The organism is Streptomyces sp. NPDC044044, from assembly GCF_056434405.1.
This window is the reverse complement of sequence record NZ_JBWKFG010000001.1, coordinates 56604-169684: the sequence shown is the minus strand read 5'-3', so window position 1 is coordinate 169684 and position 113081 is coordinate 56604. Positions and strand designations below refer to the sequence as shown.

Annotated in this window: 100 protein-coding genes and 3 pseudogenes (2 of these 103 cut by a window edge); 40 read left to right on the top strand and 63 right to left on the bottom strand. The window is 70.5% G+C overall.

Going from position 1 to position 113081, the window contains the following annotated elements:
* Positions 1–413 carry the 3' end of a 5-methyltetrahydropteroyltriglutamate--homocysteine S-methyltransferase gene (gene metE, locus AC07AG_RS00775; protein WP_478750471.1) on the top strand. 1909 nt of this gene lie to the left of the window's left edge, so 413 of the gene's 2322 nt are visible here — the last part of the coding sequence; its start codon lies off the left edge, out of view; its stop codon occupies positions 411–413.
* Positions 414–633: 220 nt separating this feature from the next.
* Here metE and AC07AG_RS00770 read toward each other — a convergent pair whose 3' ends face one another.
* Complete coding sequence (locus AC07AG_RS00770) at positions 634–1281, bottom strand: response regulator transcription factor (protein ID WP_478750469.1); 648 nt, start codon at positions 1279–1281, stop codon at positions 634–636.
* Positions 1266–2525 carry a sensor histidine kinase gene (locus AC07AG_RS00765; protein WP_478750467.1) on the bottom strand — a complete coding sequence of 420 codons (1260 nt, stop codon included), beginning with the start codon at positions 2523–2525 and terminating at the stop codon, positions 1266–1268. Before AC07AG_RS00765 ends, AC07AG_RS00770 begins: the two co-directional genes overlap by 16 nt.
* 232 nt (positions 2526–2757) lie before the next feature.
* Here AC07AG_RS00765 and AC07AG_RS00760 point away from each other — a divergent pair, with 232 nt between their 5' ends.
* Entirely contained in the window at positions 2758–3210 is a 453-nt protein-coding gene (locus AC07AG_RS00760) for a hypothetical protein (RefSeq protein WP_478750465.1), read from the top strand.
* A 28-nt stretch (positions 3211–3238) separates the two neighbouring features.
* On the opposite strand, the gene AC07AG_RS00755 is transcribed toward AC07AG_RS00760, so the two are convergent.
* Complete coding sequence (locus tag AC07AG_RS00755; RefSeq protein ID WP_478750463.1) at positions 3239–4033, bottom strand: VOC family protein; 795 nt, start codon at positions 4031–4033, stop codon at positions 3239–3241.
* Between the two features lie 459 nt (positions 4034–4492).
* On the opposite strand from AC07AG_RS00755, the gene AC07AG_RS00750 reads away from it, so the two are divergent.
* The 3 genes from AC07AG_RS00750 (at position 4493) to AC07AG_RS00740 (ending at position 7715) form a co-directional block, all read left to right on the top strand.
* Positions 4493–5737 carry an ice-binding family protein gene (locus tag AC07AG_RS00750; protein WP_478750461.1) on the top strand — a complete coding sequence of 415 codons (1245 nt, stop codon included), beginning with the start codon at positions 4493–4495 and terminating at the stop codon, positions 5735–5737.
* 276 nt (positions 5738–6013) lie between these two features.
* Complete coding sequence (locus tag AC07AG_RS00745; protein WP_478750459.1) at positions 6014–6595, top strand: DUF5819 family protein; 582 nt, start codon at positions 6014–6016, stop codon at positions 6593–6595.
* Positions 6585–7715, top strand: coding sequence for an HTTM domain-containing protein (locus AC07AG_RS00740; protein WP_478750457.1), 1131 nt, complete (start codon positions 6585–6587; stop codon positions 7713–7715). The genes AC07AG_RS00745 and AC07AG_RS00740 overlap by 11 nt, the downstream gene beginning before the upstream one ends.
* A 6-nt stretch (positions 7716–7721) precedes the next feature.
* On the opposite strand, the gene AC07AG_RS00735 is transcribed toward AC07AG_RS00740, so the two are convergent.
* From AC07AG_RS00735 to AC07AG_RS00720, 4 genes are all read right to left on the bottom strand, one after another.
* Positions 7722–9305 (bottom strand): alpha/beta hydrolase, encoded by a 1584-nt coding sequence (locus tag AC07AG_RS00735; protein WP_478750455.1) that lies wholly within the window; start codon positions 9303–9305, stop codon positions 7722–7724.
* 211 nt (positions 9306–9516) lie between these two features.
* Positions 9517–10317 (bottom strand): SAM-dependent methyltransferase, encoded by an 801-nt coding sequence (locus AC07AG_RS00730; RefSeq protein WP_478750453.1) that lies wholly within the window; start codon positions 10315–10317, stop codon positions 9517–9519.
* Between the two features lie 201 nt (positions 10318–10518).
* Positions 10519–11085, bottom strand: a complete 567-nt coding sequence (locus AC07AG_RS00725; RefSeq protein ID WP_478750451.1) for a GNAT family N-acetyltransferase — start codon at positions 11083–11085, stop codon at positions 10519–10521.
* A gap of 55 nt (positions 11086–11140) precedes the next feature.
* Positions 11141–11533: an NUDIX hydrolase gene (locus AC07AG_RS00720; protein WP_478752151.1), complete on the bottom strand. Its 393-nt coding sequence runs from the start codon at positions 11531–11533 to the stop codon at positions 11141–11143.
* A gap of 74 nt (positions 11534–11607) precedes the next feature.
* Between AC07AG_RS00720 and AC07AG_RS00715 the strand changes: the two genes are divergently transcribed.
* The 3 genes and pseudogenes from AC07AG_RS00715 to AC07AG_RS00705 all read left to right on the top strand — a co-directional run.
* Positions 11608–12543 (top strand): pentapeptide repeat-containing protein, encoded by a 936-nt coding sequence (locus tag AC07AG_RS00715; RefSeq protein ID WP_478750449.1) that lies wholly within the window; start codon positions 11608–11610, stop codon positions 12541–12543.
* Positions 12544–12853: 310 nt separating this feature from the next.
* Positions 12854–13930, top strand: coding sequence for a recombinase RecA (gene recA / locus AC07AG_RS00710; protein ID WP_478750447.1), 1077 nt, complete (start codon positions 12854–12856; stop codon positions 13928–13930).
* A gap of 858 nt (positions 13931–14788) precedes the next feature.
* Positions 14789–14869 (top strand): annotated as a pseudogene (locus AC07AG_RS00705) (MerR family transcriptional regulator); the annotation flags it as partial.
* Between the two features lie 241 nt (positions 14870–15110).
* Here AC07AG_RS00705 and AC07AG_RS00700 read toward each other — a convergent pair.
* Both AC07AG_RS00700 and AC07AG_RS00695 read right to left on the bottom strand, forming a co-directional pair.
* Positions 15111–15548, bottom strand: a pseudogene (locus tag AC07AG_RS00700) (MFS transporter); the annotation flags it as partial.
* Between the two features lie 240 nt (positions 15549–15788).
* Positions 15789–16754, bottom strand: coding sequence for a pirin family protein (locus AC07AG_RS00695; RefSeq protein WP_478750445.1), 966 nt, complete (start codon positions 16752–16754; stop codon positions 15789–15791).
* A gap of 169 nt (positions 16755–16923) precedes the next feature.
* On the opposite strand from AC07AG_RS00695, the gene AC07AG_RS00690 reads away from it, so the two are divergent.
* Entirely contained in the window at positions 16924–17271 is a 348-nt protein-coding gene (locus tag AC07AG_RS00690; protein ID WP_478750443.1) for a tetratricopeptide repeat protein, read from the top strand.
* Positions 17272–17359: 88 nt separating this feature from the next.
* Here the strand turns inward: AC07AG_RS00690 and crcB are convergent, their stop codons facing one another.
* The 3 genes from crcB to AC07AG_RS00675 are packed head-to-tail and all read right to left on the bottom strand — an operon-like array spanning position 17360 to position 18609.
* Positions 17360–17746 carry a fluoride efflux transporter CrcB gene (gene crcB / locus AC07AG_RS00685; protein ID WP_478750441.1) on the bottom strand — a complete coding sequence of 129 codons (387 nt, stop codon included), beginning with the start codon at positions 17744–17746 and terminating at the stop codon, positions 17360–17362.
* Between the two features lie 16 nt (positions 17747–17762).
* A complete protein-coding gene (locus AC07AG_RS00680) occupies positions 17763–18188 on the bottom strand; it encodes a FluC/FEX family fluoride channel (protein WP_478750439.1) in 426 nt (141 codons plus the stop codon).
* Positions 18189–18243: 55 nt separating this feature from the next.
* Positions 18244–18609: an ArsR/SmtB family transcription factor gene (locus tag AC07AG_RS00675; RefSeq protein ID WP_361201145.1), complete on the bottom strand. Its 366-nt coding sequence runs from the start codon at positions 18607–18609 to the stop codon at positions 18244–18246.
* Positions 18610–18704: 95 nt separating this feature from the next.
* Here AC07AG_RS00675 and AC07AG_RS00670 point away from each other — a divergent pair, with 95 nt between their 5' ends.
* Positions 18705–20696 (top strand): heavy metal translocating P-type ATPase, encoded by a 1992-nt coding sequence (locus AC07AG_RS00670; protein WP_478750437.1) that lies wholly within the window; start codon positions 18705–18707, stop codon positions 20694–20696.
* 221 nt (positions 20697–20917) lie between these two features.
* Here AC07AG_RS00670 and AC07AG_RS00665 read toward each other — a convergent pair whose 3' ends face one another.
* The gene (locus AC07AG_RS00665; protein WP_478750435.1) at positions 20918–22342 is read right to left on the bottom strand and encodes a dihydrolipoyl dehydrogenase family protein; all 1425 of its coding nucleotides are present in this window, start codon (positions 22340–22342) and stop codon (positions 20918–20920) included.
* Between the two features lie 143 nt (positions 22343–22485).
* Between AC07AG_RS00665 and trxA the strand changes: the two genes are divergently transcribed.
* Complete coding sequence (gene trxA / locus AC07AG_RS00660; RefSeq protein WP_249586068.1) at positions 22486–22875, top strand: thioredoxin; 390 nt, start codon at positions 22486–22488, stop codon at positions 22873–22875.
* A gap of 22 nt (positions 22876–22897) precedes the next feature.
* On the opposite strand, the gene AC07AG_RS00655 is transcribed toward trxA, so the two are convergent.
* Positions 22898–23938 carry a LacI family DNA-binding transcriptional regulator gene (locus tag AC07AG_RS00655; RefSeq protein ID WP_478750433.1) on the bottom strand — a complete coding sequence of 347 codons (1041 nt, stop codon included), beginning with the start codon at positions 23936–23938 and terminating at the stop codon, positions 22898–22900.
* A 182-nt stretch (positions 23939–24120) separates the two neighbouring features.
* On the opposite strand from AC07AG_RS00655, the gene AC07AG_RS00650 reads away from it, so the two are divergent.
* Positions 24121–25563 carry an amidase gene (locus AC07AG_RS00650; RefSeq protein WP_478750431.1) on the top strand — a complete coding sequence of 481 codons (1443 nt, stop codon included), beginning with the start codon at positions 24121–24123 and terminating at the stop codon, positions 25561–25563.
* Here AC07AG_RS00650 and AC07AG_RS00645 read toward each other — a convergent pair.
* On the bottom strand, positions 25558–26619 hold the full coding sequence (locus AC07AG_RS00645; protein ID WP_478750429.1) for a glycosyl hydrolase family 18 protein: 1062 nt from the start codon (positions 26617–26619) through the stop codon (positions 25558–25560). The two genes, AC07AG_RS00650 and AC07AG_RS00645, sit on opposite strands and share 6 nt — an antisense overlap.
* A gap of 72 nt (positions 26620–26691) precedes the next feature.
* Between AC07AG_RS00645 and AC07AG_RS00640 the strand changes: the two genes are divergently transcribed.
* On the top strand, positions 26692–27150 hold the full coding sequence (locus AC07AG_RS00640) for a type II toxin-antitoxin system PemK/MazF family toxin (protein WP_478750427.1): 459 nt from the start codon (positions 26692–26694) through the stop codon (positions 27148–27150).
* A gap of 6 nt (positions 27151–27156) precedes the next feature.
* Here AC07AG_RS00640 and AC07AG_RS00635 read toward each other — a convergent pair whose 3' ends face one another.
* Complete coding sequence (locus AC07AG_RS00635; protein ID WP_478750425.1) at positions 27157–28044, bottom strand: TIGR02452 family protein; 888 nt, start codon at positions 28042–28044, stop codon at positions 27157–27159.
* Positions 28045–28293: 249 nt separating this feature from the next.
* On the opposite strand from AC07AG_RS00635, the gene egtA reads away from it, so the two are divergent.
* The 4 genes from egtA to egtD are packed head-to-tail and all read left to right on the top strand — an operon-like array spanning position 28294 to position 32667.
* Positions 28294–29628 (top strand): ergothioneine biosynthesis glutamate--cysteine ligase EgtA, encoded by a 1335-nt coding sequence (gene egtA / locus AC07AG_RS00630; protein WP_478750423.1) that lies wholly within the window; start codon positions 28294–28296, stop codon positions 29626–29628.
* Entirely contained in the window at positions 29625–30953 is a 1329-nt protein-coding gene (gene egtB, locus AC07AG_RS00625; protein WP_478750421.1) for an ergothioneine biosynthesis protein EgtB, read from the top strand. The genes egtA and egtB overlap by 4 nt, the downstream gene beginning before the upstream one ends.
* Positions 30953–31708, top strand: a complete 756-nt coding sequence (egtC, locus tag AC07AG_RS00620) for an ergothioneine biosynthesis protein EgtC (RefSeq protein WP_478750419.1) — start codon at positions 30953–30955, stop codon at positions 31706–31708. The genes egtB and egtC overlap by 1 nt, the downstream gene beginning before the upstream one ends.
* Positions 31705–32667 (top strand): L-histidine N(alpha)-methyltransferase, encoded by a 963-nt coding sequence (gene egtD, locus AC07AG_RS00615; RefSeq protein ID WP_478750417.1) that lies wholly within the window; start codon positions 31705–31707, stop codon positions 32665–32667. The genes egtC and egtD overlap by 4 nt, the downstream gene beginning before the upstream one ends.
* A 16-nt stretch (positions 32668–32683) precedes the next feature.
* Here egtD and AC07AG_RS00610 read toward each other — a convergent pair whose 3' ends face one another.
* Positions 32684–33937, bottom strand: a complete 1254-nt coding sequence (locus AC07AG_RS00610; protein ID WP_478752149.1) for an extracellular solute-binding protein — start codon at positions 33935–33937, stop codon at positions 32684–32686.
* Positions 33938–34154: 217 nt separating this feature from the next.
* Positions 34155–34967 (bottom strand): annotated as a pseudogene (locus AC07AG_RS00605) (glycoside hydrolase family 16 protein); the annotation flags it as partial.
* Between the two features lie 344 nt (positions 34968–35311).
* Between AC07AG_RS00605 and AC07AG_RS00600 the strand changes: the two are divergent.
* Positions 35312–36097, top strand: a complete 786-nt coding sequence (locus tag AC07AG_RS00600; RefSeq protein ID WP_478752147.1) for a GntR family transcriptional regulator — start codon at positions 35312–35314, stop codon at positions 36095–36097.
* Between the two features lie 49 nt (positions 36098–36146).
* Positions 36147–36368 (top strand): dodecin, encoded by a 222-nt coding sequence (locus tag AC07AG_RS00595; RefSeq protein ID WP_478750415.1) that lies wholly within the window; start codon positions 36147–36149, stop codon positions 36366–36368.
* Positions 36369–36411: 43 nt separating this feature from the next.
* Here AC07AG_RS00595 and AC07AG_RS00590 read toward each other — a convergent pair whose 3' ends face one another.
* Genes AC07AG_RS00590 through AC07AG_RS00575 form a run of 4 tightly spaced genes read right to left on the bottom strand, consistent with a single transcriptional unit; the run spans position 36412 to position 40135 of the window.
* Positions 36412–36900, bottom strand: coding sequence for a phosphatase domain-containing protein (locus AC07AG_RS00590; RefSeq protein ID WP_478750413.1), 489 nt, complete (start codon positions 36898–36900; stop codon positions 36412–36414).
* A 60-nt stretch (positions 36901–36960) separates the two neighbouring features.
* Positions 36961–38493: a helix-turn-helix domain-containing protein gene (locus AC07AG_RS00585; protein WP_478750411.1), complete on the bottom strand. Its 1533-nt coding sequence runs from the start codon at positions 38491–38493 to the stop codon at positions 36961–36963.
* Positions 38494–38495: 2 nt separating this feature from the next.
* On the bottom strand, positions 38496–39293 hold the full coding sequence (locus AC07AG_RS00580) for an SAM-dependent methyltransferase (protein WP_478750409.1): 798 nt from the start codon (positions 39291–39293) through the stop codon (positions 38496–38498).
* Positions 39290–40135 (bottom strand): helix-turn-helix domain-containing protein, encoded by an 846-nt coding sequence (locus AC07AG_RS00575; protein WP_478750407.1) that lies wholly within the window; start codon positions 40133–40135, stop codon positions 39290–39292. Before AC07AG_RS00575 ends, AC07AG_RS00580 begins: the two co-directional genes overlap by 4 nt.
* 400 nt (positions 40136–40535) lie before the next feature.
* Here AC07AG_RS00575 and AC07AG_RS00570 point away from each other — a divergent pair, with 400 nt between their 5' ends.
* The 4 genes from AC07AG_RS00570 (at position 40536) to AC07AG_RS00555 (ending at position 45289) form a co-directional block, all read left to right on the top strand.
* A complete protein-coding gene (locus AC07AG_RS00570) occupies positions 40536–40745 on the top strand; it encodes a winged helix-turn-helix transcriptional regulator (RefSeq protein WP_478750405.1) in 210 nt (69 codons plus the stop codon).
* Positions 40746–40805: 60 nt separating this feature from the next.
* A complete protein-coding gene (locus AC07AG_RS00565) occupies positions 40806–41861 on the top strand; it encodes an LLM class flavin-dependent oxidoreductase (protein ID WP_478750403.1) in 1056 nt (351 codons plus the stop codon).
* Between the two features lie 39 nt (positions 41862–41900).
* Positions 41901–44246, top strand: a complete 2346-nt coding sequence (locus AC07AG_RS00560; RefSeq protein ID WP_478750401.1) for an ATP-binding cassette domain-containing protein — start codon at positions 41901–41903, stop codon at positions 44244–44246.
* A 170-nt stretch (positions 44247–44416) separates the two neighbouring features.
* Positions 44417–45289, top strand: coding sequence for a glycoside hydrolase family 16 protein (locus AC07AG_RS00555; protein WP_478750399.1), 873 nt, complete (start codon positions 44417–44419; stop codon positions 45287–45289).
* 10 nt (positions 45290–45299) lie between these two features.
* On the opposite strand, the gene AC07AG_RS00550 is transcribed toward AC07AG_RS00555, so the two are convergent.
* The 3 genes from AC07AG_RS00550 to AC07AG_RS00540 form a co-directional block, all read right to left on the bottom strand.
* Complete coding sequence (locus AC07AG_RS00550; protein ID WP_478750397.1) at positions 45300–46817, bottom strand: FGGY-family carbohydrate kinase; 1518 nt, start codon at positions 46815–46817, stop codon at positions 45300–45302.
* A 77-nt stretch (positions 46818–46894) separates the two neighbouring features.
* Positions 46895–47689, bottom strand: coding sequence for an SDR family NAD(P)-dependent oxidoreductase (locus AC07AG_RS00545; RefSeq protein WP_478750395.1), 795 nt, complete (start codon positions 47687–47689; stop codon positions 46895–46897).
* 78 nt (positions 47690–47767) lie between these two features.
* Complete coding sequence (locus tag AC07AG_RS00540) at positions 47768–48682, bottom strand: GlxA family transcriptional regulator (RefSeq protein WP_478750393.1); 915 nt, start codon at positions 48680–48682, stop codon at positions 47768–47770.
* A 115-nt stretch (positions 48683–48797) separates the two neighbouring features.
* Here AC07AG_RS00540 and AC07AG_RS00535 point away from each other — a divergent pair, with 115 nt between their 5' ends.
* A complete protein-coding gene (locus AC07AG_RS00535; RefSeq protein WP_478750391.1) occupies positions 48798–49229 on the top strand; it encodes a Rid family hydrolase in 432 nt (143 codons plus the stop codon).
* 51 nt (positions 49230–49280) lie between these two features.
* Here AC07AG_RS00535 and AC07AG_RS00530 read toward each other — a convergent pair whose 3' ends face one another.
* Both AC07AG_RS00530 and AC07AG_RS00525 read right to left on the bottom strand, forming a co-directional pair.
* A complete protein-coding gene (locus AC07AG_RS00530; RefSeq protein ID WP_478750389.1) occupies positions 49281–49697 on the bottom strand; it encodes an SRPBCC family protein in 417 nt (138 codons plus the stop codon).
* Between the two features lie 67 nt (positions 49698–49764).
* Complete coding sequence (locus tag AC07AG_RS00525) at positions 49765–50775, bottom strand: aldo/keto reductase (RefSeq protein WP_478750387.1); 1011 nt, start codon at positions 50773–50775, stop codon at positions 49765–49767.
* Positions 50776–50916: 141 nt separating this feature from the next.
* On the opposite strand from AC07AG_RS00525, the gene AC07AG_RS00520 reads away from it, so the two are divergent.
* Positions 50917–51837, top strand: a complete 921-nt coding sequence (locus AC07AG_RS00520; RefSeq protein ID WP_478750385.1) for a LysR substrate-binding domain-containing protein — start codon at positions 50917–50919, stop codon at positions 51835–51837.
* A gap of 10 nt (positions 51838–51847) precedes the next feature.
* Here the strand turns inward: AC07AG_RS00520 and AC07AG_RS00515 are convergent, their stop codons facing one another.
* The 4 genes from AC07AG_RS00515 to AC07AG_RS00500 form a co-directional block, all read right to left on the bottom strand.
* Positions 51848–53359, bottom strand: coding sequence for an acyl-CoA synthetase (locus tag AC07AG_RS00515; RefSeq protein WP_478750384.1), 1512 nt, complete (start codon positions 53357–53359; stop codon positions 51848–51850).
* A gap of 62 nt (positions 53360–53421) precedes the next feature.
* Positions 53422–54168 (bottom strand): succinate dehydrogenase/fumarate reductase iron-sulfur subunit, encoded by a 747-nt coding sequence (locus AC07AG_RS00510; protein ID WP_478750382.1) that lies wholly within the window; start codon positions 54166–54168, stop codon positions 53422–53424.
* The gene (locus tag AC07AG_RS00505; protein ID WP_478750380.1) at positions 54165–56138 is read right to left on the bottom strand and encodes a fumarate reductase/succinate dehydrogenase flavoprotein subunit; all 1974 of its coding nucleotides are present in this window, start codon (positions 56136–56138) and stop codon (positions 54165–54167) included. The genes AC07AG_RS00510 and AC07AG_RS00505 overlap by 4 nt, the downstream gene beginning before the upstream one ends.
* Positions 56139–56141: 3 nt before the next feature.
* Complete coding sequence (locus tag AC07AG_RS00500) at positions 56142–56813, bottom strand: succinate dehydrogenase (RefSeq protein WP_478752145.1); 672 nt, start codon at positions 56811–56813, stop codon at positions 56142–56144.
* A 135-nt stretch (positions 56814–56948) separates the two neighbouring features.
* On the opposite strand from AC07AG_RS00500, the gene AC07AG_RS00495 reads away from it, so the two are divergent.
* Positions 56949–57827 carry a LysR family transcriptional regulator gene (locus AC07AG_RS00495; protein ID WP_478750378.1) on the top strand — a complete coding sequence of 293 codons (879 nt, stop codon included), beginning with the start codon at positions 56949–56951 and terminating at the stop codon, positions 57825–57827.
* A gap of 136 nt (positions 57828–57963) precedes the next feature.
* Here AC07AG_RS00495 and AC07AG_RS00490 read toward each other — a convergent pair whose 3' ends face one another.
* From AC07AG_RS00490 to AC07AG_RS00475, 4 genes are all read right to left on the bottom strand, one after another.
* Complete coding sequence (locus AC07AG_RS00490; RefSeq protein ID WP_478750376.1) at positions 57964–58737, bottom strand: VOC family protein; 774 nt, start codon at positions 58735–58737, stop codon at positions 57964–57966.
* Between the two features lie 9 nt (positions 58738–58746).
* Positions 58747–60882: a putative bifunctional diguanylate cyclase/phosphodiesterase gene (locus tag AC07AG_RS00485; protein WP_478750374.1), complete on the bottom strand. Its 2136-nt coding sequence runs from the start codon at positions 60880–60882 to the stop codon at positions 58747–58749.
* Complete coding sequence (locus AC07AG_RS00480; RefSeq protein WP_361040856.1) at positions 60879–61691, bottom strand: SAM-dependent methyltransferase; 813 nt, start codon at positions 61689–61691, stop codon at positions 60879–60881. Before AC07AG_RS00480 ends, AC07AG_RS00485 begins: the two co-directional genes overlap by 4 nt.
* Positions 61692–61996: 305 nt before the next feature.
* Positions 61997–62968: an SCO0930 family lipoprotein gene (locus AC07AG_RS00475; RefSeq protein WP_478750372.1), complete on the bottom strand. Its 972-nt coding sequence runs from the start codon at positions 62966–62968 to the stop codon at positions 61997–61999.
* A 259-nt stretch (positions 62969–63227) separates the two neighbouring features.
* On the opposite strand from AC07AG_RS00475, the gene AC07AG_RS00470 reads away from it, so the two are divergent.
* A complete protein-coding gene (locus AC07AG_RS00470) occupies positions 63228–63752 on the top strand; it encodes a hypothetical protein (protein ID WP_478750370.1) in 525 nt (174 codons plus the stop codon).
* A 14-nt stretch (positions 63753–63766) separates the two neighbouring features.
* Positions 63767–64531 (top strand): bestrophin-like domain, encoded by a 765-nt coding sequence (locus tag AC07AG_RS00465; protein WP_478750368.1) that lies wholly within the window; start codon positions 63767–63769, stop codon positions 64529–64531.
* Positions 64532–64583: 52 nt separating this feature from the next.
* Here the strand turns inward: AC07AG_RS00465 and AC07AG_RS00460 are convergent, their stop codons facing one another.
* Positions 64584–65225, bottom strand: a complete 642-nt coding sequence (locus AC07AG_RS00460) for an HAD family hydrolase (RefSeq protein ID WP_478750366.1) — start codon at positions 65223–65225, stop codon at positions 64584–64586.
* A 111-nt stretch (positions 65226–65336) separates the two neighbouring features.
* Between AC07AG_RS00460 and AC07AG_RS00455 the strand changes: the two genes are divergently transcribed.
* The 3 genes from AC07AG_RS00455 to AC07AG_RS00445 all read left to right on the top strand — a co-directional run bounded on the left by AC07AG_RS00455 (position 65337) and on the right by AC07AG_RS00445 (position 67737).
* Positions 65337–66047 (top strand): nucleotidyltransferase domain-containing protein, encoded by a 711-nt coding sequence (locus AC07AG_RS00455; RefSeq protein WP_478752144.1) that lies wholly within the window; start codon positions 65337–65339, stop codon positions 66045–66047.
* Between the two features lie 68 nt (positions 66048–66115).
* Positions 66116–66334 carry a hypothetical protein gene (locus tag AC07AG_RS00450; RefSeq protein WP_478750364.1) on the top strand — a complete coding sequence of 73 codons (219 nt, stop codon included), beginning with the start codon at positions 66116–66118 and terminating at the stop codon, positions 66332–66334.
* Between the two features lie 857 nt (positions 66335–67191).
* Positions 67192–67737 (top strand): hypothetical protein, encoded by a 546-nt coding sequence (locus AC07AG_RS00445; protein WP_478750362.1) that lies wholly within the window; start codon positions 67192–67194, stop codon positions 67735–67737.
* A 277-nt stretch (positions 67738–68014) separates the two neighbouring features.
* Here the strand turns inward: AC07AG_RS00445 and AC07AG_RS00440 are convergent, their stop codons facing one another.
* On the bottom strand, positions 68015–68515 hold the full coding sequence (locus AC07AG_RS00440; protein WP_478750360.1) for a hypothetical protein: 501 nt from the start codon (positions 68513–68515) through the stop codon (positions 68015–68017).
* Positions 68516–68865: 350 nt separating this feature from the next.
* Here AC07AG_RS00440 and AC07AG_RS00435 point away from each other — a divergent pair, with 350 nt between their 5' ends.
* Positions 68866–69522 (top strand): class F sortase, encoded by a 657-nt coding sequence (locus AC07AG_RS00435; RefSeq protein WP_478750358.1) that lies wholly within the window; start codon positions 68866–68868, stop codon positions 69520–69522.
* 60 nt (positions 69523–69582) lie between these two features.
* Here the strand turns inward: AC07AG_RS00435 and AC07AG_RS00430 are convergent, their stop codons facing one another.
* A complete protein-coding gene (locus AC07AG_RS00430) occupies positions 69583–70428 on the bottom strand; it encodes a polysaccharide deacetylase family protein (RefSeq protein ID WP_478750356.1) in 846 nt (281 codons plus the stop codon).
* Between the two features lie 110 nt (positions 70429–70538).
* The gene (lysX, locus tag AC07AG_RS00425; protein WP_478750354.1) at positions 70539–73838 is read right to left on the bottom strand and encodes a bifunctional lysylphosphatidylglycerol synthetase/lysine--tRNA ligase LysX; all 3300 of its coding nucleotides are present in this window, start codon (positions 73836–73838) and stop codon (positions 70539–70541) included.
* Positions 73839–73952: 114 nt separating this feature from the next.
* Between lysX and AC07AG_RS00420 the strand changes: the two genes are divergently transcribed.
* Positions 73953–74414, top strand: coding sequence for a universal stress protein (locus AC07AG_RS00420; protein WP_361040879.1), 462 nt, complete (start codon positions 73953–73955; stop codon positions 74412–74414).
* A 123-nt stretch (positions 74415–74537) separates the two neighbouring features.
* Positions 74538–75962: an amino acid permease gene (locus AC07AG_RS00415; protein WP_478750352.1), complete on the top strand. Its 1425-nt coding sequence runs from the start codon at positions 74538–74540 to the stop codon at positions 75960–75962.
* A gap of 15 nt (positions 75963–75977) precedes the next feature.
* Here AC07AG_RS00415 and AC07AG_RS00410 read toward each other — a convergent pair whose 3' ends face one another.
* The 4 genes from AC07AG_RS00410 to AC07AG_RS00395 all read right to left on the bottom strand — a co-directional run bounded on the left by AC07AG_RS00410 (position 75978) and on the right by AC07AG_RS00395 (position 80922).
* Positions 75978–77606 (bottom strand): extracellular solute-binding protein, encoded by a 1629-nt coding sequence (locus AC07AG_RS00410; protein WP_478750350.1) that lies wholly within the window; start codon positions 77604–77606, stop codon positions 75978–75980.
* Between the two features lie 61 nt (positions 77607–77667).
* Entirely contained in the window at positions 77668–78591 is a 924-nt protein-coding gene (locus AC07AG_RS00405) for a carbohydrate ABC transporter permease (RefSeq protein WP_478750348.1), read from the bottom strand.
* Positions 78588–79592 carry an ABC transporter permease gene (locus AC07AG_RS00400; protein WP_478750346.1) on the bottom strand — a complete coding sequence of 335 codons (1005 nt, stop codon included), beginning with the start codon at positions 79590–79592 and terminating at the stop codon, positions 78588–78590. The genes AC07AG_RS00405 and AC07AG_RS00400 overlap by 4 nt, the downstream gene beginning before the upstream one ends.
* Positions 79593–79743: 151 nt before the next feature.
* The gene (locus AC07AG_RS00395; protein WP_478750344.1) at positions 79744–80922 is read right to left on the bottom strand and encodes an ROK family protein; all 1179 of its coding nucleotides are present in this window, start codon (positions 80920–80922) and stop codon (positions 79744–79746) included.
* 124 nt (positions 80923–81046) lie between these two features.
* Here AC07AG_RS00395 and AC07AG_RS00390 point away from each other — a divergent pair, with 124 nt between their 5' ends.
* Entirely contained in the window at positions 81047–83983 is a 2937-nt protein-coding gene (locus AC07AG_RS00390) for a glycoside hydrolase domain-containing protein (RefSeq protein WP_478750342.1), read from the top strand.
* A gap of 188 nt (positions 83984–84171) precedes the next feature.
* Here the strand turns inward: AC07AG_RS00390 and AC07AG_RS00385 are convergent, their stop codons facing one another.
* Positions 84172–85416, bottom strand: coding sequence for a CapA family protein (locus tag AC07AG_RS00385; RefSeq protein ID WP_478750340.1), 1245 nt, complete (start codon positions 85414–85416; stop codon positions 84172–84174).
* 289 nt (positions 85417–85705) lie between these two features.
* On the opposite strand from AC07AG_RS00385, the gene AC07AG_RS00380 reads away from it, so the two are divergent.
* The gene (locus tag AC07AG_RS00380; protein WP_478750338.1) at positions 85706–86221 is read left to right on the top strand and encodes a hypothetical protein; all 516 of its coding nucleotides are present in this window, start codon (positions 85706–85708) and stop codon (positions 86219–86221) included.
* Positions 86222–86414: 193 nt separating this feature from the next.
* Positions 86415–87107 carry a zf-HC2 domain-containing protein gene (locus AC07AG_RS00375; RefSeq protein WP_478750336.1) on the top strand — a complete coding sequence of 231 codons (693 nt, stop codon included), beginning with the start codon at positions 86415–86417 and terminating at the stop codon, positions 87105–87107.
* 18 nt (positions 87108–87125) lie between these two features.
* Here the strand turns inward: AC07AG_RS00375 and AC07AG_RS00370 are convergent, their stop codons facing one another.
* From AC07AG_RS00370 to AC07AG_RS00360, 3 genes are read right to left on the bottom strand one after another with little or no spacing between them, the layout of a single operon-like run.
* A complete protein-coding gene (locus tag AC07AG_RS00370) occupies positions 87126–87986 on the bottom strand; it encodes an Fpg/Nei family DNA glycosylase (protein ID WP_478750334.1) in 861 nt (286 codons plus the stop codon).
* Between the two features lie 4 nt (positions 87987–87990).
* Complete coding sequence (locus AC07AG_RS00365; RefSeq protein WP_478750333.1) at positions 87991–90099, bottom strand: SpoIIE family protein phosphatase; 2109 nt, start codon at positions 90097–90099, stop codon at positions 87991–87993.
* A 42-nt stretch (positions 90100–90141) separates the two neighbouring features.
* Positions 90142–91296: a DUF6777 domain-containing protein gene (locus tag AC07AG_RS00360; RefSeq protein WP_478750331.1), complete on the bottom strand. Its 1155-nt coding sequence runs from the start codon at positions 91294–91296 to the stop codon at positions 90142–90144.
* A 162-nt stretch (positions 91297–91458) separates the two neighbouring features.
* Here AC07AG_RS00360 and AC07AG_RS00355 point away from each other — a divergent pair, with 162 nt between their 5' ends.
* A complete protein-coding gene (locus AC07AG_RS00355) occupies positions 91459–92877 on the top strand; it encodes a lipase maturation factor family protein (RefSeq protein ID WP_478750329.1) in 1419 nt (472 codons plus the stop codon).
* Here AC07AG_RS00355 and AC07AG_RS00350 read toward each other — a convergent pair.
* Genes AC07AG_RS00350 through AC07AG_RS00315 form a run of 8 tightly spaced genes read right to left on the bottom strand, consistent with a single transcriptional unit; the run spans position 92865 to position 100913 of the window.
* Entirely contained in the window at positions 92865–93713 is an 849-nt protein-coding gene (locus AC07AG_RS00350; protein WP_478750327.1) for an amidohydrolase family protein, read from the bottom strand. The genes AC07AG_RS00355 and AC07AG_RS00350 overlap by 13 nt on opposite strands.
* Before the next feature lie 38 nt (positions 93714–93751).
* Positions 93752–94066, bottom strand: coding sequence for an L-rhamnose mutarotase (locus tag AC07AG_RS00345; protein ID WP_478750326.1), 315 nt, complete (start codon positions 94064–94066; stop codon positions 93752–93754).
* Complete coding sequence (locus tag AC07AG_RS00340) at positions 94063–95076, bottom strand: aldo/keto reductase (protein WP_478750324.1); 1014 nt, start codon at positions 95074–95076, stop codon at positions 94063–94065. Before AC07AG_RS00340 ends, AC07AG_RS00345 begins: the two co-directional genes overlap by 4 nt.
* Positions 95073–95837 (bottom strand): SDR family NAD(P)-dependent oxidoreductase, encoded by a 765-nt coding sequence (locus AC07AG_RS00335; RefSeq protein ID WP_478750322.1) that lies wholly within the window; start codon positions 95835–95837, stop codon positions 95073–95075. The genes AC07AG_RS00340 and AC07AG_RS00335 overlap by 4 nt, the downstream gene beginning before the upstream one ends.
* Positions 95834–97174, bottom strand: a complete 1341-nt coding sequence (locus AC07AG_RS00330; RefSeq protein WP_478750320.1) for an L-fuconate dehydratase — start codon at positions 97172–97174, stop codon at positions 95834–95836. The genes AC07AG_RS00335 and AC07AG_RS00330 overlap by 4 nt, the downstream gene beginning before the upstream one ends.
* A 49-nt stretch (positions 97175–97223) precedes the next feature.
* The gene (locus AC07AG_RS00325; RefSeq protein ID WP_478750318.1) at positions 97224–98267 is read right to left on the bottom strand and encodes an ABC transporter permease; all 1044 of its coding nucleotides are present in this window, start codon (positions 98265–98267) and stop codon (positions 97224–97226) included.
* Positions 98260–99819 carry a sugar ABC transporter ATP-binding protein gene (locus tag AC07AG_RS00320; protein ID WP_478750316.1) on the bottom strand — a complete coding sequence of 520 codons (1560 nt, stop codon included), beginning with the start codon at positions 99817–99819 and terminating at the stop codon, positions 98260–98262. The genes AC07AG_RS00325 and AC07AG_RS00320 overlap by 8 nt, the downstream gene beginning before the upstream one ends.
* An 8-nt stretch (positions 99820–99827) precedes the next feature.
* Positions 99828–100913: a sugar ABC transporter substrate-binding protein gene (locus AC07AG_RS00315; RefSeq protein WP_478750314.1), complete on the bottom strand. Its 1086-nt coding sequence runs from the start codon at positions 100911–100913 to the stop codon at positions 99828–99830.
* Between the two features lie 234 nt (positions 100914–101147).
* On the opposite strand from AC07AG_RS00315, the gene AC07AG_RS00310 reads away from it, so the two are divergent.
* Positions 101148–101849, top strand: coding sequence for a FadR/GntR family transcriptional regulator (locus tag AC07AG_RS00310; RefSeq protein ID WP_478750312.1), 702 nt, complete (start codon positions 101148–101150; stop codon positions 101847–101849).
* A gap of 17 nt (positions 101850–101866) precedes the next feature.
* Here AC07AG_RS00310 and AC07AG_RS00305 read toward each other — a convergent pair whose 3' ends face one another.
* From AC07AG_RS00305 to AC07AG_RS00280, 6 genes are all read right to left on the bottom strand, one after another.
* Positions 101867–102238, bottom strand: coding sequence for a VOC family protein (locus AC07AG_RS00305; protein ID WP_478750310.1), 372 nt, complete (start codon positions 102236–102238; stop codon positions 101867–101869).
* A gap of 131 nt (positions 102239–102369) precedes the next feature.
* Positions 102370–105399 carry an alpha-mannosidase gene (locus AC07AG_RS00300; RefSeq protein ID WP_478750308.1) on the bottom strand — a complete coding sequence of 1010 codons (3030 nt, stop codon included), beginning with the start codon at positions 105397–105399 and terminating at the stop codon, positions 102370–102372.
* 235 nt (positions 105400–105634) lie between these two features.
* Complete coding sequence (locus AC07AG_RS00295; RefSeq protein WP_478750306.1) at positions 105635–106912, bottom strand: glycoside hydrolase 5 family protein; 1278 nt, start codon at positions 106910–106912, stop codon at positions 105635–105637.
* 113 nt (positions 106913–107025) lie between these two features.
* Positions 107026–107871, bottom strand: coding sequence for a carbohydrate ABC transporter permease (locus AC07AG_RS00290; protein ID WP_478752142.1), 846 nt, complete (start codon positions 107869–107871; stop codon positions 107026–107028).
* Between the two features lie 113 nt (positions 107872–107984).
* A complete protein-coding gene (locus tag AC07AG_RS00285; protein WP_478750304.1) occupies positions 107985–108938 on the bottom strand; it encodes a carbohydrate ABC transporter permease in 954 nt (317 codons plus the stop codon).
* A gap of 23 nt (positions 108939–108961) precedes the next feature.
* On the bottom strand, positions 108962–110269 hold the full coding sequence (locus tag AC07AG_RS00280; RefSeq protein ID WP_478750302.1) for an extracellular solute-binding protein: 1308 nt from the start codon (positions 110267–110269) through the stop codon (positions 108962–108964).
* 251 nt (positions 110270–110520) lie between these two features.
* On the opposite strand from AC07AG_RS00280, the gene AC07AG_RS00275 reads away from it, so the two are divergent.
* Positions 110521–111537, top strand: a complete 1017-nt coding sequence (locus tag AC07AG_RS00275) for a LacI family DNA-binding transcriptional regulator (RefSeq protein WP_478750300.1) — start codon at positions 110521–110523, stop codon at positions 111535–111537.
* 9 nt (positions 111538–111546) lie between these two features.
* Here AC07AG_RS00275 and AC07AG_RS00270 read toward each other — a convergent pair whose 3' ends face one another.
* Both AC07AG_RS00270 and AC07AG_RS00265 read right to left on the bottom strand, forming a co-directional pair.
* Positions 111547–111945 (bottom strand): nuclear transport factor 2 family protein, encoded by a 399-nt coding sequence (locus tag AC07AG_RS00270; RefSeq protein WP_478750298.1) that lies wholly within the window; start codon positions 111943–111945, stop codon positions 111547–111549.
* A 119-nt stretch (positions 111946–112064) separates the two neighbouring features.
* Positions 112065–113081: the 3' portion of an alpha-L-fucosidase gene (locus AC07AG_RS00265; protein WP_478750296.1), read on the bottom strand. The gene runs 630 nt beyond the window's last position; only the last 1017 of its 1647 coding nucleotides appear in the window; its start codon lies beyond the right edge, outside the window — the gene reads right to left on this strand; the stop codon is at positions 112065–112067.

Here is a 113081-nt window from a genome sequence, read left to right as displayed (position 1 = left end):
CGGAGTCCTTCCGCCTCACCACCAGCGGCGTACGCCCGGACACGCAGATCCACACGCACATGTGCTACGCGGAGTTCGGCGACATCGTCCAGGCCATCGACGACCTCGACGCCGACGTCATCAGCCTGGAAGCCGCCCGCTCGCACATGCAGGTGGCCCGCGAACTGGCCGAGCACGGCTATCCGCGCGAGGCGGGTCCCGGCGTCTACGACATCCACTCCCCCCGCGTACCGAGCACCGAGGAGGCAGCAGCCCTGCTGCGCAAGGGACTTGAGGCCATCCCCGCCGAACGCCTCTGGGTGAACCCCGACTGCGGCCTGAAGACCCGCGGCTGGCCCGAGACCAAGGCCTCCCTGGAGAACCTGGTGGCCGCGGCGCGCGAGGTGAGGGCGGAGCTGCCCACGGGTTCCTGACCCGAACGCTCCTGCCGGGGCGGCCATGTGAGGACGAATGGCCGCCCCGTGTCCTCGTCCGGCTGACCGGCGGGGCACTCCTGGTGGCCACCGGTGGCGGTTCTGTCTCCGAACCGGGGAGGCAGTGCGGCGCGATGCTCACCGTGGTGCGATGCAGCTCCGAAGGCTGATCCGGGCAGACCATGGCCATCGTCCGTACCAACCCCAGCCCGTATCCCCGTCAGGGATTGTTCAGATAGGTGAGGACGGCGAGGACACGACGGTTGTTGCTGTCGTCATCGGTGATGCCGAGTTTGCCGAAGAGCGAGGTGGTGTACTTGCTGATGGCGCTTTCGCTCAGGAACAGCCGCCCGGCGATGGCCTGGTTGGACAGCCCCTCGGCCATGAGGGCGAGCACGGAGTGTTCGCGTTCGGTGAGCCGTTCAAGTCTCCGGTTGGATGACCCGCTGGACAGCAGCTTCGCGATGACGACGGGGTCCATCGCGGTGCCACCGGCGGCGACGCGTTCCAGGGCGTCGATGAACTGGTCGGCGTCGAACACGCTCTCCTTGAGGAAGTAGCCGATGCCGCCGGTGCCGTCGGCCAACAGCTCGCGGGCATAGAGCTGTTCGACGTACTGGGAGAGGATCAGGACCGGCAGGCCGGGCAGTTCACGACGTGCGGCCAGAGCCGCCCGCAGGCCCTCGTCCGTCTGGGTCGGCGGCAGGCGGACGTCGACGACGGCGACGTCCGGGCGCCACTTCAGGAGCGCGTCGAGCGTCTCGGGTCCGGTGGCCGCCGTGCCCACCACCTCATGTCCGCACGCCTCGATGAGGCGGACCATTCCGTCACGCAGGAGGTAGAGATCTTCGGCTACGACGATTCGCATGGCACCACTATTCTCACGCGGGTCGGGCCGCCTGCCGGGCTGGTGATCTCCAGGGTGCCGTCGAAGGCGGCGAGGCGGCGGCGCAGCCCCGCCAGTCCACCGTCGGCGCGCACGCTCGCCCCTCCCCGGCCGTCGTCCTCGACGTCCACGACGAGACCGGTGTCGTCCCGCGCGACGGAGATCCGCGCCCGGGTCGCGTGGGCGTGCTTGACCGCGTTGGTCAGCAGTTCGGCGATTCCGAAGTACGCGGCGGATTCGATCGGCGGGTCGAGGCGCAGCGACACATCGGCACTGACAGCGGCTTCGAGCGGGCTGTCCAGGGCGAGAGCGCGTACGGCATCGATGAGCCCTCGGTCGTTGAGCACCGGCGGGCTGATCCCCTTGACCAGTTCGCGCAGCTCGGTCAGTGAGGTGGTGGCGCCCGCTCGCGCCTCCCGCATCAGCGCCCTGGCCTGGTCGGGATCGGTCTCCATCAACTTCTCGGCCGTCGCCAGGGAGAGCCCGAGCCCGACAAGCCGCGCCTGCGCCCCGTCGTGCAGGTCGCGTTCGATCCGGCGGATCTCGGCGGCCTGTGCGACGGTCGTGTCCGCGCGCTGGGCCGTCAACTCGTCCACGCGGGCGGCGAGGACCATCGCGGGAGACGCACGCAGGAAGCGGGCGGCCACCGGCTCGACGACCCGCCAGGCGTACGGAGCACTCGCGATGGCGGCGACGAACCCGAACCCTCCGACCACGCGCGCGGAGAGCGAGGACTGACCGAACCCGAGAACCGCCACCGCGACGCCGGACGGCGGGACGGCCGCGACCACGCCCGCGGTGAGCGGCGCGATCCCCGTGAAGCGCAGGTCACGCCGGACGGCCGGGTCGCCGCACCAGATCCGCCACCGCTGGTCCATCAAGGCGTCGCGGCGGGTGCGCTCGTACGAGAAGCCGTTCCACCAGTAGCCGGTGGACATCCGCACCACGGGCCCGGCCTGCCGGTACCCGTCGGGAATGACGGTGGCCGTCCACCGCGCAACGAGGAAGCGGAACATCCGGCAGATCGGGCGGGACAGGCCGAACGTGCCGACACACACCAGCACGACCGGCGCGACCCACGACCACGGGTTGCCCGCACCCCACCAGATCCCCAGCGCAACAGCAGCGGCCCACACGGCCGGAACCAACATGCTCACGACCACCACCAGACACGCCCGGGCGAACCCCACGCAGGCGCTCCCCACCCACGACACGACCTGTCGCATGACTCTTCCTTCTGCTCCACCGACCCCGGCCGACCCGGCTCGGTGTCTCCACTGTGCACGGCACGGAGCCTGATTCCCCCCCCTGGTCGGCCCAGGAGTGGGCCCAGCCCCACCCACTACTGGGTCCAGGCGCATACCGCTCCGCTCCCCCGCTTCCTAGCGTCGACACCACAAAGACAGCGCGCAGAAAGCACGCAGACGGCACGCAGCAAACGCGAGGGCGGACAGACACATGGAAACCATCAGCCACACCACGGCCAAGGTCACGACCAAGGCCGCTCACTTCAACCACCCATCCGTCCAACGGGACTTCGGCAAGGCGAAGATCCTCGCCGCGGCCTACGGCGTACTGAGCGCCGCCGTCCTCATCACGGTCGCCGTCCTGGCGATCACCGGAAGGACGGCCACGCCGTTCATGTGGGGCCGCTCAGCCGGAGTGCTCGCCGGTGCGGCGGTGACGTACTGGCTGATCGTCCTCGCCTCGCGGGGAGCCCGATGGGCCTATCTGCGCCTGCGCATCATCTCCGTCGTCCTGCCGGTCACGATCATCTCCATCGATCTGATCCCCGGTGCTCTCCCGCCGTGGTTCGTCGCGCTGCAGGTCGTCTGCGCGCTCACCATCGGCGCGAGTGCCTTCCTCGTCAACGGATCCGGGTTGCGCGCCGCTTTCCCCAAGGGTTCCTAGGGGCTCAGCCGGGGGCGGAGGGGTGGGCTCAGCTCTCGACGGGGTTGAGCACCACGAACTCCGCGTTCGACGGGTCGCGGCAGACGGCCAACCGGCCGACGCCCTCCGCGTCGTCGGGCCCCATGTGCACGCTGCCGCCGTTCCCGGTGACCTGGGCGACCGCGGCGTCGCAGTCGGTGACGGCGAAGACCGGGTGCCAGTACGGCCGACCGTCCGTCAGCGTGAGGTCCTCCTTGCGGAGCTCCATCAGGCCACCCTGCATGCGCTCCTCGGGAAGGCCGGCGGGGGTCACGAGGGTGTACGTGCCGGCGCCGCCCGGCAGCTCCATGTTGCTGAACTGCCAGCCGAGGACGCCGCCGTAGAACTCCTTCGCGGCGGCCACGTCGGTCGTGAACAGCTCGGCCCAGGACAGTGAGCCCGGGTCGTCCGCCAGCTCGAAGCCGGAGTTCTTGTCCGGCTGCCAGACGGCGAACTGGCCCCCCAGCGGGTCGGTGTACTGCGCCATCCGTCCCCAGTCGTCGAGGTCCCTGGGCGCCACCCGCACCGTGCCGCCCGCGCGCTCCACGGCCTGAGTCGTGGCGTCCGCGTCGGTGACCGTGTAATAGATCATCCAGGCCGGGCGCGCGCCCTCCTCGGTGAGCTTGCCGAGCCCGGCGACGGTCTTGCCGTCCTTCTGGAACATGCCGCCTTCCCCGTCGGCCTCGCCCATGGACTCGTACTCCCAGCCGAGCACCGCGCCGTAGAAGGCAGCGGTGGCCGGGACGTCGGGGGTGCCGAGGTCGAGCCAACAGGGGGATCCGGGAGTGTTGTCAGTGGTGATCACGACGATTCCCTTCGCAGGTCCTTGTGACACCAGCCTGGCACCCGGCACTGACAGACGCGCGTCGGCCACATGGCCGATCTCCCCGAGGTGGACGGTGACTCACTTCGAGCTGACAGGCTTTGACCGCCCCGCATTCGATATCAATAGGGCCAGCTCGGCTCAGGCGACGCTCATACGCCGCATTAAACCGCAGAATCCTTTCACCTCCATGTGCCGGATGTATTGGCGTGGCACCGCGACCATGAAACCACACCTGACCTGCGTGGGAATAATCCCCTATCCAGACCATTAGTTATTTCTATGCGTTTTGCGATCCGCTCGCCAATTTCAGTGAAGATACCCGAATCAAGCATTACTGAATTCCTTTTCTGCGTAATATGCCAGCGACAGAAGCAGGCGATTCTGTACGACGGAGAACCGCCGAGAAGGCACCACCCCCTCACAGGAGTTGGCCCCTCGATGACGCTGAACATTCCTGACGTACCACCACTGCGGCGCACCATGTCGGCCTGGATCGCTGCGGTAACGGCCGTGGTGATCGCCGCTGTCGTAATCGCGGTGACGCCGACACGCGCAAACGCCGTCGCCACCCCAGTGCCTCTTGGCACTGCGGCCGGTTTCGGAGTCCTGGCCGGCGCGACGGTCACCAACACCGGTCCCACGGTGGTCAACGGTCTCGACGTCGGCGTGAGCCCCGGGACGGCCATCACCGGGTTCGCCGAGTCCGACGGAGGGCCCGGCACCGTGACCCCGCCCGGGACTCTGCACTCCGCGGATGCCGTCGCGGGCCAGGCCAAGATCGACCTGACCACCGCGTACAACCAGGCCGCCGGGCAGACCCTGACCGACGCGGTGTACAACGACGCTCCCCACGAGTTCGGTGGTCAGACGCTGACGCCGGGCCTCTACAGGGCGAACAGCTCCGCGCAGATCACCGACACGCTCACCCTGGACGCCCAGGGCAACTCCAGTGCGGTCTGGGTCTTCCAGATCGGTTCGGCGCTGACGACGGCATCCGCCAGCTCGGTGAGCTTCATCAATGGCGCCTCGCCGTGCAATGTCTACTGGCAGGTCGGCAGCTCGGCCACGCTCGGTACCAACTCCACGTTCGTGGGCACCATCCTGGCCGACACCTCGATCACCGCCACCACGGGGGCGACCATCAACGGCCGGCTGCTGGCTGATGCGGGCGCACGCGGTGACGGTGCCGTGACACTGGACTCCAACAGGATCTTCCAGGGGCAGTGCGGGACCGGTGGTACCACTGGCGGGCTGATCTCGGGCGGTGTGATCGCCGGCGCTACGAGCGGTGGCACCACGGGCAGCACCACAGCGGGTACCTCGGGCAGCACCACCGTCGGCGTCATCGGTGGCGTGCCGACGGGCGGCGGCACCACCGGCGGCGTCCTGGGCGGCCTCATCGCGGGTGCCACCACGGGCGGCACCACCGGCGGTTCCACAGGTGGCGCCCCGGGTGGCTCCACAGGCGGTGGCCCGGGCGGCGGCCACGGTGGCACGACCGGTGGAAACGGCCACGACCATCCCGGCAAGCCCGGTCACCACGACCACCCCGGCAAGCCCGGTCACCACGACCACGGCGGGAAGCCGGACGATCACGGCGGCAAGCCCGGCGGTCACCACAAGCCCGGCCACCACGAGGGACATCCCGACGGTCACAAGGATCACCACAAGAAGCCTGCCTAGTTCCATGTGAGCAAGCAGAACGGGCGGCACGCGGCGAGGGCGTCATCGCCTCCGTCGCGTGCCGCCGTCGGCAGTTCAGGGAGAAGCGGAGAAGCCGGGATGAAGAGGCCGGGTGGGGCCGTGCAAGGCGGCGTTGAAACGGTGGATGTCGACGAAGCGGAACGGCCCGTCTCCGGGTCGGCCCCACCCGGAGACGGGAGATGCGGTGCGTCCCGAGAAGCTTCGGGCCGTCCGTCCCGCCCCGTGCGGGTCCTGAAGGCGGGAACGGGAGCCGCCGTGGCTCTGTGCCTCGCGACGGCCCTGGTCCACGTGATCCTGGTGTTTCTGCACGTGGCACCCCCCAACCCCCTCTCCCAGCAGTACAGCCGCCAGGTCAACGCGTGGGTTCTCCCGCTGTTCGAACAGAACTGGCGGCTCTTCGCACCGGATCCGGAATCGGTCAACCAGCAGATCTCCGCCAGGACCCTGCACACCGCCCCGGACGGCAGTGTGCAGGTGAGCGGCTGGTTCGATCTGACGGCCGTGGACAACTCCGCCGTGAGGCACCACGCCTTCCCCAGTCATACGGCGCAGAACATGCTGCGGCGCTCCTGGAGCTCGTACGTCGAAACCCACGGCGGCGATGACCGGCCGCGCTCGCCGCGGGCGCTGATGATGCAGCGCTACCTGACCAACATCGCGGCGGATCGCATCGTCGCCCACCGTGAGGGCACCTTCGAGTCCATCCAGCTGCGGGTGATCACCGTGCCCATCGCCGCTCCCGCCGCAGCGGTCGGCACCGGCCCGTCAACCGCCGCGCCCAAGCCTGCCGATACGCGGTATCTGCCCTGGTGGAAGGCGGAATCCCATGGAAACTGAGCAGACACTCCCGCCGCACCGGCGCACTCCCGAAGGGAAGGAGGCAGGCGTGTCGCGCCGCGCACCGGAGCGGATCGGTGCGTTTCTCACTCTCCTGACCGAGCGGCCGATCTCCCTCTACGCCGCAGCAGTTCTGCGCATCGGCTACGGCCTTCTCTACCTCGTCTTCCTGCTGCGCGAGTTTCCGCACCGCGACGAGATCTGGGGCCCCGGATCTCCGTGGACCCCCGAGCTGGCCAGGCAACTGTTCGACCAGACCGGGTGGGTCAGCATCCTCACCCTGTCCGACAGCCGACCGTACTTCGAGGCCTGTTACACGGCAGCCCTCGTCACGTCCGCACTGTTCATGCTGGGCTGGCGGACCAGACTGATGTCCGTACTCTTCGCGGTCGTGGTCGCGTCCTTCCACTCCAGGGCCATCTTCATGACCGACGGAGGAGACAACCTCATCCTCCTCATGGCCGTGTACCTCGTCTTCACCGCGTGCGGTCGCCGCTGGTCCCTGGATGCGCGCAGGGCCCGACTGCGGGCCTCTTCGGGGGCGGCGAAGAGCAGCTCGGCGGGCATGGCCGCAGGCGAATTTCGGATTCAACTGGGCGCCATGCGCCAGATGTTGACGACCGTGCTCCATCACTGCGGCATGTTCGTCATCGCCGTCCAGGTCTGCTTTCTCTACGGCTCCGCCGGGCTCTACAAGGTGCAGGGCGGCACCTGGGGCAACGGGACGGCCCTCCACTACGTCCTGAACCTCGACCTGTTCCGGCCCTGGCCCGAGCTCTCTCTCCTGGCGGACGAGCACGACGTACTGATCACCATCGCCTGCTACCTGACGGTTCTGTTGCAGGTCGCGTTCCCGTTCGTCCTGTTCGGACGGCTCAAGTACCCGGTCCTGAGCCTGCTGTTGGGCATGCACCTGGGGATCGCCGTGCTCATGGGACTTCCGCTTTTCTCCGGCGCGATGATCGTGGCGGACGCCGTGTTCCTGCCGGACCGCTTCTACCGGCACCTGGGACAGCTGTTGCGGCGCGTCGGTCGGTGGGCCCACGTCAGGCAGGCGGACGCTTCGCCCCACGGCGAGACGGCACTCGTGCCGCAGCAGCCCGCACCGTCGAGCCGATGAGGGCGGCTACTTCTCGCAGGTCAGGTCGTGCGCGGGGAGCCGTCCCGTCCGCAGGTAGGCGTTGACGCGCTCGTTGACGCAGGTGTTGCCGTACTCGCCGTACAGGCCGTGCTGACGGGCGCCCTTGACGGTGAGCAGCCGGGAGCTGGGCCACTGCTCGCGCATGGCCTTGGCGTCGGTGTAGAGGGTGCGGGGGTCGCCGGTGGCGTTGACGAGCAGGGCCGGGACGTCGTTGTCGAGCACGGTCGGCGCTTCGGCGGGCTGGTCCCAGAACTCGCAGGGGGTGATGTTGTTGGCCAGCGGTCCGGTGAGGGGGAACTGCTCACGGGACTTCTCGACCGCGCGCCAGTAGCCGGCGACGCCTCGCCGCTCGGCCACGTCGCCGCAGATGATCGCCGTCATCTGGCTGGCGGGGGCCGAGCCTGCCCCGGTCAGCAGGAACTCCAGCTGACCGGCAAGCCTTTCGGACGGCTCGACCGGTTCCCGGTCGGCGGCGCGTGCCAGCAGACGTACGGTCGTGGCCAGGGCGGCACGCTCCTCGTCGAGATCGCTGGCGAGGCCGCCGATGAAGAAGAAGGGGAGCGCGTGCTCGTCCAGCAGGTACGCGTCCCCGATCCGCAGCGGCTTCTGTGCGGCGGCGTCGAGGATGTGTTCCACCGTCGCCAGGACCTCGGCGCGCGTGGTGCCAAGACCGTAGGTGGCGTGGCGTGCGGCGGCCCACGACGCCCACGCGCGCAGGGCCGCTTCGTTGGCCGCCTCGGAACCGCGCAGCAGGGTGTGGCTGTAGCGCTTCGGGGAATTGACGCCGTCGAGCACCATGCGGTCGGTGCGACCGGGGAAGAGCTGTGTGTAGACCTCTCCGAGGTAACTGCCGTAGGAGTAGCCGAGGTAGGAGAGGGTGTCCTCGCCGAGGGCGGCGCGGATGATGTCCATGTCGCGGGCGGTGTTGCGGGTGGTGACGTACGGCAGTACATCGCCGTGGGCGCGTTTGCACCGCCGGGCCAGCTCGCGCGCGACGGAGACCTCCTCGCGGTAGGCCGCCAGGTCGGCGCCCGCGGAGCGCAGGGGCGCTGAGCCGAGGTCCCAGCCGCAGTCCAGCGGGGTGCTCCGGCCGACGAAGCGCGGGTCCATGCCGATCAGGTCGTAGCGGCCGGCGACCTCGCCCATCACCTTCGACTTGGTCACCGGCATACGGAGGCTGGGGCCGGCCGGTCCTCCGTCGTTGAGCAGCATCGGGCCGACGCGGTGGGCGGTGTCGGTGGCCTTCAGCCGGGATATGGCGACGGTGATGGTGCGGCCGCCGGGGTCGGCGTAGTCGAGCGGCACGTCGATGTCCGCACACTCGGCGCCTGCGGCGTCCAGTTCCTGGCCCTCCTTGTCGTCGGCGCCGAGGGCGCAGGCGTGCCAGTCGACGCGCTGGTCGTGAAAGCGGGCCAACGGGCCCGGGGTGGCGGGGGCGGCGGTGGTCGTCGCCGTGGCGGGGGCGGCGGTGGTCGTCGCCGTGGCGGGGGCTGCAGTGGTCGTCGCCGTGGCGGCGGCAACCACCGCCACGCACGCCGCAAAGACCTTGATGCGTCCTGAAGTTGGCATGCCCACACGCTAGGAGGGCGGACATCCCGGCACACTCCGGGAGAACCCCGAACCCAGGTGGGGTTGTCCCCCGGCTCCTTGCGGAGCGGCGGCACGAAGGCATGGGCGGCGGTGGTGAGCTGTGCCAGTCCTCCGGCGGGCCACTGCATCTCGCCGAGCGACACCAACTCCTGCCTGGTGCCTGGACGTCACAACTGGACGTCACAACTGGTCAGGGCTTACGGGCCACCGCCCCGTACATGGCGATGGCCCGGTCGTCGATGCCGTCCTGCTCGGGGCCCGGCCGCCACTTGTGAACCTGGGTGACGCCGGGGTCGACCAGGTCCATTCCGTCGAAGAGGGAGGTGGCGGTCGACAGGTCGCGCAGCGCCATGGGCATGCCCTGCTGGGTGTACTCCTCGGCCACCCGGCCGACTTCCTCGGGCGCGAAGTCGGCGGTGCCGATGGTCATCGCCAGGAAGCTGCCCGACGGCAGCGGTTCGAGCAGTCGCTGTACCAGACGCCGGTCGTCCGGCGGCAGGATGAAGTGCAGTATTCCGATGACCATCAAGCCGACCGGCTCGTTCACGTCGATCAGCGCACGGAATTCGGGACTGTCCAGGATGGCGTCCGGGTCGTGCATGTCAGCGTCGATGTAGGCGGTCGCCCCCTCGGACGAACCCTGCAGGAGGGCGCGGGCGTGAGCCAGGACGATGGGGTCGTTGTCGACATAGACCACACGGGACTCCGGTGCCACCTCCTGCACCACCTCATGCAGGTTGGGAGCTGTGGGCAGGCCGGTGCCGATGTCGAGGAACTGCCGGACACCGTGCTCCTGGGCGAGGAAGCGCCCGGCGCGGTGCATGAACCGCCGGTTCTCCAGCATGTGCACGGGCAGCGCCGGCCAGTGCTGACACATGGCATCGCCCGCCTCGGCGTCGACAAGGTAGTGGTCCTTGCCTCCCAGGATGTAGTCGTACACCCGCGCCGAATGCGCGGTCGAGGTGTCTATCCGATCGCCTGCACTGTGCATGGGCCCGCTCCGCTCGTCACCGCTGACAATGGTCTTCAACGCTACAGCTGGTCGAACCGTGGCTCGACCGGCACGACGCCCATCACGGGCACCGTCACGGCACCACCACGGCGCCACCACGGCGCCACCAACGGCCGTTCCCCATTTGGTCGGAGGCTGACGAAGTGGGGTCTGCCAGTGAGCCTGATGCCGATCCGGGAGTCAGTTGCCGGCGGTGGCAACCGGGTCCACGAGGAGGACATGGAGGTGCTCGTCGTGGAGCTGCCCGTCTCCGAACCGCTTGGCCATGGGCATGGTGCACGCGAGGTCGAATCCTGCCTTCTGGGCCACTCTGCAGGAGGCAGGGTTCTCCACACCGTGGGTCAGAGTGAGGCGGGTGAGTCCCAGATCGCTCAGGGCCCAGCTGACGACGCTGCGCACGGCAGCCGTGGCCACTCCCTGCCCGCGTGTCCACGGGGCGATGCGGTAGCCCACTTTGGCTTGCGCGTGCGGGCGGTCGATGCCGTGCAGGGCGATGTTGCCGGCATAGCGTCCGCTGCTGTGGTCGATGATCGAGAAGGTCGCGTGAGTACCGTCCGACCAGTCCGCTCCGGCGAGACAGTCCCTGACGGCTGACGCCTCGTCGGTGATCTGGCAGCGAGGATTCCACAGCCGGACATCCGGGTCGACGCCGAGCGCGAGAACCTCCATGTGCTCGTCCACGCTCGGAGGACGGAGCCGGAAGTCGCCGGCGGTCAGGGTGAGAGGCTCCAGTCGATCAGCAGGCACCGGTTGATCATGCCAGGCAGCCGGAGAACCGGTGATGCCACCCTGCGCACGGCGGTCAGGGCAGCGTCGGCCCAGCAAGGTACTCCCCAACCGGCGGAAACACCCCACCAGGAATCCGCTCCGCCAGCTCGTCCAACGGCACCCACGCGGCCTCCGCGACCTCCCGCGCAGACGCCACACGAGCCTCGCCCGACAGCCACCGGCACGCCACGTACACGACCCGCCGACCGGTCATCGGATGCACCCGCTCCGCGATCACTGTCAGCGGCTCGACGACGGCGCCTGCCTCCTCCAAAGCCTCACGGGCCGCAGCCTGCTCGGCGGACTCCCCGAGGTCGACCTTCCCCGCCGGGAACTGCCACACCAGATCACCCTCCGGAACCCGGCGGCGGATGAGGAGCACCGTGCCCTGGTACGTGACCACCGCACCCGCGATCACCGGATCCACCGGCAACTGCAACTCCCTCTCCGAGAAGCGCCGTTCACGGCATGGCGCCGCCCGCACACGGACATCATGCCGCCATGAGCGGCAACGGAAACGGCGCGAAGAAGCTCCCCGTCAAAGCCTGGGTGGGGGGCGGGCTCGGCACCGCCACTTTCGTCGCGCTCCTCATCTGGGGCCCCTGGTGGATCGAAGGGCACCACCTGAAGGACAGCGAAGGCGAGTTGGTCTCCAGCGCGGGAATCATCGTCACCGGATTCCGCACCATGCTCATCGCCGTCGCCGCCGGCGGCTTCACCGCTGCGGGGCTCTACTACACCCGTGAGAGGCACCGGCTTGAGCGCAACCAGTTCGAGCACGCCCAAGAGCAGTTCGCCGAGAGCCAGCAGCAATTCCGGACAACACTTCGCGAGACGCAGAAGCGCGACGAAGAACAGGCCAAGCTCACTCGCGAAGGGCAGGTCACCGGCCGCTACGTCGAAGCGATCAAACTGCTCAGCTCGCAGGATGACACGCAGCGGCTCGGTGCCATCTACAGCCTCGAACGCATCATGCGGGACAGCGAAGACGACCACGACACGGTCGTCACCGTCCTGGCGGCCTTCATCCGCCAACACGCGGGCCTGGGCCTCGGCATACCGCGACCCGACGAAGCCGTACAAGCCGCCGTCACAGTGATCGGGCGCCGCCCCGACCGGAGTGAAGCATCGCGGCTCGACCTGAGACGTACCGACCTGACAGGGCTCGACTTCGAGCGCGGCAACTTCCGGCGCGCACGCCTGAGCGGAGCCGACCTACGGGCCGCCAACCTGCGCCGCACCGACTTTTCCGGCGCCTGGGCGCCCGAGGCGGATTTCCGACAGAGCTACGCCATCTCGACGACCTTCGACGGCGCCAACCTGCGCCACGCTCAATTCTCGATGGAACAAATCCCGGCGGGGATGCGCGAGTTCGATCAAGTCGTCGTTGACCCAGAGGCTGGAACCAACACTGCTCCCGAGGAAGAGCAGTCCTGAGAGCAGAGTCCTGAGAGCAGATGGATCACACCGCCCCCGGCGCTCTGCGTTCCGCGTCGGCCTGCGGCAGCCGTCACTGCGACGAGCTTCGCTGACTGAAGACGGGCGGCGGCGTGATCTGTGTGTGTAGCGGTCCGGAGCGGTCCGGTGCGCATCCCCTCCCGCTCCCCCGCAGTTTGGTACCTTTCACTGGACACGCAAATCGATCGGATGTTCGTTTACTGGGATCTCCGAGACGTCCGTAGTCGGCAGTAGACGCTCACGTCCTCCGACGTGCGGCGTGCCACACCATCGGACCGGGTGAAAGCTCATGGCAGGAACCGATCACGAAAAGGCGCTGGACACCGCGCTCGCACAGATCGAGCGGAAATTCGGCAGGGGTGCGGTCATGCGCCTCGGCGAGCGGCCCAATGAGCCCATCGAGGTGATCCCCACCGGATCGACCGCGCTGGACGTGGCGCTCGGCGTGGGCGGTCTGCCCCGCGGCCGTGTGGTGGAGGTGTACGGGCCGGAGTCCTCCGGCAAGACGACGCTGACGTTGCACGCGGTGGCGAACGCACAGAAGGCCGGCGGCTCGGTCGCGTTCATCGACGCCGAGCACGCCCTGGACCCGGAGTACGCCAAGAAGCTCGGTGTCGACACCGACAACCTCATCCTGTCCCAGCCGGACAACGGTGAACAGGCGCTTGAGATCGCCGACATCCTGATCCGCTCCGGGGCGATCGACTTGATCGTGGTCGACTCCGTCGCGGCCCTGGTGCCGCGTGCGGAGATCGAGGGCGAGATGGGCGACTCGCACATGGGCCTGCAGGCCCGTCTGATGAGCCAGGCCCTCCGCAAGATCACCAGCGCGCTCAGCCAGACGAGGACGACGGTCATCTTCATCAATCAGCTGCGCGAGAAGATCGGCGTGATGTTCGGCTCCCCGGAGACCACGACCGGTGGCCGCGCGCTGAAGTTCTACGCCTCGGTGCGGCTCGACATCCGCCGGATCGAGACCCTCAAGGACGGCACGGACGCGGTCGGCAACCGCACCCGCGTCAAGGTCGTCAAGAACAAGGTCGCCCCGCCCTTCAAGCAGGCCGAGTTCGACATCCTCTACGGCCAGGGCATCAGCCGCGAAGGCGGCCTGATCGACATGGGCGTGGACAACGGCTTCGTCCGCAAGGCCGGCGCCTGGTACACGTACGAGGGCGACCAGCTCGGCCAGGGCAAGGAGAACGCCCGCAACTTCCTGAAGGACAACCCCGACCTCGCCGACGAGATCGAGAAGAAGATCCTCGAGAAGCTCGGAATCGGGGTACCGGCCAAGACCGCGGTCGCCGAGGACACGGTGGCCGTCCCTGTCCCTGATGCCAGCCGGACCTCGGCGGGAAACGCCGCCTGACAGGCGCAGGGCGTCGGCGACGAGCTCCGATCCCCGCGCCTGCCCCCGTCGGCACCGAGGTCGATTACCTCACTGTCGAACACGCGGAAATCTATGTCGGCCGGAGTAGACATTGGGTGGTGGTGTGGTTATGGTTTCTCTCGTAGCCAGAAAGACAGCAGGGCCCGGCAGAGATGAACTGCCGGGCGGCAGTACCCGCAAGTGCAGTACGCAGGACGGTGCGGTGGTGGAGTTCCGAAGCCAGGGTTGATGCAGGACGGTGACGGGACTGGCGACCGGACCGGGTGGCCCGCAGTGATCAGGGGCCGCCACGAGCAGGACCGCAGTTCAAGCAAGTGCAGCACCGGTAAGTGCAGTTCGCAGTACCCAGCAGTGCAGGCAAGTGAGCAGCACCTCGGTGAAGGCGTCGGCTGCGGGCGCGCGCACCGGGAGGTTCGGCAGTGGGGTTCCAAGCCAGAGCAGACGCAGGAGAGGCGACGGGGCTGGCTGCCGAAGAGTGGCGCTGTCGCAGGCCACGAGCAGTTCGTACCACCGGCAGTACGCAGTAGGGCAGTACCAGCAGTACGCAGTCCCCCTTCGGTAAGTGCTGTTCAAGAGGGAAGAACGGAGGAGCTTCGCGCCATCAGGATCGCCCGGGCCGAATGGCAGAGCCCGGGTACCGCAGGACATCGATAGTGAGGTGGTCTCCGGTCAAGCAACCGCGATCCCCGCACTCCCCCGCTCCCAGGTGGCTGTGCGGAAACAGAAGGCCGGCGCAGTATCAGGGCCGGCAGATGGTGTAGCAGTTTCCTTCGGGGCCCGGGTGCCGGTACGGCACCCGGCCCCCTCCACGCGTTCCACAGGGAGATGCACAGTGACAGCACCACACAAGGCTTCCTCCGCGCCGTCGGTGAAGCCCGCCTGATCACCTCGCTGCGCTCCCCGGTACGCCACCACCGACGACGCCTGCGCAGGACGCGAAGCACCCCCGGCGTGACCGGCGACGGCTCCCCGCAGACCATGCGCCGGTAGTGGGCGATGGCGGCGCGGGAGAACTCGCCCGGGGCCGGTTCGATGCGGGCCCGTTCGATGCTGAACCGGTAGTCGGTGAAGCGGTAGTCGGTGAAGCGGAGTTCGGCAAGGAGGTCGTGCCGAAGTAGGCGAAGAGTGCGAAGGCGAACTGGGCCGCCTGAAGGATCGTGACCAGGCCGTGGCGGGGGCTGCGCCGGGTGGCCCGGTCCGCCGCGAAGCCGCCCAGGAGTGTGGCGAGGAAGTAGCCGACACCGAAGGGCAGCAGCACGATCGACGCCTTCTGCGTGCTGAAGCCGTACACGTCCACCAGGTAGACGACGCCGCAGGTGCCCATCAGGAGATGTCCCGACAGGAGGCGGGAGACCAGGAGGACGACCAGGCTGCGGATCTTGAGGAGCGAGAGTGCCTTGGTCCAGGTGAGCTTCGAGTGGGCGTTGCGCGTGGCGCGGTCGAGGTCGGCGAGCTGTTCCTCGGCCGCGCCCCGTCCCGGGTCGCGGAACCACAGCCAGATGGCGAGGCCGAGCAGGATGTTGAAGGTGCCGACGCCCCGCAGGCCCCAGCGCCAGCCCTGCTCGACGCCCGCGAGTTGGCCCTTGAGCGGGCCGATGACTGCGCTTACGAGCGAGACGGCGCCGTGGACAACCCCGATCGCGCGGCCGCGGCCGACCGCGCCGTCTCAATCAACTCCCGCACGTCGTCGAAGCCGAGGGGCACGATCGGGAGCTGAGCGAGCGGACGCCGCCTCATCGCGCGCGTAGCGCCTCAGAAACGATCGACCACGTTTGTCGCTGAGCGCTTGGGAGGAGGGCCGCCCCGGGCGGCAGCCCTCACGACAGCAACCTCCCCCTCAGCGCACCCGCCCCCGCGGCTTCAGCGGCACGGGCGGCAAGTCCGGCGCCGGGATCCGGTCGCCGTCGTAGCCCTTCACCTCACCGAAGCGGGTGCTTTCCATCCAGTCCGCGCGCGCCCGTGCGATCTCCTCGTTCGAGCGCCCGATGAAGTTCCACCACATGATCAGTTCCTCGTCGAACGGCTCGCCGCCCAGCAGCATCAGACTCGCGTCCGACTCCGCGTGCAGCGGCAGTTCGGTGCGGCCGCAGCCCAGGTAGAGCATCGAGCCGGGCACGACGGGGACGCCGTCCACCCTCGTCTCGCCGGACATGCACAGGACGGCGTACTCGAAGTCGGGGTTCAGCGGGAGGCGTACGTCCGCGTCGCGGGTGAGGGTGAGGTCCGCGCCGACGATCGGGGTGTAGGTGGTGCCGGGTGACGTGGTGCCGTCGACCGTGCCCAGGACGAGGGTCGCCGTCAGGCCGGGGGCGGTGACCAGGGGCAGTTCCGCGTGGTGCTCGAAGCGCGGGTCGGTGTTGCGGTGGACGTCGGGCAGCGCCACCCACAACTGGGCGCCGTGCAGGAGGCGGGCGTGTGACCTGGGGCTCTCCTCGGAGTGCGAGATCGCCCGGCCCGAGGTCATCAGGCCGAGCTCGCGGGGGCGGATCGTCTGGAGGCTGCCCGTGGAGTCGCGGTGCAGGACCTCGCCGTCGTGCAGCCAGCTGACCGTCTGCAGGCCCATGTGCGGGTGGGGGCCGACCTGCATGCCGGGCTCGTCGGCGATGTCGTCGGGGCCGTAGTGATCCACGAAGCACCAGGCGCCGACCATGCGGCGCCCCAGGTTGGGCAGCAGGCGGCGGACCTCGGTGGACTCGCCGAGCTTGACCTTGCGGGGGCTGAGGAGTTCACGGACCGGTTCGGCGACGACGAACCCGCGCCCGCCGCACAGGGCCGGGACCGCCTCGCGATCAAGATTGCTCATGCCGCACAACCTAGACCCGTGGAGCACCGGACGTCAGGCACGCGCTCCGGTCATTCCGGAGGAACCGCCGTCCCAGTGGAATTACCACGGAGCTACGCGGGACAACGCGGAACAACTTAGTGGAATATTCAATCACCTGCGCCCGTTGGACGGCTCGAAGGAGGCAACAGTGGACATGACGTACTACGACCACGGAACCGCGGCGGAGCGCTGGGAGCGCGCGCGGCAGTTCTTCGACGCCAAGGAGTACGCCACGGCGGCGCGCATCCTCGGCACCCTGGCCGACGAGGTACCGGAGCAGGTCGCCCCGCGTCTGCTGCTCGCCCGCGCCTACTACCACTCGGCGCAACTGCGGCGCGCGGAGACCGAGTTGCGTACGGTCATCGAGCTCGACCCCGTCGAGCAGTACGCCCGGCTGCTCCTCGGCCGCACCCTGGAGCGGCAGGGCCGGGACACGGACGCGGCACCGCACCTTCGGATGGCCGCCGCCCTCTCCGGGGACTTCTCGGAGGCCTGATCCCGGGGTCCTGATCCTGGCGTCCGGCGTCCGGCGTCGGGGTTCTTGTCGATCCCCCGATCGACAAGAACCCCGCCGCCGCGACCCGTCACGCCCACAGCGTCTCCGCCAGCGCGACACCCACGAAGACCGCGCCCAGCGCCGCGACCACACTGGCCACGACGTTGACCACCGCATGGAACCGGGCACCGCCCTCGGCCAGCCGCAGCGTCTCGTACGAGAAGGTCGAATACGTCGTCAGGGCGCCGCACAGGCCTGTACCGAGGAAGAGTTGAGTGTGGGAGGAGGCGGCGCCCGCGACGGTCGCGCCGGTGAGCACGCCGAGGATCAGGCTGCCCGCCACGTTGACCGTGAACGTCCCCCACGGGAAGGCCGTGTCGTGCCTGGCCTGCACGGCGCGGTCGGTGAGGAACCGCAGCGGGGCGCCGATCATCGCGCCCGCCACCACGCAGAGCCAGTTGGCCAGTTGACTCATGGCCGCCTCCACTGACTCATGGCCGCCCCCACGCCACGACGCGGCGCGTCGCCCACGACGCGCTCCACACCGCCGCGAGGGCCGCGAGCACCGTCAGTCCGAGATAGGCGAGGCCCGTGCGCGCATGGCCGCCCTCCACCAGGCGCTCGATGTCCACCGCGTAGGTGGAGAAGGTGGTGAAGCCGCCCAGCACGCCGGTGCCGAAGAAGGGCCGCAGCAGGCGGTGCGGCTTCCTGACGGCGCTCCGCACCTCGGTGAGGAGCACCATCAGGACACCCATCAGCGCGCAACCGACGACGTTCACCAGGAGCGTCGTCGCGGGGAAGGTGCCGGGGGCGGTGGGCCAGATCAGGGACGCGCCGTAGCGGGCCGACGCGCCGATCGCGCCGCCGGCGGCCACGACCGCCACCACGGGCCACACGCCGCTCTCGCGCTCCCTCACCTGTGCGGAACTCCCTCAACCGTGCGGAATCAAGAGATCACTCTCGAAGATCAGGTTAGCCGCCCGCCGGCGTGTCCCGCAGACCGAGGCGCAGGTGCTCGACGTGGAAGAGCGCCTGGTCGAGGAGTTCGGCGACGTGGTGGTCGTAGAGGGCGTAGATCACGGAGCGGCCGTGCCGTTCACCGGTGATCAGGCCGAGGTTGCGCAGCAGACGCAGCTGGTGGGAGCAGGCCGACTGCTCCATGCCGACCGCATCGGCCAGATCGCCCGCCGCGCAGGGCCCCTCCTGCAGACGGGCGAGGATCAGCAGTCTTGAGGGCGTCGCCAGGGCCTGGAGGGTGGCGGCGACGTCGGCGGCCCCCACGCTGTCCAGGCGTTCACGCGTGGTGGCGGTGCTCTTGTCGTCGACTCCGTGGCCCATGGCGTCATCCTAGCGATGACACATGAAAAACTGTTCATTCGTTCCTGTACGGTGTGGGCGTTGCCGTTCCCCAGCCCGTGAAGGGTTCCTTCGCCATGCCCCCTGCCCTGCTCACCCGCTCCGACCACGGGGTTCCCGACGATCGCGCGGCGGCTCCGCGCCGCCGCACCCGTGTCCTCGCGCTCGCGGAGGCGCGCTGGGCGGCGGCCGCCACGGCCGCGTTCCTGATCGCGCTGCCGCTCCAGCTGGCGGGGGCCGCCGCGTGGACGTGGGGTGCGCTGTACGCCGTCGCGTACGTCGCCGGGGGCTGGGAGCCCGCGCTCGCCGGGCTGCGTGCGCTGCGCGAGAAGACCCTGGACGTGGACCTGCTGATGATCGTCGCGGCCCTCGGCGCGGCGTCGATCGGGCAGGTGATGGACGGGGCGCTGCTCGTCGTCATCTTCGCCACGTCCGGCGCCCTTGAGGCCCTTGCCACCGCCCGCACCGCCGACTCGGTGCGCAGCCTGCTCGACCTCGCGCCCGCCACGGCCACGCGGCTGGCCGACGGAGGTGGCGAAGAGCCGGTCGGCACGGCCGAGTTGAGGGTCGGTGACGTCATCCTCGTACGCCCCGGTGAGCGGGTCGGCGCGGACGGCGAGGTGCTCGACGGTGCCAGTGATGTCGATCAGGCGACGATCACCGGGGAGCCGCTTCCGGTCGCCAAGGAGGCCGGGGACGACGTGTTCGCGGGGACGCTGAACGGGGCGGGCGCCCTGCGGGTGCGGGTCGGGCGTGACGCGTCGGACTCGGTGATCGCGCGGATCGTGGCGATGGTCGAGGAGGCGTCGGAGACCAAGGCGCCCACGCAGCTGTTCATCGAGAAGGTCGAGCAGCGGTACTCGCTCGGCATGGTCGTCGCCACGCTCGCCGTCTTCGCGGTGCCGCTGGCGCTCGGCGACGACCTGACCGGGGCCCTGCTGCGGGCGATGACGTTCATGATCGTGGCCTCGCCGTGCGCGGTGGTCCTCGCCACGATGCCGCCGCTGCTCTCGGCGATCGCGAACGCGGGACGGCACGGCGTCCTGGTCAAGTCCGCCGTCGTGATGGAGCGTCTGGGACAGGTCGACGCGGTCGCCTTCGACAAGACGGGCACCCTGACCGAGGGCACTCCCCGGGTGACCGCCGTCCACGTGCTGCCCGGCAGCGACCTGACCGCCGACACCCTCCTCGCACTCGCGGCAGCCGCCGAGCACCGCAGCGAACACCCCTTGGCCCGCGCCGTCGTGAGCGCCGCCCGCGCTCGCGGCCTTGACCTTCCCGCGGTGGCGGACTTCGCGTCGGCGCCGGGCGTCGGGGTGCGTGCCACCGTCGACGGCGCGACCGTCGAGGTGGGGGCTCCGGCGCGACTGCTCGGCACGCGGCCGTGTGCCGACGCCCAGCTCACGGCGACCACCGAAGCGGCAACGTACACACGGGAGTTGGGTGAGAGCGGCCAGACCGCCGTGCTGGTGCTGCGCGACGGCATCCCCGTGGGCGTCCTCGGCATCGCCGACCGCCTCCGCCCGGACGCCGCGACGACCGTCACCGCCCTGGAGTCCCTGACCGGCACGGCTCCGATGCTGCTCACCGGCGACAACGCGCAGGCCGCCGCCCGGCTCGCGGCTGAGGTCGGCATCGGTGACGTACGGGCCGGGCTGCTGCCGCAGGACAAGGTCGCGGCGGTACGCGAGGCCGAGGGTGCGGGGCGCAAGGTCCTGGTCGTCGGAGACGGTGTCAACGACGCGCCCGCCCTTGCCGCGGCCCACACCGGCATCGCGATGGGCCGGGCCGGTTCCGACCTCGCCCTGGAGACCGCCGACGCCGTCATCGTGCGGGACGAGCTCGCCACCGTGCCGAGGGTGATCGCCCTGTCCCGGCGCGCACGCGGGCTCGTGGTGCAGAACCTGGTGATCGCCGGGGCCTTCATCGCCGTCCTGGTCACCTGGGACCTCGTCGGCAGTCTGCCCCTCCCCCTGGGCGTGCTCGGCCACGAGGGCTCCACCGTGATCGTGGGGCTCAACGGGCTGCGGCTGCTGCGGGACGCGGCGTGGCGGGAGGCGGGCGACTGAGAGGGTCGTGGTCGTGCGCGGCTGAGCGGACAGCCCGTCGGCGACGGCCTCAGCGCGAGAGAGCGTCGCCCACGCCCAAGCGCGCCGCTTCGGCGGTCCCGAGTCCCGGCCTCCTGCTCGAAGAACTCCGCAGCCCTCGGTCACATCCGGGGTGAGGACGGCGGCGCGCACCGCATCCCGTACGCGCCGTGACTCGCCCCGGTAGGCGAACGCCGCCCCGCCTATCCGCGATAGGTCTCCAGCAGCCGCAGCCACACCTCGCTGACCGTCGGATAGGCCGGCACCGCATGCCACAGCCGGTCGATCGGCACCTCCCCCGCGATCGCCACCGTCGCCGAGTGGATGAGCTCTCCGACGCCGGGGCCCACGAAGGTCACGCCGAGCAGGACCTCGCGGTCGAGGTCGACGATCATGCGGGCCCGGCCTTCGTAGCCGTCCGCGTAGAGGCCCGCTCCCGCCACGCCCGCCATGTCGTAGTCCACGGCCCGCACGCGGTGGCCCGCGGATTCCGCCTCCGCGAGGGTGAGGCCCGCCGACGCCGCCTCGGGGTCGGTGAAGACCACCTGGGGTACGGCGGCGTGGTCGGCGGTGGCGGAGTGCGCGCCCCAGGCGTCGGTCTCCAGGAGCGGGACGCCCTGGGCGCGGGCGGTGATCGCGGCGCCGGCGATGCGGGCCTGGTACTTGCCCTGGTGGGTGAGGAGCGCGCGGTGGTTGGCGTCGCCCACCGCGTACAGCCAGGTGCTGCCCTGCACCCGCAGGCTCTCGTCGACCGGCAGCCAGGAGCCGGGGTCCAGGCCGATCGTCTCCATGCCGAGGTCGTCGGTGCGCGGGGCGCGGCCCGTGGCGAAGAGGATCTCGTCGGCCTCGACGGTGTCACCGCCGTCCAGGGTCGCCGTGACCGTCCCGTTCTCCCTCCGCACGGCCGTGACGGAGACGCCGGTGCGGACCTCGGCGCCCGCCTCCGTCAGCGCCTTGGCGACCAGCTCCCCGGCGAACGGCTCCATGCGGGGCAGCAGCCCTTCACCGCGCACAAGCAGCGTGACCTGCGAGCCGAGCGCCTGCCAGGCGGTGGCCATCTCCACGGCGACGACGCCACCGCCGACCACCGCGAGGCGCCCCGGCACATGATCGGCGCTGGTGGCCTCGCGGCTCGTCCACGGCTTCACGTCGGCGATGCCCGGCAGGTCGGGCAGCGCGGCGCGGGTGCCGGTGCAGACCGCCACCGCGTGGCGGGCGGTGAGGGTCAGCTCGGATCCGTCCGAGGCCGTGACGGTCACCTGGCGCGTCCCTGCGATGCGGCCGTGCCCGCGGTGGAGGTCCACGCCGATCGAGTCCAGCCAGCCGACCTGGCCGTCGTCCTTCCAGTGCGAGGTGTAGTCGTCACGGTGCGCGAGGACCGCCGCCGCGTCCAGTGGCCCCTGCACCGACTGGCGCAGTCCGGGCACCTTGCGGGCATCCGCGCGGGCGATGACCGGGCGAAGGAGCGCCTTGCTCGGCATGCACGCCCAGTACGAACATTCGCCCCCGACGAGTTCGCTCTCCACGATCGCCACGCTCAGGCCGCCCGCACGGGCCCGGTCCGCGACGTTCTCCCCCACGGGACCGGCACCCAGGACCACTACGTCGTACGTCTTCGAATCCGTCATGGAAGCCAGTGTGGTCGCAGGTGTGCGACGTGGCCACATGGGTACGCGCGCGAAAGCGAGCACGGGTGAGCGCGTGGAATACGTCTGCCGCCCGGGCCGTTGTGCACAACGGCTTCGACCGACAGCAGGAAGAGGGAAACACCATGAGCAGCACGACTGTGGAGCTCACCAAGGAGAACTTCGACCAGACGGTCACGGACAACGAATTCGTCCTGATCGACTTCTGGGCCGAGTGGTGCGGTCCGTGCAAGTCGTTCGCGCCTGTCTACGACAAGGCCGCCGAAGCCAACCCCGACATGGTCTTCGGCAAGGTGGACACGGAGGCGCAGCCTGAGCTCGCTCAGGCCTTCGGCATCCAGTCGATCCCGACGCTCATGATCGTCCGTGATCAGGTGGCCGTGTTCGCACAGCCCGGCGCGCTGCCGGAGGCCGCCCTGGAGGACGTCATCGGGCAGGCCAGGAAGCTGGACATGGACGAGGTCCGCAAGTCCGTCGCCGAGGAGCAGGCCAAGGCCCAGGCGCAGGAGCAGTAAGGAAGACCCCCGGACAGATGGGTCAGCTGGACTCGCGGCGCACTGCCGTCGCACCGAGCACGTCGTGCACCTCGGGCTCCATGCCCGGGTCGCGCACGACCCGGTCGACGAGCTCCGCGAGCTTCTGACCCGAAGGCAGCTCGATGCGGACCGTGCTGAGGCGCGGCCGCAGGAGCCTGCCGAGCATCAAGTCGTCGGCGCCGATCATCGCCGTCTCCTCGGGGACGGCGATGCCTTCGTCCTGCAGCGCCCGCATCAGGAGCATCGCGAACTCGTCGTTGTACGTGAACACCCCGTCGACGCCGAGCGTGCGCCAGCGGGCCGCGAGCCGGGCCGCCGACTCCTCGTCGTAGGCGAGGGGCAGCTCCGTCATCGTGGCGTCCGGGCCGTGCTTGGCCAGCGTGCGGCGGATGCCCTCGGCGCGCGGGCGCGCGAAGGGTTCCAGGCCGACTTCCTCGGGGATCACGACGCCGATGTGCCTGCTGCCGCGCTCCAGGAGGTGTGTGGCGGCGCACCGGCCGATCAGCCGCTGGTCCATGAGCAGGGCGTGGGCGCCCTCGGCCCGCTGCGGGCCGATCGTGAAGACGGCCTTGGCGCCCGATCGCTTCAGGACGCTCACACCGCGTGCGCCGAGCCCCGACGCGTCGGGCGCGAGGACCGCCACCGGGCGCAGCTCGGCCCAGGCACGGGCGGCCTCCTCGCCGGTCAGGCCGAGGCTGCCGTACTGCACGACGGTGTAGTCGAAGCGGCTGAGCGCCCACTGCAGCTCGTTGAAGAACTCGCTGAAGAGCGGGCCCGCCGGGATCTGCGGCGTGGGCATCAGGACCACCCGGGTGTGCCCGGCGCGCAGGCTCCGGGCCGCGGCGTGCGGGACGTACCCCAGTTCCTTGGCCGCCTCGTGGACGCGACGGCGGGTGGGCTCGCTGATGCGGACAGCGCTCGTGTTGTTCAGGACGTACGAGACGGTCGCGCGCGAGACTCCCGCCAGACGCGCCACGTCGGCGCTCGTCGGCACGGAGTACTGCGCGGGCTGCTGTGCGGTCTTGTTCGGTATCTGCACCATGGCGAGGCTCATCCTTCCAGACGGCGCGGGGGCGCTCCCAGGCGGGCGGCGGAGCGCTCCTGGCCTGCGTCGGGGTGCTTTCGGCGGGTGGTGCGCGGCGTGAACTGCCCTGTCCTCATACCGCGTTCCCTCCTGGCCCGTTAGCGTGCGTGCACCTGTCCGTCGATCAAAGGTGCCCCCACATGACTGCCGACCGTGCCGAGGGTCTCGCGCGCACCGCCCGCGCGCTGGCCGCCGGAGAAGTGTCCTCACGTGCGCTGACGGAGCGGACGCTGGCGCGGATCGAGGCCTCGCAGCCCGAACTCAACGCCTTCAAGCTGGTGCGGGCCGAGGCCGCGCTCGCCGAAGCGGACGCCGCCGACCGGGAGTTGGCGGCCGGTGGGACGGGGAAGCCGCTGCTCGGTGTGCCGCTCGCCGTGAAGGACGACACCGACATAGCGGGTGAACCGACCGCTTTCGGCTGCCGTGGCGACTTCCCGCCGAAGAAGGAGGACGCCGAGTCCGTACGCCGGCTGCGAGCGGCCGGAGCCGTGATCGTCGGCAAGACCAACACGTGCGAGCTGGGCCAGTGGCCCTTCACGGAGGGGCCCGGCTTCGGGGACACCCGCAACCCCTGGCACACCGGGCACACCCCGGGCGGCTCGTCCGGCGGCTCGGCGGCGGCGGTCGCCGCGGGCCTGGTCCCCGCGGCGCTCGGCTCGGACGGCGCGGGCTCGGTGCGCATCCCCGCGGCCTGGACCCATCTCGTCGGGATCAAGCCACAGCGCGGCCGCATCTCGACCTGGCCCTGGCCCGAGGCCTTCAACGGCATCACCGTCAACGGCCCGCTCGCACGGACCGTCGCCGACGCGGCCCTGCTGCTCGACGCGGCGAGCGGCAACCACAGCGGTGACCTGCACAAACCGCCCGCCATCAGCGCCGCCGACGCGGCCACCCGCGAACCGGGACGGCTGCGGATCGCCCTCTCCCTGCGCATGCCGTTCACCGCGACCCCCAAGCGCCTGCACCCCGTGGTGCGCCGCAAGGTCATGGTCCTCGCGGACCGCCTCGCCGAGCTCGGGCACGACGTCGAGGAGGCCGACCCGCGCTACGGCCAGATCGGCCTCGACTTCGTGCCGCGCGCCACGGCCGGCATCACCGACTGGGCCCGCGAGGTCCCCTCACCGCACCTGCTCGACCCGCGGACCAAGGAGGCGGCCCGCCTTGGCCGACTGCTCGGCGGCGCCCCGCTGCGCCTGGCCCGTCGCGCCGAGGCCGCCCTGCACCGCCGGGTCGGCGCGATCTTCTCGACGTACGACGTCGTCCTGACGCCCACCACGGCCACTCCCCCGCCCCGGATCGGCACCCTGGCCGAGCTCAGCGGCTGGCGCACCGACCAGGCGATGATCGCCGCCTGCCCCTACGCGTGGACGTGGAACGTCCTGGGCTGGCCCGGCGTCAACGTGCCCGCGGGCCGGGTGGGGGACGGCCTTCCGGTCGGCGCCCAGCTGCTCGGGCCCGACGGCAGCGAGCCGCTCCTGGTGTCGCTCGCGGCTCAGTTGGAGGCGGACCAGCGCTGGTACGAGCAGTGGCCCGCGCATCCGACGTACCCCGCGCGTCCCGCACATCCCGCGCCGTCGTCATGAGCCCTTGGCGAGGGTGCCCCACAGCGCCGGGTCCTCGAAGCCGATGGCCCACAGGACGGTGTGCCGCACGCCGTACTTCCGCAGGACCGGCAGGTGCGCCGCCGTCCCGCGCGCGTCCTGGTACCAGACCGTGCGGCGCTTGCCGCCTTCGTTGTAGGTGAAGTGGGGCGTGCTCGACTTGGGGTCGATGCGGTAGGGCGCGCCGACCCGGCGGCGCAGCGCCTCCGCCTCCTTCCACGTGACGTGCTTGGCGCGGGCGCCGCTGCCGACCGTCCAGTCCCAGCCGTAGCCGGGCAGGCCCATCTCCAGCTTCGCGGCCGGGACTTCGGCGGTGGCGTTGCCCAGGATCTCCTCGTACCAGGCGGGTGACGACAGGGGGCCCGGGGAGCCCTCGGCCCAGTGCTGGTCGTAGGCCATGATGCGCAACCGGTCGGCGGCGGCGCCCAGTCGGCGGTAGTCCCAGACGCGTCCGCTGATGCGTGTCTTCGGCGAGACCGTGATCACGCACTGCTTGCGCAGCGCGCGCAGCCGCGCGCACAGGTCGGCGACCATCGTCGCGTAGCCCGCTCGCACCTGCTTGTAGGCGGAGTCGCCGGTGGGCGCGATGGACTCGTAGTCGAGGTCGATGCCGTCGTAACTGCGGCTGCGGACGACCCGCAGGAGTGTGTCGATGTGCTGCGCGCGGCGGGCCTTGTCGGTGACGACGGCCGCGAGCGCTCCGGGCCGCATCCGTTCCATGACGGTCGGCACGACCTTGATGCCCGCCTTGTGGAGCCCGTCGATGACGCGGCGTGAGCCGGCGCCGGTGTGGCCCGCGATGTGTCCGGCCGATTTCGCCTCGTACCAGAAGGGGCTGACGGTGTGCAGTTGGTCGGCGTGGCGCAGGGCGTTCTGGTACGCGGCTTCCTGGTCCCAGTAGGGAAGCCACCCCGAGACGGTGCGGGGCGGCGGTGCGGAGCGGTCGGTGGGCTGGGGCAGAGTGGGGGCAAGTGCCGTGCCACAGAGGGCGAGGACTGCGATGACCCGGGCTCGGCTGAGGTGTCGTCGTGGCGCCATGGACCCGAGCCTGCGGCGCATCGGGCGGCCCCGCCCTGCGGGTTGGGCCAGACAGGTTCTACGGTGTCCCGCGTGACTGCCAACACCGATGACCAGCAGATGTCCGAGCACCCCGGCCGCGCGGGCCGCACCGCGACCACCGAGGCCGAGCCGCGCGAGGTCGGCCAGGTCCGGACGACGTACGCGCCCGCCCACGACGGCGATCCCGACCCCGGCGAGATCGTCTGGACGTGGGTTCCCTACGAGGAGAACGACGGCCGTGGCAAGGACCGTCCCGTCCTGGTCGTCGCCCGTGAGGCGCGCGGCACGCTGCTCGCCGTGCAGCTCTCCAGCAAGCAGCACGCGAACGACCGGGAGTGGGTGCCGATCGGCAGCGGTCCCTGGGACCGCGAGGGCCGAGAATCCTGGGTCGACATCGACCGGGTGCTGCGGGTGCACGACGCGGGTATGCGGCGCGAGGCGTGCGCGCTTGACCGGATGCGGTTCAATCTGGTCGTGCGGCGGCTCCAGGAGCGCTACGGCTGGCGCTGACCGCAGCTACGGCCGGGGCCTGACCGTGCCCCGGGATCCCGCGCCGAACGCCTCCTCGAAGGCGGCCCGCGTCACCGCGCCGCGCGTGCGGTCGAGCACCCCGAAGACGACGTGCTCGAAGTACCCGTGGAACCGGCCGCCTTCCGCGAGCAGCGCACGGAACGCCTCCGCCACCTGCGCGGGGTCGTTCTGGAAGACCCCGCAGCCCCACGCGCCGAGCACGAGCCGCCGGTATCCGCAGGCTGCGGCGGTCTCCAGGACCCGTTCCGCGCGCGAGGCCAGGGCGGACGGCAGCTCGGCGGCGCGCTCGGGGGTCTGGCGCAGGACGACGCCCGCGTTCGGCGCCGCCGAGGTCAGGAAGCCGACCCCGTACGCCTCGTCGAGCAGCCGTCCCCGGTCGTTGCGGAAGACCGGCACGGCCGGGGAGTGGATCACGCGGTCGCTGTAGAAAGGGTCGCGGTGGGCGCGGTGATGGTCGTAGAACTCCCGGGCCGAGCGCACGCACGTGTACAGCGCCGAGGCCCGGCACAGCGCCTCCTCCTGCGCCTGCGCGCCGTTCAGATAGCCGCCGCCGGGATTGCGCGCCGATGAGAAGTTCAAGGCCGCCACCGGGCCGCCGTCCCCGCCCGTCAGGCGGTGCGCGGCCTCCAAGCTGCTCTCACCCGTGACCTCGACTACCGTGGAGATCAGCTCGGGCGGCGTCACGGGAGTCGTGGGAGTCATGGGAGTCATGGGAGTCATGTCTATGGCCGCCGGACCGAACATCCGCGTGCCGGAGCGCGCGGCGTCCACCGCATCCGCGATCACCACCTCGCGGCCGCCCGGAGCGACGTACCGCCCCGCGGCCACGATTTCCTCGGTCTGCTGCGCGATGCCACGCAGTCGCGCGCTCATGTCCGCTCTCCCGTTCCGACCTCTGTCGTCCTGTCCCCCGAATCACACATGAACGCATCGTGAGCTCTTCCCGACGCCCGCCGCAACAGAATTCCCTCGCACCGGATTGGCCCGAGGGGCACTCTTGTGCGAACGGCCGACAAGGTCTTGGGTGGGACGAGCGCTGCCAACTCGGTCACACCCACATCGAGTTGACCGGGTGGTCCGCAACCGCTGGACCAGGCAGAACTTGAACAGGAGGACCTCTGCATGCCCGAGGGCGACTGTACGACGTACCGCGCGAAGTACGGCACCGCGGTCTCCGAGTCCGAGGCGGAGGCGCTGGTCACCGGCATCTGCTTCAAGACCGGGCCACCGCGCATCACCGGTGTCGAACTGGAATGGCTGATCCACGAGCCGCACCGGCTCCATCTGCCCGTGTCCCCCGCCCGCCTCGAAGCGGCCTACGCCGCACTGCGGGCCCTGCCCCTGCACTCCCTGATCACCGTCGAACCAGGCGGCCAGCTGGAGCTCAGCTCGCTCCCCGCCGCCTCGCTCATGGAGTGCGTGTCCGCCGTATCGGCCGACCTCTCCCTGGTACGCGACCGACTCGCCACCCTGGATCTGACGCTCACCGGACTCGGTGCCGATCCCTGGCGCCCGCCGTCCCGCATCCTGCACCGGCCGCGCTATGACGCGATGGAGTGCTATCTCGACCGCACGGGCCCCGCGGGCCGCCGCATGATGTGCTCGACGGCCTCCGTGCAGATCTGCCTGGACGCGGGCCACGAGGAGCCGGGCCCGCTCGGCTACGGCAGGCGCTGGCGGCTCGCGCACCTCCTTGGTCCCGTGCTGGTGGCCGCGTTCGCCAACTCGCCGGTCCAGGACGGGCGCTCCACCGGCTGGCGCTCCACGCGGCAGGCCGTGTGGGCGTCGATCGATCCGGGCACGTCCGGCGCCCCGTCGATGGAAGCGGAGCCGCGTGCGGCCTGGGCGCGGCACGCCCTGGACGCGCCGGTGATGTTCATCAGGGGCGAGGACGACGGACACGACGCGCCCTGGACCGTGCCGGAGGGTCTGACCTTCCGCACCTGGGCCCGCTCGGGCGGGCCGCGTCCGCCGACCCGCGACGACCTCGACTACCACCTGACCACGCTCTTCCCGCCCGTACGCCCGCGCGGCCATCTGGAGCTGCGGATGGTCGACGCGCAGCCGGGTGCGGACGGCTGGGTCGTGCCGCTCGCGGTGACGAGCGCGCTCTTCGACGATCCGCAGGCCGCCGAGACCGCCTACCGCACCGTGAAGCCGCTGGCCGAGCGCGCGTGCCCGCCCGGCGCGCCCGCGGCGCCGCGCAGCCCGCTGTGGCTGGACGCGGCGCGGCACGGGCTCGCCGACCCGGAGCTGCGCGAGGCCGCGACCGCCTGTTTCGCCGCGGCGGCCGACGCGCTGCCCCGGATGGGCGCGAGCGCCGAGGTGTGCGATGCCGTCGGCGCGTACGCCGAGCGGTATGTCGCGCGGGGCCGGTGCCCGGCGGACGACCTGCTCGACGGGCACCGGGACGGCCACCACTACGACCACGAGCACGAGAAGGGCATCCTCCGATGACCGGAACCGTCAGCGACCCCGATGCGCTTCGACAGCGCGCCCTGACGGCGCTCCTGACCGCCAGGGACCGCACCTCGCTCCTCACCACGTGCGTCGAGGAACCCGAACTGACCGCACAGCACTCGCCGTTGATGTCGCCGCTGGTCTGGGACCTGGCGCACATCGGCAACCAGGAAGAGCTGTGGCTGCTGCGGGCGGTGGCGGGCCGTGACGCCATGCGGCCCGAGATCGACGGCCTCTACGACGCGTTCGAGCACCCCCGTTCCGAGCGGCCCAGCCTGCCACTGCTCGCACCCGTCGAAGCCCGCCGTTACGCGGCCGAGGTGCGGGGGCGCGCACTGGACGTACTGGAGAGCACGCCCTTCCGCGGCTCACCGCTGACCGATTCGGGTTTCGCGTTCGGCATGATCGCGCAGCACGAACAGCAGCACGACGAGACGATGCTGATCACCCATCAGCTGCGCTCGGGACCCACGGCACTGACGGCGTCGGATCCGGCGCCCGCACCGCCGTTCAAGGGACCCGCCGAAGTCCTCGTGTCCGGCGGCCCGTTCACGATGGGCACGTCCACCGAGCCATGGGCGCTCGACAACGAACGTCCGGCGCACCACCGTCTGGTCCCACCGTTCTACATCGACACTACGCCGGTGACCAACGCCGACTATCAGCGTTTCATCGCCGACGGCGGCTATCGGGAACAGCGGTGGTGGACCCCGTCGGGGTGGGACATGGTCCGCGGCAACGACCTCTCGGCGCCGCTGTTCTGGCGCCACGAGGGCGGCCGGTGGCTGCGCCGGCACTTCGGGACAGTCGAGGCCGTCCCGCCCGACGAGCCCGTGCTGCACGTCAGTTGGTACGAGGCGGACGCGTACGCCCGCTGGGCGGGCAGGCGCCTTCCCCGCGAGGAGGAGTGGGAGAAGGCCGCCCGGCACGACCCGGCGTCCGACCGCTCGATGCGCTACCCGTGGGGCGACGCGGACCCCACACCCGAGCGCGCGAACCTGGGCCAGCGCCATCTGCGTCCGGCCCCCGCGGGCAGCTATCCCGCCGGTGAATCCCCGCTCGGCGTACGCCAGTTGATCGGCGACGTGTGGGAGTGGACGTCGAGCGACTTCCTGCCCTATCCCGGGTTCGCCGCCTTCCCCTACCCCGAGTACTCGGACGTCTTCTTCGGCGGCGACTACAAGGTGCTGCGGGGCGGGGCGTTCTCCGTGGACGAGGTGGCGTGCCGGGGCACGTTCCGCAACTGGGACCACCCGGTGCGGCGGCAGATCTTCTCCGGGTTCCGCACCGCCCGCGACGCGGACCCGACGGAGAGCGTCTGATGTGCCGTCACCTGGCCTACCTCGGCCCCCAGGAGCCGCTCGGCAAGCTCCTCGTGGACCCCGCGCACAGCCTGTTCCGCCAGTCCTGGGCACCGCGACAGCAGCGCTACGGCACGGTCAACGCCGACGGCTTCGGCATCGGCTGGTACGCCGGCGGCGACCCCGTGCCCGCCCGCTACCGCCGCTCCGGGCCGGTCTGGGGCGACCAGTCCTTCGCGGACCTCGCCCGCGTGGTGCGGTCCGGCGCGATGCTCGCCGCGGTGCGCGACGCGACCGAGGCGGGCGCGGACGGGGAAGCCGCGGCGGCGCCGTTCGCCGCCGGGACCTGGCTGTTCAGCCACAACGGCGCGGTCACCGGCTGGCCGCGCTCGCTCGCCCCGCTGGCCCGCCTGCTGCCGCCCGAGAACCTCCTCTCCCTGGAGGCGCGGTGCGACTCCGCGCTGGTGTGGGCGCTCGTCCTGCACCGGCTGCGCAGCGGCGACGACGAGAGCCAGGCCCTCGCTGACACCGTGACCGAGGTCGCCGAGGCGGCACCCGGATCGCGCCTCAACCTCCTGCTCACCAACGGCGAGACGATCGCCGCGACGGCCTGGGGCGACACCCTCTGGTATCTCGGCGAACCGGGCCGCCGCACCGTCGTGGCCTCCGAGCCCTACGACGACGATCCGCACTGGCGCCAGGTGCCCGACCGCACGCTGCTGGCCGCCAGCCGTAACGATGTCCTGCTGACCCCGCTCAAGGAGCCCACCGCGTGAGCCCGTTCCAGCTGACCCGCACCCTGCCCGTGGACGCCACCGATGCCGCTCTGCGCGCCGATGTCCTGCACGGCCTCACCCACACCCCCAAAACGCTGCCGCCCAAGTGGTTCTACGACGCGCGGGGCAGCGCCCTCTTCGACGAGATCACCACACTGCCCGAGTACTACCCGACGCGCGCCGAGCGCGAGATCCTGCAGAACCGCGCCACGGAGATCGCCGGGGCGACAGGCGCGCGCACGCTGATCGAGCTGGGCTCGGGCTCCTCGGAGAAGACCCGCCACCTGATCGACGCGCTGCCGGGCCTGCACACGTACGTACCCGTGGACGTGAGCGAGAGCGCGCTCACCGGCGCCGCGAACACCCTGATCGCCTCGCGCCCCTCCCTGAACGTGCACGCCCTGATCGCCGACTTCACCCGCGGCCTCGCCCTGCCGGGCACACCGGGCCCGCGTCTGGTCGCCTTCCTGGGCGGCACGATCGGCAATCTGCTGCCCACCGAGCGCTCGGCGTTCCTGGCGTCGGTGCGCACCCTGCTCTCCCCCGGTGACGCGCTGCTGCTCGGCACCGACCTGGTGAAGGAGGAGTCGGTGCTCGTCTCGGCGTACGACGACGGGTCGGGCGTCACGGCCTCCTTCAACAAGAACGTCCTGACCGTGATCAACCGCGAGCTGGGCGCGGACTTCGACCCCGACGCGTTCTCGCACGTGGCCGTCTGGGACCGCGAGCACGAGTGGATCGAGATGCGCCTGCGCTCCCTGGCCGCCCAGACGGTGAAGATCCCGGCGCTCGACCTGGCGGTCGACTTCGACCGCCACGAGGAGATGCGCACCGAGATCTCGGCGAAGTTCCGTGAGGACGGCGTGCGGGCCGAGCTGTCCGCGGCGGACCTGAAGCTGACCCACTGGTGGACGGACGAAAGGGCGCGGTTCGCGCTGTCGCTGAGTGTGGCGCGCTAGCGCTGTCCCGTGACCGTCACGGCCCGCTGACGTCGAGCTCCCGGGTGATCCGGCGCGAGGCCGCCTTCGCCTCCGTCGCCGGGTCACCCCCGCCGAGCACCTTCGACATGTACGCCTTGATCGGGTTGTCCGCCTCCACGGCCGCCCACTTGGGCGAGGCCGGCGTCGCTCGCCCCCTGGCCGCCCCCGCGGCCATCGCGGCGACCCCCTCCTCGCCCGCGACGAGGGAGGCGAGCGTCGTCTTGTTCGGCACGTAGTTCATGGTCCTGGCCAGGTCCTTCTGCCACTTCTTGCCCGCGAGGGCCTCGATCACGGCCACCGCGCCCTTGCGGTCGTCCGTCCTCCCGCGCACGACGAGGTCGGACCCGCCGGTGAAGACCGCTCCCGGCTTCGCCGCCGTCTTGCCCGGGATGGGGAAGTAGCCGAGTTTCCCCTTCAGTTCGGGGTTCTCCTCCTCGATGGCCCGTGCCGTCCCCGGCACGGCGACGATCTGCGCCACATCGCCCTTGGCGAACACCCCCGCCTGCGGCGGATGCTCCTCGTCCGCGTCCCGGGGGCCATCGCCCAGCGCCTGCAACTGCTGGTAGAACTCCATGCCCCGCAGCGCCGCGGGCGTGTGCAGGCTGCCCTCCCACACGCCTCGCGACCCCTTGGCCTCCGTGGCGAGCTCGCCGCCCTCGTCCCAGATGAATCCGGCCAGCGTGTACCAGTCCTGGCCCGCCAGATAGATCCCCTGGTCGCCTCCGGAGTCGAGCCGCCGCGTGTCGGAGATCCACTGCGCGCGGGTCTTCGGCGGCTGTTCGATCCCGGCCCGCGCGAACAGGTCCTTGTTGTAGATGACGACGCGGTTGGCGGCGTACCAAGGGATGCCGTACTGGCTGCCGTTGTACTGGCCGGGCTCGGCGAGACCCGGCAGCCAGTCCTTCATGCCGAAGTCGCGCGCGGACTCCAGGGTGAGGTCGTAGAGCCCGCCCTCGTCGACGTACTGGGCGACCTGGGTGTTGCCGACCTCGATGACATCGGGCCCGTCCTCCGCCTTGAGCGTGGCCTTGACCTTGCCGCCGATGCCGGTCCACTCCTGGAGGCGTATCTCCAGGTCGATGTCGCCGTTCCGCTTCTCGAAGTCGGTCGTGAACCGCTTGATGAACTCCTCCGACGCACTGCCCCGCATGAGCCACACGGTGACGGTCCGCTTCTCCTCCCCGCCGCCCGGCAGGACGCCGCATCCGGCGAGCAGCGTGGTCGTGGCGAGGGTGAGGGACAGGGACATGGCGACACGGCGGTGCGGTTTCACGTGGGTCACTTTCTTCCTGCGGACAGGGGAAGGTCGGCCCGACGTGGGGGTGAGCTGGTGGCTCGAACGGGTACGGCTGGATTTTGGTCTGTACCAATGGGTCGGTCAAGGGGGAACGGCACCGGGATCGGATATTCCGGTGCCGTTCGCAGGTGGGACCGGGTGCGGGATCGCAGGTGGGATCGCGGTGGGATCAGCTGCCGGGAACGGTGTCCTCGAATGCGGTGCCCGTGCTGCGGTAGGCGCTGACCTGTGCCTTCACCTGGTCCGGGGTGAGAACCTGGTCCTTGATGTGCAGGACGTAGTCGACCTGCTGGTCGTAGGCGCGCGGGGTCGTGCTCGACTGCCCTGCCAGGTCGATGAGCCACTGGTTGAAGTTGATCGACATGGGCCGCTCCGGGAGGTACTTGGCGTCGTGCGCGGCGAACAGCTGCCCGTCGACGTAGTACTTGACAGCGCTGTCGTCGATGGTGAAGACCACGTCGTGCCAGCCCGCGTAGCTCTGCCGCACCTCGGTGTGCTGGTTGACGGCCTCCCACGGCTCGGGGTTGAAGGTCTCCCAGGACGTGGTGTAGAGGATGTTGGCCGGCTCGCCCCAGCCTCCGTTGGGCAGATACTCGAAGTCGTACTCGGAGTAGTCGTCCGCCATCGGGGCCTTGAGGTCGTTGATGGAGAAGAACGCCTGCACGAGGTGGTCCCCGTCGGGGCCGCCCGCCTTGGGTGCGTCGGCGTACTTCACGCGGGCCGCGTAGGTGCCGTTCTTGAACTTGACCGTCTTGGTGAGGATCTCGGTCTGCTCCGTCGACCCGCCCGTGCCCGCGGTCGACGTCTCCAGGTTCATGACGGAGTTGCCGTCGACCTCGGGGAAGGTGATGTTCTCGGGCACCCAGGAGGCTCCGGGGACGCCGGGGCCGCCCGCGTTGGAGCGGATGCTCCAGCCGTGCTGGGCGATCCTCGGGTCGGTGTGGCCGGTGTAGCTGAAGTCGTCGAAGAGCGCGGGGGCGTCGACGGTCGCCGTGCCGCCTGCGTCGGGCGCGGCGGAGGCGGGCAGTGCGGCCAGACCGGCGAGGCCAAGGCCGGCGGCCGCCGCGATCGCGACGGCCGTTCGGACCCGGAACTTCACGCTGGAGCGGTGTCGGTTCATCGACCTGATTCCTTTCGGAATGCCGGGAGCGCTCACCGCTCCCGGCGTGGGGGGAGGTGCGGTACAACGACACACCGTGGCTTTACCTATTGGTAAGGTGACCACTCGCGAGCACTGAAGGTGGCATGGACCAATAGGGGCGTCAAGTCCCCTTGCGTGATGGTGACTTGCTCGTCGTGGATGGCTCAGAAGGGGCGGTGGCAGCAATGGACCAGCAGGGCACACCCGGCGGCGTACTCAAGCGCGAGCGCGTGCGCCAGGTCCTGCTCGATCTGATCGAGACCCGGCGCCCTGGCGACGCGATCCCTTCCGAGCGCACGCTCTGCACCGAACTCGGCGTCTCCCGACCGACGTTGCGCGCCGCCGTCGACACGCTGGTGGCCTCGGGACTGCTGGTGCGCGAGCACGGCCGTGGCATGTTCGTGGCCCGCGCCAAGGTCACCCAGGAGCTGGCGCCGGGCAGCCGCCCGCTCACCGCCCCGCGGGCCGCGGGCGACTGGTCGAGCCGCGTCCTGGAATTCAGCACGGTCCGGGCCGGGGCCCGGGTCGGCCGCCGACTCCGGATCTCCCCCGCCGCCGAGCTCGTGTACGTGGTGCGGCTGCGCCTGGTCGACGGTGAGCCCATCGCCCTGGAGCACCTGCACATCCCGGCCGCCCTCGCCCCGGGGCTCACCCCCGCCCAGGTGGAGTCCGGGTTCTACGCCCATCTCCGCGAGGCCCGCCGCATCCGCCCCGCGCACGCCGCGCAGTCCATCGAGCCCACGGTCCTGACCGAGGACGAGGCGGCGCTGCTCGGCGTGCCCGTGCTCTCCCCCGCCCTGCTCTTCGACCGGCTCACCACGGACACCGAGGACCGCCCCGTCGAGTACGTGCGCTCCCTCTACCGCGGCGACCGCTACCGCATCGTCTCGCGGCTCGAACTGGACGGTGCCGACGAGCACCCCGCGCCCACCGCCTCGCGCACGGCCGCGTGGTGGGGCACGGTGGAGTGACCTCACCCCACAGCTGTGAGGTCACCACACGGCGGAGAGGAACACTCTGATGTCCGACCACACCTACCGGGTCACCGAGATCGTCGGCACCTCGCACGAGGGCGTCGACCAGGCGATTCGCAACGGCGTCGCCCGCGCCTCGCAGACGCTGCGCTCGCTCGACTGGTTCGAGGTCACCCAGGTGCGCGGCCACATCGAGAACGGCGAGATCGAGCACTACCAGGTGGGCCTGAAGGTCGGCTTCCGCCTGGAGGACGGCAACAGCGCCTGACACCGGCGCCGGGCGGTCACGTCCTGACACCGGCGCCGGGCGGTCACGTCCGCCCCTCACGCTCCTGAGCGTCCTTCAGCGCGGCGGACGTGCTCGCCCAGCGCGCCCGTACGACCTTGAAGCCCGCCCGCTCCGCCTCGTCGCACACCAGCTCGTCGTCGTCCACCAGCATCCGGACCTCGCGGGACCCGGCGATCTTCTGGAGGATCTCCAGCTTGGTGCGGCGGGCGGGCCGCCGGTCGTCGTTGCGGCGCATCCAGATCCGCCCCTCGGGAAGCCCCTGCGCCGCGAGCCACGCCACGGTGTCCTTGCGGCAGCGCTCGGGCCTGCCCGTGAGGTAGACGACCTCGCACTCCCCCGCGCTCTCCAGGGCGAGAGCCACGCCCTGATCCAGCGGCGGGTCGTCCGGGGCCGCCGCGAAGAAGGCGGACCAGTCGCGCGGCCTGCCCTCCAGGAAGCGCTGGCGGTGCGCGGTGTCCGCGAGCGTGCCGTCCAGGTCGAATACGGCCAGTGGCCTGCTGTCTTCCGTCACGCGCCCAGCGTAGGCAATCCCCGTGTCGGCCACGCCGGGCCCGCGGGGTCCGGTCCAGGTCTACCGCCGCGGCCCCCGGTAGGTTCTGCCCCCGCGGCGTGGCAACGCGGCCTGCGCGTCGCCAGGAGTCGCGAGGGTCTCGGCGGCCAGGTGCAACTCCGCCCGGACCGTCACGGACGACAGGTCCAGGCCCAGGACGTGGCCGCACTTGTTCAGCCAGGCGGTGAGGGTGGCCCGGTGCAACCCCAGCTCCGCGGCGGCGGGAGCGGTCCGGCCACGCTGCCCGAGCCAGCAACGGAGTGCGGTGCGCAGTCGCGTGTCCAACGGCGCGAGCAGGGCGGAGGCCCAGCGCTCGGCCTGGCCGGAACCGAGCAGTTCAGGGGGCAGTGGCGTGGCGGGAAGGCGTACGTACGAGGCGGGTGGTTCGGGTGGTGCCGGGGCGCGCAGGGCCAGGAGCAGCTGTGCCTGGACGGTGGGGCTTTCCAGGTCGGCGGCGAGCAGGGCGCCGATGCCGCGCAGCCGTGAGCGGACCGTGCCCTCGGACACGTCGAGGGCCGGTGCCGCGGCCTGGGCCGAGCCCGACCGCAGCCAGGCCTCCAGGGTCCGTCGCCGGTCACGGTCCAAGGGCTGAAGGACGGCCCCGGACCACGCGGCGAGTCGATCAGTGGGCAGGACGCGGAGCAGCCCGTGTGCCCCGAGGCCGGCCGCGGGGACGAGGCAGCCGACGGCCGCGCTGTTGCGCGCGACCCCGGCCTCGGCCCACGCGGTGGGCACCATGTCCAGGGGCGCGGGGTCCGCCGCTCCCCCGGACAGCTGGTGACGCTCGGCGATCCGGGCCAGGAGCGGGAGCGTCGCACTCTGGTCGCCCTGGGCGCCATGGAGGGCGACGACCACCAGCTCCCTCGCGGCCAGGCTGACCAGCATCCGGGTGCTGGTGCTGCCGAGCGGCGCACCGGGCCGCGCCGCGCGCCACAGGGCCTGGTGCGCGGTGTGTGCGTTGCTCCCGGCGAGCCGGTACACCGTGGCGTGCGTGACGTGCGTGGCGTGCGTGGCGTGCGTGGCATGCGTGATGTGCGGGTCGTACGTGATGTGCGGGGCGTGCGCGGCCGTGCCGCCTCCGAGCAAGTCGGCGGCCAGACGGTGCTGGCCGCTCAGGAGCAGGTGCAGCGCGGCGCCGTGCAGCCGCTGCTCGGCGCCTCGCGTCTCGTCCGCCTGGCGGGCGAGCACCAGCAGCAGGTCGACGGTGATCTGTGCGACCAGGGCGACGCGGGGAGCGGGCGTCGCCTTGCCGGGGCCGAGGACGAGGACGGCATCGGCCGCAGGCCGGATGGTGAGGTGCGGATGGGACCGGGGGTGCGCGGCGGCACGCACACCGGCGGGCCCGGCGCTGTGCGGGTGGCTGTGGACGGCGCCCGCCGCGGGGTTCACCAAGGCGGCCCAGCCGTCGGTCAGGGCGGCGGCCTCGGCGATCAGCGCGGCTTCGGAGCGGCCCGCCGCCTGCGTGAGCCGTCGCGCCGCCCTGCAGGGCGTGTCCTCGTCGGCAGGGGCGGGCGCGGGCCCCGCGCCGTGCTGCGCGCGGCCCGCCCTGCTCACCGTCACGGAATCCGTGCGACGGCGCCCCACCCCGCGCGCACGGTGGTGCGGTCCGTGGTGGAGTCGGGCCGCCAGTTCGGCCAGGAGACGAAGCCGGGTTCGACCAGCTCAAGTCCCTCGAAGAACGCGACCGTCACCTCCGGCTCACGGAAAATGTAGGGAATCGCGCCGGAGTTGTTGTACTCCTCCTGCACCTTCCGGTGTTCCTCGTCCGAGGCGGTGGAGTGGCTCAGGGCCAGATAGCTCCCCGAGGGAAGTTTCTCCACCAGGCGACGCACGAGGGACAGGGCGTCGTCCCAGTCCACGATGTGCCCGAGGACGTCATTGATCACCAGAGCGACGGGCCGGGTCAGGTCCAGGGTCTTGGCCGCACCTTCCAGGACCGTGTCCGTGTCACGCATGTCCGCGAGCACATAGGCGGTGGCGCCCTCAGGGGTGCTGGTGCGCATCGCGTGCACATGCAGCAGGACGAGCGGGTCGTGGTCCACGTAGACCACCCGGGATTCGGGGGCGATGCGCTGGGCGACCTCGTGGGTGTTGTTCGCCGTCGGTAATCCGGCGCCCAGGTCGAGGAACTGGCGAATCTTGGCGTCCCGTGCCAGGTGACTGACCGTGCGCCGCAGGAAGTCCCGTGACTCACGGGCGAATTGCTCGATCAGCGGATACTTGTCGCGGTAGGCGTCACCGGCCTGCTGGTCGGCGGGGAAGTTGTCCTTGCCGCCGAGCCAGTAGTTCCAGACACGCGCGCTGTGGGCGACGGACGTGTCTATCTCCGGGGGCAGTTTCGTCGGTTCGGTCACGCCAGTTCCTCTTTCGACTTGTGGGGGTGGGACGCGGCGGTGCAGGAGTAGTCAAGGAGCATGAGGTAGGCCGTCACGGTCTCGTGCGCGTCCCAGACGTCGGCCGTGCCGGGCAGACCTCCCTCCCGGACCACGTGGTCGGAGATCTCCGGCACCTCGACCCGGTACACGGTCAGCGGTGGCTTGCCCGTCATGGCGTGCGCGGGCCCGTCCAGCGGGTGGATCTGCAAGGTCACTTCGGGTCGCTCGGCGGCAGACCCGAGCGACTCCTTCTGCCCGGCCATGGTCCGTGCGTCCCCTACACGCGTGTGCAGGGCCGCGGCCGACATCAGCGCCCAGATGCGCGTCTGCTGCGCGCGCAACCGGTCTTGACGCTGCATCAGGAATTCCGTCCGACGGTCCTTGTCCGCGGGCGACAGGTCCGGACGCAGGACGTCGTCGACGGCGCGGGCGTAGGCCGGGGTACGCAGCAGGGCGGGGACGAGCGAGGGGTGCCAGGTCCTGATGATGCTGGCCGCGGACTCCACGCTCATCAGGTCCAGCTGCCACGCGTCCATGACGGCACGCCACGGATGCCACCAGCCGGGGCGGTTGGCCGCCGCCAGCTTCCCGAGGAATTCCTCGGTCTCCGCCGGGCCCGCCCCGTACACCGAGAGGAGGGTGGAGACCTGGCCCGCGTCCAGAGATGTCTGGGCCTGCTCGATGCGGCGGACGGTGGCCGGGTGGGCGCCGAGCGCCTCTGCCGCCTGCCGGAAACTCAGCCCCGCCGATTCACGCAGCGTTTTCAGCCGAGTGGCCAGAACGAGATGTGCGACGGTCCGCCCGGATCGTTCACGGGCCACGAACACCTCCCCCCTTCCCGCACTTACCGCAACTTGTGGATCGTGCACACTCTGTACCTTGCAATCGATGCGCGCAACCCTTTGTATGTCCATATTCCCCATGGCGAGAGAACTGGATCGAACCAAGAGAAGGGATGATCAACTATCCGTGAGAGCACGTAAGTTGAAATCCAAAATAAACGGAACGACTCCGAATCGCGCGGGCCTCCCACCGAGCGACGAGCGATATCTGCAGCGAATCCACGACTTTTTCCACTTGTTGAACGGCGAATGGCATTGGGACGTGCTCGTGGCCCTGAATGACGGACCACTGAAGTACACGGAACTATTGAATACGGTTCGCGTGCGGACCCCCGTCAGCAACTGGCCCGGAAATGCCCACCATTACCTCCAGGAGGGCATGCTGAGCCGGACCCTGCAACGCCTCACACAGGGAGAACTCATCGAACGCGAACGCGCGATGGACTTCCCGTACGCCACGACGTACCACCTCGCGCCTCCGGCCAGGGAGCTCCTGACGGTCATGGCGCCCGCCGCCGAGTGGACGGAGGCGCACTCCGCCCTCGTGGCCCGCGTCCAGGGGCTGCGGCAGAGGGTGCCCGAGGAGTAGCGGGACCCGGCCTCCACGGCGATCGAAATCACTTTGCCCGCTCCGCGCGCGTGACGGATCATGGAGAGCACAGAGGAGATCAGTACGCGATCCCCACCGGCGAAGGGATCTCGAGTGGCAGCGACCCGGTTCTCCGTGCTCGACCGTTCCCGCACGCGCGAGGGGCACGACGCCCCCGAGGCCCTGCGCGACACCGTCCGCCTGGCCAAGGAGCTCGAAGAGCTCGGCTATCACCGCTTCTGGGTGTCCGAACATCACGCGGTGCCGGGAGTCGCGGGCTCCGCGCCGACCGTCCTCGCCTCCGCCGTCGCCGCCGCGACGCGCACCATCCGGGTCGGCACGGGCGGCGTGATGCTGCCGAACCATCAACCCCTCATCGTCGCCGAGCAGTTCGGGGTCCTCGAAGCGCTCTTCCCCGGGCGCATCGACATGGGGCTCGGCCGCTCCGTGGGCTTCACCGACGGGGTGCGCAAGGCGCTCGGCCGGGACAAGCACGACGCGGAGGACTTCGCGGCGCAGCTCACCGAGCTCCTGGGCTGGTTCCGCGGCACGTCGGACACCGGAGCGCACGCGCGGCCCGCCGAAGGCCTGACCGTCCCGCCGTTCGTCCTGGCCATCGGCGAGGGCGCCACCGTCGCGGCGCGGGCCGGGCTCCCGATGGTCATCGGCGACATCAAGAGCCGCGAGAAGATGCTCCGCGGCATCGAGCACTACCGCACGTCCTTCCGGCCCTCGGAGTGGTCCAGCGAGCCGTACGTGGTCGTCTCGGGCACCATCGCCGTCGCCGGGACCCCCGAGGAAGCCCGCCGCCTGCTGATACCGGAGGCCTGGTCGATGGCCTACTCACGCACCCACGGCACGTTCCCGCCCCTGCCCCCGGCCGAGCGCATCGAGTCACCGGCGATGACGATGACCGAGAAGGAGCGCGGTTTCTACGAATCCGGTCTCGCCGGCCACATCCACGGCACGGAGGAGCAGGTGGCCGACGAGCTCGAAACGCTGATCAAGGAGAGCGGGGCGCAAGAAGTGCTGGTCACGACCAGTACGTACGACCGTGAAGGCCTCCTGGACTCCTTCCGGCGCCTGGCCCGGGTCGCGGGTCTGGCCACGACCTAGAATCGTGGGGTTTGCCCCCGAGCCGCGTACGGAGTCCCCATGCACAGCCCCCACGATCCGTTCGTACGCGTCCGGGGTGCCCGCGAGCACAATCTGCGGGACGTCGACGTGGACATCCCGCGCGACGTCCTCGCCGTCTTCACCGGCGTCTCCGGCTCGGGGAAGTCCTCGCTCGCCTTCGGGACGATCTACGCGGAGGCCCAGCGCCGCTACTTCGAGTCCGTCGCCCCGTACGCCCGGCGGCTGATCCACCAGGTGGGCGCGCCGAAGGTCGGTGAGATCACCGGCCTGCCGCCCGCGGTCTCGCTCCAGCAGCGGCGCTCGGCGCCCACGTCCCGCTCCTCGGTGGGCACGGTCACCAACCTCTCGAACTCGCTGCGGATGCTCTTCTCCCGCGCGGGCACCTACCCCGAGGGCGCCGAGCGGCTCGACTCGGACGCCTTCTCTCCGAACACGGCCGCCGGGGCCTGCCCGCAGTGCCATGGTCTGGGCCGCGTCCACCGCACGAGCGAGGAGCTCCTGGTCCCCGATCCGTCCCTCTCCATCCGCGAGGGCGCGATCGCTGCCTGGCCCGGCGCCTGGCAGGGCAAGAACCTCCGGGACGTGCTCGACGCCCTCGGCCACGACGTCGACCGCCCCTGGCGCGAGCTGCCGCAGGCGGACCGGGAGTGGATCCTGTTCACGGACGAGCAGCCGGTGGTGACGGTGCATCCGGTGCGGGACGCGGACCGTATCCAACGCCCGTACCAGGGCACGTACATGAGCGCCCGGCGCTATGTGATGAAGACGTTCTCGGACTCCAAGAGCCAGACCCTGCGGACCAAGGCCGAACGGTTCCTGGAAAGCGCCGACTGCCCGGCGTGCGGTGGCAGCAGGCTGCGCCCGGAGGCGATGGCGGTCACGTTCGCGGGCCGCACGATCGCCGACCTGGCCGCGCTGCCCCTGTCGGAACTGGCCAAGTCCCTGCGGAGCGGCACGGGTTCGGAGGCCGCGCGGGTCCTGTCCGAGGACCTCCTTGCCCGCATCGCCACGATCACCGAGCTGGGCCTCGGCTATCTCAGCCCGGACCGCGCCACGCCCACCCTCTCCACGGGCGAGCTCCAACGGCTGCGCCTGGCGACCCAGTTGCGCTCCGGGCTCTTCGGTGTCGTGTACGTCCTGGACGAGCCGTCGGCCGGTCTGCACCCGGCGGACACGGAGTCCCTGCTCACGGTCCTCGACCGGCTCAAGGCCGCGGGCAACTCGGTCTTCGTCGTGGAGCACCATCTCGATGTCATGCGCCACGCGGACTGGCTGGTCGATGTGGGTCCGGACGCCGGTGAGCACGGCGGCCAGGTGCTGCACAGCGGCTCGGTGGCCGACCTGGAGAGCGTCACGGGGTCCGCGACGGCCCGCTTCCTCTTCGGCCGCGAGCCCGCTCCGATGCGCCCGGTGCGCACCCCGCGGGGCTGGCTGAAGGTCGGCCCCGTGAGCCGGCACAACCTGCGCGACGTGACGGCCGAGTTCCCGCTCGGCGCCTTCACCGCGGTCACCGGCGTCTCCGGTTCGGGCAAGTCCACGCTCATCGGCGAGGTCACCGAGGACCTTGAGGGCGTGGGGCGCCTGGTGTGCGTCGACCAGAAGCCGATCGGCCGCACGCCCCGCTCCAATCTGGCCACCTACACAGGCCTCTTCGACGTGGTGCGCAAGGTCTTCGCTGCCACGGACGCGGCGCGGACACGCGGCTACGGCGTGGGGCGCTTCTCGTTCAACGTCGCGGGCGGGCGCTGCGAGACCTGCCAGGGCGAGGGGTTCGTGAGCGTGGAGCTGCTGTTCCTGCCCAGTACGTACGCCCCGTGCCCCGACTGCGGGGGTGCGCGCTACAACCCCGAGACCCTCGAAGTGACGTACCACGGACGGAACATCGCGGAGGTGCTCGACCTGACGGTGGAGGCGGCCGCGGAGTTCTTCGCGGACACCCCGGCCGTCGCGCGCAGCCTCAGGACCCTCCTCGACGTCGGTCTCGGCTATCTGCGCCTCGGCCAGCCCGCGACGGAGCTCTCGGGCGGCGAGGCCCAACGCATCAAGCTGGCCAGCGAGTTGCAGCGCGTCCGGCGCGGTCACACGCTCTACCTCCTGGACGAACCGACGACCGGACTCCACCCGGCCGACGTCGAGGTCCTGATGCGCCAGCTGCACGGACTGGTCGACGCGGGCCACTCGGTGGTGGTCGTCGAGCACGACATGGCGGTGGTGGCGGGCGCGGACTGGGTGATCGACCTGGGCCCCGGCGGCGGTGACGCGGGCGGCCGCGTGGTCGCCTCGGGGCCGCCCGCGGTGGTGGCGGGTGCCGAGGGGAGCCGGACCGCGCCGTATCTGGCGCGGGCCACGGCCGAGCGCCGGTGATGTTGGTACGCACCAACTCCTTGACGGCACCCGGGAGTCTGCCTTAAATCAAGTACTGAACAAAGCGTCGGGGTTGATCGCCCGCCGCGTTCAGTTCTCGATGTCGAATTGTCATGCGCATGCCCCAGCACTCCCCCACCCCCCTCGCCACCCCCACGTGAAGCGATGTGATGACAGTGCACACCTCTTGGCGCCGCCGTGCGGCGCTCTCCACGGTCGCCCTGGCCTGCTGCGCCTCGGCCCTGGCCGGACTGCCCGCCGGAGCGTCGGCGGCCCCCTCCCCCACCGGATCCGCCGCGGCCGCGGCCACCTTCACCGACGACTTCAACGGCGCCGCGGGCTCCGCGGTCGACGGCAGCAAGTGGCAGGTCGAGACCGGCGACAACGTCAACAACCACGAGCGGCAGTACTACACCTCGGGCAACAACAACGCCGCCCTCGACGGCCAGGGCAATCTGGTCATCACCGCCCGCAAGGAGAATCCCGGCAACTACCAGTGCTGGTACGGCCGTTGCGAGTACACGTCGGCCCGCCTGAACACCTCGGGCAAGTTCACGCAGACGTACGGCCACGTCGAGGCCCGCATGAAGGTGCCGCGCGGCCAGGGCATGTGGCCCGCGTTCTGGATGCTGGGCGCCGACATCGGCAACGTGGGCTGGCCCCAGAGCGGTGAGATCGACGTGATGGAGAACGTCGGCTTCGAACCGGGCACCGTCCACGGCACATTGCACGGCCCCGGCTACTCGGGCTCGGGCGGCATCGGCGCGGGCTACACGCTGCCCGGCGGCGAGGCGTTCGCGGACAAGTTCCACACCTTCGCGGTCGACTGGTCACCGAACAAGGTCACATGGTCCGTGGACGGCAACGTCTACCAGACCCGCACCCCGGCCGACCTGGGCGGCAAGCAGTGGGTCTTCGACAAGCCGTTCTTCCTGATCCTGAACCTCGCGGTCGGCGGCTACTGGCCGGGCGACCCGGACGGCAACACGAGCTTCCCGCAACAGCTCGTCGTCGACTACGTCCACGTGACCACCAACAACTAGGCCAGACAGGCTAGTTGAGGCGCGCCAGCGTGTGCGCGGCCTCGCGGGTCGCCGGATACAGGTCCAGGTAGAGCCCGTAGAGCTGGTCATAGACGGCCGAGGTGGTGGTATCGGGGGCGACCACCTCGACCGTCGGGTTCCAGTGCGCGATGTCGCCCGGTCCGGCGAGCCCGGCACCGACCGCCGCGAGGAACGCGTCGCCGTACGCGGCGCCGATGGTGTGGCGCGGCAGTTGCTGCTCGCGCCCTGTCACGTCGGAGACGATCCGGGTCCACAGCGCGCGGGCGCCCCCGCCCACCGCGACCAGACGTTCGGCGCAGGCGCCCGCATCGGCCATCGCGGCGAGATTGTGCCGGACTCCGTACGCGGTGGCCTCCAGGGCGGCCCGATAGAGGTGGCCGCGGCCGTGCCGCAGCGTCAGTCCGTGGACCAGACCCCGCGCGTCGGGGTCGAAGAGCGGGGTGCGCTCCCCCGCGAAGTACGGCAGCATCAGCAGGCCCTCGGCGCCGGGCGGCAACGCCCCTGCCTCCGCGGTCAGTTGCTCGTACGAGGCGCCGGTGAGGTCACGCAGCCACCCGGTGACCGCACCCGACGTCGCCATCCCGGCGGCCAGGCAGTACGTGCCGGGGAACGCGCCCGCCGTGCCCCACAGGTGCGGGCTGGTCAGCGGCTGGGGCTGGATGCCGACCAGGAACATCGTCGTGCCGTACATGAGCATCAGGTCGCCGGGGGCCGCGACACCGACACCGGCCGCCTCCGCCCAGGCGTCGACCGTGCCCGCGACGACCGGGGTGCCCGCGGGCAGGCCGGTCAGGGCCTCGGCCTCCCGGGTCACGGTCCCGACGACGTCGGAGGGCCAGACCAGTTCGGGCCACTGGAGGCCCGGGGCGATCTCCTCGCAGCGCTCGTCGATCCAGGACCGGGCGGCCAGGTCGTACAGCGGAGTGCACTGGCTCGCCGAGTGGTGGTCGAGGACGTACCGATCGGTGAGGCGGTGCACTAGGTACGAACTGGCCATGTACCAGCGGCGGGTGGCCTGGTAGGCCGCCGGTTCGTGGCGGCGCAGCCACGCGAGCTTCGGGCCGATCGCCTGGCTCGTCAGGGGCGAGCCGCAGCGGCGGATGATCTCGTCGGGGCCGTAGCGCTCGCTCTGCTCGGCGATCTCGGCTCCGGCGCGAGTGTCGACGCCGTACAGGATGGCCGGGCGGACCGGCGTGCCCTTCTCGTCGACGGGGAGCAGACAGGGCCCGATGCCGCTGACACCGACCGCGGCGAGCGACTCGCCCGCGGGCACAGCGGCCAGCAACTCCCGTGCCAGGGAACGGAAATCGGTCCACCACACGCCGTCCGCGTCGTGCTCGAACCAGCCGGGGTGCGGCGTGGACGTCGTGTGCTCGCGCTGTGCCTGGGCGACGAGTGTGCCGTCGGGGCGGACGAGGACGCCCTTGGAGGAGGACGTCCCGATGTCGACTCCGAGCAGGAGACCGGTGCGGGGCGCGGTGGCGGAGTTCGTGGCTGTCGAGGTCACTCCTGACGGGGTCCCGGCTGTCGGGGGCATGCCGGTCGGGGGCATGGCTGTCGGGGGCATGCCTGGCGGGGTCATGGCTACGGAATGATCGAGTCGACGTAGCCGCCGTCGACCCGGATCGCCCCGCCCGTCGTGGCGGAGGCCAGCGGGGAGCTGAGATAGACCACCATGTGCGCGATCTCCTCCGGCTCGATGAGCCGCTGGATCAGGGACTGGGGGCGGTGCTTGACCATGAACTCCCGCTGCGCCTCGTCCCAGGGCAGTGCGGAGTCGACCAGCTCGTACACGAAGTCCTCCACGCCGCCGGTGTGCGTGGGGCCCGCGATCACGGAGTTGACGGTCACGCCGGACCCGGCGGCCTCCTTCGCGAAGCCCCGGGAGACCGCGAGGAGCGCGGTCTTCGACGTGCCGTAGTGGATCATCTCGGCGGGGATGACGATCGCCGAGTCGCTGGCGATGTTCTGGATCCGCCCCCAGGCGCGGTCCTTCATCCCGGGCAGATAGTGCCGGATCATGCGGACGGCGGTCAGTACGTTGACCTCGAAGTAGCGGCGCCATTCGTCGTCGCTGATGTCGAGGGCGGGCTCCGCGCCGAAGATGCCTAGGTTGTTGATGAGGATGTCCACCTGGGGAACGGCCGCGAAGACCTGCGCGGCGCCTTCGTCGGTGGAGATGTCGCCGGGCGCCGGGAGGAATTCGGCACCGCCGTGCTCCTCCTTCAGCCGCTCGACGGCCTTGCCGACGGAAGCGGCGGACCGCCCGTTGACGGCCACACGAGCACCCGCCCTGGCCAGGCCGACCGCGATGGCCGACCCGATTCCCTGGGTCGATCCGGTGACGAGGGCGGTCTTGCCGGAGAGATCGACGAGCATGCTGCGTACCTCCTGCTGCGGTGCGACGGGATGGGCCATCGGGGTGCGGCCCTGCCTTGTCCCCCACGGTTCAGTAGATCACCCCGCTGCTGGGCCATGCAGCTTCCGGTAGGCGGTCGGGGTCACTCCCACCTCTCTGCGGAAGATCGTCCGGAAGTTCGCGGCCGAGCCGAACCCCGTCGCTGCGGCGATCTTCTCGACGGACCAGTCGGAGGTCTCGAGAAGCCGGCGCGCGCCGAGAATCCTCTGCAGGGCGACCCACTGCATCGGCGGCATCCCCGTCTCACGCGCGAAACGCCGGATCAGGGTCCTGCGCGACAGGAGGCTGTGATCGGCCAGCTGCTGCACGGTGATCGGTGAGCCGATGTTCTCCATCACCCACTCCCGTGTCGCCCGCAGGCTGTCGCGGGAAGGTGCGGGCGCCTCTGTGTACTGCGGCTCGTTCGCGCCACGGACGGACGAGAAGACGACGTCCTTCGCCACGGCATCCGCGACCGCGGCGCCGAAATCGCTCTGCACGACATGGAGACACGCGTCGATCGCCGCGCCCCCGCCCGCCGACGTCAGGATCGGCCCGTCCTCGACGAACAGCCGGTTCTCGACGACATCGACGCGCGGGTGGGCCAGGCGGAGTTCATCGGTGTGGCGCCAGTGCGTCGTGGCCGACCTGCCGTCCAGGATGCCGCCGGCCGCGAGCGCGAACACACCTGTGCAGACGGCCACCACCCGCGCGCCCCGGTCGACCGCGCTCCGCAGCGCTCCGAGGTAGTCCTCCGGGACCGGCAGGTGCGGATCTGCGTAACCCGGGACCACGACGACATCGGCGCGCTCCACGTCGGCGAGCGACGACGATCCGTCGCCGGCGTCCCCGCACACCAGGACGCGATATCCCAGATGCCGTCCGAAGACATGCTCCGGGATGCTGACGTCCAGCGCGTAGAAACGCGGCATCGCCAGAACCGCGACAACCGTCTCGCCCTGTGTGGATCGCAATTGCGCCCCCCTCTCATACCTTCGCGCACCTGTGCCCGGCCCTGGCACGATCCTTGCCCTAAGTGGCACAGCCGAGCCTGGCCCACCCCTGAACAGGCCCCATAGCGTCAACGCCATGAGCAGCACACAGCAAGTAGAACGTTTCGGAGTCCCGTGGGAAGAGACCTACGGGTACGTGCAGGCGGTCAGACGCGGCGACACCATCTACCTCTCCGGCCAAGTGGCCCACAGCGGGACGGACGTCGTGGCACCCGCTCCCGTCAATGATGCCGGAGTGGTCACGGACTTCTCCCTCATGGGCGAGCAGCTGCGCCAGTGCTATGCCAACGCGGCGGAACTCCTGCGGCGTTTCGGCGCATCGCTGGACGACGTCGTCGAAGAAGTCATCTACGCGCTCGATGTCGACGCGGCCGACGCCGCGGCGGGCCCGGTGCGCAAGGAAGCCTACGGTCGGCCCGACCCCCAGGTGGCGAGCACCATGATCGGCACCTCCCGGCTGGCCTTCCCCGAACTCCTTGTCGAGGTCAAGTTCGTCGCCCGGGTCTGACCATCAGCAATGCGGGCCCCGGGGAGACACGGCCCCGGGGCCCTTGGGTCCTCAAACGGCGAGGGTCTGCTTCAGGGCGGCGAGACCGTCGCTGAAGATGCCGTGGAACAGCGCGACGACCTCGTCGTCGCCTACTCCCACCGGTGTGAAGACGCCCGACCACTCCACGCGGGACGCGTCCTGTCCGGGCACCTCGTGCACCGTGAGGGTGGCGACGTAGTCGGTGGCGGGGAAGGGGGCCTTCAGGATCGAGTAGCTGTAGGTGCGCGCCCTGTCGTCGAAGGTCAGGAGGCGCTCGATGATGACGCCGCCGTCCTCGCTCGTCAGGCTGCGCACACGGCCGCCCTCGCTGGATTCGCTGACAGGGATGTACGGAAGCCAGTCGGGCAGCGAGTCGAAGCCGCCGATGAGCTGCCAGACGCGGTCGGCCGGTACGGGGATCTCGATGGACGCGGAGGTGGAAGCCACGGATTCTCCTTGAGACGTGAGGGATGTACGGGTTTACGGGCAGCGGGAGTTGGCAGGTTCGAGCAGGTCAGGCCGTCGGCACCGGGGCGTCAGCGGCGATCAGCCGCTCCGCGCGCAGGTCCGCCCAGAACGCGGCAGGGACCGTCTCGCCGAGCGCGGCGACGTCCTCGGCTATGCGGCTCGGCTTGGTCGCCCCGGGGATCGCCGCCACGGTCGCCGGGTGGGCGAGGGAGAACTGCAGGGCGGCGGCCTTGATGCCGACGCCGTGCCGCTCGGCGAGCGCCTTGATGCGCTCGACCTTGGCGATGATCTCCGCGGGCGCCTTCTGGTACTCGAAGTGCTGACCGCCCGCGAGGATGCCGGAGCTGTAGGGGCCGCCCACGACGATGTCGACGTTCTGGGCCTCGGCCGCAGGCAGCAGGCGCTGCAGGGCGCGGTCGTGGTCGAGGAGGGTGTAGCGGCCCGCGAGGAGGAACGCGTCGGGCTTCGGCTCGTCCAGGTCGAGGGTGAGCTCCAGCGGCTCCACGCGGTTGACGCCCAGGCCCCAGGCCTTGATGACGCCCTCGTCCCGCAGCCGGTCCAGGGTGCGGAAGGCACCCGTGCGGGCTGTCTCATAGGCGGCCAGCCATTCGTCGCCGTAGAAGTCCTGCGCGACATCATGCACCCACACGATGTCGAGCCGGTCCGTCCTGAGCCGCTTCAGGCTGTCCTCGATGGAGCGGAGGGTGGCGTCGGCCGTGTAGTCGTTGACCATCTTGTTCGGGCGGCCGTGCTCGAAGAGGCCGCCCTTCTCGCCGAGGTCGCGTGCGGCGGGGTCCTCGACCTCGTCGAGGATGACGCGGCCGACCTTCGTGCTCAGGACGTAGTCGTCACGGGGGTGGCCCGCGAGGACGTCGCCGAGCCGGATCTCGGAGAGGCCCGCGCCGTAGAAGGGGGCGGTGTCGAAGTAGCGGATGCCCTGGTCCCAGGCGGCCTCGACGGTGGCCGCGGCCTCCTCGTCGGGGATGGCGCGGAACATGTTGCCGAGCGGGGCGGTGCCGAAGCCGAGCGCTCCGGGGAGGAGGGACGTGATGCTCATGGGGAGTCCTCGCGGTGGTGGATTTCCGACGGTTTCGGTGGTGACCGGTTGATCCGTCGGCCTTGCGAGTTCGAGGTTAGGATCGATGCTTGAGACTGTCCAAGACTCGCTTGGACACACTTGAGTCCTCTGAGGTCTTACATGCTTGACCTGCGACAACTCCGCTATTTCGTGGCCGTCGCCGAGACGGAACACGTCGGCCGCGCGGCGGAAGCCCTGCACATCTCCCAGTCGCCGCTCAGCCGCCAGATCGCCCAGCTGGAGAAACAGCTCGGCCTCGTCCTCTTCGAGCGCAGCCAGCAGCGCATCCGCCTCACCTCGGACGGCAAGGTCTTCCTGAGCGAGGCCCGCGCCCTGCTGCGGCACGCGGACCGTCTGGAGAATCTCGGCCGTCGGCTCGGGCGCGGCGAGGAGGGCGGCCTGTGCATCGGATACGTGGGCGACGCCATGCACACCGGCGTCCTGCCGGGCGCGCTGCGCACCCTGCAGGGGGAGCGCCCCGGAATCCACGTCGCCCTCTACAGCCTCTCCACGGCGGAACAGTTCGAGGGCCTGCGGCAGCGCAGTCTCGACATCGCCCTGGTCCAGGAGCCACCGGCACGGGACGACCCGGACCTGCTTGCCGCGCCGCTCCTCGAAGACCCGCTCCTGCTCGCGCTGCCCGCGTCCCATCCGCTCGCCGCGCAGGCGGAGTTGACGCCGGGCGACCTGGACGGCCAGGCGTGGATCGCGGTCGAGAACTCCCAGGACCCGGCCTGGCGTGACGCCTTCCTCGCCTCGTGCGTGGCATCCGGCTTCACCCCGGACATCCGCCTGGATGCCGCCGAGCCGCTCACCGCGCTCGGCCTCGTCGCCTCCGGCCTGGGCCTCGCGCTCATCCAGAAGAGCATGGTGCGCGGCACGACGGACGGCGTCGCCGTACGCGAACTGCCCTGGCACGAGGCGTCCGTTCACCTCTGGGCGGCCTGGCACGCTATCGATCTGCGGCCGGTGGTGGCGTCCTTCCGCGAGACGGTCCTCGCGAACGGCGAGATCGGCGAGATCGGCGACGAGGCCGGCTGATCCGGCCCGCTCACGGCCAGTACGACCTGCGCAGCGAGGACTTGGCCAGCTTCCCGGTGGGCGTCCGCGGCAGCGAATCCGCGAAGTCGACCGAACGTGGCGCCTTGTAGTGGGCGATGCGCTCCCGGACGAACTCGACCAGCTCACGCTCCAGTTCGGGTCCGGGGGACGCGCCGTCGGCCGGCTGCACCACCGCCTTGACCGCCTCCCCCATCTCCGCGTCCGGCACCCCGATCACCGCGACGTCCGCGACCGCCGGATGCAGTACGAGGCAGTCCTCGGCCTCCTGCGGATAGACGTTCACGCCACCCGAAATGATCATGAACGCCTTGCGGTCGGTGAGGAAGAGATAGCCGTCCTCGTCGACGTGCCCGATGTCCCCCGTCGTGGTCCAGCTGGGGTGTTCGGGGTGCTGGGCCTCGCGGGTGCGGGTGTCGTCGTTGTGGTAGCGGAAGGGCGTCTCCTCGCGCTCGAAGTAGACGGTGCCGGTCTCACCGCTCGGCAGCAGCTCGCCCGCCTCGCCGCAGATCCGCAACTCCCCGAGGAGTCCGTCCTTGCCCACGGAGCCGGGCTTGCGCAGCCATTCCTCGGGCGAGATGAACGTGATGCCGTTGCCCTCGGTCGAGGAGTAGTACTCGTACAGGATGGGCCCCCACCACTCCAGCATCCGCTGCTTGACCTCGACGGCGCAGGGCGCGGCCGCGTGGATGGCGGTCGTCATCGAGGACAGGTCGTAGCGCTCGCGCTCCTCGGGGGGCAGCTTCAGCATCCGTACGAACATGGTCGGCACCCACTGGCTGTGCGTGACGCGATGGCGTTCGATCGCCGCCAGGGCGCCCTCCGCGTCGAAGGCGCCCATGAGCACGACCGTGCCGCCGAGCGCCGTGACGACCCCGCAGAAGCGCAGGGGCGCCGCGTGGTAGATCGGCGCGGGCGAGAGATAGACGGTGTCCTCCCCGAAGCCGTACATGGCCTGGAAGATGAGCACATAGGCGCTCGGCTCCTCGCGCACATCGCCCTCGGGCAGCGCGGGCTTGATGCCCTTGGGGCGGCCCGTGGTGCCCGAGGAGTAGAGCATGTCCGTGCCGCGCGGCTGGCTGGCGGGCGGTTCGGCGGACGCGGACTCCAGGGCCTTCTCGTACGTTCCGTCGTCGAGGCCGAGCACGATCGGCGGGCCGCCCGCCAACTCCCTGACCGTCGCGCCCAGTTCGGCGAGCGAGCCGGAGACGATCAGCACCTTCGCCCCGCAGTCGCGCACGATGTACGCGGCCTCGTCCGTGGAGAGGTGGTGGTTGACGGCGGTGAGATAGAGGCCCGAGCGCAGCGCCGCCCAGTAGACCTCCAGGGCGCGCGGGTCGTTGTCGCTGAGCAGGGCGAAGTGGTCGCCCCGGCGCAAGCCCGCGGCCCGCAGATGATCCGCGAGCCGCAGGGAGCGTTCTTCGAGTTGTCCGTAGGTGAGGGTCTTGGTGCCGTCGGCGGTGACGACGGCCGGCCTGGCGGGGTCGTACGCTCCCGGGTGCATGCGGCGAAGGTACAACAGCGCCTTGACGGAACGTCAGACCCCGTACAGCAACCGGCGGTCGGCTAGCGGCTCACCTTCCTCGTGGCCCGCAGCCACTCCTTGTTCATCGCCGAGATGGAGGGCAACGGAATGCCCTTCGGACAGGCGGTGGCGCACTCGCCGGTGAGCGTGCAGCCGCCGAAGCCTTCCTCGTCCATCTGCGCCACCATGTCCAGGACACGCGTCTCGCGCTCGGGGGCGCCCTGCGGCAGGACGCCCAGGTGGTTCACCTTGGCGGAGGTGAACAGCATCGCCGAGCCGTTGGGGCAGGCGGCGACGCACGCACCGCAGCCGATGCACTCCGCGTGCTCGAACGCGAAGTCCGCGTCCGGCTTCGGCACGGGAGCCGCGTGCGCCTCGGGGGCCGCGCCGGTCGGCGCGCTGATGTAGCCGCCGGACTGGATGATCCGGTCGAACGACGAGCGGTCCACGACCAGATCCTTGACGACCGGGAAGGCCGAGGCGCGCCACGGCTCGATGTCGATCGTGTCGCCGTCGTCGAAGGACCGCATGTGCAGCTGGCAGGTGGTGGTGCGCTCGGGTCCGTGCGCGTCGCCGTTGATGACGAGCGAGCACGCGCCGCAGATGCCCTCGCGGCAGTCGTGGTCGAAGGCGACGGGGTCGTCGCCCTTGACGATGAGCTCTTCGTTGAGGGTGTCCAGCATCTCCAGGAAGGACATGTCGGACGAGATGCCGTCCACCTCGTAGGTGGACATGGCGCCTTCGGCGTCGGCGTTCTGCTGACGCCAGACGCGCAGGGTGAGCTTCATGCGTAGCTCCGCTGGGTGGGGTGGACGTACTCGAAGACGAGGTCTTCCTTGTGCAGGGTGGGAGCCTCACCCGTGGCCGTGAACTCCCAGGCGGCGGCGTACGAGAACTCCTCGTCCACGCGCGCCGCTTCGCCGTCCGGCGTCTGCGACTCCTCACGGAAGTGACCGCCGCAGGACTCGGCGCGGTGCAGGGCGTCGAGGCACATCAGCTCGGCGAGCTCCAGATAGTCGACGATACGGTTCGCCTTCTCCAGGGACTGGTTGAACTCCTCGCCGGTGCCGGGGACCTTGAGGCGGCGCCAGAACTCCTCGCGGATCTGCGGGATGCGCTCAAGGGCCTTGCGCAGCCCCGTCTCCGTACGGGCCATGCCGCAGAACTCCCACATCAGCTCGCCGAGTTCGCGGTGGAAGGAGTCGGGGGTGCGGTCGCCGTCGACGGCCAGGAGCCGGGTGATGCGGGCCTCGGTCTCGTCCAGCACCTCCCGCACGGCGGGGTGTTCGTCGGACACCTCGTCGTGGTGCGGATTGCGCGCGAGGTAGTCGTTGATCGTGGACGGCAGCACGAAGTAGCCGTCGGCGAGGCCCTGCATCAGGGCCGACGCGCCGAGCCGGTTCGCGCCGTGGTCGGAGAAGTTGGCCTCGCCGATGGCGAACAGGCCAGGGACGGTGGTCTGCAGGTCGTAGTCGACCCAGAGTCCGCCCATCGTGTAGTGCACGGCGGGGTAGATCCGCATCGGCGTCTTGTACGGGTCCTCGTCGGTGATCCGCGCGTACATGTCGAAGAGGTTGCCGTACTTGGCCTCGACCGCCTTCTTGCCCATGCGCTTGATGGCGTCGGCGAAGTCGAGGTAGACGCCCTGGCCGCCGGGGCCCACTCCCCTGCCCTCGTCGCACACGTTCTTGGCGGCGCGCGACGCGATGTCGCGGGGCACGAGGTTGCCGAAGGCCGGGTAGATGCGCTCCAGGTAGTAGTCGCGCTCGTCCTCGGGGATCTTGTTCGCCGGGCGGTCGTCGCCCTGGGCCTTGGGGACCCAGATCCGGCCGTCGTTGCGCAGCGACTCACTCATCAGCGTCAGCTTCGACTGGTGGTCGCCGGTGCGCGGGATGCAGGTGGGGTGGATCTGCGTGAAGCAGGGGTTGGCGAAGTAGGCGCCGCGCCGGTGGGCCCGCCACACGGCCGTGGCGTTGGAGTTCATGGCGTTCGTCGAGAGGTAGAAGACGTTGCCGTAGCCGCCGGAGGCGAGGACCACCGCGTCGGCGTAGTACGTCTCGATCTTGCCGGTGATCAGGTCGCGGGCGACGATGCCACGGGCCCGCCCGTCCACCACGATGACGTCCAGCATCTCCGTGCGCGGGTGCATCTCGACGTTCCCGGCGGCGATCTGCCGCGAGAGCGCCTGGTACGCGCCGAGGAGCAGCTGCTGTCCCGTCTGGCCGCGCGCGTAGAACGTGCGCGAGACCTGTACGCCGCCGAAGGAGCGGGTGTCGAGCAGACCACCGTACTCGCGCGCGAAGGGCACGCCCTGCGCGACGCACTGGTCGATGATCTCCACCGAGATCTGCGCGAGGCGGTGGACGTTGGACTCGCGGGCGCGGAAGTCGCCGCCCTTGACGGTGTCGTAGAAGAGGCGGTGGACGGAGTCGCCGTCGTTGCGGTAGTTCTTCGCGGCGTTGATGCCGCCCTGCGCGGCGATCGAGTGGGCGCGGCGCGGCGAGTCCTGGTAGCAGAACTGCACGACGTGGTAGCCCTGTTCGGCGAGCGTGGCGCCCGCGGAGCCGCCCGCGAGGCCGGTGCCGACGACGATCACGGTGTGCTTGCGGCGGTTGGCGGGGTTGACCAGCTTGGCCTCGAAGCGGCGGGTGTCCCAGCGTTCGGCGACGGGGCCGGCCGGGGCCTTGGTGTCGACGACCGGCTCCCCGGTCGCGTACTCGGCGTACTCACGGGAGCCGTACTCACGGGAGGAATTCATCTGCTAGCTCACCACTCCGGTCATGACGGCCACGGGTACGACGACGAAGCCCGCCGTCAGGACCAGCGCGAGGCCATTGGCGATGATCTTGAGGGCGCGGTCGCGGGTCGCCCTGCCCGCGCCGAGGGTCTGCGCGGCGCTCCAGAGCCCGTGGCGGACGTGGAAGCCGAGGGCGACCACGGCGACGATGTAGATGACGTTGCCGTACCACGTGGAGAACGTGTCGATGATGTTCTGGTACGGGTGCAGGTGCTCGTAGCCGCCGGGGTGCACGGTGCCGGTCGTCAGGTCGAGGATGTGCCAGACGATGAACAGGCCGAGGATGATCCCGCCCCAGCGCATCGTGCGCGTGGCGAAGCTCTTGCCCGCCTTCTTGTTCACGTACTTGGTGGGGCGTGCCTTGATGTCGCGGCGGCTCAGCTGGTAGGCGGAGGTGGCGTGCGCGACGACGGCGACGACGAGCACGACGCGGATCAGCCAGAGCGTCCACTCGTAGTGCATGAAGGGCTCGCCGACCGTGCGCAGCCAGTGGGCGTAGTGATTGAGCTCCGCGGGCCCGAAGAAGATCTTCAGGTTCCCGATCATGTGGGCGATCAGGTAGAGCAGCATGATCAGGCCGCTCACCGCCATCACTGTCTTCTTGCCGACGGACGAGTCCCAGATCGTGCGCGTCATCGACGGCCGTTTTCGGTCCGTCCGTGTTGCCAGAGCCATGGGACCGACGCTAAGGCCGAAGGTCCCGATCGGTCCAAGAGATGGATCAGCTCATCTCGATAGCGAATGGCTATCATCGGCCGTATCCTGCCGTATATGCAGTTCCAGCAGCTCCTCTACTTCGTCGCGGTGGCCGAGACCAGGCATTTCACCCGGGCCGCGGAGCAGGTGCACGTCTCACAGCCCTCGCTCTCCCAGCAGGTCCGCGCCCTGGAGAAGGAACTGGGCGCCGAGCTGTTCAGCAGGGCCCGGGGGAACATCGCGCTGACGGACGCGGGCGAGGCGCTGCTCCCGCTGGCCCGCCGGATCCTCGCGGACGCCGACACCGCGCGGATCGAGGTCCAGGAGCTGGCCCAGCTGCGCCGCGGCCGGATCCGCCTGGGCGCGACCCCCAGCGTCTGCACCGGCCTGCTGCCCGAGGTCCTGCGCGCCTTCCACGACCGGCACCCCGGCATCCAGCTCCTCCTGGAGGAGAGCGGCTCCCACGACCTCGTACGCGAACTGGCGCGCGGCGCCCTGGACCTGGCCGTCGTCGTGCTCCCGCTGCCTTCGCCGTCCCCCGCATTGACGACCGTGGAGCTGCTCCGCGAGGACCTGGTCGTGGTGTCGTCGCCGGACGCGCGGAAGTTCGGCGGCAAGTCGGTACGGGTCGCCGATCTGGAGCGGGAGCGCCTCGTGATGTTCCGGCACGGCTACGACCTGCGGGAGCTGACGGTCGCCGCCTGCCGCGCCGAGGGGTTCGAGCCGGAGTTCGCGGTGGAGGGCGGCGAGATGGACGCGGTGCTCGGCTTCGTGCAGGCGGGTCTCGGGGTCGCGGTCGTGCCCCGCATGGTGGCCGAGCGCGCCGGGCGCGGCCTGCGCATGACTCCCCTCGCCCCGCCTGCCCTGCACCGCACGATCGCGCTCGCCCACCGCAGCGATGTGGCTCCGCCACGGGCTGCGCGGGAGCTGCAGCGGATGCTGTTGGAGCGGTGAGCTGTTGACTGCCGGCCCGGCGGGGGCTGAGCGCGCCCGCGCCCCTGACGGGGCGCCGGGAACCCAGTGACAGCAGGCTGAGCGCCCTTAGGGGCGCGGGGAACTGCGCGACCAGCCCCCACCGGGCCCGCAGGTGCTAGCGGGCGCCGGCCCCGGGCAAGCCGCCGGTCGCGGGATCGCGGATCGTCAGGCAGTACGTGCCGCCCGCAGGGTCCCGCATCACGATCCAATGCGGGCCCCACCGCAAGGCTTCGGCTCCAAGCCGCTCGTGCCGGGCGCGGACCGCTTCGGGGTCCGAGCAGGAGAAGTCCAGATGCGCCCCCGCAGGTCCCGCGGGCCCCGCGTCCAGGCGCTGCAGCAGGATCCGGATCGGCAGCTGCGAGGACGGCTCGACGAGGTGGAACTCCGGGCGCGAGCCCGGACGCGCGGACCAGCCCGTGAACGCGGGCCAGAACGCCTCCTCCGCCTCCCACACCGCCGGCGGCACGTCCAGGCACACCTGGTCGAGGCGGCTTGTGGTCCCGTCCGGCGCGACGAGCGGCTCGGGTCGGACCCGCTCCCCCTCCCACGTCACCACGCAGAACAGCTGCCCGCCCGGGGAGCGCAGGACCTCCAGGCCCTCCTCCGCGAAGACCGGGGTCGCCCCGAGCGCGCGGGCCTCGCGTGCCTTGGCGGGTACGTCCTCCACGGCGAAGTCGAGGTGCGCGCCACCGGGGCCGCCGTCGACCGCCTGCGCCTTCACGAAGGCGTCGGCTCCCTCCGCAAGCAGCGTCACGAACTGGTCGTCCTCGCCCCGGAACGCGGAGAGCCGCGTCCCGGTGACCGCCGTCCAGAAGGCGTGCGCCTGCGCGAACCGGTCCTTGGGCCGGTCCACGAAGGCGTACACCCACTGGATCTCTCCGGAGGACATCCGTACTCCTCAGCTCGTCGCGTCGGCCAGCGCCAGCTCGTGCAGCTGGTCCGGCGGACCGGGCCGTGCGTAGTACCAGCCCTGCGCCGTGTCGCAGCCCAACTCTCGCAGCTGGTCCGCCTGGGCGCCCGTCTCGACGCCCTCGACCGTGACCGCGAGGTCCAGGCTGTGGGCGAGCGCGACGATCCCCTCGACGATCTTCAGGTCGACGGGGTCGGCCGGGAAGTGCTGCATGCCCTGCGTGAAGGAGCGGTCGAGCTTGAGGATGCTCACCGGCAGGCGGCGCAGGTTGGCGAGGTTCGAGTAGCCCGTGCCGAAGTCGTCGAGCGCGATGTCCACGCCCATCTCGGCGAGCCGCCGCAGCGGCTTGAGCAGGTCGTCGTCGGCCCCGATGAGCGCGGACTCGGTCACTTCCAGGCACAGGGCGCTCGGTTCGAGCCCGACGCGCTCCAGGATCTCCACCGTGTCCGAGACCAGGCCGGGGTGGGTCAGCTGCATGGGCGAGAGGTTCACGTTCACGCGCAGCGGCCCCGCGTCCTTGTGCCGCGCCTCCCAGGTGCGGGCCTGGCGTACCGATTCCTCGAGGACCCAGCGGCCGAGCGGCACGATCAGACCGGTGTGCTCGGCGAGCGGGATGAAGCGGTCCGGGCCGATGACGCCGTGCTGCGGGTGCAGCCACCGCACCAGCGCCTCGGCGCCGCGCACGCTGCCGTCGCCGAGGTGCACGAGGGGCTGGTACTCGATGAAGAACTCGCCGCGCTCCAGGGCGGCGGGCAGCGCGGTGGTCAGTCCGTGCCGGGTGATGGCGCGGGCATCGGCCTCGGGGTCGGCGAGTTCGAAGCGGTTGCCGCCCGCGGACTTCGCGCGGTACATCGTGATGTCCGCGCTGCGCAGCACCTCCGCGGCGTTGCGCTCCCCTGCCGGGCCCTCGACGATGCCGATGCTGCCGCGCACGGTCAGCTCGCGGCCCTCGACGCGGATGGGCGTGGAGAGCGCGTGCATGATGCGTCCTGCGAGGTCGTCCACCTCGGCCTCGGTGTCGCGGCCCGTGGTCAGCGCCACGAACTCGTCGCCGCCGAGCCTCGCGACCATCTCGCCGGGCGCCGTGGCGCAGGACTGGAGACGGTCGGCGACCTCGACGAGGAGCCGGTCGCCCGCCGCGTGCCCGAGGCTGTCGTTGACGGTCTTGAAGCCGTCGAGGTCGAGATAGCAGAGCCCGAACCGCGCGCCGTCGCCCGATGCGAGGGCCTTCTCCAGGCGCTCGAAGAACAGCGTGCGGTTCGGCAGGCCGGTGAGCGCGTCGTGCGTGGCCTCGTAGCGAAGGCGCAGATTGAGCAGCCGGCGCTCGGTGGTGTCCTCCATCAACGCCAGTTGGTACTGCGGCACTCCGTCCGCGTCACGCAGCAGCGAGACGGTCAGATTGGTCCACAGGACGGTTCCGTCGGGGCGGTAGAAGGCCTTCTCCACGCGGTAGTGCTCGCGCTCCCCGCGCACCAGCTCGTCGTAGAGCTTCCATACGTGGGGCGAGTCGTCGGGGTGCGTCCACTCCGCGACGTTGCGCCCGCGCAGCTGGTTCTCCAGGCCGCCGAACATGCGGATCAGCGCGTCGTTCACCTCCAGGACCGTGCCCGTGAGGTCGGCGATGCCGATGCCGATCGCCGCGCCGTGGAAGACGGCGCGGAAGCGTGCCTCGCTCGCGTGCAGGGCTTCGGCGACGGCGCTGCGGGCGTCCAGTGCGGCGCGGGATATCGCTTCCTGCTCGGCGAGGGTCCGCTCCCGCAGGGCGGCGGCGAAGCCCGCGGCCACGGCGTGCTGCAGGCGCGCGGACCGGGCCCGCAGCTCCTCCCGGGGGCCGTCGTCGCCGCAGTACAGGACGAGATAGGCGTCCACGCAGTCGAGCGTGCGGCTCAGCGCCTCCGGGTCGGTGCAGTGCGTGCCCACGAGCGCGGCGCCGATCGCCTGGCCCTCGGCCGCGTCGAAGATGCGCTCGTGCAGTGCGGCACGCAACCGCCGTGCCAGCGGCACCAGTTGCTGCTCGAACTCGGGACGGGTCAGCGACGTCGCCGTCACCGGGAAGATGGCACGGCTCCAGATGGTGGCGAACCTGCGCACTCTGTCCTCGGGGCCGTCCGGTTCCCCGCTCATGCCCTGCGCCCCACGCCGGCGAACCCGGAGAAGGTATACGGATCCTCCTCCTCGGGCGCGGTGTCGGGCCGCCAGCGCGGCATCGGCACGAGGCCGGGTTCCACCATGTCGTATCCCTCGAAGAACCGCGCGATCTCTTCGCGCGAGCGCATGATCAGTGGATTGCGGATGTCCTTGTAGACGCCGACGACCTGACCGGCCTGCTCGGCGGGGATCGGCATCCCTTCGTACGAGGCGTGCGTGAGGGCGATCACGCTGCCGGGCGCGAGTGCGTCCCGCAGTTCGGCGACCGCTGTGTAGGGATCGTACGCGTCCTCCACGAAATGCAGGACGGCCACAAGGAGAAGGGCCACCGGCCGGTCGAGGTCGAGGAGTCCGTTGACCTCCGAACTGCCCAGAATGTCCCGTGGTTTGCGCAGATCCCCGGCGACGGCCACCGCCTTCTCGTCGCCTTCGAGCACGGCCCTGCCGTGCGCGACGGCCACGGCGTCGTGGTCGACGTACGCCACGCGGGCGTCGGGGTGCGCCTGCTGCGCGATCTCGTGGACGTTGCCGAAGGTGGGGATGCCCGAACCGATGTCCAGGAACTGGGTGATGCCCTCGTCCACGGCGAAACGCACTGCTCGGCGCATGAAGGCACGATTCGCCTGCATGATCTTGGGCAGCCCCGGCATGAACTCCATGGCCCGGCGGGCTGCGTCCCGGTCGACCTCGAAGTTGTGCGAACCGCCCAGGTAATAGTCGTAGATGCGGGACACGCTGGGCATCGTGATGTCGATGCCCTGCGGGGCCCAGGCGGGACGCTCCATCAGGACTCCAAGGCGTAGGCGAGGCGAGCCGGTGTTCGAAGTGAGGCTACTGATCGTCCGCCAAGGGAGCGAGTCAAAACGGAAATTGGCCGTCCGTTCTCGGTCACTGCCTGTGGCAAGTGCCGAATATCAACCCAAAGAACCGGTCCGTTCCTTCCCTCGGGAGGGGAAAAGAACGGACCGGTAGACCGTACGCGAGGTAGTTCTGACAGGACCCCCTTCTTGGCCGGACTTCTTCTTCGGTACTTTCCTTCGGCGCGGTTGCTTCTGTGCGTCTATTTCCCGTACGTCTGCTTCCGGTACGTCTACTTCGGAGCGCCGACAGGCTTTCCGTCGGGCCCGGCGGCGTACCAAGTGCCGCCCACGCCCTGACCGTTGGTGTCACCGGGCTTCTTGTCACCGGAGAACGTGTACATCGGCCAGCAGTCGATCGTCTGCTGCTGCTGTCCGTCAGGGCGGTCGAAGACGACGAAGCCCTTCTTGAGGATTCCCTTGGTGTCGTTCTTCTCGACGGGCGGAACGACCGGCCACTTCTCCAGGCAGGCGCCGGTGCAGGCGGACTTCATCGGCCAGGCGGAGTCCTTCGTGAAGCGGTAGACGGTCATGCCGTTCTTGTCGACGACGATCTCCCCGAGCTTGGGATCCTTGCGGGTGGAGAGACCTGCCGGGTCGACGGGGGCCGTCTCGGCGGGGGGCTCGGCCTCGGCGGCGGGCGCGGCCTTCTTGCCGTCGGGGGCGGCCGCGTACCAAGTGCCGCCCACACCCTGGCCCTTGGCGTCACCGGCCTTGGCGTCCTTGGCGTACCGGTACATCGGCCAGCCGTCGATGGTCAGCTGCTTGCTGCCGTCGGTCCGGGTGACCTCGCCGAGCAGGGACTTGTCGACGCCGGGAGGGGCCTGCGCGCCCTCGGGCGAGGCGACGGGCCAGGTCGTGGCGCAGGCGCCGTCACAGTTCGACTTGGGGGGCTCGGCCGTGTCCTTGTCGAAGCGGTAGAGCGTGCGGCCCTCGCTGTCGGTCACGACCTTGCCGAGCTTCTTGCTGTCCCAGACGGCGAGTTGACCGGCGGCCTTCGCCTTCCCCGCGCCCTCCTTCGCGTCGCCCGTGTCGGCGCCGTACCCGTCGTCCCCCGCCCCGTAGCCGTCTCCCTTGGCGGGGGCCTGGTTGCCGACGTTCTGTCCGTTCGGCGACTGGTCCCCCTTTTCCTGACCGCACGCCGTCGTCAGCGCCAGCATGGCCGCAGCTGTCGCTACGAGCGAGGCGCTCCGCCAGGTCTTCATTGTTGACTCCCGCTGTCGCTTGGGGTGTCGTGCCGCTGAGTGCGTCACGCATGGCCCTAGGTACGGGTGGGAACGGCTGATGCGTTCAACCTGCGTTCAAGATTCTTTTGTTCGTCAACCTCGCGCCCGCCGTCTCCTCCCTTCGGGTACCAGGAGGGCGACAGCGGCGTGGCAGGGGGACATACTGCCCATGATCCCTGTCGTGCATGGATCATCTAGGGCCTCATCCGGCCTGGTCACACGCTTAGTTACGCTTCTGGTGCTGACCTGGCTGCTCGGTTCGCCGGCGGCTGCCGCGGCATCGGTCGCCGCACCCGCCGACAACTGCGCCTATGCCTCGATCGGTGACGCCCCCGGCGGCGACGCGGTGGCCGTCGCGGGCGACGGGGTGGTCTGCAGGGCGGGTCCCACACACCGCCCCAAGCCCAAGCCTCCGCCGCCACCCCCGCCACCGCCGCCCGCTCCGGCTCCACCGCCACGCCCGGAGCCACGGGCGCCGGAGCCGCCTCCCCCGCCGCCACCGCCGCCACCGCCCGCGCGCCCGGCTCCCGTCACGCCCGCGCCGCCCCCACCACCACCGCCGCCACCGCCGCCGAGCCCCGAGCCGAAGCCGAAGCCGACCCCCACCATCGCCCCCAAGATCGCGCCGTCCCCGGTGAGTTACCCCTCGTACCGCGCCGCGCCCCGCAAAGCTCCGCCCCGCAGCGGCCCGTCCCTGGTCTCGCTCACCCTGCTCGTCACCGCGCCCGCGGTGCTCGCCGTCGCCGCGCTGCGACCGCGCTGACCGTCGGAGGTCTCATGTCGGAATGGCTTGTTCTCACCCTCGCGATGGCCGCCGCGTGCGGCGTCGTCCTGATCGTCACCGTCCTGCGGCACCGCAGGACGAGCCCGGATTACGACGCTTCGGAGACCCCGGACGTCATCGAGTACATGACGATGATGATCGGCGTGGTGTACGCCATCGTCCTCGGTCTGGCCATCGCAGGAGTCTGGGAGGCCCGCAGCGTCGCCCAGGACCATGTGCACGCCGAGGCCCAGGCGTTGCACGAGGTGTCCGAGCGGGCGCGGGTGTACCCGACCGACGTCCGTGAGCGCATTCGTACGGACGTACGCGCCTATGTCAGCCATGTCGTCACCACCGAGTGGGACTACATGGCCGACCGCGGCGAACTCACCGACCGCGGCGCCCAACTCCTGGCCCGCGTACGCCACGACGTCACCGACTATCAGCCCAAGTCCGACTTCGAGGCCCAGGCCTACCAGCCGCTCGTCGACGAGGTCGCGGCCGCATCGGACGCGCGCAACTCCCGTGGGGAGAGCGCCGGGGCCACCATGCCCGGCGTCGTCTGGTTCGGTCTGATCACCGGCGGCCTCGTCACCGTCGGCATGATCTTCGCCCTGCAGATCCGCCGCACCCCGCGCGAACTCATCCTCGCGGGGCTGTTCTCGGCCCTGTTCGCCTTCCTGCTCTTCCTCATCTGGGACTTCGACGCCCCCTACAGCCGTGGTGTCGCGGCCACCCCGGACCCGTTCCGCGCGCTCTTCGACAACCTCGGCAAATGACGAAAGGAGCTGCCGCACCCTCAACAGCAGGGGGTGGCAGCTCCTCTGACGTTCACTCAGCGATGATCGAAGCGACCTGGGTGAGGGAGTCGATCCGCCAGTCCGCGGCCTCGACGACGGTCGGATCATCCGCCCACCAGTGCCCCCAGGGCCCGCGCCGGATGTGCGCCACCCTCAGCCCGGCCGCCTTCGCCGGGTAGATGTCGTTCGCGGGATGGTCGCCGACGTACAGCGTCTGCTCGGGCTCCGCCTGGGCCACCTCGATCACCCGGGCGAAGAACGACGGATCCGGCTTCGCCACACCCCACTCGCCCGAGGTGACGACGAGATCGGCGGGCAGATCCAGGCCACGCAGCAGCTCACCCACGCGAGACGTCTGGTTCCCCGCGATGACGACACGCACCCCCTGCTTGCGCAGCCCACCGAGGGCTGGACGCACATCGGGGTAGAGGTCGGTCTCGGCCAGGTGCTCACCGCGCCCCGCGACCTCGCGGGCGTGATGGGCGGCGGCGACATCTATGTCCGGGCTCAGCAGCCGCAGCGCCTCGGCATTGTCGCGGCCCCGCGTGACGACACCTCCCACGAGCGCGGAGACGGTGTGCCGGGGCACGCCGAGCCAATCGGCCCACGAAGCCCAGTAGCGGTCATCTTTGGTGAGGGTCTCCCCCACGTCGAACACGACGGTCTCAATCATCGAGCTCAGCCTATGGCCCCACCAGGCAAAACAGGCCGCCTGACCCGCGCCCCGCAGGGGGGTTCACATGTACGCCACGATGCGCTGAGGCACAGTTGGGTCGTGGACATCGTGGAACCCACCCGGGTCGCACAGGAGTTGGTCGAGGCGTGGCACCCCGACGCCGTGGCGGCGCTGCTCTGCGGGAGCGTGGTGACATCGCGGCGCACGCCCTACTCGGATCTGGACATCGTGATGGTGTTCGCCGGTGAGCGGGAGCCGTCGCGGAGCAGTCTGCGGTTCGGCGCGTGGCCGGTGGAGCTGTTCGTGCACACCGAGGCCAGCTGGCGGTGGTTCGTCGAGCGGGAGATCCCACAGCGGAAGTCGTCGCTGCTGTCGATGTGCGCCCACGGGGTGCTGCTCGTGGACCGGGACGGGACAGGCGCCCGCCTGCGGGACGAGGCGCGGCAGTTGCTGGCGGCCGGACCTCCCGACGCGGCCCCGGCCGAGACCGAGGACCAGCGCTACGTCCTCACCGACCTTCTCGACGACCTCGCCGGGTGCTCGACGGCCGGCGAGCGGCTGTTCATCGTCACCGAGATCGCCGGGCGGGCCGCCGAGTTCGTCCTCCTGCGTACGGGGTCCTGGGTGGGCGGCGGGAAATGGACGGCCCGACGCGTGGACGCGGTGTGGCCAGGGTTCTCCGAGAAGCTGGAGGGCCTGGTACGGGAGGCGCTGGAGGGCAGGGACACCGGGCTTGTCGCGCTCGTGGACGAGGTGCTCGCGCCGTCCGGTGGGCGCCTGTGGGAGGGGTACCGGCGCAGCGGCTATCCCGGCATCTGAGCAACGGCTTCGCACACGGGTCCGTAAACCGTGCTGCGCGGCGGCCCCGCGCGGCGCACTCTGGTGGCATGACCTGGCAGACACCCATCATCGTCCACCCGCCCACTCCCGACGGCGGGCGGCGGGTCACCGTGCGCGGGCAGGCCGTCGGCGTCGCACGCGACGACCGTGACCTGGTGGAGTTCCTGCGCCGCGCGGGCCTCGGCGACGCAGACATGGCCCTCGACGACCCGCACCTCGTGGAGTGGCGGGGCAGCGGGGCGCATGTGTGGGTGACGGGGGGCTGAGTCGCCGGGGATGGACTGAGTGTGGGGGTGGGGCGCGGGGCGCGGGCACTGGCGCGGGCTCGGGCACAGGGCACAGGGCGCAGGGGCGGGCACAGAGACAGGGCACAGGCGCGCCCACAGGGCACAGGCATGGCGCTAGGGCATGGCCGCCCGTGGCCGGTTGAGCTGACGGCCGTCTCGCTGCGCGGTTCCGCGCGCCGTCTGTCGCCGGGGGTTGCGAGCGCCGCCCCGGTGCACTGAGGCCTGGGTCCGGAAGCCCTCGCCGCCGCCGTCACCCCGTACGGCGAGCGCCAGCACGGTCCCTCGCCGGGGGCGATCGCAAGCACCACCCCGATACACCGAGGCCCCGGTCCAAAAACCCTCACCCTCACCGATCACCTCGCACGGCGAGCGCCAGCACGGTCCCACGCACCGACTCCCACCGGGGGCGATTGCAAGCACCACCCCGATACACCGAGACCCAGGTCCAGAAGCCCTCACCCTCGCCGCCGCCGATCACCTCGTAGGCGAGGGCCTCGGGAAAGCAGTCGCCCGTCCCGATGCCGGGCCGCCCGGCAGCCTGCCGGGCGGCGGCGACCCGAGCCCCACGGTGCCGACCGGCTGCCCCCCGCACCAAGCCCGCCCGTGCACGTGACGACGGTGGTCCCACCCCTCTACACGCCCCACCTCCTGAACCCCCGTCACCGCCCCGCGACACCCCGCCCCGTTCCCCTGTCCGGCCCACACCGTTGCCCCGTTCGCGCGGCTGAGATCGCGGTCGCCCGGCTCCCTGCCTAGCGTTTCCCGCATCGAGGTGCATAACAGGTGAAAGCGGAAGAAGGTCCGCGGCTGCTCCTCGGAGACCCGGAGGAATGATCATGCGCGCGATACGCGTCGCCTCGGCCACTCTGCTCGCCGCCACCGCCCTGACCCTCACCGCCCCGACCGCTTCCGCAGCCGTCGCGGGCGACACCGACACGAACAACAACATCACCTCGTTCGGCTTCCGCGTCACCCCCTCGACGATCGCCGCGGGCGGCCAGGTCACGCTCAGCGTGGACGGGTGCGAGGGGAACACGACGGTCACCTCCGGTGTCTTCGACGACGCCCAGATCCCCAAGGGGCAGCAGTCGACCACCGCGACGGTCTTCGAGGACGCCAAACCCGGCGCGATGTACGAGGTGACCTTCGACTGCAAGGGCGAGAAGGGGACCACTGACCTCACGATCGCCACGGGCCGCCCCACCCATCACCCCACCCACCACCCCACAGCCCCGGTCCGCCACGGAGTGCGGGCCGGTGTCGGCGGCAGCCTCGGCGGGCTCGACCTGCATGAGATCGCCCTCGGCAGCGCCCTGATCGTGGGCACACTCGGCACCGCGTACTACTGGACGCGTCGCCGCACCGGGGACAGCAACTCCTGACCCGCCCACCGCACGGCTCCCGACACACCATCGCCCGGTCGCCCGCTGAGTTCAGCGGGCGACCGGGCGGCGGCATGCGGGTGGGCACGAACCGCCCCGTGACCGGCGCGGAAGGGGGGACGCGCCGGTCAGGAGAGCGGAACGGTTCACACCCGACGTACGGATACCGGCGTACGCATGCCCGACGTGCGAGTGACGGGCCTGCCCGTGCCTGGTGCCGAACCTGCCAGCGCCTGGCGTACCGGCGCCGGACGTACCGGTGCGGGGCGTGCGCTTCTTAGATGCCGCGCCCTGCGTTCTCCGCGCGGCGACGCATCCAGAACACCCCGCCACCGACCACGGCGGCCGCCACGAGCACACCGCCGATCGCCATGTCGGTGCTGGTCGCCCCCGTGTCGGTGCTGCCGCCGAGACCACCACGGACACCGCCGTGGATGACGGTGAACGCGTCGGGCTTGGTGATGGTCTTGCCGCCGCAGTGGACGGTGATGCTGTGGGCCCCGGGGGTGGCGTGGTGGTAGATCATCGGGTTCGCGCTGGCCGTGCCGCCGCCCATGGACTTCAGCTTCGTGTCCGGGAAGGCGTCCGACGTGACCTTGCTGCCGTACTGCTTGCAGGAATCGCCGTCGACCGTGACCGTCAGCTGTCCCCCACGGGGGATCACACTCGGCATGGCGACGATGTTGGACGGGTCGGCCCAGGCCGATGCCGTCGGGGCGGCGAGGCCGACGACGGCACCCGCGGTGACTGCGACCGCGAGGGCACGAGTGGTGCGCATACGAGAAGTACGCATGTGAATCCTCCGCGGAAGACGCCCCGGGGTAACCGTCCCCGGTCGATCGGCGAGAGCGCCTCCCAGACTGACCCTCAGATGCCGTGCACGGACCCGCATTTCGACGATCGGCCGTCCTGGTGAGGCGACACGCCGAAGCGCGAACGCACAAGCCGATATTGCCGCAGGTCACGGACCGTCAGAAAATTCCTGCCGACCGCGACTCGGATGGCTCATACCCGGTATGGGCGCCACCCGTTCGCTCCCGCTCTGTCGCCCGTCGCGCGCACCCCGCTTAGCGTTCTCGTAAGCGCAACGGACGCGGTTCGAATGCCGCGTTGAGAGGGGATCAGAGAATGTCTTCGTCTCAGCCGGCCGATGAGGAGGAACAGCAGAAGAAGCGCGCGCCGTGGGGCGTGATGGCGCTTGTTCTGCTGACCGGCCTCGCGCTGATCCGGAATGGCTCAGGGGAATTCGACGTGGGTCCGCCACAGCCGGCGTCCGCCGCGGCGGCGGACCAGGCCCCCGACGGGGCGGGGCAGGGTGTCGCACCGCTGACCTTCTCCCCCGCCGCGCGCGTGGGGATCAAGGGGATCCGGGTGGACGCGCCGGTCATGCCCGTCGGGCTCGACGCGGAGGGCTGGGTGGACGCACCGCCCCCGGAGGACCCGAACCTCGCGGGCTGGTTCACCGGGGCCGTATCGCCGGGCCAGAAGGGCACGTCCGTGATCGTCGGCCACGTGGACAATCAGCAGGGCCCTGCCGTCTTCTACGGCCTGGGCTCGCTGAAGAAGGGAAATCACGTCGAGGTCCAGCGCAGGGACCGCAAGACCGCGGTATTCGAGATCTACGGGATCGAAGTGTTCGAGAAGAACAATTTCCCGGGAAGCCGCGTCTACAGCGACAAGGGAGCTCCGGAACTCCGCGTGATCACCTGCGGCGGCGGATTCTCCAAGCAGGCCGGATACGACGGGAACGTCGTCGTTTTCGCCCGCCTGGTGGATGTGCGCTGACGGCGAATGCGTCGGCGGAACACGGCACCCGGCGGGCGAAATTCCCGTTCTGAATTCCCGCTACATCTCGTGGCGGCTCGGCACGGTGATGCGGTAACCCGATTCGATGAGCTCCGGGAGGTACGTCCGCAGTGCTTCGACGCTCTGGGAACGGTTGCCGCCCGCGTCGTGCGAGAGCACGACGACTCCTGGGGCCGCCCCCGCCCGTACGCGCCGGATGATCGTCCCGGTGCCCGGCTCGGTCCAGTCAAGGGTGTCGACGGTCCAGGCGAGCGGCTCCATGCCCAGGTCGGCGCCCAGCTGGAAGGCGTTGCGGTTCCAGGCTCCGTAGGGGGCGCGGAACCAGGCCGGGGGTTCGCCCACGGCGTCCTCGACGACGTCGCAGGTGCGCTCGATCTCCTCGCGCATCGCGCTCCGGGTCATCTTCGGGAGCAGCGGATGCGTCCAGGTGTGGTTGCCGATCAGATGCCCGTCGTCGGCCATCTCGCGCAGCAGGTCCTTGTTGTCGACGGCCATCTCCCCGCAGACGAAGAACATCGCGCGGACGTCGTACCGGCGCAGGGTGCGCAGGATGCCCGGCGTGTAGCGGGGGTCGGGTCCGTCGTCGAAGGTCAGCACCATGGTGCGGCCCTCTCCGTCCATGCGCAGGATCGGCTTGTTGCGGACGCGGGGCAGGGCGCGCGCGGCACGCGGCGGGCCATGGCCTGTCATGGGCTGCAGGCGGTACGCCGAGGGCTTGAGTGCACGTGCGGCGGGCGGGCCACCGGCCGCCGCACCGCCGGGAGCCGTGGGCCCTGGCGTGCTCGGCCGCTCCGTGCCCGCGCAGCCGGCGGTCGCGGCCAGACCGAAGACAGCGGCGCCGCGCAGGAGTGCGCGACGCCCTGGAGTCATCTGATCTTTTTTCATGACTAATCCGTCGCATGGCCGAAGGCCGGGGCGGACCACCAACACCAGGGCGGGCTGCGAAAGCACCCGATGGGACCAGCAGAAGCGAGGGCGGGATCGAGAACCGGCGGTCAGCGGCGGCGTACGAGCGGGAAGGGCAGCGTCTCCCGGATCGTGAGACCGGTGAGGAACATGACGAGCCGGTCGACGCCGATGCCGAGCCCGCCGGTGGGCGGCATGGCGTACTCCAGGGCGTCGAGGAAGTCCTCGTCCAGTTCCATGGCCTCCGGGTCTCCCCCGGCGGCGAGCAGCGACTGGGCGGTGAGGCGGCGGCGCTGCTCGACGGGGTCGGTCAACTCCGAGTAGGCGGTGCCCAGTTCGGTGCCGAAGGCGACCAGGTCCCAGCGCTCGGCGAGGCGCGGGTCGGTGCGGTGCTGCCGGGTCAGCGGGGAGACGTCGGTCGGGAAGTCCTTGTAGAAGGTGGGCAGCTTCGTCTTCTCCTCGACGAGCCGCTCGTACATCTCCAGTACGACGTCACCGCGGCCGTCGTCCGGCCGGTACGGGACGTCGGCGCGGTCGCAGAGCCGGTGCAGCCCCGGCAGTGGGGTGTCCGCGTCGACCTCGTCGCCGAGCGCCTCGGAGATCGCGCCGTAGACCGTCTTGACCGGCCAGGAGCCGGAGATGTCGTGCTCGGTGAGCCGTCCGTCCTCGTCGGCCTTGCGGGCGACGGGTGAGCCGAAGGCCGCGGTGGCGGCACCCTGGATGAGTTCGCGGGTGAGGTCGAGCATCACGTCGTAGTCGGCGAAGGCCTGGTAGGCCTCCAGCATCGTGAACTCGGGGTTGTGCTTGTAGCTCACGCCCTCGTTGCGGAAGGTGCGGCCCATCTCGAAGACCTTCTCCATGCCGCCGACGCACAGTCGCTTGAGATACAGCTCGGGTGCGATGCGCAGATACAGATCGAGGTCGTAGGCGTTGATGTGGGTGGTGAAGGGGCGGGCGTTGGCGCCCCCGTGGATCTGTTGGAGCATCGGGGTCTCGACCTCCAGATAGCCGCGGTCCAACAGCCCCTGGCGCAGCGCCTGTACGGCGGTGGAGCGGGCCCGGACGACGTCGCGTGCGCCGGGGCTCGCGACCAGGTCGAGGTAGCGGCGGCGGACCTTGGCCTCGGGGTCGGCGAGCCCGCGGCGCTTGTCGGGCAGCGGGCGCAGGCACTTGCCGGTGAGCTGCCAGCCGGTCACGAAGACGGTGAGCTCGCCCTTGTCGCTGGTGCCGACCGTGCCGGTTGCCGTGACGTGGTCGCCGATGTCGGTCCCGGAGGTGAAGCGGTCCAGGACGTCGGGGCCCGACCGGTCGCGGGTCAGGGCGAGTTGGCGGTCGCCGGACCAGTCGCGCAGGACGGCGAAGACGACCCCGCCGAAGTCGCGTACGAGCATGACGCGGCCCGCGACCGTGACCTGCTCCCCCCTCAGGGCGGGCGTCACATCGGCGAGGGTGTGGGTGCGCGGCGGGAGACCCACGGGGTACGGGTCGACGCCGTCGGCGCGCAGCCGCTCCAGCTTGCGGTGGCGGATGCGGACCTGGTCGGGGAGTGCTGCCAGCGGGTCGGCGTCGGCCGCGCCCTCCTGGCCCGTGAGACCGAGCGCGGAGATCGGCGGGAGGCCCGCCGTGCTGGTGGGCTTGGTGACTCCCCTGGCCCGGTGTCCCTTGCCCCAGAGCTTGCGCAGCGAGGGCACGGAGACGAAGCCCTCCGCGATGCCCGATGCGAGGCTGATCCGGGCGAGGGCTCCGGCGTCGCCGTAACAGATGAAGCGGGGATACCACTCGGGGTGGTACTTGGCGTTGGAGCGGTAGAGCGCTTCGAGCTGCCACCACTTGGAGAAGAAGAGGAGCAGCTTGCGCCACAGCCGCAGGACGGGACCGGCTCCGATGCGGGCGCCCTCCTCGAAGACCGAGCGGAAGACGGCGAAGTTCAGGGAGATGCGGCGCACCCCGAACTTGCCGGCGCCCGCGCAGAGTTCGGCCACCATGAACTCCATGACGCCGTTGGGCGCGGTCGCGCGGTCGCGGCGCATCAGGTCGAGGGAGATGCCGTCCTTGCCCCAGGGGACGAGGGAGAGCAGGGCGATGAGCCTGCCGTCGGCGTCCAGGGCCTCCACGAGCAGGCAGTCGCCGTCCTCGGGGTCGCCGAGCCGGTCGAGGGCCATCGAGAAGCCGCGCTCGGTCTCGGTGTCCCGCCAGGCGTCCGCCTTGTCGATGGTCTCCTCCATCTCCTCGTCGGTGAGGGTGGAGTGGCGGCGGATGCGGGTGGTGGCGCCGGTGCGGCGGACGCGGTTCACCGCCTGCCGTGTGACCCGCATGTCGCGGCCGTCCAGGTCGAAGTCCGCGACCTGGAGGATCGCCTCGTCACCGAGCTGGAGCGCGCCGAGCCCGGAGCGTGCGTACGCGGTGGCGCCCTCCTCGGAGGCGCCCATCACGGCGGGCGCCCAGGCGTACTGCCGGGCCACGTCCAGCCAGGCGCCGATCGCGTGCGGCCAGGCCTCGCGGTCGCCGACGGGGTCGCCGCTGGCCAGGCAGACGCCCGCCTCGACGCGGTAGGTGACGGCGGCCTTGCCGCTGGGCGAGAAGACGACGGCCTTGTCGCGCCGGGTGGCGAAGTAGCCGAGGGAGTCCTGGGCGCCGTACGTGCCGAGGAGAGCGCGGATGCGGGGTTCCTCGTCGCCGTGCAGGGCGGCTTCCATGCGCTGGGAGCGGAAGAGGGCCGCGGCGGCGTTCAGGAGGGCGAGGGCGCCGAAGAGGCCGAGCCAGAAGTGCAGGGCCCGCGGGGGCGTGCCGTCGAAGTAGTCGTGGCCGGTGAAGAGCCCGCCGCAGACGCGGTTCGCCGCCCAGGGCAGGGCCTCGCCGCGCGGGAGCGTACCCGGGAAGAGGGCGACGAGACCCCAGCCGACGAGGATCGCCACGGCGAGGCCCGCCACGAGCACCAGGACGGCCCGCCGGACGGCGCCGCGGCGGGAGTCCGCGGAGAACTCCTTGCGGGCCAGGACCAGGAGGACGAAGGCGATGGCGCAGACGACGAGAGAGGGGAGCGAGTCCGCCCAGAAGCCGAGGGCGATGCCGAGCACGTCGAAGGCGAGGAGGAGGCCCAGGTAGACGATGACGAGCCACCAGGCGACCTTCTTGCGGGCCGCTGTCGCCGCCGCGAGGAGGAAGAGGAAGACGGCGTACGCCAGGTTGGGGCTCACCGGGACCGTGAGGAGGTCGAGGAAGCGGATCACCGGGCGCAGGAGGTGGCGCAGCGGGGCGATGATCGCGAGGATCGCGCAGAAGAGACCCAGGGCGCCGAAGAAGGCGGCGAATCCCTCCGGCACGCGTTTCAGGAAGCGGTTGCGTCCGCGCTGCGGCTCGGTGCCCGGCCTTTCCACGCTGGTGCTCATGGATCGACCCTAGGAAGGGTCGGCGCGGGCCGCTCGTCGAGCGCGGGCCCCGCTCGCCCCATGGGACAGCTGCCCGCGACGAGGGCCGCCGACGGGCTCCGATAGCCTCTCGGCGTGACTGCAGACCACTCCCACCAGTTCGAACGCGGTACCGACGGCCCGAAGGTGATCGTCGTCGGTGTCGACGGGTCGGACTCCTCCCTCCGGGCCGCGGCATATGCCGGAGGCCTGGCGCGTCGGCAGCACGCGTTGCTCGCCGTCGTCTACGTCCAGCCGGTGATGGCCGCGGGCGCCGCCCTCGGGGCCCCGGTGGCCGACACGACCGACGAGATCGCCGAGTCCCTCATCACCGAGATCAGGGACGCGGCCGAGCGGGTGAAGGACATATTCGACGTGCGCTGGGAGTTCCACACCTTCCGCGGCGACCCCTTCAGCGGTCTGGTCACCGCGGCGGACGACCTCAAGGCCGACGCCGTGGTCGTCGGCGCCTCCGAGCAGGCGGGCCACCGGATCGTCGGCTCGGTCGCCGTACGCCTCGTCAAGGCGGGCCGCTGGCCCGTCACCGTGGTGCCGTAACCCGCACCCGCCAGAGTGCTGAACCCTCACAGGTGTGAGGGGTGTGGCGTCTTCCGTCATGCGCACGCCTGGGCCATCATGATCCGCCATCAGCCGACTGCCGTCTGCGAAAAGGTGGAGCTCATGGCGGGACTCCGGATGGGGCACGGCGTACTTCGCCGCAAGCCCATCGAACACATCGATGAGACCGAAGGCGGGGCAGGTGGTGGGCTCTCCCGCTCCCTTGGCCTCTGGCAGCTCACCGCGATCGGCGTCGGCGGCATCATCGGCGCCGGCATCTTCACCCTCGCCGGGACGGTGGCCAACGGCACGGCCGGACCCGCCGTCCTCATCTCCTTCCTCATCGCCGGTGTCGCGAGCGCGGCGGCGGCCTTCTCGTACGCCGAGTTCGCGGGCCTCATCCCGAAGGCGGGATCGGCGTACACCTACGGCTATGTCGTGCTCGGCGAGCTCACCGGCTGGTTCATCGGCTGGGACCTGCTGCTCGAGTACACGGCGATCGTGGCAGTGGTCGCGATCGGCATCTCGGGCTACTTCAACTTCCTTCTCAACGACATGGGCGCCCAGCTGCCCAACTGGATGCTGGGCGCGCCCGGCACCGGCGACGGTCACAAGGTCGACCTGTTCGCCGCGGTCCTTTGCCTGCTCATCGCCTATCTGCTGACCCTCGGCATCAAGAACGCGGCACGCTTCGAGATGGTCGTGGTCGTCCTCAAGGTCATCGTCGTGATCGTGGTGATCGCGGTCGGCTTCTTCCACATCAACACCGGGAACTACGAGCCGTTCTTCCCGTTCGGTGTCAGCGGAGCGTTCACGGGTGCGGCCACCGTCTTCTTCGCGGTGTTCGGCTACGACGCGATGAGCACCGCCGCCGAGGAGTCCAAGGACGCGCAGCGCCACATGCCGAAGGCGATCCTCTACTCGCTCGCGATCTCGATGGTCCTGTACGTGCTCGCCTGCCTCGTCCTCACCGGCATGCAGAACTACAAGGACATCGACCCGGAGAGCGGATTCTCCACCGCCTTCAAGTCGGTGGGCCTGGGCGGTCTCGCCGATGTCATCGCGGTCGGCGCGATCATCGGCATCCTGACCGTGATGTTCACCTTCATGCTCGGCGTCACCCGCGTGTGGTTCAGCATGTCGCGCGACGGGCTGCTGCCGAAGTGGTTCGCCAAGACCCACAAGACCCGGCACGTGCCGACGCGCGTGACGTGGATCGTCGGGTTCGCCTCGGCCGCCATCGCCGGGTTCCTGCCGATCGGTGAGGCGGCCGAACTGACCAACATCGGCATCCTGCTGGCGTTCATCGTGGTCTGCATCGCGGTGATCGTGCTGCGCTACAAGCAGCCCGACCTGCCGCGCACGTTCCGCTGCCCCGGGATGCCGGTCGTGCCCGCCATCGGGGTCGTCTTCTCCATCTGGCTGATCACGTTCCTGCAGTGGCAGACGTGGGTGCGGTTCGCGGTGTGGTTCGCGGTCGGCCTCGTCATCTACTTCGCGTACTCGTACCGGAAGTCGGAGCTGGCGAAGACCGACCGCGTTCCCTAGTCCCCGTGGGGGCGCTCAGGCGTTCTCGATGGACTTCTGGAACTCCCGTGCCATCTGCTCCAGGCCCTTGTTCTTCCACTCCGCCCAGAACGGCTTCCACTCACTCAGCTTCTTGCGGCCGCTGACGATGTCGTTGACCAGGTCGGTCGCCTCGGTCGACATGCGGCCGTAGTGCTGGGTGTACGCGTCCGAGTAGTGGCCGACGACCGGGTTCTGGATGGCGGTCTCGATGAGCTTCTGCTCGGCCGCGTACACGTCCTTGACGTCCTGGGCACGCTCCGTGCCCGGGAAGGTCGAGGCGACGAGCGCGAAGGGCGATGTGGTCGCCGTGGTCAGACCGCTGAAGAGGCCCTCGACCTGCTGCTTGCCCTGCTTCGAGCGCTCCGGGAAGCCGTTCTTGTCGTACGTGAAGTCCGCGCCCTCGGTGCCGAATTCGAGGAACTCGCGCTCGGTGGTTCCGAAGGGTGCGGCCAGGTAGTTGAGCACGCCGAGCAGCATGCGCACCCGCTTCTCGTCGCCCTTCTTGATGGCCGTGTAGCCGATCGTGCCGAGGTGGTAGTGGTGCTTGGGCTTGTTGCCGCCCACGCCGAAGGGGATCAGGATCTCGGCGGCCTGCTCGGGGTCCTGGACGCGGGAGTCCTTCCGCGCGTTGAACGGATTCGCGAACACACAGGCCCCGATCGCCCCCTGCGCCATCTTGGTGTACGCGTCGGCCATCTTGGGGTTGCCCGGGTAGAAGACCCCGGCCTTCTTCAACTTCAGGACGAAATTCAGTGCTTCGGTGTACTCGTCGGTCTCCTGGAACCAGGTGAGCGAACCGTCCTTGTTCTGCCGCCACTTGTTGGGGGCACCGAAACACTGGCTCATCACGCTGGCCGCGTTGACGTAGATCGGCTCAAGGGCCCAGGTCTTGCCGCCCGTGACCTCCTTGCACTTGGCGAGGAACTCCTCGGGGCTGCTCGCCGAGAGACCGTCCGCCTTCTCCCAGACCTTCGGGTTGCCGCCGTAGACCTGGCCGAAGGCGGGATACGGGCTCGGCGCGCCCCAGATCTTGCCGTTGACGACGGCGGTCTTCCAGTGGGCGGGGGTCATCGCGGCGAGGTTCGGATAGTCCTTCACCGCGTCCCCGGACACGTACTCCGTGATGTCCGCGCACTTGGCCTCGAGGAGTTCGGCGATGTGCTGGATTCCCTGGTTCGGCGGTATCCACATGAGGTCGGGAAGGTCGCCGCCCGCGATGACCGCGGAGAACTTCTCTTCGTAGCCGGGGTCGGTGCCAAGGATCGCTTCCAGGTCCACGCCGAGTTCCTTGTTCACCCTCTTCCAGTGGGCGTTGGAGCCCGCAGGGGCCGGCGGCTGCGTCCAGATCTCGGTCAGGAGCGTGATCTTCGACCCGTCGCCGGGGGTCTTGGGGACGCTGCGCACCAGCTCCTTGGGGTACGAGAGGAACCCGGCCGAGAGGCCCTTCGCGTTCGGCGGCAGATCGGGCTTGACCTTGCCGAAGGGAACGTACGAAGGCAGCTTCACCTTGGACGACGCCGCCTCGCCCGTCTTCTTCGCACCCGAGCCGCAGCCCGTCAGCGAGGTGGCGGCCGCGCCCGCCGCGACGGCCGTGGAGAGGCTGAGGAAGGTGCGTCGGGACATGCCTGTCATGGGAATCTCCGCAAAGGGTGTCAGGGGGCAGGAGGTTTCTGGGGAGGGAGGTTCAGCCCTTGATGGCGCCGGTGAGCACGCCCTTGGTGAAGTACTTCTGCAGGAACGGGAAGAGCAGCAGGATCGGGACGAGGGCGATCATGACGACGGCCATGGAGATCGACTGCTGGGGCGGCATGTGGCTGACGCCGAGCTGGTCGCCCGAGATGGACTTGCCCTGGACCACGTAGGTGCGCAGGACCAGCTGGATGGGCCACTTGCCCGAGTCGTTCAGATAGAGCATCGCGTTGAAGAAGGCGTTCCAGTACGTCACCGCGTAGAAGAGGCCGACGACGGCGACGACTCCCTTGGAGAGCGGAAGCACGATGCGGGTCAGGATCCGCCAGTCGCCCGCGCCGTCGATCCGCGCCGCTTGGTACAGCTCCTCGGGGATGTTCATGAAGAAGGCCCGGAGCACGACGAGGTTGAAGGCGTTGATCATGACGGGCAGGATCAACGACCAGTAGGAATCGAGGAGTCCGAGCTCCTTGACCACCACGTACATCGGCACCATGCCCGGCACGAAGAGCAGCGTGAAGAGCACCAGCAGGAGGATCGGCTTGCTGCCGGGGACTCCGCGCTTGCTGAGGCCGTAGGCGAGCGCGATCGTCGTCAGGAGGGAGAGCGCCGTGCCGACGAGTGTGATCAGGACGCTGACGACGACGGCGCGGGAGACGATGCCTCCGGAGAGGATCGTGCGGTACGCCTCCAGGGTCGGGTCCGTGGGGAAGAGGACGAAGCCGCCCGCTTCGGTGATCTCTTCGCGGGAGGCCAGGCTGGTGGAGAGGACCGTGAGGAAGGGCAGGATCATCACGGCGCAGATGACCGTGATGACGACGGCCTTGGCCGCCGAGCCGATCTTCGTCGGCGGCTCTTCCCAGGCGGGCCGCTCCTCGCGCGTCCGCGGCGTGCGCAGGGGGAATCCGAAGCTGCTCATTTGCTGTACACCCCGTGCTCTCCGAAGGCGTGGGCGACCTTGTTGGCGCCATAAATCATCAAGGCCCCGACGACGCCCTTGACCAGACCGGCCGCGGCGCCGACGCCCCAGTCGCCGTAGACGACGCCGTGGTAGTAGATGTACGTGTCGAGGACTTCCGACGCGCGGGCGCCGACCGCGTCGCGCTGGAGCAGGAACTGCTCGAAGCCGACGGACAGGACGTCACCGAGGCGCAGCACGAGCAGCATGATCGTGACGCCGCGCACGGCGGGCAGCGTGACGTGCCACATGCGGCGCCAGCGTCCGGCGCCGTCGACGGCGGCCGACTCGTACAGGCTCTGGTCCACGCTCGCGAGCGCCGCCAGGTAGATGATCATGCCCCAGCCGATGTCCTTCCAGATCACCTGGCCGGTGATGAGGAGGGAGAAGGTGTCGGGGTCGGTCATCACGTCCAGGGCGGACATGCCGTGGTCGCGCAGGTAGTTGCTGAAGAGGCCCGCGCCGCCGAGGACTTGCTGGAAGAGCGCGACGACCAGGACCCAGGATATGAAGTGCGGCAGATAGACGACGCTCTGCACGAACTTCTTGATGCGCGGGCTGACCAGGCTGTTGATGAGCAGGGCGAGGGCGAGCGGCGCCGGGAAGAAGAAGATCAGCTGGAGCGCGGCGAATGCCAGGGTGTTGCGGACCGCCTCCCAGAACGCCGGGTCGGCGAAGAGCTCCTGGAAGTTGGCGAGGCCCACCAGAGGGCTGTCCTTGAAGCCGATGAAGGGCTGGTAGTCCTGGAAGGCGATGACGTTGCCGAGCATCGGCACGTAGAAGAAGAACAGGAAGAAGAGCAGGCCCGGGGCCATCAGGGCGAGCATCACCCAGTTGTTCCGCAGTCGGACGCGGAGCGGGACGCGGCGGATGCGCGGCGGGTTCGGGGACTTCGGATCCGACACGGACGGTGGTGGCGGCGACGCGGCTCGTGGCCTGCGCTGCGTTGCTGGGGATGTCACACGTACTCCCTGGCCTGGCGGCACGACGGAACAGAAAACGGCAGCCGACAGCCGGGGCGACCGTCGGGAGTCGGCCAATTAAGAAGCCAACTTGCCGAAAGAGAGCCACATCATCGAAGCGTGACTCCCGCCCGTCAACCACCTTCCGGCCCTAGAGAGTTGGACTTTTCTGCGCGGCGTGATCGATGTGTTCCAGTGCGAGGCGAGCTGCCCCGATTGCGGTGGATTCCTCGCCGAGTACGGAGGTTTGCACCGTCGGCCGGTAGGGGCAGAGCGCGCCGAGCCGCGCCGCGAAGGGCTCGCTGAGCAGGGCGCCCGCCCGGGAGATGCCGCCGCCGAGCACCACGGACTGCGGGTCGAGTACGGCGACGTGGCGGGCCAGGCTGTCGGCGAGCGCCTCGGCGAAGGCACGCAGGGTGTACCTGGCCCCGCCGTCGCCCGCGGCCGCCGCGGTCACCACCGCGCGCGCCGCGTTCTCGCGGGTGGGCCTGTCGGCACCCTCGTGCCCCGCGAACCAGTCCAGGAGCCGCTGGTAGCACCGCTCCCAGCCGTCCCCCGCGACCATCTCGCCCGCCGCGCCACGGTGTCCGCGGTGCAGCTCGCCACGGAGCCACAGGCCGATGCCGAGCCGGTTTCCGACGTACAGGTACACGCAGTCGCCTGCGCCCACCGATACTCCCCCGGTGCACTCGGCGAGGGTCGCGAGCTGGATGTCGTTGCCCACGACGACGGGTCCGTGGGCCGGGTCGGCGAGTTCGCGGGTGAGGTCGAGGCCCGTCCACTGGGGCAGCGAGTCGCTCTCCACCACGCGGCCCGCCGCGTCCACCATGCCGCTGGTGCCGACGCCGGTCGCCAGCGGGCGCACGTGCGCCGCGGCGGGCTGGGCCAGGCAGCCCGCGATCGCCTCGCGGACGGCGTCCAGGCGCTGGGCCGCCGGGAGTTCGGGCGTGACGGCGACGCGCTGGGTGGCCACGGTGCGGCCGAGCAGGTCGGCGGCGTGCACCAGGATCTTGTGCGCGCCGATGTCGACGCCCAGGACGTGCGCGGCCTCGGCACGGAAGCGGAACCTGCGGGCGGGCCTGCCCACACTGCCGCTGCCCGGCGTCAGCTCCACCAGGCGGCCCTCGCGCAGGAGCTGGGCCGTGAGGTCCTGGGCGGTGGGCCGCGACACGCCGATGAGCGTGGCCAGTTCGGGCACGGTGATCTCGTCCCGCTCGCGCAGCACACGCAGCGCGGCGGCCGCGTTGAGGCGGCGCAGCAGCGACGGATCCCCGCTCATGGGGCTCACGGCGCTCACGGCACTCACGGAATTCACGGGTTCCTTCTTCATGGACTCCCCCTCCCGGTCTCCCCGATTCAAGGCGCCCCCTTGACAGCGTGATCGGTTGATCTCCAGGGTGACCCGGAGCGATTGAGAAACTTACCTAATAAATAGCGCCCTTGGGGGAGCACAGATGGGTGAGACTGGTCATCCGGAGCTGGCATGCGGGATCGGCTCCTGGGACAGCGACGTCTACGGTAACCACCGGATTCTCGTACGCGCCGCCACCACCGACAGCACGGCCCCGGCCGTCGCGGCCGAACTGCCGTGGCGCCGCCAGGATCCGGACCCCGGCGCGGTCGACGTGATCGTCATCGGTCCTTCCGGGGAACGCGTGCGCAACACCGCGGCCGTGGAGGTGACCGACGAGGCCGGACGCATCGCCTTCGAGCCGACGGACGGTCCCGGCACCTACGCCGTGCACTACCTCCCGTACGCGCACACGGGCAAGCCCTACTACCCGCAGGCCGCCTACCGGCCCCCGACGCGGACGGCCGACCCCGGCTGGGTGCACCGCTGCGGACTGCACGACGCGACCGGATGGGAGAAACTGCCGCGCGCCGAGGCCGTCGCGTACGAGGCGGCGAGCGCGGTCGACTCCTTCGCGCCGCTCGGGTTCGCGGCCACGGATGACGAGCGCGCCCGACTCCAACAGGCCCACGCGGACGCCCAGTTCCTCCTCTTCGGCGAGGACCGCGCCCATCCGCTCGGCCGCTACGCACGGCTTCCCGCGCGCTGGGCCCTGGCCACACCCTTCGCACCGCTCGACGTCACGGCGGACCGCGGGGAGTTCCACGCGGTGCAGGTCGGCGTCTACGCGCTCCAGGAGCTCACCGAGGTGCGCGCCGAGATCCGCGGGCTTCCGTTCTCCGTACGGTGCCTCAGCACGGGCGGCATCGACGCGCGCGGCAAGGCCTTCGAGCGGCGCGTGACGGTGGGCGCGGGGTGCGCGGGGGCCCTGTGGTTCGGCGTGGAGATTCCCGAGGACGCTCAACCCGGCCTCCACGAAGGGGAGATAACCGTCGGCGCGCCCGGTGTCCCGGAGCGCGTCCTGCCGCTGCGCCTCACCGTCGGCCGGGACGTCGTCGCCGACGGCGGTGCCGGTGAGCCGTGGCGGCTCGCGCGGCTCGGATGGCTGGACTCGGCGCTCGCGCAGGACGACGAGCCGGTCGCGCCGTTCACCCCGATCGAGGCGACGGCCGAGGCGGACGGACAGCGCCTGTCGCTGCTCGGCCGCACGGTCGAGCTCGGCCCGCAGGGACTCCCCCGGCGGATCGTCTCCACCTTCACGCCGAGCGTCACGCGCGCCGACGGACCGCCGCGCGACCTGCTCGCCGCGCCCGTCACGCTGGACGTCGGACGCCCCCTGGAGCATGGACCGCTCAGCCTCGACCGCCTTGGCCCTGCACGGGTCGGCTGGTCGGCGCGGGCCGCGGGACGGGACGTACTCCTGCGCACCGAGGGCGAGTTGGAGGCCGACGGCTTCCTCGTGGTGCGGGCCACGGTCGAGGCCACCGCCGACACCGAGCTCGACGTGACGCTGGACGTGCCGGTCCACGAGGAGGTCGCGCGGTACGCGATGGGGCTCGGCCTGACCGGCCGGGCGTGTCCGGCGACGTACGACTGGAGCTGGGACACGCCCACCCGCAACCAGGACGCGTTCTGGCTCGGCGACCCGGCCGCCGGGCTCCAGCTCAGCCTGCGCGACGAGCACTACGCACGGCCGCTCAACACCAACTACTACCGCGAGAAGCCGCTGCGCACACCGCGCTCCTGGGCGGGCGACGGGGCGGGCGGGGTGCGGCTGCGCACGAGCGAGGGGGTGCGCAGCCTCGCCGCCTTCAGCGGGCCGCTCGCGCTGCGCGCGGGCGAGAGCCGGTGCTTCGAGTTCCGGCTGCTCCTGACCCCCTTCAAGCCGCTCGAACCGGCACGGCAGCTCTCCGAGCGCTACTTCCACGCGTACGCGTCCCCCACGGAGATCGCCGAGTACGGCGCGAACGTCGCCAATCTGCACCATGCGACGCCGCCCAATCCGTACATCAACGACCCGCTCCTGGGCGCGGACGCCCTGCACTCCTACACCGAGGAGGCGCACCGGCTCGGGATCCAGGTCAAGGTGTACGACACGGTGCGCGAACTGACGCGCCACACACCGGAGTTGCCGGTGCTCGCTTCGCTTGGCGACGAGATCTTCGCGCCGGGGCCCGGGGGCGGGCACGCCTGGCTGCGGGAACATCTGGGCGGGGACTACGTGCCCGGGTGGGTGGCGCCCGATGTGGGGGACGTCGCCGTCGTCACGTCCGGGGACTCGCGGTGGCACAACTCCTATGTGAGCGGGATCGAGCGGCTGCGGCGGGTCGTCGGGATCGACGGGCTCTATCTCGACGACGTGGCGTACGACCGGACGACCATGAAGCGGGTCAGGAAGGTCCTTGCCGCGTCCGGCGAGACACCGCCGCTGGTCGACCTGCACTCCTGCAACCAGTTCCGCGCGCCGGACGGGTTCGCCTCCAGCGCCAATCTGTACGCGGAACTGCTGCCGTACGTCGACCGGCTCTGGCTGGGAGAGCTCTTCGACTACGAGGGCTCCGACGGCCCGGACGGCCCCGCCGGGGGCGATCCCGCGTACTGGCTCGTCGAGATCTCGGGCATTCCCTTCGGTCTGATGGGCGAGATGCTGGAGGGCGGCGGCAATCCCTGGCGCGGGCTCGTCTTCGGGATGACGGCGCGGGCGCCCATGACGGACGTACGGCCCTTGTGGCGGGCCTTCGACCAACTCCGGCTCCCAGAGGCGGAGATGACGGGGTGGTGGGCCACCGGTGCGGGTGCGCATCCGGTGCGGACCGGGCGGGACGATGTGCTCGCCACGACGTGGCAGGGGCCCGGAGGGACCGTGACGGCGCTCGCCTCGTGGGCCGGGGAGCCGGTGGACATCGTTCTCGACACGGCTTCGGGGCCCGTCGCCGCTTACGCTCCCGCCATCGAGGGGTTCCAGCCGGAGCGGAGGTTCGCCGCGGGCGAGGCGCTGCGGGTGGAGCCGGGGCGGGGCTGGCTGGTGCGGCTCGGGTGAGGACGTGCCTGTGTGCGGGCCGAAGGTTCGGCCCGCACACAGGGCGGGAGAGTCCTGCTGACCGTGGTCGCGGTCAGCTCTTCCGGCCGGTCAGCTCTTCCGGCCGGTCAGCTCTTCCGGCCGGTCTGTCGGTCGGCCGGTCGGTCTGGCGGCCGGTCGGTGGCCTGCGGGCGGAAGGCGTCGCCCTGCTACTGACCCATCACCAGGCCGTCCTTCGCCGCACCACGGCTCAGGGCGATCCGGCGGATCCGGTCGCGGACGTCGGCGACGTCCGCGCCGCGGGCCAGCGCCGCGTTCAGGTTGGTCACCCGCCCCGTTCCCGTGTCGAACCACTGGGGGATGAACTCGGCCTTCTTGACCTCCCAGCGGCCGCCGGGGGCCGCGGGCGGGGCGAACGTGAAGCGGCCGAGGGTGCCCTGGTTGCCGCGCGGGTCGTTCGCGCCCTCGTGGTTGATCATGTCGCCGGCGATCTGGTCGCCCATGCCGTAGATGACCCAGGTCTTGTTGACCTTCTCGTAGGCCTGCGGGACGTGCGCGTGGGTGCCCAGGATCAGGTCGATGTCGGGGCGGCCCTTGGTGCTGGACGCGGTGAGCTGCTTGCCCAGGCTCAGCTGGCGGCGGTCCGGGGCGTCCTGCCACTCCGTGCCCCAGTGGACCGAGACGACGACCACGTCCGCGCCCGCCTTCCGCGCGGCGCGCGCGTCCGCGACGATCCGGTCGCGCTCCATGAGGTTGACCGTCCAGGGCTTGCCCTTGGGGAGCGGATAGCCGTTCGTGCCGTACGTGTACGCGAGCTGGGCCACCTTCGCGCCGCCCGCCCGCATCCAGGCGGGGGACTTGCCCTCGGCGGCCGTGCGGCCCGAGCCCGCATGCTTGACGCCTGCCTTGTCGAGCGCGCCGAGCGTCCTCGCCACCCCCGCGGCGCCGTCGTCGAGCGTGTGGTTGGAGGCCGTGGAGCAGGCGTCGTAGCCGGTGGCCTTCAGGGCGTGGGCGATCTGGGGCGGGGACTTGAAGCTGGGGTAGCCGGTGTAGTCGCCGTTCTCGCCGTAGACCGTCTCCATGTGACAGATCGCCAGATCGGCCTTGGACACGACGGGTTTGACACCCCTCAGCATCGGCACGAAGTCGTAGCCGTCGCCGCCCGCGTCGGCGTTGGCCCTGCTGATGATCGAGGAGTGCGGGAGCACGTCTCCGGAGGCGACGAGCGTGAAGGCGCGCGGTGCGTCCGGGCCGCCGCCGGCCGCCGACGGCGCGGGAGGCGGGGCGTCCCGATTTCCGTCCCGGGCGCCGTCCGGTTGCTTTTCGCTCTGCTGCTTCGGATTCCGCTCCTGCGCGGGCCCTTCATTTGCCGTGCAGGCGGCGGTCGCGGCGAGAGTGGCTCCGATCATTGCCGCTGCCAGAACAGCTGTGCCCTGCGGTGTGCGCTGCGTCATCGACCAGGCTCCGTGAATGGGGGATATTCGCCGAAACGAATCCACATTCGGACACATGGCCGAGTCAAGCAGCAATGCCGTCATAGTCCCCGAAACGGACTTAAATCATCCGGCCATGTGACACGAAGAACACATGGCCTCCGACCTGCGACGAAACCGGGGCCTGAGTCAAAGCTCCGTAAAGCGCCTTGCTCAGAGCCCCCTTCGGGTAATCGGCTGTCCTCATCCGTGTTCCGGATTGGGGGCCAGAGGCCGGCGACGCGCACGGATCGGAGGAAGGCGAGACGGGATGCTGCACGAGAGCCGAGGAAACACGGAGGGCCCGAGTGACGGCGAACTGGCCGTGCCGATGGCGTGGTTGTACGCCGAGTACATCGCGGACGAATTACTGCGTACCGGCGATTTGATGCCGCCGACATCTTTCGAATACCGCGCAGGGCGTGATGCTCTGGCCCTGACTATTTTCCTGTCGGACACGAATGGCGAACTGTCGGGCATCCGCGTGGTCTCGCAGTTGGAGACCTGGCTGTCCCTGACGGCGTACGACCAACCGTGGCTCGACTGGGTCGGCGAGCGGATGGCCGTGCTCACGGCGGACGCGCTCACGTCCGGTGAGCCCGCGCCCGATCTGGAGCTCGCCGACCTGGCGTGGCGCTGGCTGGAGGAGACGGAGCTGCTCGCGCCCGACCTGGACGCGGTGCCGGGTGGCGGGTCGCCCGGCAGCGAGGACGACGGGCCCAAGGTGTGGACGGCGGCGTGGCGCCTGGGGCTGCCCCTCGGGCATCTGGCGATCCATCTGTTCTGACGCCACGACAGAGGCGCCCTGGCGGCGCGGCAGAGAGGTTCTGACGGCACGACAGGGAGGTTCTGACGCCACGGCAGAGAGGTTCTGGCCCTCGCGCGAGTGTTCTCGTCGCGTGTCTTGAGTGATTCGTCGGTCCCCTGCGTACGGGAGGGCAGAACGCACCCCCTGCCCGACTCGTCACGCAAGGAACGCCATGAGGCCCCTGGAGCGGCATCGCGACGCCGGCGCCTACGCGCTCGGCGTCCTCGACGCGGCGGACACCTTCCGCTTCGACGACCACCTCATGGACTGCCCCGCGTGCCGGGCCCTGGTCGAGGAACTCGGCCCGGCAGCACAGCAGTTGGCCGCCTATGACCGCATCACACCACCGCACGTCGAACCGCTGGCCGTGCCCGACCCCGGCCTCGTCGACCGGCTGCTCGCCGAGGCCGGGCGGCTGCGCAGGGCCGGGCGCAGACGGTGGCTGTGCGCGGTCGCGGCGAGCGTCGTGCTGGCCCTCGCGGCCCCCGCGACGGCGATCCTCAGATCCGACGGGCCGGGACCGGAGCAGATCACGGCCCGCGACGGGCGCACCGGCGTATCGGCGACCCTGACGGCGCGGGGCCGCGACTGGGGCACGGACATCGGGCTCCGCATCCGCGATGTGCACGGCGGTGCCCGTGTCTGCGAACTCGTCGCCGTCGGCACCGACGGCTCCGAGCAGACGGTGACGACGTGGAAGGTGCCCGCCTCCGAGCCCGCCGCCGAGCACGCGGCCGGACCCGCGGGTGAGCCACCGGCCGCTCTCTCGACACGAGGCGGCGCGGCCATGCCCCGCGAGGACATCGCCCGCTACGAAGTGCGCACGACGGCCGGACAGCGTCTGCTGACGCTGCGGCGCCCCTGAACCGCCCCTCGCGAACGGCTACTTCAGGAGCCGCGACATCCTCCGGTCCGCCAGCGGCTTCCCGCCCGTCTGGCACGTGGGGCAGTACTGCAGCGAGGAGTCGCTGAAGGAGACCTCGCGGATGGTGTCGCCGCACACGGGGCACGGCTCGCCGGTGCGGCCGTGGACGCGCAGGCCGCTCTTCTTCTCCGCCTTGAGGCGGCCCGCCGCGACGCCGCGCGAGCGCTCCACCGCCTCGGTCAGCGTGGTCCGCAGCGCCACATGCAGCCCATGGACTTCCTCCTTCGTGAGGCTCGACGTGAGCTTGAACGGGGACATGCGGGCCACGTGCAGGATCTCGTCGCTGTACGCGTTCCCGACGCCCGCGATCAGGGTCTGGTCCCTCAACGCGCCCTTGATCTGGCGGCGTTCGCCCGCCAGGAGACCGGCGAAGCGCTCCTCGTCGAAGTCCGGTGCCAGCGGGTCGGGGCCGAGCCTGGCGATGCCCGGGATGGCCGAGGGGTCGTCGGTCACGTACACCGCGAGGCGTTTTTGCGTGCCCGCCTCCGTCAGGTCGAAGCCCTCCCCCGTCTCCAGCGCGACGCGCAGCGCGAGGGGGCCCTTGCCGGGGCGCGGCGGGCCGTCGGGGAGGCGGTCCTTCCAGTGCAGCCAGCCCGCGCGGGCGAGGTGGGTGACCAAATGCAGGCCGTCCGCGTCGAGGTCGAGGAACTTGCCGTGGCGCGCGACGGCCGTGACGGTGCGGCCCTCCAGGGCGGTGAGCGGCGGGTCGTACGTCTTGAGAACGCTGACCGCCACCGGCAGCACCCGGATGATCTCGTGGCCGACGAGGTGTTCGGTGAGGAAGGCGCGCAGCGCCTCGACCTCGGGGAGTTCCGGCATCCGTTCACTCCTGACCCTGTTGCGGCGGCGCCGTCCGCCCGCCCTGCCCGTTGCTCTCCCGCACCGGAACGACGAACTCGCACCAGACGCACTTGCCGCTGCCGCGCGATTCGACGCCCCACTCGTCCGTGAGCATGTCCACCAGGAGCAACCCCCGGCCCGACACGCCCGATTCCCCCGCCTCCCGGCGGCGCGGCAGCGCGCTCGAGGAGTCCTCGACCTCGACACGCAGGCGCCGTTCGGTGCCGCTGACGACCCGCAGGGTCACGATCGCCGCGCCGTCGGTGTGCATCAGGGCGTTGGTGATCACCTCGTCGGCCACCAGTTCGATCTCGTCGGCGCCCTCCCGGGCGCCCCAGGCACGCACCGCGGCGCGGATCATGTGCCGGGCCTCGGCCAGCGCCTCCGGATCGCCGGGGCCGACATGCTGCTGGAGGCGTCCGCCGGACCGGGGCGCGTCGATCATCCGGCGGCGCAGGAGCAGCAGCGCCGCGTCGTCCTCACCGCCCCGGTCGTCGACGATCCCGCAGAGCCGGTCGGCGAGGGGCTGGAGGTCGCGCGGGCCCGAGCAGGCGAGCTCGCCCAGGGCCCGCAGCCCGTCGTCGAGGTCGGAGCCCGGCTCCTCGATGAGGCCGTCGGTGAAGAGGATCAGGGTCTGGCCCGCGTCGAGTTCGAAGGTGGTGACCGGGTATTCGAGGCCGCCGAACTCGGCAGAGAGACCCAGCGGGAGACCGCCGTCGACCGGCACCCGGCGGCAGCTCCCGTCGGTCTGCTGGACGAGCGGGTCGATGTGGCCGGCCCGCACCAGCTGGACGACGCCCGTCGACAGGTCGGCCTCCGCGTAGAGGCAGGTGGCGAAGCGCTCGGTGTCCAGCTCATGCAGGAAGCCCGAGGCACGGGCCATGACGGTGGCGGGCGGATGCCCCTCGGCGGCGTAGGCGCGCAGCACGATGCGCAGCTGGCCCATGACGGCAGCCGCGTGCGTGTCGTGGCCCTGTACGTCACCGATGACCGCCCCGACACGGCCACCGGGCAGCGGGATCACGTCGTACCAGTCGCCGCCGATGTCCCGGCCGAGCGCCGCCGAGCGGTAGCGGACCGCGACGTCGGCGCCGGGCACCCCGGGGATGGTGCGCGGCAGCATCGCCTGCTGGAGGCCCTGGGCGAGGTCCTTCTCCTGCTCGTAGAACATCGCGCGCTGGAGGCTCTGCGCGATGCCGCTGCTCAGCGCGACCAGGACGTTGCGCTCCTCCTCGGTGAAGCCGGTCTTGTCCTGGTAGAGCAGCCCGAGCACCCCGATCGGCTTGGCCTGCGCGATCAGCGGCAGATACGCGGCCGATGTGATGCCCAGCTTGTCTATGTGCGGCCACAGATCCGGGTACGAGGCCGCGAACTCCGCGGCCGTCTCGATGAAGCGCGGCGAGAGTGTGCGCACGGCGTCGCTCATCGGATACCGCTCGTCGATCCGCGTGAACTTGGTGCCCGGCACGAAGCTGCCCGCGGGCCCCTCCGCGACCAGCCGGATCCGCCCCGCCTCGACCAGGGCCATGACCAGGTTCGACGCACCCAGGTGCGCGAGGCCGTGGGTGTCCTTGAGCACGTCGATGACGTCGCGGACGGTACGGGCGTGCGCGAGGGCGGCCGTGGTGCCCTGCACGATGCTCGTGCGGCGGCGCCGGTCCTCCTCCTCGTCGGCGCGCTGGTGCCGGGCCGTGGTGTCGCCGAGCTCCTGCGTGGCGTCGCGGACGATGCCCACGATCCGGCGCGGGCGGCCCGTCTCGTCACGCTGGATGAACCCCTGGGTATGGGTCCAGCGCAGGCCCCCCGAGCGCAGCCGGATGCGGAAGTAGATGCCATAAGTCCGGCTGCCGTCCTTGAGCGCGTGCGACACGTAGGCGTCGAGGCGGTGCGCCTCGACCGGCGGAACCCGGAAACCGAGGCTCGTCGGATGTCCGTCGTACTCGTCGGCCCGTACGTCGAAGACCTCGTGGCCCGCGGCGTCCAGATGCATCAGGCCGCTGTCGAGGTCCCAGTCGAAGCAGCCTGTGCGGTTGAACGCCAGGATCGACCGTGGATCCGCTGGCCAGTCGTCCGGCAGTGGCGTGGGCTTCATGACACTTCATGATTCTTCGCTGTCGGGCCCGAGCGCGCACGCTCAGCTCTGGAAAGTGCCGGGATCGCTGGTCAGCGGGGAGTCGCCGAGGGAGGGGTCGTCCGGGACCAGACCGCTGTCTTCGGGCTGGGCAGGGGTGTCGGGAACGCTCTCGGGGCCGGTCTCGTCGCCGGGGTCCTCCTCGGACGGGGGCTGCACCGTGTCGTCGTCCGGCGTGCTCGGCTCGTCCGGGGGCGAGGTCGGCGCGCTGGAGGTGGGCGTGGGGCAGCCGGGAGGGATCTCGGAGGGGGTGCCGGTGGGCGGCTCCGTGCCCGCGTCGGGGGCGGGCGTCGGGCAGTCCGTGGAGGTGGTGCCCGACTCGCTGGGGGTGCTGCTCTCGTCGTCCGATTCGCTCGGACTGGGGCTCGTGGGCGTGGGGGTGGGGGTCGGCGTGGGGGTCGGGGGCGGCGGCGGCACCACACGGTCCTTTTCGCCGTGGTGGTCGCCCGTCTTCCGCTCGATCCACGTGTTGTTGGTGATGTTCACGATGGTGATGTTCACGATGATCTTCGGCGCCGGTGTCACGACGATCACCTGCGCCGGGCGGTAGCCGGACCACGGCTTGCCCTGGTGGCTCGGGGTGCCCTTGAAGGCGACCGGCGGCTTCAGCGGGTTCCCGCAGGCGCACCGCACGCGCGGCAGCCCCCGGTTGTCGACGAGGACCGCGGTGCCCGTCTGCAGCACGGACTGGAAGCTGGTGGCACCGCCGTCGCGGTAGCCGTGGTTGGTGACGCGGGTGTCGGCCCGCAGCACGACCGGCGTCAGGCCGCGCAGGAAGCTCGGGATGTCGGCCTGGGAGATGCCCTCCGCCTGGGCGAAGGCCCGCGCCTTGCCCTGGTCGGCGGTGAGGAAGCGGACCTGGGCGTCGACGTCGCAGCTGCCCACGGACTGCGTGCCGCCGTACAGACCCGGCGTACCGCCCGACAGGGAGCGCACGCCCTGGGCCGTGGGCGATGAGGTTCCGGTCGGCGATGGCTGCGGCGAACGGGTGACGGGCGAGGGGGTCGCCGTGGACGTCGCGGTGGAGTCGGTGAACGGATCGGGGCCCTGGGCGGCGACCGGCTGCATGAACAGCTCGGGGCCGCCGTCGGTGGAGTTCTTGTCGCCTCCGCCGGAGCATCCTGCGACGACGATGGCCGTGGATATCGCGAAGGCCATCACATGGGTCCTGGTGGGCCTGGTGGGCACACGCACCGTGCTCTCCCGCCTGTTATCGGGCACTTTGCCCCCATTCTCTGGGGCAGCCGAAGTCGGTGCGCAAGCGGGAACGTGTCCGCGGGCCGGGAGGGAGCCGGGCAGCTTTGAGCGCAAGATGGCCTTGTGGAGTGGTTCACCGCAGATCAGTACTGGATCGGCCGCCTCGTGTTCCAGCGGGCGCTCGCCGCCGTCTACCTCGTCGCGTTCCTGGGCGCCGCGCTGCAGTTCCGGGCGCTGATCGGGGAACGCGGCATGCTGCCGGTGCCGCGCCACGTGGAGGGTGTGCCGTTCCGCCGGGCGCCGAGCCTCTTCCAGCTCCACTACTCGGACCACTTCTTCGCCCTCGTCGCGTGGACGGGCTGCGCCTGCTCCCTCGCGCTGCTCGCGGGGGCCGACGGCCTCCTCCCCCTGTGGGGCGGCATGCTGTTGTGGGTCGTGCCGTGGGCCCTGTACCTCTCGATCGTGAACGTGGGGCAGACCTGGTACGGCTTCGGCTGGGAGTCGCTGCTCCTGGAGGTGGGCTTCCTCGCCGTCTTCCTCGGCAACGACGAGACGGCGCCGCCGGTCCTCGTGCTCCTCCTGCTGCGCTGGGTGCTGTTCCGCGTCGAGTTCGGGGCCGGGCTGATCAAAATGCGCGGCGACGCGTGCTGGCGCAAGCTGACCTGTCTGGACTTCCACCACGAGACCCAGCCGATGCCGGGGCCGCTGAGCTGGTTCTTCCACCATCTGCCGGGGCCCGTCCACCGGGTGGAGGTCGCGGCGAACCACTTCACCCAACTCGTCGTTCCCGTCCTGCTGTTCACTCCCCAGCCGATCGCGACGGCCGCGGCCTGCCTGATGATCGCCACCCAGCTGTGGCTGGTCCTGTCGGGGAACTTCTCCTGGCTCAACTGGCTGACGATCGTGCTCGCCGTGTCCGTCGTGGACTTCGGCGGCACGGGAGCGCCGTCGTATTCCCCCGCTCCCCCGCTCTGGTACGAAGTGGTGGTCATCGCGGTGGCGGCGCTGCTCCTCGGCCTGAGTTACCGTCCCGCGCGCAATCTGTTCTCGCGCCGGCAGATCATGAACTACTCCTTCGACCCGCTCCATCTAGTCAACGCCTACGGGGCGTTCGGCAGCGTCAGCCGCGTCCGCCTGGAGGTGGTCATCGAGGGCACGTCGGATACGACACCCCGTCAGGAATCCGAGTGGCGGGAGTACGAGTTCAAGGGCAAGCCCGGCGATGTGCGCCGCTGGCCGCGGCAGTTCGCGCCGTACCATCTGCGGCTCGACTGGATGATGTGGTTCGCCGCGCTCTCCCCCGCGTACGCGAGACCGTGGTTCGGCCCGCTCGTGGAGCGCCTCCTGGACGGCGACCGGGACACGCTGCGGCTGCTGCGCCACGTCCCGTTCCCACCGGAGGCCCCGCCCGCGTACATCCGCGCCCGCCTCTACCGCTACCGCTACACGACGTGGAGTGAGCTGCGCGAGACGGGCGCCTGCTGGGAGCGGACGTACGTGCGGGAGTTCCTGCCGCCGACGCGGGTGGATCAGAGACGGTAGACACGGGTCGCGGTCCCCGCGAAGAGGGCGGCGCGCTCGCTGTCGCTCAGCGACGCGGTCAACTGCCGTGCCGCGTCGACGACTTCGCCGTACGTGGCGGCCAGGGTGCAGACGGGCCAGTCCGACCCGAACATCAGCCGGTCAGGACCGAAGGCGTCCAGGACCGTGTCCGCGTACGGGCGCAGGTCGTCGACAGTCCAGGCCTTCGGGTCGGCCTCGGTCACCAGGCCGGAGAGTTTGCAGACGGTGTTGGGCAGCGCGGCGAGCGCGCGGACCGCCGCCGCCCAGGGTTCGAGGGCGCCGGAGGCGATGGGCGGCTTGCCCAAGTGATCGAGCACGAAGGTGAGTTCGGGGTGCTCCTGGGCGGCCCTGACGCAGGCGGGGAGCTGGTGGGGCAGGACGACGAGGTCGTAGGCCAGACCCGCCGCGCCGACCGCGGCCAGGCCGCGGCGCACGTCGGGCCGCAGCAGCCACTGCGGGTCGGGCTCGCCCTGGACCTGGTGACGGATACCCACGAGGCTTTGCCCGCCCGGCAGTTCGCGCAGCTCGGCGAGCGCGTCCGCGGCATCCGGGCGGGTGAGGTCGGTCCACCCGACGACGCCCGCCACCAGGTCGCCGTCCGCCGCAAGGGCGAGGAACTCGGGGGTCTCGTCGGCGACGGTGACCGTCTGGACCAGGACGGTCGCGGTGACACCGGCGGCGCGCGCCTCGGGCAGGAGGTCGGCAAGGGAGAAGTTCCGGCGGATCGGGGCGAGCGCATCGCCGCTGATCCACTCCTGGTCGCGTACGGAGAGGTCCCACACGTGGTGGTGGGAGTCGACGATGCGCGGTGTCACAGCGGCTCCCAGCGGTGTCGCCGCAGCGCCCGGCGGCGTCACGGCAGCTCCCACACGACGGGCAGCCCGGCGTCCGAGCCCTCTGCCGAGTAGTCGTGGACGACGTCCAGGAGCTCGGCCATGCGGGCCTGCCAGGCGATGTTGACCGGCAGCTTTTCCAGCTCCGCGAGCATACGGGCGTAGTCCTCGCACTCCAGGACGTGGAAGAGATCGGTGCCGCTGCGCCAGATCGTCCAGGAGGTGGCGCCCGCCGCGCGGATCGCGGCGACGAGCTCGGCGGGCACCTCGCGGTGCGCCGCGTCGTACTGGGCGACGCGGTCGGCGCGGACCTTGGTGTGCAGGGCGATTCTCACGCGGGGTCCTCTCGGTCCTCTCCGGGGACGGGTACACCGGCGGGCAGCAGCCCTTCGGCGCGTACTTCCTTCCAGAAGCCGGCGGGCACGGCGGAGGCGAACTGCGCCGCCGCGTCCCGGACTTCGTGCGGCGAGCGGGCGCCGACCAGAACGGTGGCGACCGCCGGGTGGGCCAGGGGGAAGGCCAGGGCCGCAGCGCGCAGCGTGGTGCCGTGCCGCTCCGCCATCGCCTTCAACTGGAGCGCGCGGTCCACGAGGGCGCGGGGTGCGGTCGTGTAGTCGTAGGTCGCGCCGGGCCTGGGGTCGGCCAGGAGGCCCGAGTTGAAGACGCCGCCGATGACCACGGCCTTGCCGCGCTCCCGCGCCGACGGCAGCAGCTCGGCCAGCGCGCTCTGGTCAAGGAGCGTGTAGCGGCCCGCGCACAGCACGGCGTCGACGTCCGTGTCACGGACGAAGCGGGTGAGCATCCGCGTCTGGTTCATGCCCGCGCCGATCGCGCCGACGACGCCTTCGGAGCGCAGCCGCTCCAGGGCCGGATACCCCTCGCGGAAGGCCTGTTCGGCGTGGTCGTCCGGGTCGTGGAGGTAGACGGTGTCGACGCGGTCCAGACCGAGGCGGGTCAGACTCGCCTCCAGGGAGCGGCGGACGCCGTCCGCGCTGAAGTCCCAGACACGGCGGTGCGTGGCGGGCACGGCGAAGCCGTGGGCGAGGTCGTCGCCCACGGGCCGCTCCACCGCTTCGATGAGGCGGCCCGCCTTGGTCGAGAGCGTGTACGCCTCGCGGGGGCGCGCCCGCAGCGCCTGGCCCACCCTGCGTTCGGACAGGCCGATGCCGTAGTGCGGCGCCGTGTCGAAGGAGCGGATGCCCGCGTCCCATGCCGCGTCGATCGCCCCGGCCGCCTCCTCGTCGCTGATCGGCGTGTAGAGGTTGCCGAGGCCGGCGGCGCCGAAGGACAGCGCGGTCACCTCGACGCCGCCGGGGCCTATGGTGCGCCGGGACAGGCCGTTCACCGGCCCGCCGGCCTCAGCCGCAGCCCCTGCATTCCGCCGTCGACGGCGAGCGCGGTGCCGGTGGTGGCACCGGAGAGGGGGCTCGCCAAGTAGGCGACGGCGCCCGCGACTTCGTCCGCGGTGACGAGGCGCCCTGTGGGCTGGCGGGCCGCGAGCGCGGCACGCTCGGCCGCCGGGTCCGGTGCGGCGTCCAGGAGGCGGCCGACCCACGGGGTGTCGACGGTGCCGGGGTTGACGCAGTTGACACGCACCCCTTCGCGTACATGGTCCGCGGCCATGGCGAGCGTCAGGGAGAGCACCGCGCCCTTCGACGCCGAGTACAGGGCGCGCTGCGGGAGGCCCGCGGTAGCGGCTATGGAGCAGGTGTTGACGATCGCCGCCCGGGTGGAGAGGCGCAGGTGAGGCAGGGCGGCTCGGGTGGTGCGCACGATGCCGAGGACGTTCACGTCGATCACCTTGTGCCACTGGGCGTCGTCGTTGTCCTCGACGGTGCCCTGCGCGCCGATGCCCGCATTGTTGATCAGTACGTCGAGTCCGCCGAGGTCGGCCACCGCGGCGGCGACGGCTTCGCGCACCGATGCGTCGTCCGAGACGTCGGCGCGGTAGCCGGTGAGCGGCTTCTCGACGTCGTCCGGGTTCAGGTCGAGCACGGCGACCCGGGCGCCGCGCGCGGCGAGCAGTTCGGCCGTGGCCCGCCCGATGCCGGAGGCTCCGCCGGTGACCAGGGCCTTCAGGCCCTCGAAGTCCTGGACGTCCGTCATGCGGCTGCTCCTTTGCCCTGAGCGAGGTCGGCGGCCCAGAAGGCGCCGTCCGGATAGGTGAATTCGGCGAGCGACTCGGCCCGCATCGCGGCCGAGAAGCCCGGCGCCGCGGGGGCCATGTAGTGGCCGTCGCGCAGCACGACCGGGTCGATGAAGTGGTCGTGGAGATGGTCGACGTACTCGATGACGCGGTTCTCGGTGGTCCCGGACAGTGCCACGTAGTCGAACATCGACAGGTGCTGGACGAGTTCGCACAGGCCCACGCCGCCGGCGTGCGGGCAGACCGGGACGCCGAACTTGGCGGCGAGCAGCAGGATCGCGAGGTTCTCGTTGACGCCGCCGACGCGGGCCGCGTCGATCTGCAGTACGTCGATGGCGCCCGCCTGGAGGAGCTGCTTGAAGACGATGCGGTTCTGCACGTGCTCGCCGGTGGCGACCTTGACCGGGGCGACCGCCTCGCGGATCGCCGCGTGGCCGAGGACGTCGTCGGGGCTTGTGGGCTCCTCGACCCAGTACGGGTCGAACTCCGCGAGCGCGCGCGTCCACTCGACGGCTTCGCCGACGTTCCAGCGCTGGTTGGCGTCGATCGCCATCCGGATGTCGGGTCCGATCGCCTCACGGGCGGTACGGCAGCGGCGTACGTCGTCCGCCAGATCCGCGCCGACCTTCAGCTTGATCTGGGTGAAGCCGTCGGCCACGGCCTGGCGCGCGAGGCGGGTCAGCTTCTCGTCGCTGTAGCCGAGCCAGCCCGGTGACGTCGTGTAGCCGGGGTAGCCGCGCTTTCGCAGCGCGACTTCGCGCTCGGCGGCGCCTTGCCTGCCCAACTGGAGTATCTCCAGGGCTTGTTGAGGGGTGAGGGCATCGACGATGTAGCGGAAATCGACCTGGGAGACCAGCCACTGGGGCTCGGCGTCCGCCAGGAACCGCCACAGGGGCTTGCGTGCCCGCTTGGCCGCCAGGTCCCACAGCGCGTTGACGACGGCGCCGATGGCCATGTGCATCACGCCCTTCTCGGGCCCGAGCCAGCGCAGCTGGCTGTCCCCGATCAGGTCGCGGTTCAACGTCCCCGGATCGGCGCAGAGTTCCTCGACGGACCGCCCGAGCACATGGTGGCGCAGCGCCTCGATCGCGGCGACCTGGACGTCGTTGCCGCGCCCGATGGTGAACGTGAAGCCGTGCCCCTCCAGGCCGTCGTCCGCGTCGGTGCGCAGGACCACATAGGCGGCGGAGTAGTCGGGGTCCGGGTTCATCGCGTCGGATCCGTCCAGCTCCCGTGAGGTCGGGAACCGTACGTCGAAGGTGTCGACCGCGGTGATGCGGGCTGAAGTCGGGGACACAGGAGGCCTTTCCGGAAAGGGGCAGCGAGGCGGGGAACCCGGTGCGGGGTCAGTCCTGTGCACGGCCGGTGGTGACGCGCGCGATCATCAGGGCGACCAGGATGATTCCGCCGTAGATGGCCTGGATCCAGAAGGAAGGCACCTGGGCGAGGGTGAGCAGGTTCTGTACGACGCCGAGCAGCAGGACGCCGGTGAGGGCGCCGAACATGGTGCCCTTGCCGCCGTCGAGGCTGATGCCGCCGATGACCGCGGCCGCGAACACGGTGAAGATCATGTTCTGGCCCTGGTTGGCGTTGATCGCGCCGACGTAGCCGGTCTGCATGAGTCCGCCGACGGCGGCGAGGACACCGGCGACGACGAACACGCCGAGCATCACGCGTTCGACGCGGATACCGGCGGCGCGTGCCGCGTCCGGGTTGCCGCCGATCGCGTACAGGGCGCGCCCCACGCGGTGGTACTTGAGGACGAAGCCCGCGATGCCGAAGGCGAGGGCGGCGAGCCACACGGAGAGCGGGATGGTCAGGAACGTCGAGGTGGCCAGGGTGTAGAAGGCGTCGGGCATCCCGAAGAGCGTCTTGCCCTCGGTCGCGCCGACGAGCAGTCCGCGCAGCACGATCAGCATGGCGAGCGTGACGATGAACGCGTTCAGCTTGAGCTTGACCACGAGGATGCCGTTGAAGGCGCCGATGACAGCGCCGACGACGAGGATCGCGAGCAGCGCCACCACGGCGGGCATCTCGGTGCCGAATCCGGCCTGCGCGGCGGGCAGCACGAGCAGCGCGCCGACGGCGGGCGCGATGCCGACGACCGATTCGAGGGACAGGTCGAACTTGCCGGTGATCAGGACGAGCGACTCGGCGAGCACGACCATCGCGAGAGCCGCGGATGCGCCGAGGATGGAGATGAGGTTGCGTTCGGTGAGGAACGAGTCGTTCACCAGGGCGCCGAGCAGCATGAGCAGCAACAGGGCGGGGACCAGGGCGAGTTCGCGGGCGCGCCGTAGCAGCACGGAGCGTGCCTGGGCGCGGGCGTTGTCGGTCTTCGCGGTCAGGTCCGGTGCGGTCGAGGCCGACGGGGCCTTCGTGTCAGCCACGGTCATTCACTCCTTGCACTCCTTCGGTTTCTTCCACGCCCTCGATCGAGGCGATCAGCTCGTGGTCGTGCCAGCCCGCCGCGTGCTCGGCGACGATCCGGCCGCGGAAGAGGACCAGGACGCGGTCACAGCGCCGCAGGTCGTCCAGCTCGTCGGAGACGACGAGTACGGCGGTGCCGTCCTCGCGGGCGTTGTCCATCCGCGCGAGCAGCGACTCCTTGGACTTCACGTCCACCCCCGCGGTGGGGTTGATCAGGACGAGGAGCCGTGGGTCGGAGGCGAGCGCTCGCGCCATGACGACCTTCTGCGCGTTGCCGCCGGAGAGGTCGGACACGGGCTGGTCGGGCCCCTCGGCGTGGATGTCGAGGCGGTCGATCAGCTCGTCGGCGAAGGCGCGCTTGCGCTCGGTGCCGACGAAGCCGTACTTCCCGAGCCGGTCGAGCACGGTCATCGTGGCGTTGTCGCCGATCGTCATCCCGAAGACCAGGCCCTGGTCGTGCCGGTCGCGCGGGACGCAGCCGACACCGGCCCGCAGCGTGGCGCTCACGTCGCCGAACGGGAGCTGCTTGCCGTCGAGCCGGGCACTTCCGCCGGTCGGCGTGTGCAGCCCCGCGAAGGTCTCGGCGAGGTTGATCTTGCCGCTGCCGCTGGATCCGGCGAGGCCGACGACCTCGCCCTTGCGGACGGTCAGGTCGATGTCCGCGTACGACTCACCGGCCAGGCCCGTGACGTCGAGCATCACCGGGGCGTCGGCCGGGACCTCGGTCCTGGCGACGGACTCCTCGGCGGCTTCCTTCTCCCGCAGGGCCTCGCCCGCCATCGCCTCGACGAGGGCGGCGCGCGGCAGATCGGCCACGGGGGCCGTGGTGATCCAGCGGGCGTCGCGCAGGACGGTGACGGTCTGGCACACCTCGTACACCTCCTGGAGGTGGTGCGAGATGAAGAGGAAGGTGACCCCGGACTCCTGGAGCGCCCGCATGCGTGTGAAGAGGCGCTCGATCTCACGGTTGTCGAGCTGCGCGGTGGGCTCGTCCAGTACGATGAACCGCGCGCCGAAGCTCAACGCCCTTGCGATCTCGACCATTTGGCGGTCCTCGACCTTGAGGTCGGCGGTGCGCGCTTCCGGGTCGACCCGCACGTCCCAGGTGTCGAGCACATCGGCGGCCTGCGTGCGCAGTCTGCGCCAGCTGATGAAGCCGCCGCGGCCTTCGGGCTGCCGGTTGATGAAGAGGTTCTCCGCGACGGTCAGATCGGGCACGACCGTCGGCTTCTGATAGACGCAGGCCACCTTGCGGCGCCAGGCGTCGCGGTCGGTGAGCGGCGGCGCCGGCTCGCCGTCGAAGAGGACGGTGCCCGCGTCCGGGGCCTGCAGGCCGGTGAGGATGGTGACGAGGGTGGACTTGCCCGCGCCGTTGCGGCCGACGAGGGCGTGGGACTCACCGGGCAGGACGGTCAGCTGTCCGTCCTGCAGCGCGACGGTGGGTCCGTACCGCTTGGCTATGCCGGTCGCTTCGACGAGCGCCGTCGGCCCCGGAGCCGGGGACTTGGTCATCGGCGTACTCATTTGACCGTGTTGCCCCACAGCTTGGAGTCGTCCACGTTCTGCTTGGTGACCAGCGGGGCGGGCAGCTGGTCCTCGAGAATGCCGCTGGGCAGCTTCACGATGGTGGAGTCGTGGTCCGTCGGTCCTGGCTTGAACTTCTTCCCGTTCATCGCGGCCTTGATGTAGTACATCCCGTACTTGGCGTACGCGTCGGCGGGCTGCGAGACGGTCGCGTCGATCTGGCCCTTGCGGATGGCGTCGAACTCCTGCGGGATGCCGTCGTTCGAGATGACGGTGATGTGCCCCTTCTCGCCCGTCTTCTTCAGCATTCCCTTGGACTTCAGGGTCTGCAGGGTGGGCGCGAGATAGACGCCGCCCGCCTGCATGTAGATGCCCTTGATGTCGGGGTTGGAGTTGAGCAGCGTGTCGAGCTTGGACGCGGCCGTGTCGGACTCCCACTTGGCGGGGATCTCCAGGACCTTGAGCTTGGGGAACTTCTTCTTCACGCAGGTGCGGAACGCCTCGGAGCGCTCACGGCCGTTGACGGATGCGAGGTCTCCCATGATCTGGACGACCTTGCCGGTCTTGACCTGCTTGCCGAGGTAGTCACAGGCCTTCTCGCCGTACGCGACGTTGTTGGCCCGCACGACCATCGCGACCTTGCCCTTTTCGGGGGCGACGTCGACGGCGACCACGGGGACGCCCTTGCGTTCGGCCTGGTCGAGGCCCGCGGAGATCGCCGCACTGTCGAGGGGGGCGACGACGAGCCCCTTCACGCCCTGGTTGAGCTGGTTGTTGATGTCGGTGATCTGCTGCGAGGGGTCGCTGTTGGAGTTGACCGTCTTGAGCGCGTCGACGTCCTCGGACTTCGCCATCTTCGGCACGTAGTCGTTGTACGACTGCCAGAAGGGCGAGGTCAGCAGGGGCAGGATCACCCCGACCTTGCCCTCTCCGCCGCCCTCGCCGCCCGCGGGCGCCGCGCTGTCCTTCGTACTGCCACATGCCGTGAGCACGAGGGACGCGCAGGCCGCCGCGGCGGCGATCCGCGCCGCCCGCGAAATCCCCACCCTGCTGGACCTGTTGCGCACTGTTCTGCCGGCCATCTGACGGCTCCTCATCGAGCGTGAAATCGAGCGTGGATCAACCGTGGATCGAGCGTGATCGGACGAAGTTCTGGCGATTCCCAGCGGTTCCTAGCGACTGATGGGCGAATATTTATCAGACCACTTGGCGCTCACAACACCCCTCGTCGCCAATTTTTCCTTGTTTTGAGCCGTAGTGGTCCGACCACATCTCTGGTTAGACTGCGGCGCACTCGGCTATTGGAGGAGCACCACGTGGACCAGACCGCCCCGCAGAAGGGCACCGTGACCGGGCGGGCCATCGAGCAGATCAAGGCGATGATCGGCGAGGGCCGTCTGGAACCGGGCGAACGGCTGCCGACGGAGCGGGACTTGGCGACGCAGCTGGGCATCTCGCGCAGTTCCATGCGGGAGGCGATCCGCGCGCTCACGGTGATGGGTGTCCTGGAGGCCCGGCACGGTTCGGGCATCTACGTCACGCAGTTGGAGGCCGGTGACCTCCTGGAGACCTTCGGCGTCGTGGCCGACCTGTCACGCGGACCACGGCTCGTGGAACTCCTGGAGGTGCGCAGGGTCCTGGAATCCACGGCGACGGCACTGGCCGCGGCGCGCATCTCGGCGGACCAACTGGCGGACGTGGAAAAGCACTTGGAGGCGATGAACGCCACGGAGGACCCGGAGGAGATCCTCTCCCACGACCTGGCGTTCCACCGCACGATCGCCTTCGCGGCGGGCAACGACACGATGGCGGCGATCCTGGAGGGCCTGTCCTCGCGCACGTTCCGCGCACGGGTGTGGCGCGGCTACCAGGAGGAGGGCGCCTTCGAACGCACCCGCCGCGAGCACGCGCGCATCCACCGGGCCCTGGTGGCCAGGGACCCGGAGGCGGCGAGGGCCGCGGCGGCGGCGCATGTGGGTGAGGTGGAGGAGTGGCTGCGGGCGCAGCTGGACGGCTAACTGCTAGCCGCTAGCTGCTAGGCGATGAGGGTGCCCTTCGGGCGGACCACGCAGAACTCGTTCCCCTCCGGATCGGCCAGGACGGTCCACGACTCCGCACCGCTCTGCCCCACCTCCGCCCTGCGGGCGCCGAGTGCGAGCAGGCGCTCGATCTCGGCGTCCCGGTCGTCGGCCGACGTCGTCAGATCGAGGTGCAGCCGGTTCTTGACGACCTTGCGATCGGTCACCGGCATGAAGCAGATGCCCACCGGCGCGGTCTCGTCCGGGCCGATCACCACCTCCCGCTCGCGCTCGGACAGGATCCGCCAGCGCAGCGCCTCGGCCCAGAACCGGGCCAGGGCGGGAAGGTCATGGGCGTCGACGACGATGTGATGCAGGGAGACGGGCATGTCGGCCAGTCTGCACCGCAGTTGGCGTCACCGCGTGGCCCCGGACGACGCCGGACGGACGGGCCGATGGGCCCGCCCGTCCGGCGTCCGGGCAGCTGCTCGATGCCCCTCGACGTGCGCTCAGCGAACCGTCACGCCCGCGTGAACCTCAGAGTCACCAGCTCGAACGGCCGCAGCGTCAGCGCCACGTCGTCGCCCGAGCGCTCCGGCGCCGTCGCGTCGGTGAGGGGCCGCTCCAGGAGATCCGTCACCTCGACGGAGCCGACCGGGAAGCCCGCGGTCAGCGTTGCCTTCGCACGGCCGCCGCGCGACTCGTGGAAGCGGACGACCACGTCACCGCTGCCGTCGTCGGCGAGCTTGACCGCCGTGACGACGACGGCGTCGTTGTCGACCGTCACCAGCGGGGTCACATCGGCGCCGCCCGTGATCCGCCGCTCGGGAAGGTTGATCCGGTACCCCTCCCGCACCGCGTCACCGATCGCGGCCCCCGGGACAAGCGCGTGCCGGAAGCGGTGGATGCCCTGGTCCGTCTCGGGGTCGGGGAAGCGCGGGGCGCGAAGGAGCGAGGCGCGCACCGTCGTGGTCGTACCGGCGTCCGATGCGCGCACCGTGCGTGTCACGTCATGGCCGTACGTCGAGTCGTTGACCAGGGCGACACCCCACCCCGGCTCCTCCATGTGCACGAAGCGGTGGTTGCACGCCTCGAACTTGGCGGCCTCCCAGCTCGTGTTGGTGTGCGTGGCCCGGTAGAAGTGGCCGAACTGCGTCTCCGACGCGTACCGCTCCGCGTGGATGTCCAGCGGGAACGCCAGCTTCAGGAACTTCTCCGTCTCGTGCCAGTCGACCTCCGTGTCGATGTCCAGGCGCGTGGATCCGGGCGCCAGGGACAGCACCTGGGTGAGCCGCGAGTCACCGAAGCTGCGTACGACACGGACCGAGGCACCGCCTTCGCCTTCCACGGGCTCGACCGCGTCCGCCTCCGTGAGATCGGTGACCGTGTTCCGGTAGAACTCGTCGACGTCCCACGCGTCCCACATGTTCGGGAAGTCCGCGTGGATCTGCGGCAGGTTCGCCGCATGGCCGGGCGCGACGGTCTCCCGGTCGGCCACGATGTCGTACGCGGACACGACGAGACCGCGCGCGTCGATCTCGACCCGCAGCAGGCCGTTGTCGAGGACGTACCCGCCGTCGGCGCGCGAGGCGATCGCCGACTGGCCGTCGATGGCGGCGTGGCGGGCGCCGCCCGCCGGGACGCCGTCCCGGGTGTGCGGGGTGGAGTTGAAGACGAGGGTGCCCGTGCCGCCGTCGCCCGCGAGCGCGCGCTGGGCCGCGTCGATGATGCCGTTCAGCTCCTCGGCGACCGCCGCGTATGTCGCGCGCGCCTCCCGGTGCACCCAGGCGATGGACGAGCCGGGCAGGATGTCATGGAACTGGTGGAGCAGGACCGTCTTCCAGACGCGGTCCAACTCCTCGTAGGGGTACGCGAATTCAGCCGACCGCACGGCAGCCGTGGCCGCCCACAGCTCCGCCTCACGGAGCAGATGCTCGCTGCGGCGGTTGCCCTGCTTGGTCCCCGCCTGGCTCGTGAGCGTGGCGCGGTGGAGCTCCAGGTACAACTCACCCACCCAGACAGGGGCGTTCGGGTACTCCGCCTCGGCCTTCTCGAAGAAGGCGGAGGGAGTCTCCCACTCGACGGTCGCCGAGCCCTCCAGGTTCCGCAGGCGTCCCGCCTTCGCGATCATCTCGCGGGTGGTGCCGCCGCCTCCGTCGCCCCAGCCGGTCGGTGCGAGGGAGTGCCGGGCGACTCCCTTGTCCTTGAAGTTCTTCGCCGCGTGGGCGATCTCGCTGCCCTTCATCGAGCAGTTGTAGGTGTCGACGGGCGGGAAGTGCGTGAAGATGCGGGTGCCGTCGATGCCTTCCCAGTTGAAGGTGTGGTGCGGGAAGCGGTTGGTCTGCGACCAGGAGATCTTCTGCGTGAGCAGCCACTTGGAGCCCGCCGCCTTGATGATCTGCGGCAGACCGGCGGCGAACCCGAAGGTGTCGGGCAGCCAGGCCTCGTCGTTCTCGACACCGAATTCATCAAGGAAGAACCGCTTGCCGTGCACGAACTGACGGGCCATCGCCTCCGAGCCCGGCATGTTCGTGTCCGACTCGACCCACATGCCGCCCGCGGGCACGAACCGCCCGTCGGCGACCGCCTTCTTGACCTTCGCCCACACCTCGGGCCGGTGCTCCTTGACCCACGCCCACTGCTGCGCCTGGGACATGGCGAAGACGAAGTCCGGCTCGTCCTCGATGAGCGCGGTCATGTTCGACGTCGTACGCGCGACCTTGCGCACCGTCTCGCGCAGCGGCCACAGCCACGCCGAGTCGATGTGCGCGTGGCCGACGGCGCTGATGCGGTGGGCCGAGGGCTCGGCGGGGGTGGTGAGCACGCCTTCGAGCTCGGCACGGGCCGCGGGCGCCGAACCGTTCACGTCCTGGAGGTCGACGGCGTCCAGGGCGCGGCCGATGGCTCGCACGACGGCGTAACGCCGCCCGGAGTCCTCGGGGAGTTCCTGCATCAGCTCGCCGAGCACCTCGAGGTCGATGACGAGCTGCCACACGGTCTCGTCGAAGACGGCGAGATCCATGCGGGCGAGCTTGTACTGGGGCTCGCTGCCGGCCGTCTCCTTGTCACCGAGCTGGGTGGGCAGGAAGGGGTGGTAGTCGAGGATGACGGGGTTGGACGCGGCCTCGATGTGCAGGTGGACGTCTTCGCCGCCGGTTGCCGGGGCGGCGATCCTCACCCACTGGTTGCGGGGGTTGAGGCCCTTCACGGGGGTGCCGTCGGGGCGGTAGACCAGGCCCTCGCACTGGAAGCCGGGCATGTTCTCGTCGAAGCCGAGGTCGAGGATGGCCTCGACGGTCTTCCCCGCCCATTCCGTGGGCACGGTGCCGGTCACCTGGAACCAGCTGGTGGCCCAGGGGGCGCCCCACGCGGCGCCGACCTCGGTCGGCTCGGGGGTCGCGGCGAGGCCTTCCGCCACGGGGACGGGCTCACCCGGGGCGGTCCATACGGCGACGTCCAGGGGGACGGACTCCGGGTAGACGGCGGGGCGGATGCGCTCGTCGAGGACGCGCTTGAGGCGGGCTTCTACGAGGGTGCGGTCGTCGTGCATGGTGTTACTCCGTTTGCGTGTCGGGTGCGGAGGGGTTGACGGGTTTCCATTTCCCCAACCCCACCCCTTCCTGAAGTCCCGCTCGGCGCGGGGGCCTGCCTGGGGCTCCGCGCTGGATAGTTCCAGCCCGTCCGGCGATTGAGGACGAACTCGGCGAAGCCGGTGATGACGTTCGCCAAGGCCCCCGCGCCGAGCGGGTTTTCGGGAGGCGGCGGGGTGGGGAGCCATCTTCGGCCTAACCGACCTCCCCCGGCCGCACCACCTCCGTGATGCCCCGCGCAGTCAAGTGCTCCAACTCACCGGCCCGGCTGTCCAGCACGGTGGTGGGCCGGACCCCGTCCGCCACGAGGCGGGCGAACGCCTCGAACACCGGCCCCCCGGGCCCACACGCGGACCGCTCCGAGGTCGAGTCGTCAACCACCACGGCAGTGGTCCGCACCGCAGGCGCGTACTTCCGCCCCCGCCACTCCTTCGCGAGCCGGGCCAGCACCTCACCCCCCGGTTTGACCCGGCCGTCGTTCGTCAACAGGCCCAGGCTGTACTCAAGTTCAGGGAAGTCCGACAGCGAGCGCGACACATCGTGCGAGCACCACCACGTCACCCCCCACACATCCGCGCAGTCCAGCGCCGCCGCCACCGTCGCCTCGGTGAAGGACGCCGCATGCTCCGCGGGGATGAGGGGAGCGGGCGCGCCCACCTCCTGGAGCCAGACCGGGCGGTGCGGGTCGTCCGCCCAGGCCTTGGACAGCTCGATCATGTACGCCGCGTGGTGCTCGGTGGCGACCGCCTCCCTCCCGTGCCGCTGTGCCGTGCCGTTGAACACCCAGGAGTGCACGGCGGTCGCGCCGCCGAGCCGCGCGGCCTGGGCCGGGGTGAAGGGCTGGTCGTCCTGGTACCAGGCGGCGTCGTACTCGGCGTGCAGATGCAGCTTGCCCGGCGCCCCCTCCTCGCACGCGGCGAGCACCCGGCGCAGCCACTCCCCCGCCTGCTCCTGCGTGATGCGGTCCGGATCGGGATGCGGGCCCGCCGAGAACTGGTTGACCTCGTTGCCGATGGTCATGCCGATGAAGTTCGGCCGGTCGGCGAGCGCGGATGCGAGCGTCCGCAGGTAGGCGACCTCACCCTCCACCACGTCGGGGTCGGTGAAGATGTTCCGCCGGTGCCAGGTCTGCGTCCACGCGGGCAGGAAGTCGAAGCTCGACAGGTGCCCCTGCAGTCCATCGACGTTGACGTCGAGCCCCCGCTCGGCCGCCGCGTCCGCGAGGGCGACGAGCTGCTCCACGGCGCGCGGCCGGATGAGGGTGCGGTTGGGCTGGAAGTAGGGCCATATCGGGAAGACCCGGATGTGGTCGAGGCCGAGCCCGGCGATCGCGTCGAGGTCGGCGCGCACGGCGTCGATGTCGAAGTCGAGCCAGTGGTGGAACCACCCCTGACTGGGGGTGTAGTTCGCGCCGAAGCGCGGTGCTTCGGAAAACGCAGAAGGCTCGGAAGGATCAGAAAGCACAGAAGGCATGCGAGTCCTGGTTCTTGGGGGGGTGCAGGGGTGTACCGGGGCGGCGGGCCACAGGCAACAGGGAACGGAACGCGGAAGACGGAACGCGGAAGGCGGAAGGCGGAAGGCGGGCTTCAGCCCTTCACCGCCCCCTCGCCCACCCCACGGAAGAAGTACCGCTGGAGACAGGCGAAGAGCACGATCAGCGGAAGCACGGCGATGACCGTGCCCGCGGCGACGAGCCGTTCGTCGTTGGCGAAGGTGCCGTGCAGATAGTTCAGGCCGATGGTCAGGGTGAACCTGTCCGGGTCGCTCAGCACGATCAGCGGCCACAGGAAGTCGTCCCAGGCGCCCATGAAGGCGAAGATCGCCACCACGGCGAGCGTGCCCTTGACCGCGGGCAGGGCGATCCGCAGGAATCGCTGCCAGACGTTCGCGCCGTCGACGAACGCGGCTTCCTCGATCTCGTACGGCAGGTTCAGGAAGGCGTTGCGCATCAGCAGGACGTTCAGGGCCGAGACGCAGCCGGGCAGCAGCACACCGATGAGGGTGTTGTTGAGACCCAGCTCCCGCATGGTCGTGAACTGGGCGATGATGATGCCCTCGACGGGCACCAGCATGGCGAGGATGAAGACGACCGTGGCGGCCCTGCGGCCCCGGTAGCGCAGGCGCGCGAGGGCGTAGCCGGCGAGCGTGGCGCCCACGCAGTTGGTCACCACGTTGGCGGCGGCCACCTTCAGGGAGTTCAGCGCGTAGTCCCAGACGGGGATGGTGTCGGCGACCCGCTCGTAGTTGTGGAGTGTCGGGCTGCCCGGCAGGAACTTGGGCGGGGAGCTGAAGATGTTCTCGTGCGGGCCCTTCAGGGAGGTGGACAACTGCCACAGGAAGGGGCCGATCATCAGCGCCAGTACGCCGAGCAGGAGTGCGTAGCGCAGGACGATCTCCCACACGGGCATCCGGCGGCCGTTCTCGTCGGTGATCCGCCCTCGCCTGCGGGCCCCGGCCTTGCGGACCTTGCCCTCCGCCTTCGCTTGCGCCTTGGCCCTCGCCTTCGCCGCCTGCTCGGTCTTGTGCGTGTCATCCGTCGCGGTGCTCACGCCTCCTCCTTCCGGTCCGCGCGCAGCACGAGCAGCATCAGCGCGACGGTGACGACGAAGACGACGACCGAGATGGCCGACGCGTACCCGACGCGGCCGGTCAGGCCGGTGCCGACGCGCTGCACCAGCATCACGAGCGTGGTGTCCTCGCCGGCCGGACCGCCGTTGGGTCCGGCCATCAGGTAGACCTCGGAGAACACCTTGAAGGCGGCGACCGAGGAGAGTGCGGCGACCAGGACCATCGTGGAGCGCACGGCGGGGACGGTGACCGTGAAGAAGCGGCGCACCGCGCCCGCGCCGTCCACCGAGGCGGCCTCGTGCAGTTCGCGCGGCACGTTGGCCAGGGCCGCCAGATAAATGATCATGTAGTAGCCGAGGCCTTTCCAGACCGTGACGGCCATGGCGCTCAGGAGGAGCAGCCACTGGTCGCTGAGGAAGCCGACCGAGCCGACACCCACCGTCTCCAGCACCGCGTTGACCAGGCCCCGTTCATCCAGCATCCACACCCAGATCAGGCCCACCACGACGATGGACGCGACCACCGGCGTGTAGAAGGCGGACCGGAAGAAGGTGATGCCGGGGATGTGCTTCTGGACGAGCATCGCGAGCAGCAGCGGCAGCAGGACGAGCGCGGGGACGACCCCGACGACGTACAGCGTCGAGTTGCGGAGCCCGATCCAGAACATGTCGTCGTGCAGCAGCTCGCGGAAGTTGTCCAGGCCGACGTACTCCCCCGGCATCAGGGTCCGTTTGTCGGTGAAGGAGTTGATGAGCGTGCTGACGAACGGATAGAGGATGAAGATGCCGACGATCAGCAGCCCGGGGGCGGCGAACAGCCAGGGACTGGAGGGCAGTTGACGCCTGATGCGACTGCGACTGCGTCTACGAGGGCTGCGGTCGTCATCGTCGGCGGCGGCACCTGGAACGGTGGCGGCGCTTGAGCTTTTCATGGTGGTGGTCCCGTGTCGTCTTCTCAGCTCTGCTTCAGGAGCCGGTCGCAGTTCTTGACAGCGTTGTCAAGCGCTTCCTTGGGGCTCTCCTTGCCCTGCAGAGCCCGCGCGACGCCGTTGCGCAGCTCGATCTTCATCTGCTCGCTGAACAGCACGGGCGTGTAATTCACCGCGGTCTTGATGGACTTGGCTGCGGCGACACGCACACGCGTGTCATCGGTGCCGTCCTGCTTGGTGAAGTACGGGTCGTCGAGCGAGCCCTGCGTGCTGGGGAAGATCGCCACCTTCTTGGCGAAGGACATCTGGTGCTGCGCGTCCGTCACGTAGTGGGCGAAGGCCACGGCGGCGGGCGTCTGCTTGGTGCGGGTGTTCACCATCACCCCCATCACGTACATGTTGTCCTTGCCGGTGTTGGTGATCTGCGGGGTGATCCCGATGTTCTTGTAGAGACCGGGCGCGTCCTTCTTGAACTTGCCGAGGTCCAGGGCGCTTCCGGGGTTCATGGCGACGGCCTCGGTGAGGAACTTCTTCCCCGTCGACTCGGGCGTCGCAGTGAGGGCCTGCCGGTCCAGGGCCTTCGCGTCGTACAACTTCTTGTACTTGGTGAGGAGTTCGACGCCCTTGGCTCCGTTGAACGTGAACCTGGTCCCGTCCTTGTCCATCAGCGGGACGCCGTAGCGGCCGAAGTCCTCGATGGTGGGGACGTTCGCGAGCGTGGCGGTCTTGCCCTTGCTCTCCTTCGACAACGTCAGCGCGTCGTCGAAGAGTTCGTCGTACGTCGTCGGGGGCTTGTCGGCGTCGAGCCCCGCGTCCTTGAAGATCCGCTTGTTGTAGAAGAGCGGCCCGGTGTTCAGGTACCAGGGGAAGGCGTACGTCCCCTCCGTGCCCGGTATCTGGTGGCTCTTCCACGCCCCCGGCAGGTACTCCTTCTCGTACTTGCCCGCCGCCTTGTCGAGGTCGAGCGCGAGCCCGGCCTTGGCGAGTGGGGCCACCAGGTCGGGCGAGACGTTCACGACGTCGGGCAGGGTGCCGGCCGCGGCGTCGGCACTGATCTTGTCGGCGTAGCCCTCGCCGGGCTGGTCGACCCAGTTCACCTTCGTGCCCGGGTACTTCTTCTCGAAGCCGTCGACGACGTCCTCGAAGTACGACTTGAAGTTGGCCTTCAGGTTCCAGGTCTGGAAGGTGATCTCGCCCTCGATCTTGCCTGAGGCGTCGGTCGAGCCGCCGCCGTCACCTCCGTCGCCGCAGGCGCTCAGCGGCAGGAGCACGGCGAGGACGGCGGCAGCGGCGGCTGCCCTGCGGGGGATGCGGGGGTGGTGGGAGATGCGCACGGTGAAACGGCTCCTTTGCTCGGCCCAGCGTGAGGCAGACCCTGCATGGAACTCCGGTAAAAAGTCAATGGATTCGTTGAACAATCTCTATCGACTCCATCAACTGCGCAGGTCAGAGCAGTGCGTTGAACTTCTTGCGGCGATCGACTAATGCGCTTTAGAGTAGTCGGGCTCAAGCGCATTAGTATGCGCACCACAGGAAAGGGGCAACACCGGTGCAAGGCAAGCGGTCCCCGGCACGCAGGCCGACCATGAAGGACATCGCACGCCGCGCCGGAGTCTCCGAGAGCGCCGTGTCCTTCGCGCTCAACGACCGGCCCGGAGTCTCCGACGTCACCCGCGACCGGGTCCGCAGGGTCGCCGAGCAGCTGGGCTGGCACCCGAGCACGGCGGCGCGCGCACTGTCCGGTGAGGGCTCGGCGACGGTGGGCCTGGTGCTGGCACGGCCCGCCGGGACGCTGGGCGTCGATTCCTTCTTCCTGCAGCTGATCTCGGGCATCCAGGAGGTCCTGGCGGAGCGTCAACTGGGCCTGCTCCTCCAGGTGGTGGAGGACGTGGCCGCCGAGTGCGCGGTCTACCAGCGGTGGTGGGCCGAGCACCGGGTGGACGGCGTCCTGGTCGTGGACCCGCGCACGGACGACCCCCGCCCTGCGCTCCTCGACGAGCTCGGCCTGCCCGCGGTGGTGACGGGCGGCGTGCCGGATCCGGAGGCGCACCACCCCGCCCTCTCCACCGTCTGGGCGGACGACGCGGGCGCGATGGCGTCGATCGTGGACCATCTGCACGCACTCGGGCACCGCCGCATCGTGCACATCGCGGGGCTCCCCGGCCTCGCCCACACGGAGCGGCGGATCCGGACGCTGCGGGCCGAGGCCCAGCGCCGCGACCTGTCCGAGGTCCGCTCGGTGACCACGGACTACTCGGACGCGGAGGGCGCCGCGGTGACACGGCGGGTGCTCTCCGCCGCGTCACCGCCGACGGCTCTCGTGTACGACAACGACGTGATGGCCGTCGCCGGGGTCGCCGCGGCGGCCTCGCTCGGATTCACCGTGCCGGCGGACGTATCGGTGATCGCATGGGAGGACTCGGCGCTGTGCCGGATGGTGCACCCATGGCTGACGGCGCTCTCACGCGACACGACGTCCTTCGGCCGGACCGCGGCCCGCGAGCTCCTGTCCCTCCTGGACGACGGCCCCGCGGCCACGGTCCAGGTGCCGCTGCCCAGGCTCATCGAGCGGGAGAGCACCGGGCGGGTGGCCGAGAGCTGAGCGGCGGTATCAGGGCGCGTCGTGCCAGGAGAACGCCGCGATCCGCCAGCCCTGCGGAGTGCGGACGAACTGGATGGTCTTGGTTCCGCCGCCCTCGAACGGCTTGCCGTCCAGGATCCCGGACTTGCTGTACGTGCCGAACCGCGAGGCGATGCCCTCCTCGATCTCGGTCCTCTCTGAGGTCTCCCACTCGGAGAACTCCACCAACCGACCCTCGGTCAGGAGCCGTTGGCGGGGCTCGATGAACTCGTCCACCGTGTAGACCGTGAACTGCGGGCCGGTCGTGACGATCACACCGCCCGGGAGCATCAGGCGGCGCAGACGGGTCACGTCGGCGGCCTTGCCGCCCAGGTTGGTGAAGGCGCCGAAGAACTCGGCGGTCAGCGCGTCGATCTCGTTCTTGGACATGGCCGCGACGGTAACACCGCTGTGGGGCAAGGGACTTCGAATGGCGGAGAGCCGGGGCCGTGCGGACGGACAGCGTCGTTCGTTCGTCCGCACGTCCGCACAGCCCCGGACGTGGCCCCCTACACCCGCGACCGGTACAGACCGAACTCCGCGAGGCGTACCGCCCCGCGTGACCCCGTCACCCGAAGCCGCCACTCCCGTGCCCGTACCGGCGTGGCCAGCGTCAGGACCCGGCTCGCCCCCACCGTGTCCACCTCGGTCACGGGGGACCATCCGGCCCCTGCGGTCACCCGCGCCTCGATCACCGCGTGCTCCAGCTGCTGCCCCCGCCGGATGTCCTCCCCGAGCCGGATCCGGTCGACATCGCGCGCCCGGCCCAGGTCGACGGTGAGCGTCCCGCGGGAAGGCGCGGGGCAGGCCCATGCCGTGTCCGGGTCGCCGTCGACCGCGTACGACGGACGGCGGCCGTCACCGCGGGCGCGGGCGTCGCGCGCGAAGTCCTCCGGCAGCTCACGCCCGATCCGCTCACGGAACTCCCGCAGCCGCGCGACGTCCGCATCCGGGAGCAGCCCCCTCTTGTCCGGCGGGATGTTCAGGAGCAGCACGGAGTTGCGGCCCACCGAGCGGAACCAGATGTCCGTCAACTGCCCGACGGACTTGGGCTGTTCGTCCTCGTGAAAGAACCACCCGGGCCTGATCGAGACGTCGCACTCCGCCGGCCACCACTGCACGTACTGGGCGACCGCTCTCGCGTCGGCGAGCGCATCGCGGCTTCCCTGGTCGGGTGCGTCGTACTTCAGGGCGTAGTCGATGCTCCCGTTCCCCGAGTCCTTGACGGGGACGACGCTCCACTCGTTCTCACGCGCGAGTCCGCCCTCGTTGCCGACCCACCGCACGTCGGGCCCGCGCACGGCGACCGTCGCGTTCGGCGCCAGGGCGCGGATGACCGCGTACCAGCTGTCCCAGTCGTACGTCTCGACCTTCTCCGGCGGGATGCGCCCCTGCGCCCCGTCGAACCAGACCTCGTCGACGGGCCCGTACTCGGTGAGCACTTCGTAGAGCTGGTTGAGCATGTGCGCACCGTAGTCGGTCGCGTCGAGCGTGAAGGAGCGCACGGCGGCGGCGTCCGCCCGGTC

Bases quoted from the DNA above. Each gene is read 5' to 3' on its own strand.
- AC07AG_RS00770 (WP_478750469.1), bottom strand. From the start codon at position 1,281: ATGCGAATCGTCGTAGCCGAAGATCTCTACCTCCTGCGTGACGGAATG.
- AC07AG_RS00765 (WP_478750467.1), bottom strand. From the start codon at position 2,525: ATGCGACAGGTCGTGTCGTGGGTGGGGAGCGCCTGCGTGGGGTTCGCC.
- AC07AG_RS00760 (WP_478750465.1), top strand. From the start codon at position 2,758: ATGGAAACCATCAGCCACACCACGGCCAAGGTCACGACCAAGGCCGCT.
- AC07AG_RS00750 (WP_478750461.1), top strand. From the start codon at position 4,493: ATGACGCTGAACATTCCTGACGTACCACCACTGCGGCGCACCATGTCG.
- AC07AG_RS00740 (WP_478750457.1), top strand. From the start codon at position 6,585: ATGGAAACTGAGCAGACACTCCCGCCGCACCGGCGCACTCCCGAAGGG.
- AC07AG_RS00735 (WP_478750455.1), bottom strand. From the start codon at position 9,305: ATGCCAACTTCAGGACGCATCAAGGTCTTTGCGGCGTGCGTGGCGGTG.
- AC07AG_RS00730 (WP_478750453.1), bottom strand. From the start codon at position 10,317: ATGCACAGTGCAGGCGATCGGATAGACACCTCGACCGCGCATTCGGCG.
- AC07AG_RS00715 (WP_478750449.1), top strand. From the start codon at position 11,608: ATGAGCGGCAACGGAAACGGCGCGAAGAAGCTCCCCGTCAAAGCCTGG.
- recA (WP_478750447.1), top strand. From the start codon at position 12,854: ATGGCAGGAACCGATCACGAAAAGGCGCTGGACACCGCGCTCGCACAG.
- AC07AG_RS00695 (WP_478750445.1), bottom strand. From the start codon at position 16,754: ATGAGCAATCTTGATCGCGAGGCGGTCCCGGCCCTGTGCGGCGGGCGC.
- crcB (WP_478750441.1), bottom strand. From the start codon at position 17,746: ATGAGTCAACTGGCCAACTGGCTCTGCGTGGTGGCGGGCGCGATGATC.
- AC07AG_RS00675 (WP_361201145.1), bottom strand. From the start codon at position 18,609: ATGGGCCACGGAGTCGACGACAAGAGCACCGCCACCACGCGTGAACGC.
- AC07AG_RS00670 (WP_478750437.1), top strand. From the start codon at position 18,705: ATGCCCCCTGCCCTGCTCACCCGCTCCGACCACGGGGTTCCCGACGAT.
- AC07AG_RS00665 (WP_478750435.1), bottom strand. From the start codon at position 22,342: ATGACGGATTCGAAGACGTACGACGTAGTGGTCCTGGGTGCCGGTCCC.
- trxA (WP_249586068.1), top strand. From the start codon at position 22,486: ATGAGCAGCACGACTGTGGAGCTCACCAAGGAGAACTTCGACCAGACG.
- AC07AG_RS00655 (WP_478750433.1), bottom strand. From the start codon at position 23,938: ATGGTGCAGATACCGAACAAGACCGCACAGCAGCCCGCGCAGTACTCC.
- AC07AG_RS00650 (WP_478750431.1), top strand. From the start codon at position 24,121: ATGACTGCCGACCGTGCCGAGGGTCTCGCGCGCACCGCCCGCGCGCTG.
- AC07AG_RS00645 (WP_478750429.1), bottom strand. From the start codon at position 26,619: ATGGCGCCACGACGACACCTCAGCCGAGCCCGGGTCATCGCAGTCCTC.
- AC07AG_RS00635 (WP_478750425.1), bottom strand. From the start codon at position 28,044: ATGAGCGCGCGACTGCGTGGCATCGCGCAGCAGACCGAGGAAATCGTG.
- egtA (WP_478750423.1), top strand. From the start codon at position 28,294: ATGCCCGAGGGCGACTGTACGACGTACCGCGCGAAGTACGGCACCGCG.
- egtB (WP_478750421.1), top strand. From the start codon at position 29,625: ATGACCGGAACCGTCAGCGACCCCGATGCGCTTCGACAGCGCGCCCTG.
- egtC (WP_478750419.1), top strand. From the start codon at position 30,953: ATGTGCCGTCACCTGGCCTACCTCGGCCCCCAGGAGCCGCTCGGCAAG.
- AC07AG_RS00610 (WP_478752149.1), bottom strand. From the start codon at position 33,937: ATGTCCCTGTCCCTCACCCTCGCCACGACCACGCTGCTCGCCGGATGC.
- AC07AG_RS00600 (WP_478752147.1), top strand. From the start codon at position 35,312: ATGGACCAGCAGGGCACACCCGGCGGCGTACTCAAGCGCGAGCGCGTG.
- AC07AG_RS00595 (WP_478750415.1), top strand. From the start codon at position 36,147: ATGTCCGACCACACCTACCGGGTCACCGAGATCGTCGGCACCTCGCAC.
- AC07AG_RS00570 (WP_478750405.1), top strand. From the start codon at position 40,536: ATGCTGAGCCGGACCCTGCAACGCCTCACACAGGGAGAACTCATCGAA.
- AC07AG_RS00565 (WP_478750403.1), top strand. From the start codon at position 40,806: ATGGAGAGCACAGAGGAGATCAGTACGCGATCCCCACCGGCGAAGGGA.
- AC07AG_RS00560 (WP_478750401.1), top strand. From the start codon at position 41,901: ATGCACAGCCCCCACGATCCGTTCGTACGCGTCCGGGGTGCCCGCGAG.
- AC07AG_RS00555 (WP_478750399.1), top strand. From the start codon at position 44,417: ATGACAGTGCACACCTCTTGGCGCCGCCGTGCGGCGCTCTCCACGGTC.
- AC07AG_RS00545 (WP_478750395.1), bottom strand. From the start codon at position 47,689: ATGCTCGTCGATCTCTCCGGCAAGACCGCCCTCGTCACCGGATCGACC.
- AC07AG_RS00535 (WP_478750391.1), top strand. From the start codon at position 48,798: ATGAGCAGCACACAGCAAGTAGAACGTTTCGGAGTCCCGTGGGAAGAG.
- AC07AG_RS00525 (WP_478750387.1), bottom strand. From the start codon at position 50,775: ATGAGCATCACGTCCCTCCTCCCCGGAGCGCTCGGCTTCGGCACCGCC.
- AC07AG_RS00520 (WP_478750385.1), top strand. From the start codon at position 50,917: ATGCTTGACCTGCGACAACTCCGCTATTTCGTGGCCGTCGCCGAGACG.
- AC07AG_RS00515 (WP_478750384.1), bottom strand. From the start codon at position 53,359: ATGCACCCGGGAGCGTACGACCCCGCCAGGCCGGCCGTCGTCACCGCC.
- AC07AG_RS00510 (WP_478750382.1), bottom strand. From the start codon at position 54,168: ATGAAGCTCACCCTGCGCGTCTGGCGTCAGCAGAACGCCGACGCCGAA.
- AC07AG_RS00505 (WP_478750380.1), bottom strand. From the start codon at position 56,138: ATGAATTCCTCCCGTGAGTACGGCTCCCGTGAGTACGCCGAGTACGCG.
- AC07AG_RS00500 (WP_478752145.1), bottom strand. From the start codon at position 56,813: ATGACGCGCACGATCTGGGACTCGTCCGTCGGCAAGAAGACAGTGATG.
- AC07AG_RS00495 (WP_478750378.1), top strand. From the start codon at position 56,949: ATGCAGTTCCAGCAGCTCCTCTACTTCGTCGCGGTGGCCGAGACCAGG.
- AC07AG_RS00490 (WP_478750376.1), bottom strand. From the start codon at position 58,737: ATGTCCTCCGGAGAGATCCAGTGGGTGTACGCCTTCGTGGACCGGCCC.
- AC07AG_RS00485 (WP_478750374.1), bottom strand. From the start codon at position 60,882: ATGAGCGGGGAACCGGACGGCCCCGAGGACAGAGTGCGCAGGTTCGCC.
- AC07AG_RS00480 (WP_361040856.1), bottom strand. From the start codon at position 61,691: ATGGAGCGTCCCGCCTGGGCCCCGCAGGGCATCGACATCACGATGCCC.
- AC07AG_RS00475 (WP_478750372.1), bottom strand. From the start codon at position 62,968: ATGAAGACCTGGCGGAGCGCCTCGCTCGTAGCGACAGCTGCGGCCATG.
- AC07AG_RS00465 (WP_478750368.1), top strand. From the start codon at position 63,767: ATGTCGGAATGGCTTGTTCTCACCCTCGCGATGGCCGCCGCGTGCGGC.
- AC07AG_RS00460 (WP_478750366.1), bottom strand. From the start codon at position 65,225: ATGATTGAGACCGTCGTGTTCGACGTGGGGGAGACCCTCACCAAAGAT.
- AC07AG_RS00450 (WP_478750364.1), top strand. From the start codon at position 66,116: ATGACCTGGCAGACACCCATCATCGTCCACCCGCCCACTCCCGACGGC.
- AC07AG_RS00445 (WP_478750362.1), top strand. From the start codon at position 67,192: ATGCGCGCGATACGCGTCGCCTCGGCCACTCTGCTCGCCGCCACCGCC.
- AC07AG_RS00440 (WP_478750360.1), bottom strand. From the start codon at position 68,515: ATGCGCACCACTCGTGCCCTCGCGGTCGCAGTCACCGCGGGTGCCGTC.
- AC07AG_RS00435 (WP_478750358.1), top strand. From the start codon at position 68,866: ATGTCTTCGTCTCAGCCGGCCGATGAGGAGGAACAGCAGAAGAAGCGC.
- AC07AG_RS00430 (WP_478750356.1), bottom strand. From the start codon at position 70,428: ATGAAAAAAGATCAGATGACTCCAGGGCGTCGCGCACTCCTGCGCGGC.
- lysX (WP_478750354.1), bottom strand. From the start codon at position 73,838: ATGAGCACCAGCGTGGAAAGGCCGGGCACCGAGCCGCAGCGCGGACGC.
- AC07AG_RS00415 (WP_478750352.1), top strand. From the start codon at position 74,538: ATGGCGGGACTCCGGATGGGGCACGGCGTACTTCGCCGCAAGCCCATC.
- AC07AG_RS00410 (WP_478750350.1), bottom strand. From the start codon at position 77,606: ATGTCCCGACGCACCTTCCTCAGCCTCTCCACGGCCGTCGCGGCGGGC.
- AC07AG_RS00405 (WP_478750348.1), bottom strand. From the start codon at position 78,591: ATGAGCAGCTTCGGATTCCCCCTGCGCACGCCGCGGACGCGCGAGGAG.
- AC07AG_RS00395 (WP_478750344.1), bottom strand. From the start codon at position 80,922: ATGAAGAAGGAACCCGTGAATTCCGTGAGTGCCGTGAGCGCCGTGAGC.
- AC07AG_RS00390 (WP_478750342.1), top strand. From the start codon at position 81,047: ATGGGTGAGACTGGTCATCCGGAGCTGGCATGCGGGATCGGCTCCTGG.
- AC07AG_RS00385 (WP_478750340.1), bottom strand. From the start codon at position 85,416: ATGACGCAGCGCACACCGCAGGGCACAGCTGTTCTGGCAGCGGCAATG.
- AC07AG_RS00380 (WP_478750338.1), top strand. From the start codon at position 85,706: ATGCTGCACGAGAGCCGAGGAAACACGGAGGGCCCGAGTGACGGCGAA.
- AC07AG_RS00375 (WP_478750336.1), top strand. From the start codon at position 86,415: ATGAGGCCCCTGGAGCGGCATCGCGACGCCGGCGCCTACGCGCTCGGC.
- AC07AG_RS00370 (WP_478750334.1), bottom strand. From the start codon at position 87,986: ATGCCGGAACTCCCCGAGGTCGAGGCGCTGCGCGCCTTCCTCACCGAA.
- AC07AG_RS00365 (WP_478750333.1), bottom strand. From the start codon at position 90,099: ATGAAGCCCACGCCACTGCCGGACGACTGGCCAGCGGATCCACGGTCG.
- AC07AG_RS00360 (WP_478750331.1), bottom strand. From the start codon at position 91,296: ATGGCCTTCGCGATATCCACGGCCATCGTCGTCGCAGGATGCTCCGGC.
- AC07AG_RS00335 (WP_478750322.1), bottom strand. From the start codon at position 95,837: ATGACGGACGTCCAGGACTTCGAGGGCCTGAAGGCCCTGGTCACCGGC.
- AC07AG_RS00320 (WP_478750316.1), bottom strand. From the start codon at position 99,819: ATGACCAAGTCCCCGGCTCCGGGGCCGACGGCGCTCGTCGAAGCGACC.
- AC07AG_RS00315 (WP_478750314.1), bottom strand. From the start codon at position 100,913: ATGGCCGGCAGAACAGTGCGCAACAGGTCCAGCAGGGTGGGGATTTCG.
- AC07AG_RS00305 (WP_478750310.1), bottom strand. From the start codon at position 102,238: ATGCCCGTCTCCCTGCATCACATCGTCGTCGACGCCCATGACCTTCCC.
- AC07AG_RS00300 (WP_478750308.1), bottom strand. From the start codon at position 105,399: ATGCACGACGACCGCACCCTCGTAGAAGCCCGCCTCAAGCGCGTCCTC.
- AC07AG_RS00295 (WP_478750306.1), bottom strand. From the start codon at position 106,912: ATGCCTTCTGTGCTTTCTGATCCTTCCGAGCCTTCTGCGTTTTCCGAA.
- AC07AG_RS00285 (WP_478750304.1), bottom strand. From the start codon at position 108,938: ATGAAAAGCTCAAGCGCCGCCACCGTTCCAGGTGCCGCCGCCGACGAT.
- AC07AG_RS00275 (WP_478750300.1), top strand. From the start codon at position 110,521: ATGAAGGACATCGCACGCCGCGCCGGAGTCTCCGAGAGCGCCGTGTCC.
- AC07AG_RS00270 (WP_478750298.1), bottom strand. From the start codon at position 111,945: ATGTCCAAGAACGAGATCGACGCGCTGACCGCCGAGTTCTTCGGCGCC.